Raw genomic sequence first — 115,343 nt, 5'->3', positions numbered from 1 at the left:
TTTTCCAATAAAGCCATCGCTTTTTCTTGTAAATCTCTTTTTATCATTTTATGCATATTTGGAATTGAATTCCTAATATGCATAAAATATTTGATAATGAAAATACTTAATGGTCTAAATTAGGTAAGTTTAGATTCTAATTCATTTCAATGGTTGTACAGGTTTTGTTCTATAATATGTTTATATTCTAGTTATATTCAAACTCAAAATACTGATTGATATTTAGATCACCTTGTTTTTGAAACAATTTTCAGAAAAATATTAATAATCTCTTGCGCATAATAATAATAATAATATTGGGAAAGCTTTTAGGTTGAAGCTACTCTGAAAAGGCTTTTTTAAATTTATAAATCGGAATACGATGAAAAAGAAAGTAAAATTATTAGTCGCTGGAGCCATGTTGGTATTGTTTTCAGGAGGTGTTTACCTTGAGTTGTCTGCTCAAAGGTGGGGAGAGGTAGGTTGGAAAAAAGATAATGGACAGCATTGTTGTTTAGGAACTGGAGATTGCTATGTTTCTGAAGCCGGTAATTGCTAAAATCAATCAATTTAATAATTTGCATCCCTCTTGCTTTATGGGCAAGAGGGATGTTTTTTTAAAATCAGAAAACATGAACAAAAAATATATAACTCTTTTTTTATTTAACATTGTTTGCTTGCTTGGTTGTGAAGAACAGACTTCAACAAGTCAATCACTTGATCCTTCACCAAGAAAATTTGATGATCTAGTTACATTGGATTTGACAGATACTATTTCCATTCCAATTGGGCAAAGAACCAATGTGTTTTCAAAGTACATTTCAAAGACTCGAATCAGGGAATATGATTATTTAGGCCTTGTAAATGAAGGTACAAACCATTTGGAGTTTTATGCATTGTCAGATGATGCGGAAAGTTTCAGTATTAAGTTTCAGCAAGAAGGACCTAATGGTGTAAGGACAATTAAGGCATTTGAAGTTATGTCTGATAGCACGCTATTGATTGGGAGTTCTTGGCGTCGTGAACTTTACATTACAGATTTTAGTGGTAATGTTCTCCAAAGAATAAATTCAATAGAAATTGAAAGAGAAGATAATAAACCTTTTGTACAGCTATATTATACCAATCAACCGTTAATCTATAATCGAACAAAAAATACAACTTTCACTTTTGCGGCGGGAGACCAAGATTATAATTCACCGGGTCTATGGTCTGGAACTTATTTCATGAAATTTACACTTGGTGATCGGCCACAGATGGAGCATGTTTTGAATTTACCTTCTCATTTGTCACCACTGGTATATAGTGCTTTTTTTTCACATACCTCACACTTGCTTAAGGGAGATGATCAGTTAATCGTTAGTTTGCCATTCTTAAATGATCTGCTGATCTATAATATAGACTCGGAAGCGCTTACTTATGCAGCCGCTGGGCATAGTGAACATGGAGATATATTGCCCTTGGATAATCCAAGCCCGTATCACGATCAGCAAGAATATGTGGAGAGCGATTCATACCGTGAAATTGTTTACGATCAAGAGACGGGCTACTTGTATAGATTTGCTTATGAAGGTTTGGCTTACAAAGATTTAGATGGAAGAAGAAGGAACTGGGATAACAAAAGGCCGACTATTATTATTTTGGATAATAACATGAAGAAGGTGGGGGAATATGAACTCCCTCAAAACCAATTCTATACAAGGATGTTCTTTACCCACCAAGGAAAACTATATATTTCAATCAATCATCCGGATAATAATCCGTCTGAAGATGAGTTGATTTTTGTTGGATTAAAACCCGTTGACAAATCATGAGAAGTTTATTTTTACTATTGATTTTGGTAGGTTCCTTTGCGTGTACAAGCGAAAATGCACATAAGGAAGAATTTGGTAAATTGGTTGATTTATTGGCAGACCAAATGTCTGATGAAATTGAATCGGTAGTGATTATTCCTTTGGAAAATGCATGCTCTTCCTGTTCCCAAATGACAATCGTTAAGTTACCTAGAATGGAGGGAATTGAAAAGTCTTCCATGCATTTGATCTTCACGGCTCGCTCTGGAAAATTGATTGAGGAGACGCTTACAGATGCAGGTTTAGAAGATTTTCAAATACAAAAAGACCCCAGTTATGAAGCTTGGAAAATGGGAATGGTTGACAACAACCCATCTTACTATTTGCTGAAGCAAGGGGAATTAATTGAAAAAGGAGGGATTACTTTTGAAAATGTAGATGAACAGCTTCTGAAAATCTCTAAACATTTAGAGAAGAAATAGTAGAACACTGATGATGCAGAGCTAGTCACAAATTGCGATAGAATGAAATGATCGTTAATATTTAATCAGTGTCAATCTTCTAAACCTGCGTCATCAGTGTTCAGTTTTTAAACCATCCCACCGACTCCAAGCAAGAGATAGATGCCGGCGGCCAAAGAAGCCCCTATGATTGGGCCTAGTATCGGTACCCAGCTGTATGTCCAATCACTACTTCCTTTTCCCTTGATTGGAAGAATTTGGTGCATAATTCTTGGTCCGAGGTCACGAGCAGGGTTGATGGCATAACCAGTAGTTCCACCCAAAGACAAGCCAATCACCCAAACCAAAAAAGCTACAGGAAGAGCGCCAAGCGACCCCATGCCAATTGGAGTATTATTACCGTCTTGCAAAACAGGTTCAGTGGAATATAGAATCACGATGATCAAGACAGAAGTACCTACAATCTCTGAAATAAGATTTGAAGTATAATTTCTGATAGCAGGTGCAGTGGCAAATGGAGCGAATTTAAGTCCTTGATCTTCTGTGGCGTTAAAATGATCCTTGTAGACCAACCACGCCACTCCTGATCCAAACATAGCTCCAAGGACCTGTGCCAAAACATAACTAGGAACATCCCCCCAATGGAAATCTCCCGTCATGGCTAGCGCAATGCTTACTGCTGGATTTAGGTGAGCGCCGCTATATGGTCCTGCTACAACCACTCCTATAAATACTCCAAGTGCCCAAGCCGTTGTGATTACAATCCAACCACTATTTTGGCCTTTGGTTTTATTCAAGACCACATTGGCTACGACTCCAGAGCCCATCGCAAGTAGGAGCGATGTTCCTACGAATTCAGCTACAAATGCATCCATTATTCAACCCAGTTTTTAGATCTTTCAACTGCCTTGTGCCAAAAATGTAAATATTTTTGAACTTTTTCAGGGTCCATCTTTAGTTCAAAACGCTTATCAACTTCCCAGAGAGACTTAAGTTCTTCCTCATCTTCCCAGAATCTGACGGCCAATCCAGCCAAAAAAGCTGCTCCAATGGCTGTGGTTTCAATGATTTTGGGTCTAGTAATGCTACATCCTAAAATATCTGCTTGAAATTGCATGAGAAAATTATTGGCAGTGGCTCCACCGTCTACCCTCAGTTCTTTGGTGGGTTCTTTACTATCTTTTTCCATGGCTTTGAGGACATCATTTACTTGATACGCGATGGCCTCTAATGCTGCTCGCGTCATGTGTGCTATGGTCGTACCTCTAGTGATTCCAAAAAATGACCCTCTAGCGTCTTGATCCCAGTGTGGTGCTCCAAGTCCTGATAAGGCAGGCACAAAATAGACGCCGTCATTATCTTCTAAGCTAATAGCAAGTTTTTCACTTTCCTTGGCATGGCCGAATAGCTCCATCCCATCTCTCAACCACTGAATAGCTGCTCCACCTATAAATACAGAGCCTTCTAAAGCATAACTCGTTTTGCCTTTGACTTTCCAAGCGATGGTGGTGAGTAGTTTATTTGAAGAAGTTACTGGCTTGTCACCTGTGTTCATGACAAGAAAGCACCCTGTGCCATAAGTGGTTTTTGCCATACCTGCTTGGGTACAAAGTTGCCCAAAAAGTGCGGCTTGTTGATCTCCAGCGATACCAGCAATTGGGATTTTGTGAGAGAGGATATCTCCTGCTGTTTCTCCTACGATTTCAGCACTCTCTTTGACTTCAGGAAGCATGCTGCGTGGAATTTTAAAAAGTTCTAAAAGTTCCTCGTCCCAGCTTTCTTCATGAATGTTATAAATCATCGTCCTGCTGGCATTGCTGATATCTGTTGCATGAGTTTTGCCTCCTGTGAGTTTCCAAATCAGCCAAGTGTCAACAGTCCCAAATGCCAATTCTCCTCGCTCTGCTTTATCTCTTGCACCTTCTACATTGTCTAAGATCCACTTGATTTTGGTAGCAGAAAAATAAGCATCTAAAATCAGCCCCGTCTTTTCGGTTATCAATTCAGCTATTCCTAAAGCTTTCAATTCATTGCAAAAAGCTGCGGTTCTCCGGTCTTGCCAGACAATCGCATTGTAAATTGGGCTGCCAGTTTTTCTATCCCAAACAATAGTCGTCTCCCTCTGATTGGTTATCCCGATAGCTGCGATTTGGTTAGCTTTGATACCTTGATTTGCTAGGGATTCTATCATGACTGATGATTGGCTTGACCATATTTCTTGTGGGTCATGCTCTACCCATCCTGACCTAGGAAATTGCTGTCTGAAATCTTTTTGAGCTACTGATACAATCTCGCCTTTCTTATCAAAAATGATCGCTCTTGAGCTCGTAGTTCCTTGATCTAAGGATAATATGTATTGAGACATGGGTTAATTGTTTTAGGTATTGTTAGTTGGTTGAATATTGTAGAACCAGATTTGAAATATTATAGAAATATGATTGAAATAAAATTGATATAATTGGGAGCATCATACATATGCTCTTTGAAGCCATATTTCAGCGAAGCGATATTTCTATTTATTTATCTTCAATTATATTTCGCCGTAGGCATATTTCAGCGAAGCGATATTTCTATTTATTTATCTTCAATTATATTTCGTCGTAGGCATATTTCAGCGAAGCGATATTTCTATTTATTTCATTTCAATATATATTTATTTGCCGTTTTTTCGAAATCTGAAAGTTCTTCATTGATCCAGTCTTCATTTTCACCAAACATTTTTGCCATCAGTTGAGCTACTTTAGGTGCTATAGATTTTGCGGCTTTGGCGTCCAAAAAAAGGATACGCAATCGCCTAGCTAAGATATCTTCTACTTTGATAGCCATTTCATATTTGACAGCCCAGATTACTTCTGCAAGTGTATAGGGGTATTCAGAATGAAGTAATTCTCCTAGTTTTGGATCGTCCTGAATCATTTTTTGAATTTTCTCCGCGTTTGACCCGTAGCCTTTCCAGTGTCCTTCTTGTGGATGTTCTGTATAACCATGGTATTTGATCTCCGCTGACTGACTTTTTCCAATTGATTTGCCAGAAACTTTTGAAAATTGGTTTACTGTATCTTCTCCCATTTTTCTGAAAGTTGTCCATTTTCCGCCTGTGATTGAAACCAAATTGCTATCGGAAACAATGACTTTGTGTGAACGGGATATTTCCTTTGTTTTAGTACTACCTTCTTTTGGAGCGGCTAAGGGTCTCAATCCAGCATAAACAGATAGAACATCTGATTTTGTAGGCTTTTTTGTCAGATAGGCGGATGCTGTTTCCAAGACAAAGTCAATTTCTTTGGCAAGCGCTTCTGGCTCAAGCTTTGCTTTTTCTCTTATAGTATCAGTAGTTCCAAGTACCAATTTGTCTTGCCAAGGAACTGCGAAGAGAACTCTTCCGTCTGTAGTTTTGGGAATCATCAAGGCGTCTTTTCCACCAATGAATGATTGATCCACAACCAAGTGAATTCCTTGGCTAGGCTGTATACTTTTTGGGGCGCTAGGTTGGTCAAGTTGTAGAATTTTATCAGTGAAGACTCCTGTGGCATTTACTACCATATTTGCTTTGATTTGATAATTTTTCTTTCCTATCAAATCTCTCACCTGAATTCCTGTGATTTTACCTTTATTGTTTTTGATTAAAGCATTTACCTTCGTGTAGTTGAGCATATTCCCACCCATTTCATTGCAAGTCATTGCAATACTCAAGGCTAATCTCGCATCATCAAATTGCCCATCATGATAGACCACTCCGCCTTTCAAGCCTTCTTGCTTGACTCTTGGGAGTCTTTTTAGCGTTTCTTCTTTGGAAATGAATTTGGATTTCCCAAGTCTCAGCTTTCCAGCCATCCAATCATATATTTTGAGACCAACACTGTATTGAAGCTTATCAAAAAAAGTATAAATGGGAATAATGAAGGGTTGATTGTGCGTCAAGTGCGGGGCATTTTTAAGTAATCTCCCTCTTTCTTTGAGTGCTTCGAAAACCAGCATCACATCCCCTTGTGCTAAGTACCTTACACCTCCATGGACGAGTTTTGTGCTTCTACTTGAAGTCCCCTTTGCAAAATCTGCTTTTTCAACAAGAACTACTGAAAGGCCTCTCGACAATGCATCTAGCGCAACTCCTAACCCGGAAGCTCCTCCTCCTATTACAGCAAGATCCCATATCTTCCCAGTTTCTTCTAGTTTTTCTATGTTTTTAACTCTATCCATTTTGAAAATATTTGATCCAAAAATAGTAATAAAAGAAATAAAAAGAAAGTAAAAGAAATCATAATTTGCTAATTATTCATTTTGTGATTGTTCTGACTTATATTTGATAATCAAAAGAAAGTAAGGATGACATTAGCGGAAAGACATAGGTATATCTTAGATAAATTAAATCAAGCAGGAATTGTGCATGTTTCAGATCTGAGTAAAGAACTTAATGTGACTGTAGTGACAGTGAGAAAGGATTTGAAGTTATTGGAAGATAAGGGGTTGCTTTTTCGGTCACATGGATCTGCCACACTTCATTCACCCTATGTAAATGATAAGCCGGTAAATGAAAAAAAGCTCGTAAGGGTAGAGGAGAAAATAAAGATAGCACAGGCAGCTGTTCAATTGGTGGAGAAAGAAGAAGCAATCATCATTGGTTCTGGAACTACCGTTGTTTCATTTGCGCAACTCATACCTAAAGATCAAAAGTTAACTGTGCTGACAGCTGCCATGAATGTGACCTTGGCACTAATTGACTCACCAGAAGTGGAGATTGTACAATTAGGAGGTGTTGTTAGAAAAAGTAGCAGTTCTGTGGTAGGGAATTATGCAGAGGAAATGATGGCTAATTTTGCTTGTAGTAAGTTGTTTCTAAGTGTTGATGGTATTAGTTTGGATTTTGGCTTGACCACATCCCATATGATGGAAGCTCATTTAAATGCTCAGATGATTCGTTCAGTACAAAAAACCATTGTCTTGGCAGACTCAAGTAAATTTGGAAAAAAGGGATTTGGAAAAATTTGTAATCTAGAAGATGTCGATATGATCATTACCGACTCAGGAATACCAGATATATATAAAGAAAAACTTGAGGAGATGGGGATTGAAGTGAGGGTTGTATAAAAGAAAGAGGCGGAATTTCCGCCTCTTTTAATATTCTTTGTAAATTTTTCTTTCTACGGAACTACTGCCATCTTCAGCTAGAGTTATTTCAAATATAAAATCATATTCTTCGTCTTTGAGTTCCTCGAATTTCTCACCGCTATCGACAAAGTAATTAAGGATATGATGCACTGTATTACTATGTCCCACCACTACGATATTACCTTTTCTTGTTCTCAACTCTTTTACCAAATCATCATGGAACTGAGGGTCATAGATTTCTTTGGCGATGCCATGTCGGTTAGCTGTTGGTTGAATCGTTGCTAATGTCCTCACTGTATTTGTGCTGAAAGCATGCTTAATTGCTTTATCAGCTAAAATTTGATCTAATTTTTTTGCTCTAGCTGTACCAGCTACACTGAGCATAGGGTCATTACCATCTAGCATTTTTTCTGCATGTCTGACAACATAGATAGTCTTTGGTTCCTGCTTTGTGCTACATGCCCCAATTGTCAAGCATAAAAGAAGCGTATAAATTAAATTTTTCATGTTAGTAGTTAGGTGATTAGTTTTTTGAACTTTCAAGTTATCCGCTGTAAGTATTGTCGATGTGTTGATCTTTGGCTTTGACAGGTTCAAGCTCAAGATATTGCTCCCAGAAAGGTTCTTCTGGAAGTGCTGCTCTAATATAGAGTTTTTCTTTTCTAACAGGATGAACAAAAATCAAATGGAATGCGTGCAAATTTATGCTTTTGTCGGGATTTCCTTTTGGGAAGCCGTATTTTACATCCCCTCTGATGGTACATCCCATAGATGCCAATTGAACTCGGATCTGGTGAGGACGTCCAGATACTGGTCTTACTTCCAAGAGCCAATGATCGTTCAGTTTGCCGAGCCTTTTGTAGGTAAGCTCAGCTTTTTGAGATCCTGGGACTTCATAGTCGTGAGCTGTTACAAAATTTTTATTTTCGTCTTTTACCAGATAATGGGTTAATTTCCCCATTTCATCCTTGGGTTTTTTCTTCACTACAGCCCAGTAAACTTTGTGAATGTCACGCTTTCTGAAAAGCTCCATCATTCTTTCAAGTCCTTTTGATGTTCTGGCAAAGACAACCAAGCCACTAACAGGTCTATCCAGTCTATGGACAGGGTGGAGAAAAACATCTCCTGGTTTGTTATATTTCTCAGCGATATACTCTTTACAATAATCTGTTAAGGTTTTGTCTTTAGTCTTATCGCCTTGAACTAAAATGCCCGCAGCCTTATTGACTACCAACAGGTGGTTGTCTTCATAGACGACTGAAAATGGCCTCTTTTTCATTTCTTTGTTGATTTTATATTTGCCAAAATCTGGCAGTATTTGAACTTTTTACTTCTGGAAATTAAAATTCAGAAGTAAAGTGGAATTCTATATCAGGATAGTTGTCCTGTACCATTTGCAACCAAGAGCGAGATTCAGCCATGAATACTAATTTCCCATCTTTATCATGAGCAATGTGTCGATTCTTAGATTTGATAAACTCGTCCAATTTTTTCTTATCGCTACTATTGATCCAACAAGCTTTGTACAATTGCATAGGAGCGAATTCTACAGAGGCATTATATTCTTGCTTCAATCTGAATTGAATCACTTCAAATTGAAGTTGACCTACTGTTCCGATTACCTTTCTCGAACCCATGTCAAAGGTAAACAGTTGTGCAACACCTTCTTCCATCAATTGCTTCAACCCTTTTTCTAGTTGCTTGGTCTTCATTGCATCTTTATTGATGACTTCTTTGAAGATCTCTGGAGAGAAACTTGGGATTCCTTTGAAGGTCATTTCCTCACCGTCTGTCAAGGTATCACCAATTTTTAGATTTCCAGTATCATATAGACCTACAATATCCCCTGGATATGCTATATCAACCATTTCTCTATCCTGAGCCATAAATTGGGTGACATTTGAGAACCTCAATGGTTTTGTCCCCCTCACGTGTTTATATGGCTTATTTCTCTCGAATTGACCAGAGCAAATCCTAAGAAATGCAATTCTATTTCTGTGATTTGGATCCATGTTTGCATGGATTTTAAATACAAATCCAGAGAAATTGTTCTCTGTTGGTACAACCTCCCTATCCTCTGTGTTTCTACTTTTTGGAGCAGGAGCAATTCTTATAAAGGTGTCGAGCATTTCGTTGACGCCGAAGTTGTTCACAGCGGAGCCAAAGAATACAGGAGCAACTTTTCCTTCAAGGTACTCTTTGGTATCAAAATCAGGATATACCCCTTCGATCAATTCCACATCTTCTCTGAGTTGATTGGCATTATTAGTCCCAATCAATTCATCTAATTGGCTATCTTCCAAGTTTTTAATCACCACGCGATCGTCGCTTAGTTTTCTTTGGCTTGGTGTAAATAAGTTTAGCTTTTTCTCATATAGGTTGTAGACACCTTTAAAACCTTTACCCATGCCTATAGGCCAAGAAAGCGGTCTTACTTTGATGTTGAGTTTGTTTTCAACTTCGTCTAACAGTTCGTATGGATCTCTGCCTTCACGATCAAGTTTATTGATGAAACAGATCACAGGTGTGTTTCTCATCCGACAAACTTCCATAAGTTTTTCAGTCTGAATTTCCACACCTTTTACACAATCGATTACCATGATTACAGAATCTACCGCTGTGAGTGTACGGTAAGTATCTTCAGCAAAATCCTGGTGACCTGGCGTATCGAGTAGGTTAATTTTAATATCTCTATATTCAAATCCCATGACTGAGGTCGCAACAGAGATGCCTCTTTGCTTTTCGATTTCCATCCAGTCAGATTTGGTAGCAGTATCTATTTTGTTAGATTTCACAGCACCTGCGGTCTGAATTGCACCACCAAAAAGCAAAAGTTTTTCTGTTAATGTGGTTTTCCCCGCATCTGGGTGGGCAATAATGGCAAATGTCCTGCGCTTTTGTATTTCTTTTGTTAAACTCATTTGGATAGATTCAAAATTTCCAAGGTGCAAAGGTACGCTTTTCTAGGTGAAAAATATAGATGCAATGTAAAGTAGGCAATTGATAAAAAAAGTCTGCCCCAAATAAGGAGCAGACCCTAATGTATTTTAGGGGCAAAAAGATTCGTCAAACTGTCATGATCTCAGTTTCTTTTTTAACCAAGAGCTCGTCTATTTTTGTTGAATATTGATCTGTGAGTTTTTGTACAGCATCCTCAGCTCTTTTTATTTCGTCTTCTGATGCGCCATCTTTTTGGAGTTTTTTAAGCGCATCGTTGGTATCCTTTCTTACTGTTCGAACACTCACCTTTCCATTCTCACATTCAGCTTTCGCCTGCTTTACTAATCCCCTTCTCCTTTCTTCTGTCATGGGAGGGATGGTTAGGATGATGATCTCCCCGTTATTTTGTGGTGCGAGACCTAGGTCTGAGTTGATGATGGATCTTTCGATTTCACTGATTAAATTTCTTTCCCAAGGTTTGATGGAAAGTGTTCGCGCATCTGGGGTAGTCACTGAAGCCACCTGTTGCAATGGAGTTGGGGCACCATAGTAAGAAACCATAATGCCATCTAGTAAGTTAGGCATGGCTTTGCCTGCTCTGATTTTTACCAATTCTTGTGAGGTATGATTTACGGCTTTTTGCATCAACTCTTTTGCCTCGTCCAGGTGCATTTGTATCTCTTCCATAATAGATTTTAGTCTGGATTATTTATAATGTTGTGATTAATGTTCCTATCTCTTCTCCTTGGATTAACTTTGCAAGGTTGTCTTCCTTGTTCATATCAAATACGATAATTGGCAGATTGTTTTCCTGACATAATGTAAACGCCGTCATGTCCATGATGTTGAGGTTTTTTTCATATGCCTCTTGAAAAGAAAGGGCGCTATATTTGGTGGCTGATTTATCTTTTTCTGGATCTGCCGTGTATACGCCGTCTACCCTAGTGCCTTTGAGAACAACTTCAGCTTCGATTTCTACAGCTCTTAGACTAGCTGTAGAGTCGGTTGTGAAATACGGGTTACCAATACCTGCACCAAAAATTACGATTCTGCCTTTCTCCAGATGTCTGATTGCTCTTCTTCTAATAAATGGCTCACAAACACTCTCCACTTTGATGCCAGACATTAATCGAGTAAACATGCCGTTTTGTTCTAATGCACTCTGGAGTGCCATGGCATTGATCAAGGTAGCAAGCATCCCCATGTAATCTCCTTGAACTCTATCTATACCCGTTTTTTCGGCTTGTACGCCTCTAAAAATATTACCTCCTCCAATTACTATTGCGATTTCAACACCTAATTCTTTTACTTTTTTGATCTCTTCTGCGTATTGCTGCAATCTATTGGGGTCAATCCCGTAATTATTTTCCCCCATTAGAGACTCTCCGCTTAATTTTAATAGTATCCTTTTGTACTTCATTTTTTGGTGTTGATTTGAAAAACGATCTGTGAATCTATGATTGATAAATTTTACAAATATAAGCCCTTCAACTCGGAATCTAAAGATACCGCCTTAAAATTGAATCAGAACTTGATTTTTCTCTACACTGTCTCCCTTTTTTATTTTGATTGATTTCACGACGCCATCACCTGGAGCTTTGATGATATTTTCCATTTTCATCGCTTCTAAGATTAGGACAGGATCTCCTTTTTTAACCTCGTCTCCTTCTTTTACTTTCAAATCAAAAATCAACCCAGGCATTGGAGCTTTGATATCTTTGGCGTGGTTAGCAGCCGCAGTATTCATCCCCAATTTTTCCAAGAGCAGGTCAAACTTATCTTGAAGTTTAATTTCAGCGAGTTTGTTGTTGAGTTTAAGTTTGAGTATTTTTTCTGTACTGTCAATAGACACTACCTCAAGGTTGAAAGATTGATCTTCGTAGATGACATGATATAATCTTTCACCAGTTTTAGTGATATCCCATAATAGTGATTCCTCGTTTACTACAAGAGTATCACCTGATTTCTCTACTTTTATTACTGACTTGTCGATGCTTACTGAATACATTTCTATTATTTTGCGCCAATATACAATTAAATTATAAAAAGCCTGTTTATGAAAATCCAAACTTATAAGCTTTTACCATCACTTTTTATTCTACTTTTTGTGGCTTGTAAAAGTAGCGAAAACATTCCTGTAGAGCCGCAAAAAGTACAGGAATTACCTTCTTTGCAACAAAATCTAGAAGGGTATCAGGAACTCCTTCGAACAAAAGAAGCTTTGATTTCTGATTATAAACCTGAGCGAACTCGGTATTTTGATCTTTTGCATACATCCCTTGACCTAGAATTTGATTTTGAGAAAGAGCAAGTAAATGGAACGGCAATTTTAACTATTAAGCCATTCTTTTTCACTCAAAATCAACTTGAACTAGATGCAAAGGATTTTGATATTCATTCATTCAAGCTTTTAGGAAAGGATGAAAGGGAGTTGAATTTTAAGTATGATGGAGCAAATGTTTTGGCTTATTTGCCTCAAAATTACTCAAGAGAAGACACTATTCAGGTTTCCATAAAATATACTGCAAAGCCTAACGAAAACCCGAGAGCAGGAAGTAAAGCCATTACGGATACCAAAGGGCTATATTTTATCAATGCATCTGGAGTAGAGAACAAGCCTACTCAAATATGGACGCAAGGAGAGACTGAACATAATTCCAAGTGGTTCCCGACCTTTGATACGCCTAATGAAAGAGCCACTCAAGATATCAAATTGACAGTGGATGAAAAATACCGAACGATCAGCAATGGAGATTTGATTTCTAGTCAATCCAATGCAGATGGAACAAGGACTGATCATTGGGAAATGGATCTTCCCCATGCTCCTTATTTGGCTGCGATTGTAATAGGTGAATTTGTAGAAATCAAAGATGCCTGGCAGGATATTCAAGTCAACTATTATGTTGAAGAAAAATTTGCAGGAGGAGCCAAGACAGTTTTTCAAAATACGCCAGAGATGATAGGTTTTTTCTCTGAGATTTTAGGAGTAAGATATCCATGGCAGAAGTATGATCAGGTAGTGGTCAGAGACTTTGTCTCAGGGGCAATGGAAAATACAACGATTTCAGTTTTTATGGAAGAATTGAACCTGAACGAGAGGGAGGCTTTAGATAGTGAATGGGATGGAATCATTGCACACGAATTATTTCATCAATGGTTTGGGAACTATGTGACTACAGAGTCCTGGGCAAACCTAACTTTGAATGAAGCTTTTGCAAATTACTCAGAGTATCTATGGTACGAATACAAAGAGGGTTTAGATGAAGCTGACATTCATCATATCTCAGAAATGGAGCAATATTTTGATGAGGCATTAGAGAAGCAAGAAGATTTAATTCGCTTTTATCATGAAGATGCTGAGGATATGTTTGATAGTCACTCTTACGCCAAAGGTGGTAGAATTCTGCATATGCTCAGAAGATACCTTGGTGATGATGCTTTTTTCGGATCGCTCAATCATTATTTGACCAAACATGCATTTTCAAGTGTGGAGGTTCATGATTTAAGATTAGCTTTTGAAGAAGTGACAGGGCAGGATCTCAATTGGTTTTTTAATCAATGGTTCTTGTCAGCTGGTCATCCAGATTTAGAATATGATATTGATTACAGTCAAAGAGACAATCTATTACTTACAGTGTCACAGAGACAAAATTTGAGCAATACTCCGTTATATAAAATTCCATTTAAAGTCAGCTGGTACACAGACGGGGATAGATATGAAAAGCAGTTCGTTTTAGAGAAGGGTACACAGCAGTTTGCAATAGAAAATGCCGACCCTGTTTATGCTTTATATTTTGATGAAAGATTGGAGTTATTAGCAGAGAAAAAAAGTAAAAGAGGGTTTGAACACTTTATGAGACAATTTGAGTCATCGATTTATGGCATAGCTCGATATGAAGCAATGGATAGTTTAATAAATAATTATTCTGATGAACCCAAAGTCATTGAATTGATCGGAAAAGGCTTAATAGACTCATTTGCTCCTATCCGTGAAATGTCAATGATTGCTGTGGCGAGAAACCCTGAATGGATCATGCAAGTGAAAGGGCTGGAAAAAACATTATTAGAATTAGCGGAGAATGATCCTAAGAACACTGTTAGAGCGGGTGCTATTGAACTGCTGGCATTATTAGATCCAGATAAGTACGCTACATCATTTCTAAACTGGATGAATCATCCTTCTTATTATGTAGCAGGTGCTGCATTGACTGCATACTTGGAAAATGAATCAAACCCTAACAGAGAGTCTGTCGCCAATCAATATATGGTTGATGATAATATTAGGATTGTTGTTGCGATTGCAGATTATATGATAACCGATGAACGATTTGATCAAGCGACTTGGTTTCACGAGAAATTGGATAAAATGTCCGGTCAATCGCTTTATTATTTGATTGGTTATTATGGAGATTATTTTGCCAAAGCTCAAAACTTATACGAAAGTGAAATAGCGGTAGAGAATTTATATCAAATAGGTCTTAATCATCAAGCAAACTATATCCGAGCAGCTGCATTTCAGGCTTTATTTGGATTTGTTGATGATCCTGGAGTAATAGAGAAAATTAAGGATTTATACGAAAAGGAAGCGGATATTTTAGCGAAGCGATACAAAGAATATTACCTTGAACCATACCTTGATGAAAATTAATCACTTGATTTCTTTGAGTTTATTTAAGGGGTGAGAAAAAAGACTTGAAAATTTTTGATAGAATTTTGAATGTTTCAGAAAAGGGTATAATTTTGCCATCCGTTAAGAGAACGAAAAGTTCAGAAAACTTTAAATCTTATCGATAATTTCAGTTGGGGGAATACCAAAGCGGCCAACTGGGACGGACTGTAAATCCGTTGACTTATGTCTTCACAGGTTCGAATCCTGTTTCCCCCACATTGCGTTTTTGTCAAAAAAATAATTACTTTTGCAAACACGTAATAAAAAGCGGGAGTAGCTCAGTTGGTAGAGCGGCAGCCTTCCAAGCTGCAGGTCGCGGGTTCGAGCCTCGTCTCCCGCTCTATGCTTTTTATAGGCATATGTAAATGTCAACAGCCGACGTAGCTCAGGGGTAGAGTACTTCCTTGGTAAGGAAGGGGTCACGGGTTCAAATCCCGTCGTTGGCTCAGAAACATTGAAATAGAAAAAAAAATTAATTTATATCTTTAACTAAAACAGAGGATTTTCACGCATGGCAAAAGCAACCTTTGACCGTTCCAAACCGCACGTTAATATCGGTACGATTGGTCACGTAGACCATGGAAAGACAACTTTGACTGCTGCCATTACTACAGTATTGGCCAAAAAAGGTCTTTCTGAATTAAGAGATTTCTCTTCTATCGACAACGCTCCAGAAGAAAAAGAAAGAGGTATCACGATCAACACATCTCACGTTGAGTACCAAACAGAATCTAGACACTACGCTCACGTTGACTGTCCAGGTCACGCTGATTACGTAAAGAACATGGTAACTGGTGCTGCTCAAATGGATGGCGCTATTCTAGTGGTAGCAGCAACTGATGGACCAATGCCACAAACAAGAGAGCACATCCTTCTTGCTCGTCAGGTAGGTGTACCAGCTCTAGTTGTTTTCTTGAACAAAGTGGACATGGTAGATGACCCAGAGCTTCTTGAGCTTGTAGAAATGGAAGTTAGAGAGCTTTTATCTTTCTACGATTTCGACGGAGATAATATTCCAGTTATTGCTGGTTCTGCACTTGGTGGCCTTAATGGCGAAGCTAAGTGGGAAGATAAAATCATGGAATTGATGGATGCTGTGGATAACCACATTCCACTTCCTGAGCGTCTTATTGACAAAGACTTCTTGATGCCTGTAGAGGATGTATTCTCGATCACTGGTCGTGGTACTGTAGCTACTGGTAGAATTGAAAGAGGTGTAATCAACTCTGGTGATCCAGTAGATATCATCGGTATGGGTGCACAGGGACTTAAGTCTACTGTAACTGGTGTTGAGATGTTCCGTAAGATTCTTGACAGAGGTGAAGCAGGTGATAACGTAGGTCTATTGTTGAGAGGTATTGAAAAATCTCAAATCAAGAGAGGTATGATTATCTGTAAGCCAGGTTCTGTGAAGCCTCATGCTCACTTCAATGCTGAAGTTTATGTACTTTCTAAAGAAGAAGGTGGACGTCACACTCCTTTCTTCAACAAATACCGTCCACAGTTCTATTTAAGAACTACTGACGTAACAGGTGAAATTAAACTTCCAGAAAACGTTGAAATGGTTATGCCAGGTGATAACGTTACTATTGAAGTGAACTTGTTGAACGCAGTAGCACTTGAGAAAGGTCTACGTTTCGCTATCCGTGAAGGTGGTAGAACAGTAGGTGCTGGTCAGGTGACTGAGATTCTAGACTAATCAATAGAATTATTATATTGACAAATGCGATCTTGAAATTTTTCGGGGTCGCATTTGTTTCTTAATCCTTATTTCCCTACTTTTGCGTTCCTTTTAAGGATCAAAATAATCTACGGGCATAGTTCAATGGCAGAATAGCGGTCTCCAAAACCGTTGATGGGAGTTCGAATCTCTCTGCCCGTGCAACAATAAAGTAAAACCATGAATATCAAGAGTTTTGTCATTGAATCCATAGACGAGATGAAAAATAAGGTCACATGGCCTAACTACTCGTTCTTACAAAACAGTGCTGTTTTGGTCATCGTAGCTTCCCTTATTTTTTCTCTATTGATTGGAGTAATTGATTTGGGATTTGAGAATTTGATGACTTGGTTTTACGACTTATTTTAATTGAATAGAAATTACTGATGGCTGAATATAAGTGGTATGTACTTAGGGTGGTAGCTGGGCAGGAGAAAAAAGCCAAGACTTACTTGGATAATGAAATTCTGCGACAGAAACTTGAGGATTTTATTCCTGAGGTTTTGATACCATCTGAGAAAGTTTACGAGATGCGCAATGGCAAGAAAAGAGTCAGAGAGAGAAACTTCTTTCCTGGCTACGTTTTAGTTAATGCGGATCTTACCAATGGTGAAGCTAATCACGTAATTACAAGCATTCCGGGTGTTATCGGTTTCTTAGGGTCAAACCAAGGGGGGGCTTCCAAAACCCCTGAGCCATTACGTCAATCAGAAGTCAACAGAATCTTAGGACGAGTTGAGGAGATTGATGAGTTTGCAGAGAAATTAGATACTCCATTTATAGTTGGAGAGACCGTAAAAGTAATGGACGGTCCTTTCAGTGGGTTCGCCGGAACAATAGAAGAGGTGTTTGAAGATAAGAAGAAATTGAATGTTATGGTCAAGATCTTTGGACGAAACACCCCTGTAGAGTTAAACTTTATACAAGTAGAAAAACAAGACTAGGAAATGGCTAAGGAAATCACTGGTTATGTGAAATTACAGGTGAAAGGTGGCCAGGCAAATCCATCGCCTCCAGTTGGTCCAGCCCTTGGTTCAAAGGGTTTGAACATCATGGAGTTCTGTAAGCAATTCAATGCCAGAACCCAGGATAAAATGGGTTCAGTATTGCCTGTTTTGATTACTGTTTACTCTGACAAATCTTTTGATTTTGTGGTAAAAACTCCTCCAGCTGCTAATATGCTGATCGAGGCTGCAAAAATTAAAGGTGGATCTTCAGAGCCTAACAGGAAAAAAGTAGGATCTGTTACTTGGGATCAAGTAAAGGAAATTGCTGAAGTGAAAATGCCTGACTTAAATGCTTTCAAAGTTGAGTCTGCCATGAAAATGATCGCAGGTACAGCTAGAAGTATGGGTATCACAGTATCTGGAAAAGCCCCTTGGGAGGAATAAAATAAACACTATGGCTAAGTTAACAAAAAAGCAAAAAGAAGCTCTTTCTAAGTACGACCCAAGCCAACAGTACTCCCTAGAGGAAGCTTCTTCAATTGTGAAGCAAATCACTAACACCAAATTTGATGCTTCAGTGGATATCGACGTTCGTTTGGGCGTAGATCCTAGAAAAGCTGATCAAATGGTAAGAGGAGTAGTTGCATTGCCGCATGGTACAGGTAAGGATGTTAAGGTTTTGGTACTATGTACCCCTGACAAAGAAGCTGAAGCCAAAGAAGCAGGTGCAGACTATGTTGGATTAGACGACTATATTGCTAAAATTGAAGGTGGATGGACTGATATCGATGTGATTATCACCATGCCTAACGTAATGGCAAAAGTTGGTAGATTAGGTAGGGTTTTGGGACCTAGAGGCTTGATGCCTAACCCAAAATCTGGTACAGTTACATTGGAAGTAGGTAAAGCTGTTAAAGAAGTAAAAGCTGGTAAAATTGATTTCAAAGTAGATAAATTTGGAATCATTCACGCTGGTATTGGTAAGGCATCTTTTACTCCTGAGCAAATTCAGGAAAATGCAAAAGAGCTTATCGCTACAATTTCTAAACTTAAACCTGCTTCTTCAAAAGGAACCTATTTCAGAAGTATTCATTTGTCAAGTACAATGTCTCCTGGAATTATTGTAGATAAAGGTAGCATTCAAGGTATTTAATCATGACTAGAGACGAAAAAAGAGAAATAATCGAAAGTCTTACCGAGAAATTCAAAGAAAACCCGTATTTCTACATTACTGATGCAGGAGGTTTCAATGTAGCTCAGGTAAATGCTTTCAGAAGAGCTTGTTTCGAGAAAGGTGTAGAATATAAAGTATATAAGAATACACTTATCGCAAAAGCCCTCGAGAATCTCGATGGTGACTATGTGAAATTCTCAGAAGAGACACTTAAAGGTTTTTCAGGTATTGTGTTCTCCAAAGAAATTGGGAACCTGCCAGCGAAAGTAATCCTTGATTTTAGAAAGAAACTTGGTAAGAAAGAAGTAAGACCAGTTTTCAAAGGTGCATACATAGATTCAGATGTATTTGTAGGAGAGAAAAACCTAGAAATGCTATCTACCCTTAAATCTAAAAATGAACTTTTGGGAGATGTTATCGGACTTCTTCAATCTCCAGCAAAAAATCTTATCTCTGCCCTTCAGTATGGTCAGAATACTATCGCTGGTGTGGTTAAGACACTTTCTGAAAAAGAATAAAATAATTTATCAAATCAATTAGTAAACACAACAATTTAAATATTAATACAATGGCAGATCTTAAACAACTTGCTGATCAGTTGGTAAACTTGACTGTAAAAGAAGTAAAAGAATTGGCTGATATTTTGAAAGACGAGTATGGTATCGAACCTGCTGCTGCTGGTGCTGTAATGGTAGCTGGTGGTGCTGCTGGTGATGCTGGTGCTGCTGAAGAAGAAAAGTCTTCATTCGATGTTATCCTTAAAGCCGCTGGTGGTCAGAAACTTGCTGTAGTTAAGCTTGTGAAAGAATTGACTGGTCTTGGTTTGAAAGAAGCGAAAGAACTAGTTGACGGTGCTCCTAAAGCTGTTAAAGAAGGTATCGCTAAAGACGAAGCTGAAGCTTTGAAAAAGTCTCTTGAAGAGGCTGGTGCTGAAGTTGAGTTGAAGTAATTTTGCCTCTCTTTACCTTGAGGTGAAGGTAATGGTAATAGACCTGACTATATAGTCAGGTCTTTTCCTGTTTGTGCACAGGTAAAAAATTGCACTATTTCAAGCGAAAATTGTCGCATTTGGTTATTAATTATCACTATAAATATATACTGCCTTGGCTATCCAGAATCAAACCGAAAGGAAAAGTTTCTCATCTATTAAGGTAGTCAAAGACTATCCGGATTTCCTTGATATCCAATTACAATCTTTTAAAGATTTTTTCCAGTTGGATACTCCGGCTGAAAAAAGGAGACAGGATGGTCTTTTCAAAGTGTTTTCTGAGAATTTCCCTATTAGTGATTCTAGAGAAAACTTCACTCTTGAATTTATTGACTACGCTGTAGATCCTCCAAAATACAACATCGAAGAATGTATTGATAGAGGTCTTACTTATTCTGTTCCACTCAAAGCCAAATTAAGATTGCTGTGTTCGGACGAAGACAACGAGGATTTTGAGACAATTGAACAAGAGGTTTTCCTCGGGAATCTTCCGTACATGACAGAGAAGGGTTCGTTTGTGATCAATGGAGCAGAGCGAGTTATTGTTTCCCAACTTCATAGATCCCCTGGTGTATTCTTTGCTCAAAGTAAACATACCAACGGTACTAAGCTTTATTCCGCTAGGATTATACCTTTTAAAGGTAGCTGGATTGAGTTTGCTACTGACATTAACAATGTAATGTATGCTTATATTGATAGAAAGAAAAAATTCCCAGTTACTACGCTTCTTAGAGCTATTGGGTATGGTTCTGATAAAGCTATCCTTGATCTTTTTGGTTTATCTGAAGAAGTCGCAGCAACTAAAGCAGCGCTCAAAAAAGCAGCAGGTAGAAAACTTGCGGCTAGAGTTCTGAGAACTTGGGTTGAAGACTTCGTAGATGAAGATACTGGTGAGGTTGTATCAATTGATAGAAATGAAGTTCTTCTTGAAAGAGACTCTATTCTAACAGATGAAGATATAGAACTGATTTTGGAATCAGGTGCTAAATCCATTATTCTCCATAGGGAAGATGTGAACGTCGCTGATTACTCAATCATTTACAATACACTTCAGAAGGATAACTCCAACTCTGAAAAAGAGGCGGTAGAAGTTATTTACAGGCAGTTGAGAAATACCGAAGCTCCTGATGAAGCTACTGCTAGAGAGGTTATTCATGGTTTGTTTTTCTCTGACAAGAGATACGACCTTGGTGAAGTAGGTAGATATAGAATCAATAAAAAGCTTGGTCTTGATATTGATGCAGAAAAAATTGTACTGACGACAGAAGATATTATCAATATTGTAAAATACCTTATTGGTCTTATCAACTCTAAAGCCGTAGTAGATGATATTGATCACTTAAGCAATAGAAGAGTCAGAACTGTAGGCGAGCAATTATATTCTCAATTCGGTGTAGGTCTTGCAAGAATGGCAAGAACGATCAGAGAAAGAATGAATGTAAGGGATAATGAAGATTTCAAGCCTGTTGATCTGATCAACGCAAGAACCTTGTCTTCTGTGATCAACTCCTTCTTTGGAACCAATCAGCTTTCTCAGTTTATGGATCAAACCAATCCACTTGCTGAGTTAACGCACAAAAGAAGATTATCGGCATTGGGTCCAGGTGGTCTTTCAAGAGAAAGAGCAGGCTTTGAAGTTCGAGATGTTCACTATACTCACTACGGTAGACTTTGTACGATCGAAACGCCAGAAGGTCCAAACATTGGTTTGATCTCCTCACTTTGTGTGCATGCAAAAGTAAATTCGATGGGCTTCTTGGAAACACCTTACAGAAAAGTTAAGGATGGAAAAGTAAGTATGTCCGCTGAAGATATTGTTTTCTTGACTGCTGAAGAAGAGGATGACAATAATATCGCTCAGGCAAATGCTCCTCTAGATGAGAAAGGAACATTTATAAATGATAGAGTTAAGGCCAGATTTGAAGGTGATTTCCCTGTATTGGATCCAAAAGAGATCAGTTACATGGACGTAGCTCCTAATCAAATTGTATCAGTTGCAGCTTCTTTGATTCCTTTCTTGGAGCATGATGATGCCAACCGTGCTTTGATGGGGTCAAACATGCAACGTCAAGCAGTTCCTTTATTGAAAGCTGAGGCGCCTATCGTTGGTACAGGTTTAGAAGCAAAAGCTGCTATTGATTCAAGAGCATTGATCATTGCGGAAACAGATGGTGTAGTTGACTATGTGGATGCTACTAAAATCACTATAAAATATGATCTTACTGAAGATGACCTTTTGGTTAATTTCAGTGATGAATATAAAACGTACAATCTTGTAAAGTTCAGAAGAACCAACCAAGATACTACAATCAACTTGACACCACTTGTTCTAAAAGGACAGAGGGTGAAAAAAGGCCAGGTCTTAGTGGAAGGTTATGCTACAAATAATGGAGAACTTGCCCTTGGTAAGAACTTGAGAGTAGCGTACATGCCTTGGCAAGGGTATAACTTCGAAGATGCAATTGTAATTTCTGAAAGAGTTGCGAGAGAAGATATCTTCACTTCCATTCACATCGAAGAATTCCAACTTGAAGTTAGAGATACTAAGAGGGGAGAAGAAGAGCTTACATCTGAAATTCCAAACGTATCAGAAGAAGCTGTTAAAAACTTAGATGAGAATGGTATCATTCGAGTAGGTGCGGAACTGAAAGAAGGAGATATTATCATCGGTAAGATTACTCCAAAGGGTGAGACCGATCCTACTCCTGAGGAAAAATTATTGAGAGCTATATTTGGTGATAAAGCTGGTGATGTTAAAGATGCTTCCTTGAAAGCTTCTCCATCATTGAACGGCGTTGTTATAGAGACCAAGTTGTTCTCAAGGCCTAAAAAAGATAAGGATTTAAGAGCAAAATCTAAGGCTGAAGTAGAGAAGCTTAAGGGTAAATACTCTAAAGATCTATTGGGAATCAGAGCCAAAATGATCAACAAATTGGTGGCTTTACTTGATGGGAAAACATCCCTTGGTGTGAAACACAAATTTGGAGATGAAATCATTAGCAAAGGAGTGAAATTCAATGCTAAGAATATCGAGCAGAATTTATTCCCAGCTAAAAATCCATACAGAGACGAATCTAACTACAATGTTCAGGAAGAAGCAAATCTAATCTCTGATATTATCCTAGATGACTGGACTGATGATGCACATGTAAATAAGTTGATTCAGCAACTAGTTAAGAATTATATCAATGCTAGAAACGAGATCGCCGGTATTTTCAAACGTGATAAATTCACATTGGAAGTTGGGGATGAGTTACCTGCAGGAATTGTGCAGCTTGCTAAAGTATACGTGGCTAAAAAACGTAAGCTAAAAGTGGGTGATAAGATGGCTGGTCGTCACGGAAACAAGGGTATCGTAGCTAGAATCGTAAGAGAGGAAGACATGCCATTCCTAGAGGATGGTACCCCAATGGATATCGTATTGAATCCACTAGGTGTACCTTCAAGGATGAACATAGGTCAGATCTTTGAAACAGTACTTGCTTGGGCAGGTCACAAAATGGGCAAGAAGTATGCTACGCCTATTTTCGATGGAGCTACCATGGAGGAAGTTTCTGAAGAATTAGAAAAAGCAGGTCTTCCAGCTTATGGCAGAACATACTTGTACGATGGTCTTTCTGGAAAGAAATTCGATCAACCGGTTACAGTAGGTATTGCTTATATGTTGAAGCTAGGTCACTTGGTAGATGATAAGATGCACGCAAGATCTATTGGGCCATACTCTTTGATTACGCAGCAGCCACTAGGTGGTAAAGCACAATTTGGTGGTCAGAGATTTGGTGAAATGGAAGTGTGGGCGTTAGAAGCATTTGGTGCATCTCATGTACTTCAGGAAATTCTTACTGTCAAGTCTGATGATGTAGTCGGAAGAGCTAAAGCTTACGAAGCAATCGTGAAAGGTGAGAATCTTCCTAAGCCGAATATTCCTGAATCATTCAACGTATTGGTTCATGAACTTAGAGGTTTGGCTCTAGAAATTACCTTAGACTAATTGAAAAAATACGGGCCGAAAGGCCCTTAACATACTCTTCAAATATTATGGCGTTCAGAAAAAATAAAAAACTAAACAACGACTTTTCCAGAGTCACTATTAGTTTGGCTTCTCCAGAATCAATTCTGGATAGCTCACATGGTGAAGTAACGCAGCCTGAAACTATCAATTACAGAACCTACAAACCAGAAATGGGAGGTTTGTTCTGTGAGAGGATTTTCGGTCCTGTAAAAGACTGGGAATGTCATTGTGGTAAATACAAGCGCATAAGATATAAAGGTATCATCTGTGACAGATGTGGTGTTGAAGTTACTGAAAAGAAAGTGCGAAGAGAAAGAATGGGACACATCGAGTTGGTGGTTCCAGTAGCGCACATCTGGTACTTCAAATCCCTTCCTAACAAGATTGGTTACCTGTTGGGGCTCCCAACCAAAAAATTGGATCAAATTGTTTATTACGAAAGATATGCTGTCGTACAAGCTGGTATTAAGGCTGAGGATGGTATCCAATATCTAGACTTTTTGACTGAAGATGAGTATTTGGATATCATGGATAAGCTTCCAAAAGAAAACCAAATGCTTGATGATGATGATCCAAATAAATTCATCGCTAAGATGGGTGCCGAGGCAATCGAGATGCTATTGGCAAGACTAGATCTTGACGATTTATCTTACAGCTTGAGACATCAAGCGGCTACTGATACTTCTCAGCAAAGAAAAGCGGAAGCTTTGAAAAGACTGAAAGTGGTAGAAGCATTTAGAGATGCTAGAACTAGAATCGAAAATCGTCCTGAATGGATGGTTGTGAGAATGGTTCCAGTGATTCCACCAGAATTGAGACCTTTGGTACCTTTGGACGGTGGTAGATTTGCTACCTCAGATTTGAATGATCTATATAGAAGAGTGATCATCAGAAACAACCGTCTGAAGAGACTTATAGACATCAAGGCACCTGAAGTAATCTTGAGAAATGAAAAAAGAATGTTGCAGGAAGCTGTAGATTCTCTATTTGATAACTCAAGAAAGGTAAACGCTGTAAGGTCTGATGGGAATAGAGCATTGAAATCCCTTTCAGATATGTTGAAAGGAAAGCAAGGTCGATTCCGTCAAAACCTTCTAGGTAAGAGGGTGGATTACTCTGGTCGTTCTGTTATTGTAGTAGGACCTGAGTTGAAGCTTCACGAATGTGGTTTACCTAAAAACATGGCTGCTGAACTTTTCAAACCTTTTATCATCAGAAAACTGATTGAAAGAGGTATTGTAAAGACAGTGAAGTCTGCTAAAAAGATTGTTGATAGAAAAGATCCTGTGGTATGGGATATCCTTGAGAATGTATTGAAAGGACACCCTGTATTACTTAACCGTGCTCCAACACTTCACAGACTAGGTATTCAGGCTTTCCAACCAAAATTGATTGAAGGAAAGGCAATTCAGCTTCACCCGTTAGTATGTACTGCATTCAACGCTGACTTTGACGGTGATCAGATGGCTGTTCACGTACCTTTAGGTCATGAAGCAATATTGGAAGCTTCTACTTTGATGCTTTCTTCACACAATATTCTTAACCCTGCCAATGGTGCTCCTATTACTGTACCTTCTCAAGATATGGTATTGGGTCTATATTATGTAACCAAAGGCAAGAAGTCAACCCCTGAGGAACCTGTATTGGGTGAAGGTTTGACTTTCTATGGAGAAGAAGAAGTGATCATTGCAATGAACGAGGGAAGAGTTTCTCAACATGCTATGATCAAGTGTAAAGTTAAAATCAGAGAGAACGGAGAACTCCTTGAGAAAGTAATTGATACTGTTGCTGGTAGATTGATTTTCAATCAATTTGTGCCAGAAGAAGTGGGATTTGTAAATGAACTTTTGACTAAGAAAAAGTTACAGCAAATCATCGCAGAGGTAGTTAAAATCTGTGGTATTTCTAGAACAGCACAATTCCTAGATGATATCAAGCATCTTGGATTCCAAATGGCATACTCTGGCGGTTTGTCAATGGGATTGAACGATGTAATTATCCCAGATGAAAAAGATCCGTTGATCAATAAGGCCAAGGAAGAAGTTGACCAAGTTTGGAACAACTACTTAATGGGTTTGATCACAGACAATGAAAGATACAACCAAGTAATTGATATTTGGACTAGAACCAACTCAAATCTTACCAACATCTTGATGCGTCAGATGGAAGAAGATAAGCAAGGTTTCAATGCCATCTACATGATGATGCACTCAGGAGCAAGAGGTTCTCGAGAGCAGATTCGTCAGCTTGGTGGAATGAGAGGTTTGATGGCTAAGCCGCAGAAAAACCTTCAAGGTTCTGTTGGGGAGATCATCGAAAACCCAATTCTGTCTAACTTTAAAGAAGGGTTGGATGTATTGGAGTACTTTATCTCTACTCACGGTGCACGTAAAGGTCTCGCCGATACTGCATTGAAAACAGCAGATGCTGGATACCTGACGAGAAGACTTGTGGACGTAGCGCAAGATATGATTGTTTCTGAAGAAGATTGTGGAACTTTGAGAGGCCTTGTTGTTCAGCCTTTGAGAGACAATGATGAAATTGTAGAGCCACTATCTGAAAGAATTGTAGGTAGAGTTTCTGTCCATGATGTCATAGATCCTATTACAGAAGAGCTTCTTGTAAGTTCGGGTGACACTATTTCTGATGATATTGCAAGAAGAATTGATGAATCTGCAATTGAAGAAGTTGAGATCAGGTCTGTATTGACATGTGAGACAAGAAGAGGTGTTTGTGCCAAGTGTTACGGTAGAAACCTTACTACCGGTAATCTGGTACAGAGCGGAGAATCTGTTGGTGTAATTGCTGCACAGTCAATTGGTGAGCCAGGTACACAGCTTACTTTGAGAACCTTCCACGTAGGGGGTACTGCTTCCAATATTTCCGTAGAAGCTAGTATCAATGCGAAGTTCGATGGTGTAATTGAATTTGAAGAGGAATTGAGATGGATCGAAACCACAAATAAAGATGGTGAGCCAGTATCTATCGTAATGGGTAGATCAGGTGAGATCAAAATCAATGATGCAAAAGGTAAGCTTTTAGTTTCTAATCACGTGCCATATGGTGCAGTGTTGAATGTGAAAGATGGTCAGAAAATAGCTAAAGGTGATTCTCTATGTACTTGGGATCCATACAATGCGGTGATCTTATCAGAATTTGATGGAGAAATCGAATTTGAAGCAATCATCGAAGGGATCACTTACAAAGAAGTAGCGGATGATCAGACTGGATATAGAGAGAAAGTGATCATCGACACCAAAGATAAAACTAAAAACCCTGCGGTTGTAGTTAATCACGGTGATGAAAGTAAGGCTTATAATATTCCAGTTGGAGCCCACCTTGCTGTGGAAGCTGGCGATAAAGTAAAAGCTGGTCAAATTCTTGTGAAAATCCCAAGATCTGTTGGTAAAACAAGAGATATCACTGGTGGTCTACCAAGAGTAACTGAATTATTTGAAGCTAGAAACCCATCCAATCCAGCTGTAGTGTCTGAAATCGATGGTGTAGTTTCTTATGGTGGTATCAAGAGAGGTAATAGAGAGATCTTTATCGAATCAAAGGATGGTGTAAGAAAGAGATATATGGTATCACTTTCTAAGCATATCTTGGTACAGGAAAATGACTTTATCAGAGCTGGGGAACCACTTTCTGATGGAGCCATCACACCTAATGATATCTTGGCTATCAAAGGACCAACAGCAGTTCAGGAGTACTTAGTGAATGAAATTCAAGAGGTTTATAGACTACAGGGTGTGAAAATCAATGATAAGCACATCGAAGTAATCGTAAGTCAAATGATGCAAAAAGTAGAAATACTTGATGCAGGGGATACTGGATTTCTTCAAAACCAAGTCGTTGATAAGTGGGCCTTTAGAGAAGAGAATGATAATATTCTTGATAAGAAAGTAGTAATGGATGCTGGTGATTCAAGCACTTTGAAAGCTGGTATGATCATTACTGCAAGAAGATTAAGAGATGAAAACTCTAGCTTGAAGCGTAAAGATTTGAAACTTGTACAAGTAAGAGATGCTGAAACTGCGGTTTCTCGTCCTACACTTCAAGGTATCACTGCCGCTTCATTAGGTACAGAAAGCTTTATCTCTGCAGCATCCTTCCAAGAGACTACAAAAGTTTTGAGTGAAGCAGCTATCAGAGGTAAGCGCGATGAACTTCTTGGATTGAAAGAAAATGTTATCGTAGGTCATTTGATCCCTGCTGGAACAGGTCAGCGTAATTTCAAAGATATCATAGTAGGTTCTTTGGATGAATACGAAAGAATGTCTGGTGACAGAGAAAAATCTGTAAACAGATCAAAAGAAGTTGTTAAGTAAATTATCGATATAACTTTAATGAAAAGGCCTGTGTAAAAGCAGGCCTTTTTTAATCTTAAAATTATGGAAGACAATAAACACCCACATCCTGATCAGCAGATTAATGTAGAATTGTCAGAGGAAGTAGCAGAGGGTACTTACTCCAACCTTGCGATGATCGCACATTCCAACTCGGAGTTTGTGATAGATTTTATCATATTGATGCCAGGAGTGCCCAAGGCAAAAGTGAAATCAAGAATCATCATGACTCCTGACCATGCCAAAAGATTGCTTGCAGCACTGAAGGATAATATCAATAAGTACGAGAGTGCATTCGGTAAAATTCAAGGAGGGGGAGAAGGTCCTTCATTTCCAATGAATTTTGGCGGGACGGCTGGGGAGGCCTAGTAAAAATATAACATCTTAATTTTGTTTGTTTTACCTATTTGCTTACCTTTGCAGTCCAAAATTCACAAGTTTACAAGGAACAAAATAAATTTTATCAGTTAATGCCTACTATACAACAGTTAGTAAGAAAAGGTAGAACTACCCTTGAGACCAAGTCCAAGTCTAGAGCTTTGGATGCTTGTCCTCAGAGAAGAGGGGTTTGTACAAGGGTGTACACTACCACGCCTAAGAAGCCTAACTCAGCGATGAGAAAAGTGGCTAGGGTAAGATTGACGAACGGAAAAGAGGTGAATGCCTACATTCCTGGAGAGGGTCACAATTTGCAAGAGCACTCTATCGTATTGATCAGAGGAGGTCGTGTGAAAGATCTTCCGGGTGTGAGATATCACATCATCCGAGGTGCACTAGATACAGCAGGAGTTAAAGACCGTAAGCAAGGTCGTTCCAAGTATGGTGCTAAGCGTCCAAAGGATGCTAAAAAATAAGACATTATAACATTTAGAAAAAATGAGAAAAGCGAAACCAAAAAAGAGATATATTCTTCCTGATCCGAAGTTTAATGATACTTTGGTAACAAAGTTTGTGAACTGCCTAATGGTGGATGGAAAGAAGAGTATTGCTTACAAAATTTTCTACGACGCAGTCGCGAAAGTTGAAGAAAAAGTAGGTGAGAACGGTCTTGAGGTTTGGAAAAAAGCGCTTAACAATATTACTCCAGCTGTAGAGGTGAAGAGTCGTAGAGTTGGTGGTGCTACTTTCCAGGTCCCAATGGAAGTTAGACCTGAAAGAAAGTTGTCCCTGGGGATCAAGTGGATGATCACTTATGCCAGAAAAAGGGGTGAGAAAACTATGATGGATAGACTTGCAGGTGAAATCATCTCCGCATCCAAAGGAGAAGGTGCAGCTGTTAAGAAAAAAGACGACACGCATAGAATGGCTGAAGCCAATAAAGCATTCTCACACTTTAGATTTTAATTGAAATGGCAAGAGACTTAAAATATACAAGAAACATCGGTATTGCTGCGCACATTGATGCAGGTAAGACTACGACCACGGAACGTATCCTTTTTTACTCTGGTGTAAGCCATAAGATAGGTGAGGTACACGATGGGGCAGCTACCATGGACTGGATGGCTCAAGAGCAGGAAAGAGGTATCACTATTACTTCTGCTGCTACCACTGTTTTTTGGAATTACAGAGACAATAAGTACCAAATCAATATCATCGATACTCCAGGTCACGTTGACTTTACAGTTGAAGTAAACCGTTCCCTTAGAATTTTGGATGGGTTGGTGTTCCTTTTCAGTGCTGTAGATGGTGTAGAACCACAGTCTGAGACCAACTGGAGATTAGCTGATAATTATAAAGTAGCCCGTATCGGATTCGTTAATAAAATGGATCGTTCTGGAGCTAACTTCCTTGAAGTTTGTAAGCAAGTAAAAGAGATGCTAGGTAGCCATGCTGTTCCTTTGCAACTTCCTATCGGTGCTGAAGACAAATTTAGAGGTGTTGTTGATTTGATCAACAATAGAGCTATCGTTTGGAATGAAGATGACTTCGGAATGACTTACGAAGTAGTTCCAATTCCTGAGGATATGCTGGATGAAGTAGCAGAATACAGAGAGTATCTCTTGGAATCTGTTGCTGAATTTGACGAGTCTTTGATGGAGAAATTCTTCGAAGATTCTGAGTCAATCACTGAAGCAGAGATTCTTAATGCACTAAGACAAGCTACTATTGCCATGAAAGTGGTTCCAATGGTGTGTGGATCATCTTTCAAAAACAAAGGTGTTCAGACTATGCTTGATTTAGTAATGGAATTATTACCTTCTCCTCTAGACAAAGATGATATTATTGGTCATGCTTTGGAAGATGAAGAGAAAGAAATAAAAATCGCACCAGACGAAAGCGAACCATTCACTGGTCTTGCATTCAAAATTGCTACTGACCCATTTGTAGGTAGACTTTGTTTTGTTAGAGCATATTCTGGTGTATTGGAATCTGGTTCTTATGTATTCAATAGCCGTTCTGGAAACAAGGAGCGTATCTCTAGAGTATTCCAGATGCATGCTAATAAGCAAAATCAAATCCCTAGGTTAGTTGCTGGTGATATTGGAGCCGTAGTCGGTTTCAAAGATATCAAAACAGGAGATACCCTTTGCGATGAAAAGCGTAAAGTAGTTCTTGAATCAATGATTTTCCCTGAGCCAGTTATCGGTTATGCTATTGAGCCTAAAACTCAAGCTGATGCTGATAAGCTAGGTATGGCGATTGCCAAATTGGTTGAAGAAGATCCTACTCTAGTAGTAAATACTGATCATGAAACTGGTCAGACAATTCTAAGAGGTATGGGTGAACTTCACCTTGATATCATCATCGACAGATTGAAGAGAGAATTTAAGGTTGAGATCAACCAAGGAGCTCCTCAAGTTGCTTATAAAGAAGCTTTGTTCTCTAATGTGGAGCACAAAGAAGTTTACAAAAAGCAGTCTGGTGGTAAAGGTAAATTTGCCGATATTGTATTTGAATTAGGTCCTAAGGATGCAGATCCTGAAACTAATGAAATCAAGCCAGGACTTGAATTTGTGAATGGTATTGTTGGTGGTGTGATTCCTAAGGAATTCATTCCTGCAATCCAAAAAGGATTTGCTGAAGCAATGAAAAATGGTCCTTTGGCAGGATACCCAGTTGAGGCAATGAAAGTAAGACTATTCCATGGTTCATTCCACGATGTCGATTCTGATGCATTGTCATTTGAATTGGCAGCAAGAATTGGTTTCAAAGAAGCCGCTAAAAAAGCGAAGCCTCAATTACTTGAGCCAATCATGGCGGTAGATGTAGTTACTCCAGATGAGTACACTGGTCCTATCACGGGTGATTTGAATAGAAGAAGAGGTTTGATGAAAGGTATGGATACAAAAGGATCCTCAACTGTAGTTAAAGCTAGCGTTCCTCTATCTGAATTGTTCGGTTATGTAACAGACCTAAGAACAATTACTTCTGGTAGAGCAACTGCTTCACTTACCTTCTCACATTACGAGCCTGTACCGAGCAACATCGCTGAAACGGTGATTGCGAAAGTAAAAGGTGAAAAAGCCTAAATTCTAATTGAAAATGAATCAGAAAATCAGAATAAAATTAAAATCATACGATCACAGCCTGGTGGATAAGTCATCTGAGAAGATCGTAAAAGCTGTCAAAGCTACTGGTGCTATCGTGGTTGGGCCTATTCCTTTGCCAACAAAAAAGGAAAAGTTCACGGTGTTGAAATCCCCACACGTAAACAAAAAAGCAAGAGATCAATATCAACTTTGTACTTACAAAAGATTGGTTGATATCTACAGCAATAGCTCTAAAACTGTCGATGCTTTGATGAAAATCGAACTTCCTAGTGGAGTTGATGTAGAAATCAAAGTCTGACAAGTCTAGATTGAAGCATAAAAAACCTATCCGCCCCGGTGGATGGGTTTTTCTTTTGTCTTTAGTCAAGTAGAAAAGTTGTTTTGGATCGAATGGAGGTAAATCTTGACGAATAAACCAAATAATTTTTCGTAAATAATTGAAAATATTAAAGTTGGGGTTTGTAAGGTGGAATTAAATTCCTAACTTTGCAGTCCTTTAAAAAGGGCACATGCGCGTAAATGCTTGTGTTTAATTATATTATATATCAGAAGATGTCTGGAATAATAGGTAAAAAAGTCGGAATGACTAGCGTTTTTAGTGCCGATGGACGTAATGTCGCATGCACGCTAATAGAAGCTGGTCCTTGCGTAGTGACGCAAGTAAAAAATGTAGAAACAGACGGGTACAACGCTGTTCAGTTGGCTTACGGTGAGCGTAAGGAGAAAAACACTCCTAAGCCACTTATCGGGCACTTTAAAAAGGCCGGTACAACGCCAAAACAGAAAGTTGTTGAATTCAGAGACTTTAGGGTCGAATTCGAAGGTCAGGTTGATCTTGGAAAAACCGTAGAAGCTGGTCAAGTATTCGTTGAAGGTGACTTCGTCGATGCTATCGGGACTTCTAAAGGTAAAGGTTTTCAAGGTGTAGTTAAACGTCACGGTTTTGGTGGTGTGGGTGGTCAAACTCACGGTCAGCACAACAGACAAAGACACCCTGGTTCCATTGGTGCTTGTTCTTGGCCTTCAAGAGTATTCAAAGGCATGAGAATGGCAGGTAGAATGGGTGGAGACAGAGTAAAGGTGATCAACCTCAAAGTGTTGAAAATCTATCCAGAAAAGAACTTGCTATTAGTAAGTGGATCTGTCCCTGGACCAAAAAATTCTTTCGTTATTCTAGAGAAGTAAGACAATGGAATTAGCAGTATTAAAACATAACGGCGAAGAGACAGGTAGAAAAGTATCGCTTTCAGATGATATTTTTGGCATTGAGCCTAATGATCATGCGATCTACCTAGATGTGAAGCAGTTTTTGGCAAACCAAAGACAAGGAACACATAAATCAAAAGAAAGAAATGAAATTGCTGGATCTACTAAAAAGATCAAAAAGCAAAAAGGTACTGGTGGTGCTAGAGCAGGCTCTATCAAATCCCCTGTTTTCAGAGGAGGAGGAAGAGTGTTCGGTCCAAGACCAAGAAACTATTCTTTCAAATTGAATAAAAAATTGAAGCAAGTGGCTAGAAAGTCTGCTTTATCTTATAAAGTAAAAGAAAACAGCCTAATGGTTTTGGAAAATGTATCTTTTGATGCTCCAAAAACAAAAGATTACTTGGCATTCTTGAACGGACTTTCTTTGGTAGATAAGAAAACACTTTTGGTTCTTCCTGAGGACAACAAGAACGTATTTCTTTCTAGCAGAAATTTACCTAAAGCTAAGGTGGTTTCAGTAAACGATGTAAATACTTACGAATTGCTTAATGCAGACAACTTAATGTTGTGTGAAGGTTCAGTAAGTATATTGGAAAACTTATTATCGAAGTAAGACAATGGAGATACTAAAAAAACCTTTGATTACGGAAAAGATTTCTGCAATGAACGAAAAAGGCGTTTATGGATTTGTAGTTGAGAAGACTGCAAAGAAGCCAGAGATCAAAAGAGCCGTTGAGAAAATGTACGGTGTGACTGTAGTTGACGTGAGAACCATGCGATATGCTGGTAAATCTAAGACTAGATACACCAAGTCAAAAGTTGTAAGTGGATTCACTAATGCTTTCAAGAAGGCAATTGTACAAGTTGCTGATGGCGAAGTAATCGATTTTTACGGAGAAATTTAATTGAATCAAGATCATGGCAGTTAAAAAATTAAAGCCTGTAACCCCAGGGACCAGATTTAGAGTAGCTCCAGCATTTGATGAAATCACAACATCAAAGCCAGAGAAATCTCTATTGGCTCCTTTGAAGAAGTCAGGCGGTAGAAATAATGTAGGTAAAATGACCTCCAGATATATCGGAGGTGGCCATAAGAGAAGACTTAGAATCGTTGATTTTAAGAGAACTAAATTTGGAATTCCTGCGGTAGTAAAATCTATCGAATATGATCCAAATAGAACAGCACGTCTAGCGCTATTGTATTATGTGGACGGTGCAAAGACTTACATTATTGCACCGGAAGGTTTGCAAGTTGGACAAACAGTGATTTCCGGTGAAAGTGTTGCTCCAGAAGTGGGTAATGCGATGCAATTGGTGAATATACCTTTGGGTACCATTGTACACAATATCGAGTTGAAGCCTGGTAAAGGTGGGGCTATGGCAAGAAGTGCTGGTGGATATGCGCAAGTAGTTGCAAGAGATGGTAAGTATGTTACTGTCAAGTTGCCTTCTGGTGAAATGAGACTTGTACTTGGTGTTTGTATGGCTACTATCGGTGTAGTATCTAATGGTGATCACATGAACGTGGTATTAGGTAAAGCTGGTAGAAAGCGCTGGTTAGGTAGAAGACCTAGAACAAGAGGTGTGGCTATGAACCCTGTCGATCACCCAATGGGTGGTGGTGAAGGACGTTCATCAGGTGGTCACCCAAGATCTAGGACTGGTTTGCTTGCAAAAGGTAAGAAAACTAGATCTCCTAAAAAGTATTCAAATAAATTCATTATCAGTAAAAGATCTAAATAATTATGGCACGTTCATTAAAGAAAGGCCCTTATATAGAACATCACTTGGGCAAAAAAGTGGATGCTATGAACGAGTCTGGCAAAAAATCTGTCATCAAGACTTGGTCAAGAAGATCCATGATTTCTCCGGACTTTGTAGGTCATACCTTTGCTGTGCATAATGGAAATAAATTTATTCCTGTATTTGTAACAGATAATATGGTAGGTCATAAACTAGGAGAATTTGCTCCTACGAGAAACTTTAGAGGTCACATTGCCAAAAAAGATAAAGGAAAGAGATAATCATGGAAGCAATAGCAAGATTAAATAATGTTCCTACTTCTACTCGCAAAATGAGATTGGTAGCTGACCTTGTTAGAGGTAAGCGCGTAGGACATGCACTAAGCATATTGAAGTTTACACCAAATCATGGTTCTATTAAATTAGAGAAACTTCTTCTTTCTGCTGTGGCCAACTGGCAAGCAAAGAATCCAGATGAAAAACTTGAAGATGCTGATCTATACATCAAAACAATTCAAGTTGATGGTGGTCGAATGTTGAAAAGACTAAGACCTGCTCCTCAAGGAAGAGCACACAGAATTCGCAAAAGATCAAATCATGTGACCTTGGTAGTTGATGCATTCAGTACCAATGTTACCGCTGATGAAGTACAAACAAAAGAAAACTCTAATTAAGATTAGACTATGGGACAAAAAATAAACCCTATTGGTTTTAGACTTGGTGTAGTCAAAGGTTGGGATTCTAACTGGTATGGTGGTAAAGATTTCGCTGAGAAACTTTACGAAGATCAGCAAATCAGAAAGTATGTCAATGCTAGAATTCCTAAAGGTGGAATTTCCAAAGTGATCATCGAAAGAACTTTGAAAAGAATCACCCTAACTATTCACACTGCCCGTCCAGGTGTTGTGATTGGTAAAGGTGGAGCTGAAGTAGATAAGTTAAAAGAGGAATTGAAGAAGCTAACCAATAAGGATGTACAAATCAACATCTTTGAAATTAAGCGTCCTGAGTTGGATGCTAAATTGGTAGGAGAATCAATTGCTCAACAACTACAAGCTCGTATCTCTTTCAGAAGAGCGATGAAGCAATCCATTGCAGCAGCAATGAGAGTTGGCGCTGAAGGTATTAAAGTTAAGCTTTCCGGTCGTCTGGGTGGAGCTGAGATGGCAAGATCTGAAATGTACAAAGAAGGTAGAATTCCTTTGCATACACTAAGAGCGGACATCGACTATGCTATTTCTGAAGCAAATACTGTATATGGTATCATCGGTATCAAAGTTTGGATTTTCAAAGGTGAAGTTTACGGTAAGAGAGATCTTTCTCCTAACGTAGGAGCAGCCAATGAACCAAAAGGAGGTAACGCTAGAGGAAAGAGAAGAGAAGGCGGCCCAAAAAGAAGAAAGAGAAATAACTAATTTTCACCCTTAAGTGAGAAATCATGTTACAGCCAAAAAGAACTAAATATAGAAAAATGCACAAGGGCAGAGTCAAAGGCATTGCACAAAGAGGGCACACGCTTTCTTTTGGCAACTTTGGTATCAAATCCCTTGAAGCTGGATGGATAACCTCTCGTCAAATTGAAGCGGCTCGTATCGCTATGACAAGAGCAATGAAAAGAGAAGGTCAAGTTTGGATAAGGATTTTCCCTGACAAGCCTATCACTAAGAAGCCTGCAGAGGTTCGTATGGGTAAAGGTAAAGGTGCTCCTGAATACTGGGTTGCAGTAATCAAGCCAGGAACTATCCTTTTTGAAGCAACTGGAGTAAGTTTGGAAGTAGCTAAAGAAGCTTTGAGACTTGCACAGCAAAAACTACCTGTAAGTACAAATTTCGTGGTACGTAGAGATTACGTAGGATAATAAAAGCTATGAAAAATTCAGAAATCAGATCACTTTCCGAAAGTGAAATCATCGAGCGAATCGCCGCTGAGCAGACTAACTTGACTAAGTTACGTTTTGCTCATGCTATTTCTCCGATAGAAAATCCTAACAAATTAAAAGAGGTAAAGCGTACAATCGCGAGATTGAAAACAGCTTTGACCGCGTTACAATTAGCTAAATAAGAATAGAGATGGCTACTACTGAGAGAAATCTACGTAAAGAAAGAATAGGAAAAGTAGTCAGCAACAAGATGGATAAATCCATTACAGTTGCCGTAGAGAGAAGGGTAAAGCACCCTATCTATGGTAAGTTTGTTGCGAAGACTACCAAGTTTATGGTTCATGACGAGAACAACGAGTGTCGTCCAGGCGATCTTGTTAAGATTAGTGAAACTCGTCCGCTGAGTAAAAACAAGCGTTGGAGATTAGTAGAAATTATAGAAAAGGCTAAATAACATGATACAACAAGAATCCAGACTAAGCGTAGCGGACAATTCAGGTGCTAAAGAAGTGCTTGTGATCCGTGTATTGGGAGGAACCAAGAAAAGATATGCTTCTATTGGGGATAAAGTTGTAGTAACTGTTAAGTCCGCACTTTCTTCCAGCAACATGAAAAAAGGTACCGTTTCTAAAGCGGTTATCGTGAGAACGAAAAAGGAAATTAGAAGAAAAGACGGTTCTTATATCCGATTTGAAGATAATGCTGCCGTTCTTCTCAACAACAACGACGAACCAAGAGGAAGCCGTATCTTCGGCCCTGTTGCTAGAGAGTTGAGAGAGAAGCAGTTTATGAAGATTGTATCTTTGGCCCCAGAAGTATTGTAATCATGGAAAGAAAATTCAATAAACAACCCAAATTACATATCAAAACAGGTGATACTGTAAAAGTATTGTCAGGTGATGATAAGGGTAAAACAGGCAAAGTGCTTTCTGTAAACCTTGAAAAGAGAAAGGCAACTGTAGAAGGAATCAATATTGTGACTAAACACGTGAAGCCTACTGCTACAAACCCTCAAGGTGGAATTGAAAAAAGAGAAGCAGCTTTACATATCAGTAACCTAATGCTTGTAGATCCTAAAACAGGTGAAGCTACCAGAACTGGTAGAAAGCATGGTGAAAACGGAAAATTAGTTAGATATTCTAAGAAAACTGGGGAGGTGATCAATGGCTAATCCTAGAATGAAAGATAAGTACCTTACTGAAATCGCTCCTGCATTGAAGGAAAAATTCCAGTATAAGTCAGTTATGCAAGTTCCTAAATTGACCAAAATTGTTCTGAACAAGGGTATTGGTGCTGCTGTAGCTGATAAGAAATTGGTGGATCAAGGTGTTGAAGAGCTTTCTTTAATCACTGGTCAAAGGGCTGTTGCTACAAAGGCTAAGAATTCTATCTCTAACTTTAAATTGAGAGAGGAAATGCCTATCGGTGCAAAAGTCACATTGAGAGGAGATAGAATGTACGAATTCTTAGATAGACTTGCTACCGTTGCTCTTCCTCGAGTAAGAGATTTCAAAGGTATCAGTGATAAAGGCTTCGATGGAAGAGGTAATTATACTTTAGGTGTAACAGAGCAAATTATCTTCCCTGAAATCAGCATTGAGAAAGTAAACAGAATCTCTGGAATGGATATCACTTTTGTGACCACTGCTGAGACAGATGAAGAAAGCTATGCTTTGTTGAAAGCTTTCGGTATGCCTTTTATCAATAAAAATAATCAAGAATAATTATGGCAAGAGAATCATTAAAAGCTCGCGAGAGAAAAAGAGAACGTCTTGTAGCCAAGTATGCTAAGAAAAGAGCTGAACTTAAGGCTGCCGGTGATTACGAAGCCTTGGACAAGTTGCCTAGAAATGCATCTCCAGTAAGACTACACAACAGATGTAAGCTAACTGGCCGTCCGAAAGGTTATATGAGAAAATTTGGTATCAACAGGGTAACTTTCAGAGAAATGGCTTCTGCTGGAAAGATTCCTGGTGTAACTAAGTCAAGCTGGTAAAAATCGGACAAAAGTTTTTATTCTAAAAATCATTGTGTAACTTTGCACGCCCATTACGGGTGTGCAGTTAGACTTATATAAATATGACTGATCCAATAGCTGATTATTTGACCAGATTGAGAAATGCCATCAAGGCATCTCATAGAATCGTAGAGATTCCTGCTTCCAACATCAAGAAAGAATTGACTAAGGTTCTTTTTGATAAAGGATATATACAGAATTATAAGTTTGAAGAAGAGGGTCCTCAAGGATCTATCAAAATCGCTTTAAAGTATAATCCTTCTACAAAGCAGAATGCAATCGTAAGCCTTGCTCGAGTGAGTAAGCCAGGTCTAAGAAAATATGTTAAGCATGACGAATTGCCTAGAGTAATCAATGGTCTAGGAATCGCCATTCTATCCACCTCCAAAGGCGTGATGACTGATAAAGAAGCACGTACAGAAGGTATTGGTGGAGAAGTACTTTGTTACGTTTATTAATAAACCGTTATGTCTAGAATAGGTAAAAAACCAATAAATCTACCAGCGGGTGTTACTGTAGACGTGTCAGCACACAATACTGTCACTGTTAAAGGTCCCAAAGGTACGCTAACTCAGGATGTGAATCCCGACATTACCGTTGCGGTTGAGGATAATCAAATTGTAGTAACAAGGCCTACAGAGTCTAAGAGACACAAGTCTCTTCACGGCTTGTATAGATCTTTGTTGAACAATATGGTTATAGGTGTTTCAGAAGGTTACAAAAAAGACTTAGAGTTGGTCGGTGTAGGTTACAAAGCCTCCAATCAAGGACAAGTGTTGGAGTTATCTTTGGGTTATTCCCACAACATCTTCTTTGCTCTTCCGGATTCAATTTCATTAAAAACAGAAACGCCTAAGGGTAAGAACCCAATTGTGTCTCTTGAAGGAATTGATAAGGAATTGATCGGTCAGGTAGCTGCTAAAATTAAATCTCTACGTAAAGTTGAGCCTTACAAAGGTAAAGGTGTTCGTTTCGTAGGTGAAATTGTAAGACGTAAAGCTGGTAAAACCGCAGGTAAAAAATAATTAAGATGGCTTTCAATAAGAACTCAAGAAGACTTAGAATCAAGAAAAGTATCCGTAGAAAAATCTCCGGATCTGATTCTAGACCTCGTTTGTCAGTATTTAAAAGCAATACTGGTATATATGCTCAGTTGGTTGATGACCTTAAAGGTCATACACTAGCGCAAGCCTCTTCCAAAGAACTTGGTGCTAAAAATACTACGATTTCAGTGGCTACTGAAGTAGGTAAGAAATTAGCAGAAAGAGCTGTTGCTAAAGGTGTTGCTTCTGTTGTATTTGACAGAAGTGGATACTTATATCATGGTAATGTTAAAGCTCTTGCCGAAGGTGCAAGGGAAGGTGGCCTTAAATTTTAATAGATATTATGTCTCAAGTTAAAAGAAAACCCATTAGGGCAACAGATACAGAACTTAAAGAGAAAGTTGTTGCTATCAACCGTGTTGCTAAAGTAGTTAAAGGTGGTAGGAGATTTTCTTTCTCTGCAATTGTTGTAGTTGGAGATGGTAACGGTGTGGTTGGTTATGGATTGGGTAAGGCCAATGAAGTAACAGATGCTATTACCAAAGGTATAGAAGATGCTAAAAAGAATCTTGTCAGAGTGCCTATTTTGAAAGGAACCATACCTCACGAGCAACTTGGTAAGTTTGGTGGTGGATTTGTTTTGATCAAGCCCGCTGCTGCTGGTACTGGTGTGATTGCGGGTGGTGCTATGCGTGCGGTTCTTGAAAGTGCTGGTGTAACTGATGTATTGGCAAAGTCCAAAGGTTCTTCAAACCCTCACAATGTAGTAAAAGCAACAATTGATGCTTTAGTACAATTGAGAGATGCTATAGCTGTATCACAGCAAAGAGGTGTTAAAATGTCAAAAGTTTTTAACGGTTAAGAAGATGGCAAAGGTTAAAGTAACTCAAGTAAGAAGCATAATCAAAAGACCAAAAGATCAAAAAGCTACTATTACAGCTCTTGGTCTTGGTAGGATTAATAAGTCTGTTGTAGTTGAAAATACTCCTCAGATCGCTGGAATGGTAAGAAAAGTAAGTCACCTTGTAAAAGTGGAGGAAGCTTAATCATGAAATTACATACATTAAAACCTGCTGAAGGATCTGTAAAGAATAGAAAAAGAATTGGTCGTGGAACTGGTTCTGGTAGAGGTGGTACCTCTACTAGAGGTCATAAAGGAGCCAAGTCTAGATCTGGTTACAAATCTAAGTTAGGCTTTGAAGGTGGTCAGATGCCACTTCAAAGAAGAGTACCTAAGTTTGGTTTCAAGAGTCTAAATAGAATCGAGTGTAAACCTATCAATCTTTCTGCATTGCAAGAGCTTTCCGAGAAATATAACTTGGATACAGTTTCTTTCGATGTTTTGGTAGAACATGGACTAGTTTCGAAAAAAGATGTTGTAAAAGTCCTAGGTAGAGGCGAACTTACAGCGAAATTGAATGTAAGTGCTCACTATTTCTCTGCTTCCGCTGTTGAAGCTATTGAAAAGGTTGGCGGAACAGTTAACAAGATTTAATCAATGAAAAAGTTTATCTCAACAGTTAAGAATATCTTTGCTATTGAAGATCTAAGAGTCCGAATTTTGAATACAATCGGTTTTCTGGTTGTATTCAGATTGGGTTCTTTTATCGTTTTACCTGGAGTAGATCCTTCAAAATTGAATGATGCTCCAGAAGGTATTTTCGGTCTAATCGATACTTTCCTTGGAGGAGCTTTTAGTAATGCTTCTATCTTTGGTTTAGGGATTATGCCATATATTTCTGCTTCCATCGTGTTGCAGTTGTTGACTGTTGGAGTACCATATTTTCAGAAATTACAAAAGGAAGGTGAATCTGGTAGAAAAAGAATCAATCAGATCACTCGAGTATTAACTATTGCTATTACAGTGGCTCAAGGTATCGGCTATATTACAGCTACTATTCTTCCTACTGGTGCAGTAATGGTAAGTACTTCCTTATTTATGTTTAGTTCTTTGGTGTTGCTATCAGCTGGTACAATGTTCTGTATGTGGCTTGGGGAAAAAATCACTGAAAAAGGCATTGGAAATGGTATTTCAATGTTGATCATGATTGGGATTATCTCTAGATTCCCTGGAGCTATCATTGCGGAAGGTTTATCCAAAGGTACTTCTGGGATGCTATTGTTGTTGATTGAAGCAGCAGTACTATTCTTTGTTGTATTGGGTGTGGTAGCATTGACTGAAGCAACAAGAAGAATTCCTGTTCAATATGCCAAGCAAGTTGTTGGTGGGAAAGTTTATGGAGGTCAAAGACAATACATTCCTATTAAAGTGAATGCTTCTGGTGTAATGCCAATTATCTTTGCTCAATCATTGATGTTTCTACCTGCATTGATTGCTCAGATTTGGTCGAGCGACAACGATATAGCTAATTATATCGGTTCCACGTTTTCGGACTTTACATCTTGGCAATACAACTTGGTATTTGCTATTATGATTATTCTTTTTACTTTCTTCTACACGGCTATTACTGTGAATCCAGAGCAGATATCCGAAGACTTAAAAAGAAATGGAGGTTTTGTACCAGGTATTAAGCCAGGTGCTCCAACTTCTGAGTTCATAGATAATATTATCTCAAGGATTACACTTCCTGGTTCAGTATTATTAGCTTTAGTTGCCGTACTTCCAGCTTTTGCAATCATTGCTGGTGTTGGTGGAGAATTTGCTCAATTCTATGGTGGTACTTCCCTATTGATCATGGTAGGTGTGATCATGGATACATTGAGACAAATTGAAAGTTACTTATTGATGAGACATTACGAGGGCATGATGAAGAGTGGGAATATGAAAAATAATCCTTCGAATTACGCACCAGCTGTATGATCCATTATAAGACTTTTGAGGAAGTCCAATTAATAAAAGAAAGTGCTCAAATACTTGGTAAGGCTCATGGAGAGGTAGCCAAGAATATTAAAGAAGGAGTAAAGACTTCTTTCTTAGACAAAATAGCGGAGGAATTTATAAGGGATCACGGTGGTGTTCCCTCCTTCAAAGGTTACAATGGTTTTCCTGCATCATTATGTATCTCAGTGAATGAGGTTGTGGTTCATGGATTTCCTAGTGATTATGTTTTGAAAGATGGCGATATAATCTCAGTAGATTGTGGAGTCTTTCACCAAGGTTTTCATAGCGATTGCGCTTATACTTACCCTGTCGGTGAAGTTTCCCCTGATGTATTGTCATTGCTTAAAGCGACAAAGGAATCTCTGTATTTAGGTATTGAAAAAGCAGTTTTTGGTAATAGAGTTGGTGATATAGGTCATGCTATCCAAAAATTTGTTGAAGCTAAAGGTTATACTGTAGTTAGAGAACTTGTGGGTCATGGTTTGGGTAAGAATTTACACGAATCGCCGGAAGTACCCAACTATGGTAAACGTGGTAGTGGGCCTCTTTTGAATGAAGGGCTAGTTATAGCGATAGAGCCAATGGTTAACCTAGGTAGTAGAAATATTGTACAAGAAAGAGATGGTTGGACTATTCGTACTGCGGATAGAAAGCCTTCTGCACATTACGAGCATACTGTGGCTATCTTCAGAGATAAAACTGAAATATTGACCACACATCAATATATTGAGGAAAACTATAAATTCTAAATATGGCTAAACAGACATCTATTGAACAAGATGGTACTATAATAGAAGCATTGTCAAATGCAATGTTCAAAGTGGAGCTGGAGAATGGTCATCAATTGATTGCCCATATATCTGGAAAAATGAGAATGAATTATATAAAGATCCTTCCTGGAGATAAAGTAAAATTAGAGCTTTCTCCGTATGATCTTTCTAAAGGTAGAATTGTTTATCGATACAAATAAACTGTCATGAAAGTAAAGGCATCAATCAAGAAGAGAAGTGTTGATTGTAAAGTGATCAGAAGAAAAGGAAAACTTTACGTGATCAACAAGAAAAATCCTAAGTTTAAACAAAGACAAGGTTAATAATTATGGCAAGAATTGCAGGTGTTGACATCCCAGACAACAAACGTGGAGAAATCGGCTTAACCTACATTTTCGGTATAGGTAGAAGTTCGGCCAGAGCAATCCTGGACAAAGCAGGTATTTCTTATGATAAGAAAGCTGGTGAGTGGAATGATGAAGAATCTACCGCTATTAGAAATATTATTGCTGAAGCGTACAGAACGGAAGGTGTTCTCAAGTCCGAAATTCAGCTTAATATCAAGAGATTAATGGATATTGGTTGTTATAGAGGTCTAAGACATAGAAAAGGTCTTCCTTTGAGAGGTCAAAAGACCAAAAACAACGCTAGAACTAGAAAAGGTAAGAGAAAGACTGTTGCTAACAAAAAGAAAGCAACTAAATAAATCTTGATTTAGATTATGGCTCAGAAAAGAAACGATAAAGCTAAAGGTAAAAAAAGAGTAGTTAAAGTAGAAGCGGTAGGCCAAGCGCATATCAAAGCTTCCTTTAACAACATTATCATCTCTATTACCAATAATTCTGGACAGGTGATCTCTTGGGCTTCTGCCGGTAAAATGGGATTCAGAGGTTCTAAAAAGAACACACCTTATGCAGCTCAAATGGCAGCTCAAAATTGCGGTCAAGTTGCTTATGATTTAGGATTGAGAAAAATTGAGGTTTTTGTAAAAGGTCCAGGTGCAGGTAGAGAATCTGCTATTAGAACTTTACAAAATGTAGGTCTTGATGTAACTACGATTATTGATGTGACTCCACTTCCGCACAACGGTTGTCGTCCTCCAAAACGTAGAAGAGTTTAATTCATTAAAGAAGATATAGAGAATGGCTAGATATAGAGGTCCAAAGGCAAAGATTGCCAGAAAATTCGGTGAGCCGATTGAAGGACAAAGCAAAGCACTTCAGAAGAAAAACTATCCTCCAGGCCAACATGGTAGAGGTAGAAGAAAGAAACAATCAGAATATGCTATTCAGCTGGCTGAAAAGCAGAAAGCAAAATATATCTATGGTATTTTAGAGAGACAATTCTCTAAAATGTTTGATATTGCTTCTAGAAAACAAGGTATTACTGGTGAGAACCTATTACAATTGTTAGAAGCAAGATTAGACAACGTAGTGTATAGATTAGGTATTTCTCCAACTAGAAGAGGCGCAAGACAACTTGTTTCTCACAAGCATATCCTTGTTAATGGTGAGTTGGTAAATATTCCTTCTTACACTTTGAAGCCAGGTGATGTTATTTCTGTGAGAGAGCGATCTAAGTCTCTTGAAGCTATCACAGCTAGTTTAGCTGGTAGAGGAACTGCTCGTTATTCTTGGTTAGAGTGGGATAACACCTCGTTAGCAGGTAAGTTCGTAAGCATTCCAGTTAGAGAAGATATTCCTGAGAATATCAAAGAACAACTGATTGTTGAACTTTACTCTAAGTAATATTAATTCAGACTTAAAAAGAACTATTGATATGTCCATATTAGCATTTCAAATGCCTGAAAAAGTGGTAATGGAAAAAGCCGATGATTTTCACGGTCTATTTACATTTAAGCCACTGGAAAAAGGCTATGGGGTTACCATTGGTAATGCCTTAAGAAGAATTCTTTTGTCTTCTCTTGAGGGTTATGCAATCACCTCAGTAAAACTACCAGGTGTTGTTCATGAATTCTCTACTATCGAAGGTGTAGTAGAAGATTTTACGGACATCATTCTTAACCTGAAGCAAGTGAGATTCAAAAAGGTTCATGAAGCTATCGACGGTAAAATTACCGTGGAAGTGAAAAACCAATCTGTGTTCACTGCTGGTGATATCGCTAAATTCACATCTTCTTTTGAAGTGTTGAATCCTGAATTGGTAATTTGCCACTTGGATGAATCAAAAAGTCTGGAAGTTGAACTTACAGTAGAAAAAGGAAGAGGATATCTTCCTGCTGAAGAGTCTAAACCAAAAGAACAAGTTTTCGGCGTTATCCCTATTGATGCTATTTTCACTCCTATTAAGAATGTGAAGTATAGTGTAGAAAATACAAGGGTAGAACAGAAGACTGACTTCGAAAAATTGATTCTTGAAGTTACTACAGATGGATCCATCCATCCTGAAAAAGCTCTTCAAGAGTCAGCAAAGATTCTTATTCAGCACTTTATGTTGTTCTCTGATCAAACAATGGTTCTTGACTCCACTGGAGTTTCTGAACCTGAGCCGATCGATGAAGAGTTCCTTCACATGAGAAAGTTGTTGAAGACTTCTCTTGGTGACTTGGATCTTTCAGTTCGTGCTTTTAACTGTTTGAAGGCAGCAGACGTGAAGACTTTAGGAGATCTTGCAAAATTGGAAATTTCTGACATGATGAAATTTAGAAATTTTGGTAAGAAATCTCTTGCTGAACTAGAGCAACTTATCCAAGAAAAAGGATTAACCTTTGGGATGGATTTGTCTAAGTATAAACTTGATGAAGAGTAATAAAAATGAGACACGGTAAGAAATTTAACCACCTTGGAAGAACTGCTAGTCATAGAAAAGCAATGCTTTCTAACATGGCAGCTTCTTTGATCCTTCACAAGCGTATTTCCACGACGCTTGCAAAGGCTAAGGAATTGAGAAAATATGTAGAGCCTCTAGTGACTAGAGCTAAAGAAGATACCACACACAACAGAAGAATTGCTTTCTCTTACCTTCAAAACAAAGAAGCTATCAAAGCTCTTTTTGGCGAAGTTGTTGAGAAAGTAGCTACTAGACCAGGTGGATATACTAGAATCATTAAAACTGGTTTTAGACTTGGTGATAACGCTGAGATGTGTATTATCGAATTGGTTGATTTCAACGAATTGATGTTGAAGGAAGCTAAGCCTGCTAAGAAAACTACTAGAAGAAGTAGGAGAGGTTCAGGTGCTGCAAGTACTGAAGCAAAGGCTCCTGTTGAGTCTGCTGCTCCAGAAGTTGAAGCTAAAGAAGATGATAACAAAGAAGAAAAGGGAGCAGAATAAAATGTTGCTAAACTCTTCATATATAGGGATTGAACTTTGGTTCAATCCCTTTTTTTATATCAGTTAAAATTTACAAGGCATATCTTTATAATTTCCTTAAATTTGGCGAGTCGTTATAACACAATGAACAAACAAAAAGCAACTCTTCTATTAGCCGACGGGACTATTTTCCGAGGCACTCTTATCGGAAAACCCGGTACCAATGGCGGTGAAATCTGTTTTAATACGGGGATGACAGGGTACCAAGAGATCTACACAGACCCTTCATATACAGGTCAAATCATAGTTACTACTACTTCTCATATTGGTAATTATGGTGTAATAGATACTGAAGTAGAATCGGATAGTCCAACCATCTCAGGTATTGTAGTCAATACATTTTCAGATGTATATAGCAGACTTGATGCAGATGGATCGCTTCAAGATTATTTAGTCAAACATAATATTACAGGTATAGCTGATATTGATACTAGGATGCTTGTAAGACATATCAGGTCTAAAGGGGCTATGAATGCAATTATTAGTTCAGAGTTTGAGGATGATCTTGCTGGTCTTAAAGCCGAATTGAATTTGGTACCTGATATGAATGGCCTCGAATTGTCATCAAAAGTTTGTACCAAGGAACCATATTTCTTTGGTGATGAAAATGCTACCATAAAAGTAGCTTGTTTAGATTTCGGAATTAAAAAGAATATTTTAAGAAATCTTGCTGATAGGGGCGTTTACTGTAAAGTATTTCCTGCTAAAACTTCTTTATCTGAGCTTCAAGCTTGGAGTCCTAATGGGTACTTTTTGTCCAATGGGCCTGGTGATCCTGCCGTCATGGAATATGCGGTGAATACTACCAGAGAAATTCTTGAAACAGGTAAACCAGTCTTTGGGATTTGTCTTGGTCATCAACTTTTGGCAGAGGCCTGTGGGGTATCTACCTACAAGATGCACCATGGACATCGTGGTATCAATCACCCTATCAAAAATCTAGTAACAGGTAAAAGTGAAATTACATCTCAAAATCATGGTTTTGTGGTAAAAAGAGAAGATGTAGAGAATAATAGTGATTTGGAAATCACACATGTTCATTTGAACGATGGTACTGTAGCAGGGATAAAATTGAAAAGCAAACCTGCTTTTTCTGTTCAATATCACCCTGAATCGGCTCCAGGGCCACACGATTCTCGTTATTTATTTGATGAATTTGTATCTTTAATGCAATAAAATAAAACCTAATTAAACCATTAAAAATTATGACATTAATTCAATCTATCCACGCTAGACAGATTTTAGACTCTAGAGGTAATCCTACCATCGAAGTTGATGTAGTGACAGAAACTGGAGCTTTTGGCAGGGCTGCCGTACCAAGTGGTGCTTCCACTGGTGTCAATGAAGCTGTGGAATTAAGAGATGGAGACAAATCAAAATATCTTGGAAAAGGAGTTTTGAAAGCAGTATCAAATGTAAATGATGTAATTGCTCCTGAATTGCTTGGAATGGATATTTTTGAGCAAAATATGATCGATCAGATCATGATTGACCTTGATGGAACCCCTACTAAGAGCAAGCTAGGAGCAAATGCAATTTTAGGGGTGTCTCTTGCGGTAGCTAAAGCTGCAGCTATGGAAGCTGGACAACCACTTTATAGATATATTGGTGGGGTCAATGCCAATACTTTACCTGTTCCAATGATGAATATCATCAATGGCGGATCGCACTCTGATGCTCCCATTGCTTTCCAGGAATTTATGGTAAGACCAGTTGGTGCGGAGAATTTCTCAGAAGCTATTAGAATGGGTGCTGAGATTTTTCATCATTTGAAAAAAATCCTCCATGACAAAGGCTTGAGTACAGCGGTTGGAGATGAAGGTGGGTTCGCTCCAAACTTCTCTGGAGGTACTGAAGAAGCACTTGCTTGCATCTTAGACGCAATTAAAAATGCTGGGTACAAGGCTGGTTCAGACGTTACGATTGCTTTGGATTGTGCAGCATCTGAATTCTTTGTAGATGGCAAATATGATTACAAGAAATTTGAGGGCGAAGGAGGTCAAATAAGAAGCAGAGAAGAGCAAGTTGCTTACTTGGCTGAGTTGACTGAGAAGTATCCAATTGATTCTATTGAAGATGGCTTCGCTGAAGAGGATTGGCAAGGTTGGGCTATGCTTACTGCCAAAATTGGTGATAAAGTGCAGCTCGTTGGTGATGATCTTTTTGTGACTAATGTAAAGTTCTTGGAAAGAGGTATCAAAGAGAAGTCTGCTAATTCAATTCTGATTAAGGTAAACCAAATTGGAACATTGACAGAAACTTTGAATGCCATTTCTATGGCTCACAAAGCTGGTTTTACAGCTGTTATGTCACATAGATCAGGTGAAACAGAAGATGCTACCATTGCTGACTTAGCCGTGGCTGTTAATTGTGGTCAGATCAAGACAGGTTCTGCTTCAAGATCTGATAGAATGGCGAAATATAACCAGTTGATTAGAATTGAGGAGCAATTGGGAGACTCTGCTATATTTCCTAAGAAATAATAGGTATTAAAATTTGAAGTGAAAGGCAGCCGAGAGGTTGCCTTTTTTGTTTTCAAATCGGTTTTAGAGCTGAAGGGTTTGAATCAGTATTTATCATTTTTTCTTATGTTTGTAGCTTATATTCTACATATCTGTTGAAGCCAATATGCTTTTTAACTCCTTAGATTTTGCAATCTTTCTGCCGTTGGTATTTATATGCTATTGGTTCCTTTTTAGGTGGAATCTTAAGGCTCAAAACACTCTAATTTTACTAGCAAGCTACGTTTTTTATGGATGGTGGGATTGGAGATTTTTGTCCTTGATTGCTTTCAGTACCTTGATTGATTATTTGATAGGAATAGGTTTAGGCAAGGAGGAGAATACCTATAAGCGAAAGCTGCTACTGACGATCAGTATATGTATTAATCTTGGTTTTTTGGGGTTTTTCAAATACTACAATTTCTTTTTAGATAATTTTATCGATGCTTTTCAATTGCTAGGAGTACCTTTTAAGGCTTCCTCCTTGAAGATTATTCTACCTGTTGGAATTAGTTTTTATACTTTCCAAACGATGAGTTATACCATTGATGTCTATAGGAAAAAGTTGATACCAACTCACGATTGGATTGCTTTTGGCGCTTATGTCAGTTTTTTTCCGCAATTGGTAGCAGGGCCAATTGAAAGGGCGACAAACCTTTTACCTCAATTTTCAGAAAAAAGAGTTTTTGATCAAAATAAAGCGGTAGATGGATTGAGGCAGATTCTTTGGGGTTTGTTTAAAAAAATGGTTATTGCGGATAATTGTGCAGAATATGTAAATATTATATTCAATCAAAGCGAGTCCCTGTCTGGCAGTATACTTGCTTTGGGGGCTGTATTATTTGCTTTCCAGATTTATGGTGATTTTTCGGGCTATTCGGATATTGCGATTGGAACTTCTAGACTTTTTGGATTTCAATTGATGCAAAATTTCGCATTTCCATATTTTTCAAGAGATGTGGCAGAGTTCTGGCGAAGATGGCATATATCACTTTCTACATGGTTTAGAGACTATCTTTATATCCCGCTGGGTGGAAGTAGAAGTGGGCTGGCCTTAAGCATTAGAAATACATTTATAATTTTCTTGGTATCTGGATTTTGGCATGGTGCCAATTGGACTTTTATTATATGGGGGGCACTCAATGCCGTCTATTTTCTGCCTTCTTTACTTTTGGGTAAAAATAGAAATAACTTAGACGTAGTGGCACAGGAAAGTAGGTGGCCAAATCTGAGAGAGCTGATTTCAATGCTGTTTACTTTTGGGCTGACTAGTTTTGCATGGATTTTCTTTAGAGCTGAGAGTATGTCCCATGCATGGGGATATGTACAAAATATGATGCAGCCAAGTTTATTCTCAATCCCAGATTTTCATATTCTTGAAGGTGTCATTTCCCTTATGGTTTTGATTGTCATCTTTATCCTGATAGAATGGAATGGTAGAAGGCGCCAATATGCTATCATGGATTTAGCAGCGAGTAGAAGTAGGATGTTTCGCTGGTGCATGTATTTATTGATCATATTAGCGATAGATATATTTGGTAATACTTCTGAGGAAATAGAGTTTATTTACTTTCAATTCTAATGCTATGCGCCTATTTCTAAAAAATACCTTCGCATTTCTTCTAGTTCTTTTGTTAGTTAATGCATTTCTTTTTCTATTGGTCAGAGGGTTTTATATCAAAGATTACGAAGAAGTAGATCTTGATTTTGACGAGTTTATATTGGCAGATTCTCATGGGACACCGCTTGGAGATTTTGCAGAAGAATTTGAGGTACATAATTTTTCAGCTCAGAGCGATTCTTACTTAGATATGGAAAGAAAGCTAAAGTATCTGCTTCGAAAAGGTAAAATTGAGCGCATATATATCAGCGTAGACGACCATACGCTATCTCCTACCCGAGAGAATCAAAATAACTTGGATCGATCGGCATACTATACAGAAAGGGATGATTTTGAATCTTGGTTTGATTTTGTAAAGGAAAAATACCTCAAGTACTATCTAGTTTTTCTTAATGATCGCTACAGTTTGGTAATCAAAAATTTCATAACTGAGGAACTGTTTGATTATAGACGTTGGGGTGGGAGCAAGGGTAAGATTGCTTGGGAAAACTTAACAGAAGAAGAAAGACAGAGACAAGCTCAAGATAGATTTAAAAATTACTTTGAGCAAGATGGGGCTTCAGAAAAGATGATGGCTGCTTTAAAGAATATCATTTCTATGAGCAGAGAATACGATGTAGAATTGATAGGGGTCAGGTTTCCTTTATCTCGCTCTTATTATGGGATCCTGGGTGAAGAAAGTTATCATGCAGATAGTCTTTTCATAAAAGAAGGCTTAAGGATTCTGGATTTCGATAATGTTTTTCTAAATCAAGACTCTTTATTTAGAGATATGGATCATTTAGACAAAGAGGGAGGAGAAATTTTTGTAGATATTTTACTTGACAGCTTGGAGCTGTTTATGGATGATAAATAAAAAAGACTGATCTAATGACCAGTCTTTTTACTCCAAACAACTCAAACACTAAACTGTATTTATTCTACTTCAACCTCGAAGTAGTACTCTTGTCCATTAGGGTATAATCCTAGGACTACTATTTCTTCACCTCTACTTTCTTCCAGAAGAGCGATCAGGTCATTGGATCCTGTGATTCTGTATCTACCATCAGGACCTATTACCGAAGTGATAATAAAGCCCGGTTTAGCTCCAGCTTTCTTCCACGCGTCATTCTCTACCGAAATGATCGTTGCACCTCCTTGGATTTTGAGTCTATCCTTGATATTTTGCTTAATATCTTCGAAAGTTAAACCATTGAAGCTAGCCACTACAGGTACTTCTTTTTTGACAATTTTGGTGTCACCTGAGAGATTCTTGAGGGTGGCTGTTGTAGTATACTCTTTGCCTGCTCTGAGGTATTTCACTTCCACTTTGTCACCTGGTCTTTTTCTAGCCACCATCTCCTGTAGCTTTGCTACGCTATTGGTAGTGACGCCGTCCACACCGATGATGATATCTCCTTCTTTTAGGCCAGCTTCTTTTCCACCGCTGCCATCATTGACTCCAGCGATGTAAACACCCTGACTTACACCAAAGGATTTATCGAGGCTCTCTTCCAACTCAGGAGATACATCTTGTATGGTTACTCCTAATAATCCTCTTTGTACTGTCCCAAATTCAAGGAGGTCATCCATGACTTTCTTGACAATAGATGTAGGAACAGCAAATGCATATCCATTGAAAGTACCGGTTCTTGAGGCAATTGCTGTATTGATTCCAATCAACTCTCCAGCTAGGTTCACCAATGCACCACCTGAATTTCCAGGATTTACAACTGCATCTGTCTGTAAGAAGGATTCTATGGAGAGGTTACTTTCAGCAGTTCTTAGAATTCCTATATTTCTAGCCTTAGCACTGATGATACCTGCAGTTACTGTAGAAGTGAGATCAAATGGATTCCCTACTGCAAGGACCCATTCGCCTACCTTTGTTTTGTCAGAATCACCAAATCTCACATAAGGGAGATTTTTTTCCTCGATTTTGAGCAAAGCAAGATCGGTAGAAGGGTCTGTTCCTATGACTCTAGCCGTATATCTGGTGTTGTTTTCCAAGGAAACTTCAACCTTACTTGCATTTTCGATTACATGGTTATTGGTGACTATGTAGCCATCTTCAGAAATTATTACCCCAGATCCAGAGCTTCGGGCTTCTTGGGGCATTTGTCCTCTATTGGGAGATCTAAATCCGAATAGTTCTTCTAGTGGATCAGCGCCACGCTGTCTTTGCGTGACAGAAACTGTACTTTTGACATGGACTACAGCAGGGGTGACTTGTTGTGCCGCTGCCACGAAATTGATCCCATCAGGGATAGTGAACTTGTCATCACTAAGCCAATTGACAAGACTAGCATCTTGCTTTTCGGAGAAATTGGTGGCGGTGTCTTGCTTAGCCAAGAAGCTAGCCCCCGCCAAAGCAACAATCCCCCCTATCAGAGAGGCCAATACGATGCCTAAGAAAAATTGCTTTTTGTTCATTTCTTTTATGTTTAAGTTCTATAGATGATACACGAAATTTACACACATCAGTTATCAAAAATCAAGCATTTTGATACCAATGGCAGTTTTATTTAACATGGTTTAACAGCAAACTGGAATTTTCTATTTATATAACCCATAATCTGGGCTACAGTTCATGGAATATGATTTTTTGATCTAATGGATTGCAATGTTGGTATTAAATCAGATAATCATATATCTTTAATTCATAGAGCCTCAACCTATAACTTATGAGAATTATATTCCTTTTCTGTTTTCTCCTACTCTTATCTTTTCAAGGGTTTGCTTTTCAGACTGATATAGAAGTACTCGATACACTTCTCAAAGTCAATGAAAAGCTTCAAGAAGAAGAAAAGCCTGAAAGACCTTCATTAGAAGGTAGTATTCGGAAAGCACAAGACTTCACGATTCAATTGAATCGAATGAATTTTAATCTCAATCGAGAGCTAGATACCTTGTCACTTATGGAAGATATGCCAGATATAGAAAGACTGGTCAATGTGATCCAAAGTAGGCTTGAAGATCAAGATAGCAAAATCAATATCAGGTACCTCAATGAACTTGACAACCTGCTCAGAAATATCAGGGTGCAAGTGGGTGATGCTGAGCGAAAGGTGACTGCTCGTACTGAGGAATTGATTGGAGCAAAAAGTCAGCTTGAGGATATGAAACAGTCTGATCTGATGAAATTAGATCTTAGAGATTCCTCAATACTTCCCGAGTATCAAGCTGCGCTGTCTCAATTCAGAGACCGTATTGCACAAACAGATAGTTTGCTGAATGGTCAGAGGATTTTAACTGCCGCTTTTCAAACAAGAATATCAAGAATGATGATCAAGATATCTGAGCTATCCATTGCACTTGATGTGGAAAGGAGAAGTGCAGAAGCGGCTCTATTGAGAAAGGATATTAATTTCATCTGGGAGAAAAAAAGTTATGAACCTAATTTAAATCTTTCGACTGTATTTTGGGAGTCGATCAGACTCAACGAAGTAATCTTGAAACGCTACATCAAAAACCACATCGGCATGACGATATTTCTGATGCTCGTTTTTGTGGGATTTTCTATTTGGATAAAGAATTTGATTTCAAAAATCAGAGGAGAAAAAGAGTTTGCAAAGATTATTCTAGAAAGGGCGCATTACGTTCCCAAATTCCCAATCCTCAGCGGGGTAATCATCTTGCTTCCATTTATTCCTTTTTTCTATACTAACCCTACGATTTCATTTCTCACGGTTTTGCTTTGGATAGCAGTTTTGGTGGTTACTGTGATGCTAAGGTCTAGTTTTCCATCAGGACTTTTTAGGCTGTGGTTGATGTTCGTGTTTATTTTCTTTATTTATACTGTTAGCAATTTATACAGAGACACCAATTTTTCAGAGCGATGGTATTTGCTTTTTTTGAGTATGATAGGGATATATCTTGCTGTAAAGATCGTTAGGTTTAAGGAAAACAATCCTGAACTTTTACCCAATTTAATTGACAAATTAGTCAAGCTCTATATTGGATTGCAAGTGTTTTCCATTTTGGCCAATATTTTTGGACGTTTTAGCCTTAGTAAACTTTTAGGAGTAGCAGCTACCTTAAGCTTTGCCCAGGCGATTGGTCTTTATCTATTCGTGCAGATTGTAATGGAAGTTATTTATCTTCAGATCGAAGTAAGAAGGAAGAGTGAAAATGACTTTACTTCTTATATTGACTTTCATGGCATTCAGACAAGAGTCAAACGTACTTTGTATGGAGTAGCTTCATTGATCTGGGTCTACTATTTTTTAGACAACTTGTCGCTGTTAGATCTCTTTATAGATCAGGCAGGTATCCTCCTGACTACTGAGCGTTCACTTTTCAATACTAAATTCACCTATGGGAATATCGTCGTATTTGTTGTCATTGTGTATGTCGCCAGCTTGTTAGCTAATAATATTGCCTACTTTGCTACTATCAAAGATCAGCAACAAGCAAACTTGCGAGAAAAGAGACTTGGATCCTCCATACTATTAATCAGACTCGGTGTACTTTCTTTAGGGTTTTTATTGGCAATAGGGGCTTCAGGTATTGGTTTTGAGAAGATCGCCATCGTCTTGGGGGCATTGACACTAGGGATCAGTTTTGGATTGCAGACTATTGTCAATAACCTTGTCTCGGGAGTGATATTGGCATTTGAAAAACCCATTCAGGTAGGTGATAATATTGAGGTGGGAGGAAGAATGGGGACGGTAAAAGATGTAGGAATCCGGGCAAGTAAGATTCAGGGGTATGATGGTTCAGAGATAATTATTCCCAATGGAGATTTATTGTCACAGCATTTGATCAACTGGACATTATCAGACAAGAAGCGTAGAGTGGAGTTGTTGATTGGAGTGAGTTATGGATCAGATATAGATTTGGTTACTGATCTTATTTCAAGACAGTTAGCATTGGATGAAATTCTAAAAAATCCAGAGCCGAGGGTTTATTTGCAGAATTTTGCAGATAGTGCGATTGAATTTAGAGTGCTCTTTTGGGTTGAGAATTTTGATACTTGGGTGTTGATTCGCAATGCAGTCATGAGAGGGACTTTCAAATCATTCAAGGAGCATGGAGTAGAAATTCCATTCCCTCAGCGCGATCTCAATTTCAAAAACTTCCCAGCCGTCTTGGATGAAAAAGTAAAGTCTGTGGAAGAGTTGAATGAAATAGAAAAGCTGAAAAAGCTCAAAGAGGAAGAAGATAAGGGAGATGAAAAAAGTCAATAAAAAATGTGGAGCTCGAAAGCTCCACATTTTTTATTTCCTCTGCCTGATCGCTTCGTAGATGACTACGCCTGCTGCTACTGATACATTTAAGCTTTCTATATTTCCCGACAATGGAATTTTGACAAATTCATCACTTAAACCCATCAGTTCTGGAGAAATCCCATCTTCCTCTGACCCCATGATCAATGCAGTAGGTGCCTTGAAGTCGGCTTCGTACATTTCTCTTTCGGTTTTCTCAGTCACACTCACTACGTTGAGCCCCATTTTTTTGAGGTCTTTGACAGTATAGTAGAGGTTTTTTACTCTACACACTGGCAAAAAATTCAAAGCACCTGCTGAAGTTTTGACCGCATCTGAGTTGATCTGAGCACTACCTTTTTCCGGGATTACGATCGCATGTATTCCAGCACAATCAGCCGTACGCGCGATAGCACCGAAATTTCTTACATCAGTCACTCTATCCAAAACCAACACCATTGGAGCTATTCCTTTGGAAAAACATTCATCTATGACATTGTCAAGCGAGGCATATTGAATCGCTGAGATATGAGCGATCACCCCTTGGTGGTTTTTTCGGGTGATCCTATTCAACTTGGCTTCTGGAACTCTTACCACAGGGATTCTTTCCTCTTTGGCAAGTTTGAGTAGTTCCTTGATCAGATCGTTATTTAGTTCTTTGTTGACAAGCACCTTATCGATGTCCTTGTTGGCATTGATGGCTTCCATCACTGCTCTGGTACCAAATAAAAAATCCTTGTCTTGTTCTCCTTTGTTGATCAGAAATCCATCCTTCCGCTTCTCCATAATGTGATGCTTTTGAACCACTCAGGCTGAAGTGCTCTGGAGCGGTTGAGTATATAATAATTTGGAGTCAAAATATTTTTGACGCGTGCAAAGGTAAAGTTTATTTTGGAATTTGAGTTAAGGTCTCCATAAGTCCATATCTCCGCGTTCTGTCTGAAGGTGACGCCTGTTGGTGGTCCCATCACGGTGTAGACCATTCCTCGATCTGTTTTCCAGCCCTCTTTGAAATCCGTGAATAGTATATTGGCAAATTCAATCTGTCGGAAATATTCTCGAATTAGTGTCTTGGCAGCCTCTTCGTCTTTGGTCAAACCTATCCAGTATTGATCAAGTGCTTTTTTCTTGTCTGATGCCTCCATGAGCGCTTCATGTTCCCTTCTAGTGGAAATATAAACCACCATGTCTACCATATCTTCCCAAGTTTCTACTCTCGGGAAGGCTTGAGACACTGTTTTGATCAAAAGGCCCTCAGTAGAGTTTGTGTCTGATTGAATGAAGTAATAACCCTTCTCGTCAAAAGTCCTTGGGGTATTGACTAAAAAATCACCTTGATTGACTACTTCTACTTCTCGTGGCGCTGGAGCAGGCTTGGTTTCCATAGGAGGAAAAGGTGATGCAAATTCCGTAGGATAAAAGAATCTATTTAGACTTACCGCTGAATTACTTTTGAATAGCAATGCTTCTTCTTGAATCAAAAAACTTTGGTCAAATGGAACATCATTGCCGTAGTAGGCGCCAAAATTAGGGTGGCCAAGTATAAATGGTCCCACTAGATCCATGTGATAATAGTATTCATCCCCTTGTCGAGTATCCACGATTTTGATCAAGGCGATGGCTTCTTCTTGTTCTTCTGGTATTTGAATTCTTTGTTCGAAATAAAAATGGTTAGCAGTATTTTTTTTCAAATCATTTTCCTGAAGTCTGGTTAGATTCTCGTTTTGAAATGCTTGATTGTAGGAAGATAGGATTGTGAAATAGAATTCATAATCATCAAAAACAGGATTGTCCTCTAATTTCTCAACAGGCATTTGTAGTAAAAATGTCCTCTCGGATATTTTCACGGGGATGATTTTTGGTGATAGTCGCGAATACCTTGAGTATCTAAGTGTCTGATTGGTAGTTTCTAAGGTCTGTTGCGAAAAGCCAGAACCAGAAGCCAGCAAGAATGTCAGCAAAGAGGTGAAGAATAGGTGGAATTTTGAAGAGATCTTATTTGTTGTCATATGGTTCAAAAATTAACCTTAATTTTGCTCAAATTAATAAAATTTTAAATGGCTACCTATACAACGGAAATTGCATCGGACAAGTTGGTGAGTGACAATCCTATCCATCAAAGACTTCTAAAGGCCTATATTGCTGCCAAACCAATGGTCAAGGGTGACTTACTGGAAGTTGGCTGTGGAGAAGGTAGGGGTGTCGCTGAGCTTTTAGACGCTGTAGATTCCTATCTAGGTTTGGATAAAATCCAAGAAGTGATTGACAAACTTCAGGCCAAATACCCTCATGTATCTTTCAGACAGGCTGTCATACCTCCATTTGCAAATATCCCATCGGATAGTTTTGATACAGTAGTGAGTTTTCAAGTGATAGAACACATAGAAAACGATCGGCTTTTTTTGGAGGAAATCTATCGTGTACTCAAGCCTGGGGGGAAAGCTATCATATCAACACCTAATATTCGACATACTTTATCTCGGAATCCTTGGCATATCAGAGAATATACTTCAAATCAACTCAAGGCTCTCTGTGAAGGAATCTTTGATCAAGTAAAAGCGATGGGGATAGGGGGCAATCAGAAAGTCTGGGACTATCATGAAGCTAACCGCAAATCAGTCAATAAAATCATGCGTTTTGATGTTTTTGATTTGCAATATAAACTTCCGGCTACAGTACTCAGATGGCCTTATGAAGTGCTCAATAGAGTGAATAGAAATAAACTTCACAAGCAACAAGGGAAGCATGTGACGGCTATTACCCATGCAGATTACTTATTGGTGGATCATCCCGATCAAGGCTTAGACCTTTTTTATGTGTTGGAGAAAAAGTCGAAATAAATACCAAGTTTTTTTGAACCATGCTTATAACAAAAAATCCCCTCAAGTGAGGGGATTTTTTGTAGCTATCTTCTGTCAAGGCCTCTTCCGCCACTACTTCCGACAAATCTTTCTAGGTCTTTCCTCAGCTCAGCGGCTAAGTCATTGTAACCCCGCTCTTCTAGAAGTGGTACGAAGTACTTTAACATTTCCAAAGAGATCATCGCCTCTCTGTCATATTCTCTGTTTGTTCTTGCATAGAAGTCCAATAACTGGATGGACTTCACAGACATTTTCTCTACGATATCTAAGGCTAGCTCCTCTTCTCCAACTTCAAAAAGTAGCGGAGCAGACTGACCACTAGCCAGATCATAAGGAATAGCTTCATGTGGCATTCTAGCCAATCCTAGCTTCAATACATCTGCGGCTTTTTCCATCTCATCCTCGTCAAGGAGTGCTATCGCAATGCTATTGATCGTACTTCTGTGATTAGAAGTAAACCTTCTGAACTCATCATCGAAATAGTTGTCAGGATTATCCATTCCTCTGAATGCAAAATCTTCCATCACGTGCTTGTAGGATTTTTCTGTATTCACTAGCTCAGCTCTGAAGTTCTGTGGCTTTCTGACTGGTAGCAATCTATAAGTCATCCCCTCCATCACAACATAGTCTTCCAAATCCAGCCCAATGGTAGCCATGGATGTATTGTTAAAATAAATAGGTCTTTCCCAATTATTAGTCGTAATCAGGTCGAGGAGCATCATGTTTCCTTTGGTGACGTATTCGCCTTTCACACGGAGGTTCATTTGATCCACCATCAAAGCTTCCATTCCTTCTGGAATCAATCCATCATTATAGACTTTTTCTATATCTACATCCAAGATGAGATTTCTAGCAGGCACCATGTTGATAGTCATTTTGCTAGATCCTGCCGAGAGCTTCAATAGATCGGATTTATTTCTGAGTAACCTTAAGTATTCTTTTGCAGAAATCGCATCCAAGCCCTCTCTTTCATAGAGGTACAGAACATCATTTGTACCTTTTCTATAGTTTTCAATGGTCAAAGAAAATGGTAATGGATCTGACTCGTATGCCTTACGAGTCATCTGATCTACATACCAATCCGTGTCAAAATAACTCAAAACCACGACCCTTACATCTGTCCTGAAGTTTTCTACTGCTTGTACATACCACAGTGGGAAGGTGTCATTGTCACCCCCTGTAAAGAGAATCGCGTTGGGTTCACAAGATGCGAGGAAGTTTCTTGCAGAATCTACGGAGAAATACCTGCCTTGTCTATTATGGTCATCCCAGTTTTGGAAGGCCATGATGACAGGTACGGGGAAGGTGATCAAAGTAGCCATGACACCTGCGATGGCTAGATTTTTATTCATTTTGCCTATCCAATGCGCTAGTGCCAATACCCCGAAACCTGCCCAAATAGCAAAAGCATAGAAGGAACCCACATAAATATAATCTCGCTCTCTAGGCTCTACCGGAGGGGAATTCAGGTAGAGTACCAATACTACCCCCATCATCAAGAATAATCCCAAAGTCACATAAAATGAATTAGGATCTTTTTTGGCTTGGAAGAAAAATCCAATCAAGCCTAGTAGGAGTGGCAACATTAGATAGTTGTTGTGCGCTTTATTTTCCTTGATATAATCAGGGAATTTGTCACTAAATGCGTCTGTAATACCCAGCCACGGAGCATCAGAGTAGTCACTTTCTCTACCAGAGAAATTCCACATGAAATATCTCCAATACATATGACCTAATTGGTGGGTAAACATAAAGTAAAGGTTGTCACCAAATGAAGGCTCCTGTCCTGGGCTGAGACCTAATTTGTTTCTGTAGATTTGTTTATGTCTTTCTTGTGTAGAGTAGATCCTCGGTAGAATAGTCGTTCTACTTGGGTCATACTTAGTGACAGTATTGTAATCTACGATTTCATACTTGTCTTTTCCTTTGACATAGATGGGCGCGCCATCTTCTTGTGAGACGACCTTAGCAGTAAAATACTGCCCATGTAACAAAGGCCTGTAGCCATACTGCTCCCTTTTCAGATAAGAGACATAGCTGATGATGTCTTTTGGATTGTTTTCATTGATGATTGGATCCTGATTGGCTCTGATGACGATCAGTGCATAGGAGCTGTATCCGATCAAAACAAATGTCAATGATAGTAATACCGTATTGAGAATGACCTTTTCTTTTTTGATGCTGTAAAGGATAGCATAGATCAAGGATCCTAAGAAAACTGCGGTAAAGAATACGATTCCTGAACCAATAGGCAATCCGATGCTATTCACAAAAAATATCTCAATTGAACCAGCCATACTTGGCAATCCGGGAATAATCAAGTTATTAATAATAATCAAGGCCAATCCACCGCAGAGTAGGGCAATGATTCCTCCTTTGATGTTTGGGTTAGGGTATTTCTTGAAGTAATAGATCAGTGCCAATGCTGGTAGAGTCACCAAGTTGAGCAAATGGACACCAATTGACAAGCCGACTAGATAGGCGATAAAGATCATCCATTTGTTTTCCAAAATAGGGTCTTCTATGACATCCCATTTCAAAAATGCCCAAATTACGATAGCCGTAAAGAAAGAAGACATGGCATAAACTTCAGCCTCCACAGCTGAGAACCAAAAGCTGTCAGAAAAAGTATAAACCAACGCTCCTACAATCCCAGCACCCATAAGTGTAATGGTTTGCCCAGCGCTTTCTTCACCTGCTTTGATTTTGAATAATTTCCTTCCTAGCAATGTAATAGACCAGAATAGAAAGAGGATAGTCAAGCCAGAAAAGACCGCACTTCCTACATTCATCCAATAGGCTACTTGAAGTCCGTCGCCCATGGCTAAGAATCCAAACATTCTGTATATTAATAGGAAAAACGGAGCTCCTGGAGGGTGAGGAACTTGAAGTTTGTATGAAACGGCGATAAACTCTCCCGGATCCCAAAAACTGGCTGTTTGCTCTACTGTTAAGACATAGACCAAAGTAGCAACAGCTGCTACAAGCCATCCTGTCAGGTTATTGACCTTTTTATAATCAAGCATGGTTATTGAAAATGATGTATCGGGCGAAAATAATGAATAAATTAGTAAAGTCTGGCATTTTAACACGTTTTAAGGCTTTGTGATAAAAATTACTGTCGGTAACTGATTTTGAATATAATTTTGATCTATCATTAAAATGAAATAAGTAGACACAGAATTTTGCCAGTAACGATAGAAAATATCGGCTTAACTTAACTTTGATATTAATTGATACTAGATACTAATTGATATTGACCAATAGTAGCCGATTCGACCAATAAATTGAAACCACTGGTAAAGAGCGAATAATCAAAAACGAAATAACATGAGCACACAACCAATGACCTTCAATGAATTGATCTCTGGAGATCAGCCAGTATTGGTAGATTTCTTTGCCACCTGGTGTGGTCCATGCCAGATGATGCAGCCTATCTTACAAGATACAGCCAAGCAAGTGGGAGATAAAGTGAAAATCATCAAAGTCGACGTGGACAAAAATCCTTTGGCTGCGAGTAATTTTCAGGTAAGAGGAGTTCCGACTTTGATCTTATTTCAAAAAGGAAAAATTCTATGGAGACAATCAGGTGTCGTTCCAGTGCATCAACTGGTAAATGTCATCAATCAAAATCTACCACAAACTGTCTAATTGTGACAAAAGTCATCAATCGATTTTGATAAGAAAATTACATTTGCAATATCATTTAAACTCAGAATTATAAATAAGACAAATATGAAAATCGAACAAATCTATACTGGATGTCTTGCTCAAGGAGCATATTACATTGAATCTGATGGTGAAGCAGCGATCATTGATCCATTGAGAGAGGTTCAGCCATATATCGATCAGGCAGCAAAGAATAATGCTAAAATCAAGTATGTTTTTGAAACACACTTCCATGCAGACTTTGTGTCTGGCCACAAGGATTTAGCAGCTAAGACTGGAGCAGATATCGTATATGGTCCTACTGGGATGAAGTTAGGATTTGATGCTATCATTGCTGAAGATGGGCAAGAATTTCAAGTTGGAAAATTGAAAATCAAATTGATCCACACCCCAGGCCATACGATGGAGAGTTCTTGTTACTTGCTTTTCAATGAACAAGGAAAGGAAGAGGCAATTTTCACTGGTGATACTTTATTCATTGGAGATGTTGGGAGACCAGATTTGGCTCAGAAAGTGATTGCAGACTTGACACAAGACAAGCTTGCAGGGCATTTGTACGAGTCATTAAGAAATAAAATCATGCCTTTGTCTGACGAATTGATCGTCTATCCTGCTCATGGTGCTGGCTCTGCGTGTGGTAAAAACATGAGCAAAGAGACTTCCGATACCTTAGGTAATCAAAAGAAAACCAATTATGCGCTTCAGGAGATGACCAAAGAAGAGTTTATCAAAGAAGTAACCACGGGATTGACACCTCCACCAGCATATTTCCCTCAAAATGTGATGATGAATATCGAGGGATATGATAGCATAGATGAAGTACTGGAAAGAGGGGTGAGACCACTTTCACCAGCAGCCTTTGAAGCAGCAGCCAATGAAACTGGTGCAGTACTTTTAGATACAAGAGATGCCCAGACATTCGCCAAAGGTTTTATTCCTAATTCCATCAATATTGGCATAGAAGGAAGTTTTGCAGTTTGGGTAGGTGCGATGATTCCAGATTTAAAGCAAGAGATATTGGTGATTGCGGACGAAGGCAAAGAAGAAGAGGTCATCACTAGATTGGCCAGAGTGGGTTATGATTATGCGATTGGATTCCTTGAAGGAGGTTTTGAGTCTTGGAAAAAAGACGGAAGAGAAGTAGATACCATCACATCCTTGACTCCAGAGGAAGTAGCTGCCATCAATGCCAAAGAAGGGCATGTCAATATTCTTGATGTCAGAAAAAACAGTGAGTATATGAGCGAGCATGTTGTAGATGCTGAAAATGCACCTTTGGATTATATCAACGAGAGTATGCTTCAGGTAAATAAGGATAAAACTTATTACGTACACTGTGCAGGTGGCTATAGGTCTATGGTCTTTATCTCTATCCTAAAAGCTAGAGGCTTTGAAAATTTGATTGATATCAAAGGTGGTTTTAAGGCTATCAAAGAATCAGAGAAGTTCAAGGTAAGTGAGTACGTTTGTCCTTCTACCTTGTTGTAATTCATCGAATTGTACCTTGATTTCAATAGGATGGCAAAGCTTCAGCTTTGCCATTTTCAATTTATAAAAGGGATTAAGTGATTTTTGTCACTTTTTCTCATGCTTGAATTAGGCAATTTTGAATATGATCCGAGTTTTGTTGGCTTCTTTTCTGATTTCACTTTCGTCATTTGCTTTTGGTAATGATGACCAAGATACTTTGAAAGTAAGAAAGCCTTCGCTAAAGGAAGATTTGAAAAGTGGCAAATTTGATTTCCATTTCAGGTCTTATATGATGTCTACAGTGAATGCTGGAGATGTCATTGATTACGCCACCTTGGCAGCAGGTGCGGGAATTGGTTATACCAGTCCAGAGTGGAATGGCTTGCAGGTTCGATTCAATGGTTTCTTTACTTATCAGGTATTCGAAAACAATATCCGAATTGCAGATCGAGTCACTGGTGGAGGTAACAGATACGAGATCTTGCTCTATGATATGAATGATGTCGCCAATACCAACAAGCTGGATAGGTTGGAAGAACTTTACCTAGCTTATAGAAAAGATAGGGTCAAGTTTGTATTGGGGAGACAAAAAATCATCACACCACTGCTCAATGATCAGGATAACAGAATGCGTCCAAATGTATTTCAGGGGCTATCCGTAACTTATTCAGGCTTGAAGCTGAAAACCACAGCGATGTGGATCAATCAAGTCACAATCAGGGGCACGGTAGATTGGTATAGGATAGATGATTCCTTTGGCGTTTATAGCTTCGGGAGAAATCCATTTGGAGAACCGTCTAACTATAAAGGAAATATCCGTTCAAAGGGAATTGGATTGCTCGGATTACAATACCACGATAAGGGTTTGACGACTCAGTTTTGGAATTATACTGCTGAGAATGTGTTTAACATGAGCTTTGGACAGGCAGAGTATACCATCAACTTACCCAAAAGCACAAGGTTGTATTTTGGTTTGCAAGGCTTTCATCAATTCGCTATCAATGACGGAGGCAATCCAAATAACCAGTTGACGTATATTCTTCCAGGGGAAAAGGCTTCTGGAATTGGTGCTAAGATTGGTATGTTCAAGGGAAATCACAACCTTTCATTTAATTACCTTGGGATCAATGACAAGGGTAGATTTCTGTTTCCTAGAGAGTGGGGACGAGAACAACTCTTTGCGAGCATGCCAAGAGAAAGGTATGAGGGAGCAGGCGATATGAGTGCTTATGTCTTGAAGTATGATTTGGTAACTTCGGTTGATGGGCTATTTGCCCAATTTGGAGCGGGTGTGGTCAATCATAGTAGTATGACCTCCTTCACTACAAATAAGTACGGAATTCCTTCTTATTACCATTTCACAGGTATGCTGGAATATAGGTTTAGGGATTATTTCGAGGGATTGAATATTCAATTTCTAGCTGTGAATAAAACTGCTCAAGATAGAAATGGATTGACAGACAACTTGCGAATTAATCGCGTAGATATGTGGAACTTAAACTTCATCGTGGATTATAAGTTTTGATATGAAGGATGAAGGATGACAACTGAATCCAGTTATAAAAAATGAAAAACAAACAACTAAAATTAATAAAGTAAAATGGAACAATTTATTGAATGGATTACCCAGCCTTGGCCTTGGTATGTGGCAGGTCCACTGATAGGGCTGACAGTGCCAATCCTATTGCTAGTAGGGAATAAATCATTTGGGATTTCGTCTTCTCTGAGACACGTGTGTGCGATGTGTGTGCCTGCAAATATCCCTTTCTTTACTTACAATTGGAAAAAGGAAATGTGGAATATTGTATTTGTGGTCGGAGTACTCTTGGGTGGTTTCTTCGCGACAACTTTCATTTCTAATCCAGATACCATCGTAGTCGCAGAATCTACACAACAGGATTTGGCTGCTTTGGGTATTACGGACTACAGCAAGTTGCTACCAGCTGAAATTTTCAATTGGGAAAACCTATTCACAGGTAAAGGACTGCTGTTCTTTGTGATTGGTGGGTTTTTGGTAGGTTTCGGAACCAGATATGCAGGAGGATGTACATCAGGTCATGCCATCATGGGGATTTCTTCCTTGCAATGGCCATCGGTAGTGGCTACGATTTTCTTCATGATTGGTGGTTTCTTGATGACTCATGTGTTGTTGGAACCTTTGATGAAAATGGTTGGATTTTAATAGTTGAAAGAAGATGAAAGTAGAAGAAAAAGTAAAAAATATGCAACCTGTAGAGTGCGAAGCACCAAATATGCAGGAGAGTAAAGATGGATTGTTGAAATACCTGATTATTGGTATACTATTCGGAACTGTATTCGTCAAAGCTGAAATCATATCTTGGTTTAGAATTCAAGAGATGTTCAGATTGCAATCGTTCTTTATGTATGGCGTGATTGGATCTGCGATTGCAGTTGGAGCCTTATCCATCTTTTTGATCAAAAAATTCAACATCAAAACGATGAAGGGTGAAACCGTAAATATCCCAAAAAAGGAATTTAGAAAAGGTCAGATCATAGGTGGATTCATCTTTGGATTGGGTTGGGCATTGACTGGTGCTTGTCCAGGTCCATTGTTTGCCCAGATTGGTAGTGGATTCACTGTCATCCTTGTTACTTTGGTAAGTGCTATAGCAGGCACTTGGGTATACGGAAGATTTTCGGACAAGCTTCCAAACTAATTGTATTTTGACTGTATGGCAAAAGCCACTCTGATATTCGGAGTGGCTTTTTTTAATTCTGATTATACATTAGGATTTTTATTAAGACTCTAATGTATATCTCAGTTTTAATTAAAGACCTTTTTGATTACCACTCTGATCAACAAAATAGCGGCCAATACAACACTTCCGGCGATTACAAATTCCATAGTTATCTAACTTCTTGATTCATGAAATGTTATGGCTAAGAACCAATAAATTATTGTAACCATGGTTTTTAGCCTTTGATAATAGAAAGGTAAAAATTTCAATCGTTTGAATTACCGACCGTTGATAATCGTCAATGAAAAGTATAAAGCTGATTTTTTGGCCGTATCTTGCGCTTAATTATTTTCCCCAAACCTATGACCTTATTGCAAAAGAGAAGAGCCGCCTTAGGCAGTTTATTTTTTTTGGCAGGCTTATGCTTCGCTTCTTGGGCTTCTCGTATACCAGATGTACAAAGCAAGTTTGAGCTATCTGAATCTCAGCTAGGTACGCTTTTACTCGGCTTGCCTATAGGGTCATTATTAGCTTTACCTCTTGCAGGTTGGTTAGTTCATCGATTTGGAAGTAAGTTGGTGATTTTGATTAGTGGGTTTGGTTACATGATTTTCTTGCCATTGATTGGTTTTAGTCCGACTATATGGACTTTGGTTCCAGTGATTGTCGTTTTTGGCATGATTGGAAACCTGATGAATATCTCCCTCAACACCCAAGCACTTGCCCTTGAGGATATGTATGGAAGAAGTATCTTGGCATCATTTCATGGGTTGTGGAGTTTGGCAGGTTTTACGGGAGCTGGTATAGGTGCAGGGATGATTTACTATGATATTTTGCCAAAGTTTCATTACCTCTTGGTTTCGTTGATCGTGCTTTTGATCATCATGGTCGCGCAAGGTTTATTGGTGAAAGAAGAAAATGCAAGAGGTGGAGGCGGGTTAGTACTCAGGAGGCCTGATGATTTGCTATTAAGGATTGGGGGGATTGCCTTTTTGGGGATGTTGGCTGAGGGCTGTATGTTTGATTGGAGTGGGGTTTATTTCAAGAAGGTTGTTGCTATAGATGCCAGTTTTGTAGCTCTAGGCTATGTATCTTTTATGGGAGCAATGGCTACAGGGAGGTTTGTCTCAGATAGATTGAATAACCGTTTTGGTAGATTGAAAATTCTCAGAGGCAGTGGCTTCCTGATTTTTTTAGGGTTGATACTATCAGTGATTTTTCCTACTGCTGTCGTTGCAGTTTTAGGATTTCTTCTAGTAGGGTTTGGTGTAGCATCAGTGATACCAGTTTCTTATTCTGTAGCTGGTCGCTCAAAGCTGTATTCGCCAGGAGTGGCATTGGCTATGGTGTCTACGATTTCGTTTTTTGGTTTTTTGATCGGTCCTCCACTGATCGGTTTTATCGCAGAGTTATTGAGTTTGAAAGCATCTTTTGTTTTGATAGCAATGGCTGGTTTGGGTATTGTACTTTTGACAAGTGTCAGGCTTGAGGTTTTCTACGAAAATAAGGTTTGATACAAGGAGCTTATTTTCTTAAGGTCTTTTTTCAAATTTATCTTACATTGAAGATAAAATTTAAAAACCGATAAACTTATTGTGAGAAATATCACAAAATGAGAGGATTGAAAAATGCAATTTTGTTTTTGCAATAATCCCCAAAAAAATGAAAGAATCATTTGAACCCTTTGTTAAGCTGATTTCCTTGATGGTTTCTTTGCTACTGATAGTGGCTACATTTACGGCGCTAGTCATAGGAACTGTGCTGTATATCAGTGAAGGAGGAAAACTACCAAGAATTAGTTTTGTGGAAAAAACATCTCCTCTTCCGGTTTCCGAAGAACCTGATTTCATGGCATTGGCGAGTAGTGAAGGAATGTGGACGTCCCCAGATTGGTCATTGGTAGAGCAAGAAGCAAATGCAGATTTGATCAAATACGGTAGAGAATTGATTGCCAACACATCTGAATATTTAGGGCCAAATGGGAAAGTCATGAAGATTTCCAATGGGATGAATTGCCAAAACTGCCACCTCAATGCAGGGACAGCTCCCTTAGGTAATAATTATGCAGCTGTATCCGCTACTTACCCCAAGGTAAGGGCTAGGTCTGGTCAATCTGAAGATATCCCGAAAAGAATCAATGATTGCTTTGAGCGTAGTTTGAATGGAGAAGGATTGCCTGTAGAAAGTAAAGAAATGCAGGCCATGGTTGCTTACATGGAATGGCTTGGTAAAGACGTGCCCAAGGGAGAAACTCCTAAGGGAGCTGGGATTTATGCAGTTGCTTTTTTAGAAAGACCCGCCAATCCAGTAGCTGGGAAGCGTGTATATGATAATCAATGTGCTTCTTGTCATATGGAAGATGGTCAAGGCGTACTGCGATTCGATGGGTTGGGATATACCTATCCACCATTATGGGGCGATCATAGTTATAACGATGGAGCAGGGCTTTATAGAATGTCCAGATTTGCGGGCTATGTCAAGGCCAATATGCCACTAGGAGCAACTTATGAAAGACCCATGCTGACAGATGAACAGGCTTGGGATGTAGCAGCCTATGTCAATTCTATGGCTAGACCTGCAAAAGATATTTCTAATGACTGGCCAGATATCAGTAAGAAACCAGTAGATCATCCTTTTGGTCCTTTTACTGATCAATTCACCGAAGAACAACATAAATATGGACCATTTAAGCCTATCCAAGAGTTTAAGGCAATGGCTAAAAACTAATGAGGAATTTGCTCCTAGTCATAGGGATTATTTGGTCTCAGTCTCTATGGGCAAGAAGCCACTCTGATAGTGTTTATACCAATGAAAAAGCCAAATGGACAATAGGAACAAGGAGCTTTTTCATGTCCACTTCCTATTATGATGATTTCAAAGATGACTTTGCATGGGCTCAATCAGCATATGCAAAAGTGCAAACGCCAAAATTCAAAGGGTTTTCCTTTGCTAGTAGGTATGCGGTTTTTGGAAATATTGTCAGTTCAGATTTAGCAGCGAGAGATCCGATCACTGGAGGAAGAAATAGATATGAGGTAGGCTTACTAGATGTGACAGACCTAGATAACCAATATTTCGGCAGGTTGGAGGAGTTTCAAATCAAATATGAAGCAGCGCTCTTTTCCTTTGCAGCAGGAAAGATGCCTATCAATACTGCTCTTATCAACCCCCAAGATGGAAGACTTTCTCCGACTTTTGTAGAAGGATTGTTTTTCAATTTCACACCAGATAGGGCCAATATTGCTACATTAAATTATATAAGTAGGATTTCTCCAAGATCTACTGCTGCTTGGTTTGGAATTGGCGATACATTTGGATTGTACCCGATTGGATTGGATTTACAAGGCAACCCCTCTGCTTATAAAGGGAATGTAGATAGTGATTTCGTGACAGTTTTTGATTGGAAGCATATTGTGGAGGAAGAGTACTTTTCATTTGAATTTAACCATACTTACGTCCAAAATGTATCCAGCACTTTTCTGACACAATTCGAAAGAGATTGGAAATTGAATCCCGCAAAAAAGTTGCTTACTGGACTTCAGATCATGTTTCAGCATGGCATCAAAAATGGCGGGAATGATGACCCTAGCTTACGCTACAAGGATCCTTATGATCAAAACTGGATTGTCAGCGCAAGAATTGGAGCGAAAGATGCGTTGACTACATGGCACCTCAACTTCACCTATATAGGTGGACAAGGGAGATACCTTAGTCCAAGAGAATGGGGTAGGGATCCATTTTTCACTTTTATTCCGCGAGAAAGGAATGAAGGGTTCAGTGAAGTGACTGCATTGACTGGCTATTTTGAGAGAAGGTTTGTGGAAAAAGGGCTACAAGTCTATGCTTTTGCTGGGATTCACTTCCTCCCTAAACCGGATACATTCGTAATCAATAAATATGCATTTCCTTCTTACAGCCAAGTCAACCTGGGAGTAAAATATTCACCCTCACAGTGGGGTAGAGGATTAGATTTTCATGGAATTATATTGACAAAATCTGCTTTAAATAGAGATAGTCTTCAACCCACATGGATTTATAATAAGGTAGATTTGATCCATATCAACTTGATCGCTAACTATACTTTGCAATGGAAATAACAAAAAAGATAACAACCGAGGATTTTGAAGCATTGCTTGAAAATCATCCCGCCACGCTGGTTTACTTTTATCAAGACAAATGTGGTGTTTGCAAAATCCTTTTCCCAAAGGTCAAGGAATTACTTGACCGAGAATTTCCCAAAATGGACATGATTGTTCTTGAGGCTGAGCAAAACAGAGCACTTGCGGCCCAACTTAGAATGCTCTCTGTGCCAGGAATCATGGTTTATTTTGAAGGGAAAGAGTTTTTTAGATCCAATGGCCTAGTTACTATGGGAGAGCTTCAGAGTAAGTTGGAAAGGCTATATCAGATGTTTTTCAAGTAGAATTATTTGATTTCAGTCAATTGATGGAGCTCCTTGTAAAATCCTCTTCTAATTGGAATGGTGTGATCTTCTATGATCAGTTCTTTTGAGTTAAAAGAATTAATATGCTTGATATTGACCAAATAAGATTTGTGAACTCTTACGAATGAGCTAGATGGTAAATCCCCAAGGACATCTTTTAAAATATCTCTGATGACGTAGGTTTTGGTTTTTGTGTACACTTTGGTATACAACCCGTCTGCTTTGAGAAATAGGATGTCATAGATAGGAACTGGCACAAGGAATCCTTTGTCTCTGATTTTGAGTGTGTTTTTAGTAGGGGGGAGGGGCTTTGAGTTTGCGCTTCGATGTGGTTTTTCTAAAGCGAGATAGATAGAAGACTTGAGGCTCTCAACAGTGAAAGGTTTCAGCAAATAACCATCATATACGACTTTTGAGATGCGATCTAAGATTCCTTGATCAGAGTATGCCGTCAGAAATACAATTGGAATGTTGAGTTTATCTTTAAGTTTGTAACAGAGGTCAATACCATCAAGGTCACCTTGAATCAAAATATCCATAAGAATAAGATCAGCTGTGCCGTCAATAAAAAAGTCCAAGACATCTATGGCGTTATTAAAGATGCCGACAACATCATAGTCTAGATTGATCAAGATTTCTTGGATGTTCAAAGCTAGTTCGTATTCGTCTTCTACTATGAGTATTTTATGCATTTTGTTTCAATTTTACCGCAAGAAAGTTCCAAAAATGTAATTTTAATATAATCGGTATTTTATTGTAAATGAAGTGAAGACTTGACAATTTTTTATGCACTTACTTTACAAATTGAAAAATAAGGCATGGAAAGAAGTTCAATTATCTTAGAGGCGATCGGTAAATCATACTTTACATTACAAAGTTACCCTAGTTTAAAAAAATCGATTCCTCTCATTTTGCAGCATCTAGGTGAGGCTACAGGCGTGGATCGAGTATATGTATTCAAGAATCATTTTAACGAGGCGGATGAGTTTTGTATGACTTATAGCTTCGAGTGGAATGCTCCTGGCGTAAGTCCGCAGATTGATTTTGAATACCTCCAGGAGCTCCCTTGGTCTATTTTCCCGGAAATAGAATCAGTGCTTCGACAAAATAAGGTTATCAATGAATTGGTTAAAAACACTCAAAATGGAGATTTCTATGATGCCATGGTCGAACAAGGTATTTTATCCTATCTCTTTGTTCCGATTTTTTCTGGCGGTGATTTTTGGGGTTATATAGGTTTTGATAATTGTAAGGAAGAAAAATTATTTACAACCCAGCAGGAGTTGGCACTTCATGCATTGGCCTCAACTTTGGGTACTACCATCCTGTCCAAGAAGCAAAAAAAGAACTTGGTTAAAAGTAGGAAAAGCTATCTCAACTTGGTTCACGGGGTCAAGGATGTGATTTTCAAGGTTGATATTGAAGGTAATTGGACATTTTTGAATCAAGCTTGGGAGTCTATTTCAGGATACACCATAGAAGAAAGTATTGGTAAAAATGCGTTTAGTTACTTAGAGCCATCTTTTCATGAACAGATGTATGTCTTGTTTCAGGAGTTGGTTAATGGCGCATTGGAAGAAGCAAAGACCGAATTTCAGTTAGTTACTAAATCTGGTGCATTGGTTTGGATCAAGGCACAAGCTCGCATCATTCTTGACCAGATTGGTACTCCAACATCCTTGTCTGGAACTTTGGTCAACATTAACCAAGAAAAATCCATCCAAGCAGCACTTCAAGAGAAAGAGGTTGATCTTCAGAGGTTAAATGAATTGCTTCAGGCAGTCAATGATACTCAACTCAGCTTTTACCTAGAAGAAGATTTTCAGAGTCCCTTGGATACACTTTTGATCAAAATACTCAATATTACTGGAAGTAAATTTGGTTTTATTGGCGAGGTTCTATATGATCCAGATGGAGCTCCGTACTTGAAAAGCCATACAATATCTAACATTGCTTGGTCAAAAGAGACAAATAAATTTTATGAGCAAAATTTCCGAGTAGGAATAGAATTCAGAAATCTCGACACCCTATTTGGTGAGAGTTTGAAGTCAGGAGAATTAGTGATTTCTAATGCTGTTTCTAAGGATCCAAGGGCAGGAGGGACGCCTAATGGTCACCCTCCGTTGTACAGATATTTGGGAATTCCCGTGTACAAAGGTGAAGAGTTTCTTGGCTTGATGGGCTTTGCCAATAAGGATACAGACTACACCATGGAGGATGTAGAGTTTCTGCAGCCTTTGATTTCAGGTTATGCAAATTTGATCAAAGCAATTAGAATTAATCGGTTGAAGAAAGAGTCAGATCTTTTAAGACAAAAAGCAGATGAAAATTATAAACTAGTATCTCAGAATACAGGTGATATTATTGCCCTGCATGATGTTGATTTGACTTTCAAATACATTTCTCCTTCCATCGAGAAAGTCCTTGGTTATAGTCCTGAGGAACTTATTGGAAGGACGCCTGAGCAAGCTTTTGGTGTTCCAGGAGATCTTGTTGCGAGTGATTTGGATGATCAGATTAAGTTGGTAGTCCCTCATCAGCATAAGTACAATAAATCTACAGTTTATTTGGAGATTTTGATGAAGCCATTGAGAGACGAGCATGGTGTTGTACATTCTCTTTTGGCGACTTCAAGGGATGTAACAGAACGTGAAAAAATGCTAGAAGAGCTCAAGGAATCCTTGATGCGTGAAAAAGAGTTGAATCAACTCAAGTCTAGATTTATATCGATGACCTCCCATGAATTTCGCACGCCTTTGGCTACCATCATGAGTAGTACAGAATTACTTGGGATGATTTTGGAAAGGGTGGACGATGGTATGCTCAAGGAAAAGTCCAAAACACATATAGGAAGGATTAATGCACAAATTAAGAGATTGACATCAGTCATTTCTGATTTATTGATCTTGGAGCGTAACGCACAAGATAAGGTGGTCATTACGCACCAAGAAGTAGGAATCAATCAATTTGTCAAATCTGTCGTGGATAATCATCTTCAAGATATGGGCAGTAAGATTGAACTTGAATTGTCAGAAGAGGAGATTATCATCAATACAGATCCTACTTGGCTTTCTCACATCCTCAATAACCTGATCGATAATGCTGTGAAATATTCGATCAATGCTTCTGATTATCCAAAAGTAAGTGTTTCTAAACTGAATGGAAACGTGTTGATCAAGGTTCAAGATTTTGGAATTGGTATTCCAAAAGCAGATCATAAATATATCTTTGGGTCATTTTTTAGAGCAAAGAATGTCTCTAATATCAAAGGGACTGGTTTAGGACTGAATATAGTCAAAGAATTTATCAACAAATTAGGTGGAGAAGTTAGCTTCGTCAGTCAAGAAGAAAAAGGATCCATATTTACATTGAGTTTACCCTATGAAAATTAAAATATTGCTTGTCGAAGATGAGCTAGAGTTAAGAGAGAATATCAAAGATATCCTTGAAATTCATGACTTTGAAGTAGTAGAAGCGGATAATGGAAAGGTAGGTTTGCAACTTCTCGAAAATCACAATCCAGACATTGTGATCTCAGATGTAATGATGCCTGTGATGGATGGCTTTGAGTTTTTAAATGCAGTTCGAAAAAATGATCAATACATCAATTTGCCCTTTCTCTTTCTTACTGCGAAAGTCGAAAAAGATGATGTGCGGAAAGGTATGGAGACAGGAGCGGAAGATTACCTCACAAAGCCTATTCAGGCAAAGGATTTGATAAACGCAGTCAACACTTCATTGAATAAGAAGTGGAACAGAGATATGTGGCTACAACACAAGGTAGAGGAAGTGCTGGCAGAAGAGAGGAAAGTCAAGTACCATGAATTGCGTACGCCCTTATTTGGTTTGAACTCTCTGCTTCAGATTATCAAGGATTCATTGGGTGTGTTGAGTGAAGAGCATTTGATGGAACTTTTGAATAAAGCCATTGCAGCGGGCGATAGATTAAATATCAGTCTTTTAAATCTAGCACGGTTTCAGACCATTGAAAACGTAAGGACTGAGCGAATTTGGTTGCCTTCTGTAAAGGAATTTTTGATAAGGATACTTGACAGTTCAACATCAAAAGGCAGGTATAGGATAACTGGATTGGATTTCGGGTGTTGGTTTGATTATAAGCAATTTGAATTTATTACAGAAGAATTAATCACCAATTCATTCAAATTCAACTCAGGAGATTATGTAGTCATAGAGCTTAAAAAACAAATGATCAAAGTATGCAATCAGCAAAACTTGTTTGAAGTCCCTCAAAAAGTAGAGATAAAGGCTTTTTCTCAAATCAATAGAAGGTATTTTGAGCAGCAAGGTTTGGGTCTTGGCTTGTATTTAGCTTTTGAATATGCCAAAAAGAATCAAGCTAATCTAAGTATCACAGTAGATCAACAAATGGTATTTTGTGCAGAACTGACCCTACTCACGGAGTAGGGTCAGTAGCATTACATTGCAACTGGGTGATCTTGCAACTTTTCGCTTTCTGCAATCAGGCACTTTGATAGGGATACAAGGCCTTTGATGTCCAATGGTTTTTGGAGCGTATAGTTAAAAAGTGTACGGTTTTTCTCTTCGTTTGAAATGATGCCCGCAGTGATGGCAATGATAGGTAATTCAAACTTCCCATGTCCAATCCTTACTTTTCTAGCCAATCCATAGCCATCTAACCTAGGCATCATCAAATCTGTAATGATCAGATCCGTATCAAAATTGTTTTCAATCAGGGAGTCAAGTCCACGCTGACCATCTTCTGCAAGTGTAACCTCAAATCCCGCTGAATTGAAGTGATGTGACAATATGAACCTGATGATTTCATCATCTTCAACAATAAGGACTCTCATGCTATTAATTTTAAATTAGTGACACAAAAGAAATATATAATTCAATCTTCTCCCTCAGAATGTAGTGGATTGTAAATGAAGTGTGGTAGCTCGTATTATTTGATCATGAATTAGTTGAGCATAAAAAAAGTCCGTAAAGCTATGCTCTACGGACTTTTGTTTATTTATTAAAATATTATTTCGTTCTTTCGACCGATACCTGATCTAAGCCTCTTTTCTTGAGTAATGCATCGATCTTTGGTTCAGCGCCTCGGAAGTTGATGTACATATTCATCGGCTCATCGGTTCCACCTCTTTCGAGAATTTCCTTTCTGAAAGCCTGCGCTTTTTCTTGATTGAAAAGGTCGGTTTCTTTGAAAGCTTGGAAAGCATCTGTATCTAATACACCGGACCATATATAGCTGTAATAGCCTGAAGAATATCCACCAGCGAAGATATGTTGGAAATATGGGCTTCTATACCTTGGAATGATCTCGTCGATTAAGCCGATTTTGGACATAGATACCTTTTCGAATGCAGTGGCATCTATACTGATGTCCTGAGCCTGCGTATGGTAATCCAAATCCATCAAGGAAGCAGCCAAGTATTCAGTAGTTCCAAAACCCTGGCCGAAAGTACCACTGTTGGTCAATTTTGCGATCAATTCATCTGGGATGACTTCTCCAGTTTCGTAATGGAAAGCGTATTGCTTCATTACTGTTGGTTCAGTTGCCCAGTTTTCCATGATTTGAGATGGAAGCTCTACAAAGTCTCTTGGAACAGAAGTTCCAGCTAAGCTTTGGTATTGTACATTGGATAGCAAGCCATGAAGTGCATGACCAAACTCGTGGAAGAAGGTCGTCACCTCGTCAAAAGTAAGCAAAGCTGGGGCATTGGCAGTTGGTCTTGAGAAGTTACATACGATAGAGATGACTGGTGCCTTTCTCTCACCGTTTTCGGTTTTTTGAGATCTGTAGGAAGTCATCCAAGCACCACCTCTTTTGGAAGCTCTCGGGTGAAAATCCATATATAGTACGCCCAAGTGACTACCATCAGCTTCTTTTACTTCATAAGCTTTGGCGTCAGGATGGTATACAGGGATATCTTTGATTTCTTCAAACGTAAGTCCCCAAAGGTTTTTCACTACCATAAATACACCCTCTTGCACTTTAGGTAAAGAGAAGTAAGGTTTGATTTCTTGCTCGTCAAGATCGAACTTTTGTTTACGGAGTTTTTCTTCATAGTATCTCCAATCCCATGGCTCGATGCTGAAGTCATGTCCTTCGGCTTTTACCAAGGCCTGCATTTCGTCTCTTTCAACTTTAGCTTTTGCCAATGCTGGCGTCCAAAGTTGGTTTAGTAGGCTGTATACATTCTCAGCATTCTTAGCCATAGATTCTTCTAAAACATAATCGGCATGTGTATTGTATCCAAGAAGTTGTGCTTTTTGTCTTCTCAAGTTCGCAGTTTCTATCAAGCCTGCTTTATTGTCATATTCATTGCCTTGGTCTGCTCTGTTTTTGTAAGCTTCCCATATTTGCTTTCTCAGCTCTCTGTTTTCGGCATATTGAAGAAAGGGCATGATGCTGGGGTTTTGCAAGGTGAATACCCATTTGCCTTCATGACCTGCGGCTTTGGCATCCTCAGCCGCTCCATCGATCAAGCCCTGAGGCAAGCCTGCAAGGTCAGCTTCATTGTCAATTACAAGCTTGTATGCATTGGTTTCGGCTAATAGATTCTGTCCAAACTGCAGTGTGAGAGAGGAAAGCCTGCTGTTGATTTCCCTAAGCTTAGCTTTGTCAGCTTCATTGAGGTTGGCCCCGTTTCTCACAAATGATTTGTAGGTTTTTTCTAAGAGCATTTGTTGTTCTGCATTGAGATCAAGTTCCTCTTTACTGTCCCATACAGCTTTTACTCTTTCGAATAATTTTTCATTCAAAGAGATGTTGTCACTGTGCGCAGAAAGTTCTGGAGCCATTTCCTTAGCGATTGCTTGTAGTTCATCGTTTGTATTGGCAGAATTTAGGTTGCCGAAAACTCTCGAAACCTTGCCAAGCAGTTCGCCAGCATACTCCATGGCTTCGATGGTGTTTTCGAAAGTTGGGTTATCAGCATTGTTGACGATGGCATCAATCTCAGCTTGGTGCTGTTTGATTCCTTCTCTCAAAGCGGGTGCAAAGTGTTCATTTTTGATTTTGTCAAAAGGAGGAACTTCGAAAGGCGTTTGGTAAGCCTCAAAGAATGGATTCATAGTTGTTGTATTTTCATCTGAAGAGCCACATGAATAGAGCATGGTGGCCGAAGCGGCAAGTGCAAGGATTGTTTTTTTCATCTGTTTATAAATTTGTTGATTCATCCCGCCAGGTATCCAGGTATGGACAGGGTATGGAAATTTGCATTGAAATTAGAAGCGTAAGACCGGAGATAATGTCTGAATGCTTTAGATCTGCTTGATTTCACATAAGTTGACATTTGGGTTATGTCTACAAAGATAAAAGAATTTTAAACACCTAGTCAAAGGATGTTTTGAGAGGTCAAATTTGGATTTTATACAAAAGGATTGGCAAGCCCAATATCAAACTGTACCTTTGATCAATCAAAGAAAAAAGTCAATCATGATGAAATTAAGGTGGTTTTGGTGTCTGTTTTTATGGATTTTTGTCGTCTCGATTTCCCATGGACAAGAGCGAGAGCAGTATGTGATATTGATATCATTGGATGGTTATAGGTATGATTATACGGAGCGATTCCAGCCAGAGAATCTTTTGAAGTTTATCAAGGAAGGGACGGCGGCAGAAGCAATGATTCCTTCATTTCCCACCAAAACTTTCCCCAATCATTACAGCATTGCTACGGGGATGAAACCAGAAAATCACGGCTTGGTCAACAATGCCTTTTATGATTCAAAAAAGGATAAAATATACAGCATTAGGGATAGAGATATCGTGGAGGATGGTTACTGGTATGGTGGCACGCCATTATGGGTTTTGGCAGAACAGCATGGAATCAAAGCAGCCAGTTATTTTTTTGTTGGCTCGGAAGCAGATGTCCAAGGAGTCAGACCAAGCTATTATCATAATTATGACGCAGCCATCACAAATTTGACTAGAGTGACAAAAGTATTTGAATGGCTCGAATTACCCGAAGAGGAGCGACCAAGAATGATTACCTTGTATTTTTCAGACATGGATGATATTGGTCATGCATATGGGCCTGATAATGATCAACAACTTGCTCAGAAATTAGAAAAACTGGACAGAGAGCTCGGAGCACTTTTCGAAGGCTTAAAAAGTTTCGATTTAGATATCAATGTGTTTATTGTATCAGATCATGGTATGGTCAATGTACCAAAACAAAATCTACTGAATTTGGACTTGATCACAGATGGCATTGCAGCAAGGGTGGTTAACAATGGCGCTATGGCGCATCTTTATCTAGAAAACCCCTTGGAAAAGGAAGAGGTAATGATCAAATTATCTAAAAGGGAAGGACCTTTTCAGATGGTGATGGTTCAGGATAAAAAGTATTACAAAAATGTTGACACCTATGCAGATCGACTGGGTGATATTTTGATAATGCCTGATTTGGGTTTCTATCTAGCCACGACGCCTGACATGATCAAATATCAAAATAGGTCGGGACTTCTGAAGACGGATGTGTTTGGTGAGCATGGTTTCAGTCCTGAATACAGAGAAATGGGAGCTATTTTCTATGCACGTGGACCAAGAATCAAATCAAGTTTGGTCATTGAGCCTTTTCAAAATATTCATGTTTACCCTTTGATTGCGAGTATTTTGAGTTTACCTATTCCTGATGGGATTGATGGGAGTCTACATGTTCTACAAAAAATTCTCAAAGATGATAAGTGAAAAGAAGGAGATAAAGAATAGAAAGCAAGTTGCTACATTAATTAGAAGCTTTTATACGAAGGTCAGGTTGCACGCAGATTTGGGTCCTATTTTTAATGGTATTGTAGAAGATTGGGAGGAGCATTTAGAGCGATTGACTGATTTTTGGGAGATGATCCTGCTTCAGACTGGCCCTGGTGCAGGTAAATTCAGCCCTGTTCCCGTTCATAAAGAAGTTGATAGACGAGTCAATCATCACTTAGAAGAGCAACATTTTCTGAGTTGGTTGGGACTTTGGTTTGAGACAGTGGAGCAAAATTTTGAGGGTGAAGCAGCAGCGTATGCCAAAGTCCATGCACAGCGCATGGCTCATATTCTGTTTTTTCGAATCATGGAGAGTAGAAAAACTGTAGAATAAAAAGGCCGAAACAAACTAGCTTCGGCCTTTTGATCAAATAGTAAATCCTAAATTAAACAGATATGAGTTTGAAGTGATAGTCGGTTTGTTCTCTTTTGTTGCAGGCAATTTCTTTTCTAAGGTGGTAAAAGGCCTCCAAAAGCAGGGCACTTTCTGTTTTTCCGGCATCTATAGCCCTAAAACCTATTAATTCTATCAATTTTTTGACCTTGCATTTCACTAAACCATCCTCTCCGCAATAGTAAGTTTCTTTGATCATACCCATAGGGTCAGATTTTGGATAATCTAAACCTAGGTTGTTGAAGGCTTTGTATATGGGTGTTTCATCACCAATACTTTCTTGGATAAATGTAGTGTTACAATAGAAATACTTATTAAACGCACTGTTTGTACAATCGATTAAAATCTTATCTGTCAGGTCGATTTTTTTCAATACTTCACATACGCTTACAAGATTCTCATTGTCACAACAGATTAAAACTATATCAGATTGATCAATAGCCTCTTTGTATCCAAATACTTTGTCCAAGTACATGTTTAGGATTTTCCATTCTACATCTTTAGCTTCGAATCCTTGTCGGACTCCAAAGACTACCTTGGCTCCTGTAGATAGGTATTTATTGCCTAAAGTACATGCCAATTTTGTTCCTCCTATAATTCCTAAATTCATAACTTTCTGGGTTTTCAGCGGGTGATAGTTTGCCTTATCTCGAGTTAGATTTTAGCGTTATTTTATTACTTATTGTTGGCAAATCTTACTCGAAAGTGTTGAAAATTATAAATTAAAAGATGAATAACAAAATTAAATACTGAAAAATATGAATAAAAAGAATGAGAAGCGTTTATGTATATTCAAAATTGATTATTAGGTAGATGAAAATGATAATTTTAATTTAGGTTTTGGTATTTATAGGGTTGATAATAAATTGTTTATCTTTTCTTGGGGGGTATAAAAGTAAATTTAAATGGTCAAAGAATAAGGAGACGCGGCAGCATGCCGAGCCTCCTTGTATAGTTTTATAGGCAACTGACAGTTGGGTTGAAGGGAGCATACATCCCACTTGGATTATGTTTCCAAATCCAAACATGCAGCTGGTAATTATCAAAAGGCAATCCCATAGGATTAGCAGGTACAAAATCAAATTCTACTTCACCAAACATTGGAGGTGTTTCTTGAGACCAGAGGTCAGCCATGATGACATATTCTATTGCTACCAATTTCATTTTCCCGTTTTCCATCGGTTCATACACCAAGACTTCAGGTTGGAACACATCATACTCGCCATCTACAATCCCGAAATTAGGAGCATGATGTCCCATACCCCCTAGTTCAGGATGGGCTACGCAATGTTCTCTGTCTAATATATAGCCATCGGCTTCTGCTATTTCAAGTCTTTGGTACTTGGCAGTAAGACGTCTCATTTCGGCTAAAAGTTGATTTTGATCCGATCTTCTAAGATTTTCCTGACTTGATTCAGTATTGATGATTTCATCAATTACAGCAAGTTTGTTGTCAATAGGCTCAATACCGTCCATGGTACATTGGGCAAACAGTAATACCGATATGCCAATTAAGAATGTCGCAAGTCTGATTTTTGATTTTAAATTTTTCATAATGTTGAGGTTTTGGTTCTGCATAAAATTGCTCAGAATTGTATCCGAAATGATCACCCATTTGGGTGAAATTTGAAATCACCTTTATTTTGATTAGTAAAAATTATTCAGGATTGAAGGTTACGATACTTTAAAAAGCCTATATTTAATTCTGTGTAAGTAAAAAACAATAATATGCTGAAATTTTACTATTTGCTTTGGGTTCAGGTTTGTTTGATTCCAATTGTTTCATTTGCTCAAGAGCATACCTACAATTCAGTCATTTTTGAAAATGTGAGAATCTTCGATTCGAAAACCTTGACATTGACAGAGCCAAGGACAGTTATGGTTGAAAATGGTTTAATCAAATCAATTAGTCAGGTAGCTGTAGCAACAGATGATGTGCTGAGAATCGATGGAGTTGGAAAAACACTTATGCCAGGCCTGATAGATGTGCATGTCCACATGGCATTTGGAGCACTGACCATGCGGGAAATGATGTCGCCCATGCTTTCTGAGGGAGTGATCATGGAGAAGGTAGGTGGTAATGCGGAAAGGATGCTGATGCGAGGCTTTACCTCTGTAAGGGATGCGGGCGGTCCTATTTTTCCTTTGAAAATGGGGATAGATGCAGGCAAACTGACAGGCCCAAGAATTTGGCCATCGGGAGCTACGATTTCGCAGACAGCCGGACATGGAGACTTCAGAACGCCTGACGAGAAGTCTAGAAGGTTCTTCGGTGAGCCTTCAAGAGCAGAGCGTTTCAATGCTACTTTTATTGCAGATGGACGAGATGAAGTTTTGACTGCCACAAGAGAAAACTTGCGCTTTGGTGCCAGTCAGATCAAGTTGATGGCAGGAGGAGGCACTTCCTCTGCTTATGACCCTGTGGATGTGACCCAATATACTTTTGATGAAATGCGGGCTGCTGTCGAAGCGGCGGAGGATTGGGGTACCTATGTAATGGTGCATGCCTATACTCCTAGAGCCGTGCAGAGGGCTATCAAGGCAGGTGTCAAATGCGTGGAACATGGGCAGATGCTGGATCAGAAGACTTTGAGATTGATGAAGAGAAAAGGGGTGTGGTTGAGTACACAAAACCTTGTGGAGAGCACTCCTGATATGGATCCACAAAGAGTCGAAAAACGTAAGCCTGTGATTGAGGGCCAAGCGCAACTTTGGCCTATGGCCAAAAAGATGAAGTTGAAGATCGCTTGGGGAACAGATTTTTTGTTCGAACCAGAGCTGAACGAACAGCAGAATTCCTATATCCTACGCCTTCAGCAGTGGTTCAGTAATGCCGAAATTCTCAAGATGGTCACAGCTGACAATGCTGAGTTGCTACAGCTTTCTGGGCTGAGAAGTCCCTATCCTGGCAGATTGGGCGTGGTGGAAGAAGGAGCCTTGGCAGATTTGATTTTAGTGGATGGTAACCCTTTGGCTGACCTTTCATTGATTGCCAATCCTGCCGAGAAGTTTGTGGTAATTATGAAGGATGGGAAGATTTATAAAAATTTGGTGGAGTAAGCGGCTGGTATATTTCCTTCAGTGCTAATGTTGTAAATTCTCGAATACTTCGGTCAGATCAAGTTCAAAACCAGCTACAGCATTGGACTTTACTATGTCGCCTATGGTAAATAATCGTGAAGCTATATACTTTTCATTGACCAAGGTGTAGATCAACAAAGTACATTCATTGGGATGAATTACCCAGTATTCTTTCACGCCTGATTCTTCGTACACTTCATATTTATTTTGAAGTTCTTTTTTATTGTTTCCTGGGGATAGGATCTCTACGACTAGGTCGGGTGCGCCGATACATCCTAGTTCATCTAATTTATCAGGATCACATACCACGCAGATATCTGGCTGAACAACCGTATCAATGTCCTCGTGTTTTTTTGACTTGACAGGGAGCCTTACATCGAAAGGAGCAGCATAAATTTTACAAGGTTGCCTTTCCAGAAAGTTGTAAAGCATATTAAAAATTTTCCCAGAAACATCTTGATGAATTCTTCTAGGAGCTGCTGCCTGTTTGAAAACCTTACCTTTGATCAACTCGACCATTTCATCCATCTGCCAAGTCAGGTAATCCGCATAGGTATAGTGGCCATACGCCGAGGCTGGCTCTTCTACCCTGTCTTTTAAATCATCCTTTTCCATAAAATAAATTTACTCGTTTTGAAACAGAAATGAAAGACTCTAATTCTCAGTCTCTGCGTCTAATGTCAACAATTCTTATTTCTGGGATTAACCTGTCAAAAATTGGTACATCATTCGGTGCGGGTTTGAAAATTGTTACTTCCGCACCTGTCTTATTGAATATGATATATACAGGAATGGGGTCTTGAACAAGCACTTGAAATGATTCCGGTAGATTGGTCGGGTAGAAAAGATCTCCTTCAAATCTAATTAAAAACTGATGACTACCTCTGGTGGCAGTTTGAATGACCACCTCGGCTTCTCCTTCTTGGACCGGATCATTGTTTTCTACACAAGCTCCCAGAAGCAATAAAATGAAAAACAGAAAAGACGGTGCATAAGCTTTCATATTTGACTGTACGTAAGTTAAAGTATAAGTGCTACAAGAGTGGTTGATTATTTACCCTTTTGGTTCAAGACTTAGTCTTGGACCTAGGTTCTTGCAGTCTTCAGACTGCATTTTCACGGTCTGAAGACTGTGGTGCTTCTGGTCCAAGTCATAAGACTTGAACCATCCTCAATCACCCGCATTCCAATACGCCATCCTTTCGCAACACTCCACCTCAATGCTATAAAAATCAAATTCCTGCGTCACCTTGCCTCGGATCAGGTAGATACCACGGCCCTTAAAAGGGTGTTTTTTGACCACAGGAGGGAAATGTACGGTGTCTATCCAGTCTCCCTCCCGGTCGACAAAGGTGCCGAAGTTCATCACATCGCCCTTCACTGTACGGGTGTATTTGATCGTGACGAGATAACCGATAATCTGTACTTGTTTGCCCAAGTACTGCTTCAAATCCCTAGCTTTGATACTAAGTACCGTCTGATCTTTGACCAGGTGAAAAGGAGAGTCCAGAGGAAACTCCAGGATATCGATCTGATCAACGATCTCTTGCCTCAGGTCAGCCTCCTCAAGCTCAGGAACCTGCAATTCCCGGAATCCCGTTTGCCGAAAGAGCTCGTTGCCCGTAGCCACCGTCTTACGCTTGTTCAGGATAAAGTGTGCCTGCCAAAGCAGTTCCTGCTTGCTCTTGCCCGTAAAGCGAAAACAACCAATGCGGATCAGAATCAGGGCTTGCTCCAAGCTGATGTCTACCCTAGCAATAAAGTCTGACAAGCCCGCAAACAAACCATTGGTTCTCCGCTCGCTGAGTATTTTTTCAATGCTGGCTTTTTCCAGATATTTCAGATGAACAAAACCAAGGTATACAGTTTTCCCTTTGATATTCGTAAGATAATCGCTCTCATTGATATGTGGAGCCTGGATATCTGCCCCGTTCATGCGGAGTTCGTGGATGTAGAATTCCGTATGATAAAACCCCCCGAAGTTATTGATCACCCCCACCATAAACTCCAGCGGAAAATAGGCTTTCAGGTACAGACTCTGATAACTCTCCACTGCAAAGGATGCAGAATGTCCCTTAGCAAAAGAATAGCCCGCAAAACTCTCAATCTGATGCCAGACTTCTTTGGTGATTTTCGGGTCTCTTCCCAATTTTTCACAATTCAGAAAAAACTGATCTTTTACCCGCTGGAATTCATCTTTGGAGCGGGACTTCCCGCTCATGCCCCGTCGCAGAATATCCGCTTCCGATAAGCTGAGTTGGGCAAAGTAATGCGCCACCTTAATCACGTCCTCCTGATAGACCATGATGCCATAGGTCTCGGGCATGATGTCCATCATCACGGGATGGGCTTGCTTGCGCCGCTCTTCATTCACATGCCTCAGGATGTATTCCCGCATCATTCCTGAGCGAGCTACTCCAGGACGGATGATAGAGCTGGCGGCAACAAGCTCAAGATACTCGCTAGCCTTCATCTTGGCCAGTAGCATACGCATGGCCGGAGACTCTACATAAAAGGCCCCAATGGTGTGTCCTGTTCGGAGCAGTTCCTTGATTTTGGGGTCTCTCTTGAATTGCTCCACCTGTCGGATGTCTACTTTTACACCTCGATTCTGATAGATGATCTCCAAGCTGCTTTTGATGTGTCCAAGCCCACGTTGGGATAAAATATCAAACTTATGTAGCCCGATATCCTCCGCCGTATGCATATCAATATGTGCCAGCGGAAATCCCTTCGGGGGCATTTCAGTGGCAGTGTAGTAATGAATGGGTTTGTGGGAAATCAATATCCCGCAGGCATGGATGGTCAGGTGTGAGGGCATCCCGTGCAGCACCTGGCTGTACTTCAGAATCAGCTTTCCGTATTGGTCGGGAATATGGTTGGGCTTGTCGGCATGGTAGATCAGCGATTCGATCTCAGTTTTGGGCAAGCCAAACACTTTTCCCAGTTCCCGCAACATAGAATTGGCCTGGAAGGTACTGTAAGAGCCTAGCAGGGCCACATGCTCTTGCCCTTCCTTGTTGTATTTTTCAAAAATGTACTTCGTTACTTCATCCCGATCTGTCCAGCTGAAGTCGATATCGAAGTCTGGCGGATTTTCCCGATACAGGTTGATAAAGCGCTCAAAATACAAATCCAGCTCAATGGGGTCCACGTCTGTGATACCCAGGCAGTAAGCCACGATGCTATTGGCACCACTGCCACGGCCTACATGGTAGTAGTTACGTTGCCGGGCAAAGCTGACAATATCATAATTGATCAGAAAGTAGGATACAAAGCCCTTCTGTTGGATAAGCTCCAGTTCCTTTTCCAGCCGTGTGCTGATTTTCTGCGTGAGATCTGGATAGCGATTGATGGCACCTTTGAAAGTTTCCTGTCTTAGGTAGTCAAAATCCTCCCAGTCTGAGCCTAAGATGTCCCGCTTGTTTTTGACTGCCTGGAAGTAGAAGGAAAACTGGCAAGCTTCCAGCAGGCGCTGTGAATTGTACAAGAGGTAGCTATGACCTTCGCAGCGGGCTACCATATCCGCATAGGAATAGAGCTGATCACTGATGTCACCTTGCTCCTCAAGTTCGAGCTTGCTGAGCAGGGTGTTTTTATCCACTGCCCGTAGAAGGCGATGGGCATTGAAGCCAATCTTGGAAGAGAAGCTGACAGGTTGTAGCAGTACCAGTTTATCCTTGTACCGGTACCAAGGAGATTTGGCCAGACGGTTGAGTTGATAGGGGTGGATACCGATAAATTCATTTTCCCGTAGGGGGAATACTTTTTCCCTAAATGGATATACGACAAAGCTATGTTGAAAAGGAGGAGCTTGAGTGTCAAATTCCAGCCCTTTGGTCCGTCTATGGGACAGGTGGCGGTTGAGTTCGTAGAAGCCTTCCTGATTTTTGGCCAGTCCTATATACTGCTGCTTTACCCCATTGCGGAAGTCAATCCCAATTACAGGATGTATGCCATTCTTCTGTGCTTCCCGGATAAACGGGAACACCCCGGCCACTGAATTGATGTCTGTCAAGGCCAGCGCATCCAGTTTTTTGCTTTTGGCCTCGGAGACCAGTTCTTCGATCGAGAGCGTGCCGTATTTGAAGCTGTAGTAAGAGTGGCAATTGATAAACATATACTTGGTGAAATATGCCTCCCCCTTGGTCGGGGAAATAATTGGATAGATACTGCGTGATATAAGCGAAGCGATATATCTTGGTTTTTTATAAATGTTAATTTTATTAACATTTATATGTTTATAATTTAATCAATAAAAAATCCAGTTTGCAAGTTTATGAAGGGAATTGTCAGGGAAAGCTTTTGGACTGTCGATAAAAAGGATGAAATTGTAAGTGAAGCTTGATACTTTTGAAAATATGGAACATTGGATAGATTATTTGAATACAGTAGTGGCCTATGAGTTGAGATGGGACATCTACAAGACCATCATGATCATAGTGGTTTTGTGGGTGATTAAAAAGCTCGCTTTCAAGATTATCAGCGCAAAAAGAGAAGAGACAGAGCTTAAAAAGTTTTATCATTGGAGGAAGACTGTTCAGTATATCATTGTATTTATTGGATTTTTACTAATCGGGAATATTTGGATCAGTAACTTCCAATCCATCACGACTTTCCTTGGATTATTATCAGCGGGTATAGCGATTGCCTTAAAAGATATTTTTATCAACATTGCTGGTTGGCTATTTATTCTTTGGCGCAAGCCCTTTGATATAGGGGACAGGGTACAGATAGGGGAGTTTAAAGGTGATGTGGTAGATACGAGGGTGTTTCAGTTTAGTATCCTTGAAGTGGGTAACTGGGTGGATGCTGAGCAGAGTACAGGTAGGATTATTCACGTCCCAAATGGGATGGTTTTTTCGGCACCGCAGGCCAATTACAGTCAGGGTTTTGATTATATATGGAATGAGCAGCATATTAACATCAGTTTGGATTCCGATTATAAGAGAGCCAAGTCGATTTTAACTGAAATGCTTGAAGAGATATTCAAGAAAGAATATCGAAGTATCCAAATAGCCCTTAAGAAAGCGCAGAAGGAGCATTTCATTTCTTTCACCCAATATACTCCCACGGTATATGCTAAGATTCACGAAAGAGGAATACAACTTTCATTGCGCTATTTGTGTAATCCCAGGAAAAGGAGATTTTTTGAACATTTGATCACAGAAAGTATTATTGATCAATTTAAGGCTGAAAGTAGTGTTAGGATTGTCTATCCGACCACATCCATAATTCTTGAGGGTAGGAGACAGTAAAAATCTTATATTTTTTCTTCTGGTATTTTCAGGTTTAAATCACATCTTTAATGGTAATTATTTCATAAAATCTGTTTATGGATAAAAAAAGGTAAAATTTTTTAAACCTTTAGATAATTTTACGTGTATATACATATAAAATAGATTCTTTTGAAATATACTGTAGATTAATTTTGAAGGGTGAAGGGTTGTTTATTTTGATTTAGCTTGAACATCATTTTATTTTTTAAATAAAAGCAGCAAATGTGAATAAATATTCTGTTTTTTATTAAAATATAATTATTTAATGATTTAGTATATCTTCTATAAAATTTTATTTTTTTAGAATAAATAATTGTTTTAAATATTGGTTAAAAAAATCATTAAATTTTTATTATATAACAAAAACAATTAATATTAGTATTTAATATTTATCATTAAACCAAATATTATAACATGAAGAGAGTTTTATTGTCGCTTCTGTTGCTTGTATTTGCTACCAATGAAATGTGGGCGCAGAGTAAAGCAGTAACGGGAAGGGTTACCTCTACAGAGGAACCGGAGGGTATTCCAGGAGTGAATATTCTAATTAAAGGAAGTAGTTCGGGTACTACCACAGACCTGGACGGAAGGTATACTATAGAAGTGCCCTCAGATCAGGCAGTTCTTGTATTTAGTTTTATTGGATACAAAACCCGTGAAGAGCGCGTGGGGTCAAGATCAGAAATCAATGTGAATTTGGCTTCCGATCTTGAAGATTTGAGTGAGTTTATTGTTACAGCTCAGGGAATTGAGCGGGATGAGCGATCGCTTGGATATGCTGTACAGTCTATCAAGGGAGATTTGGTGAGTCAAAAGTCTGAGCCAAATTTACTTAACTCTTTGCAAGGTAAGTTGACAGGTGTGAATATAGTAGGTGCATCTGGAGCCCCAGGTGCTTCTACCAATATCAATATTAGAGGTATCACTTCTTTCACTGGGTCTAATCAACCATTGATTGTGGTAGATGGGATTATTTTTAATAATGATACTGACAATACCCAAAACACACTTTTTGGCTCGCAACCAGCCAATAGGCTGAATGATATTGCTCCTGAGTCCATTGAGTCGATCAACGTACTAAAAGGACCAGCTGCATCCGTGCTGTATGGTTCTAGAGCTTCCGCAGGTGCGATCGTCATCACTACTAAAAGTGGAGCAAATATGAACGATAAGACAGAGATTACAGTAAATTCCTCAGTCAACTTTCAAAATGTGTACGGTTTACCAAGTTTTCAAAACCAGTTTGGACAAGGGACGCAAAATGATTTTAACAATATCTCTACTGCTTCTTGGGGTCCTGCTTTCGGAACACCTGGATTTGAAACTGTAGAAACAAGTTTTGGTACTACGGTCCCCTATCAAGCATTTCCGAATAATGTCAGAGATTTTTATCAAAGAGGTAGAATCGTTCAAAATGGTGTCAGTATAGCATCAGGAAATAGAGATGACAACTTTATTGTTTCGGTGAATTCCTCGTTACAGGATGGAATTATTCCAGAATCTTTTTTCAATAGAAATAATGTTCAAGTAGGAGGGAATAAAAAGCTCAATAATGGAGTTAAGGTAAGTGGTAATGTGACTTATGTGAAATCTGAGTCAAGAAATACCATCACAGGTAATGGGGGGTCTGCTTTTGGTCAGATTACCAGGATTCCAAGATCCTTTGATTTGGTGGGAGAGCCATTCCAAGATGAGTTAGGTAATAGTTTATTCTACAACCCAGCTCAAAATCACCCGCTATGGAGTACGCAAAACGAGTTTCTTGAAAGTACCGTTGATAGAGTTTTTGGTAATTTCAAAGTGGGATATGACATATCTGATTGGTTGAATATTACTTACAGAGTTACTGCGGATACTTACACTGATAGGCGTAAAGCAGTTTCAAGAATTGGTTCGGCTAGAACACCTGCTGGGAGTATTGCTGACGATATGATCTATAGATCTGAATTGAATGGAGATTTATTAATTACAGCCTCTAAGTCTAATATCTTTACTGAAGGGCTTAGTGCTTCATTACTTCTTGGCCAAAACATCAATCAAAGAAATCTTCAAACCATTGGTGTGTTAGGCTCTGCTTTGAATGTGCCTTTTTTTGATAATGTAAGTAATGCCTCAGTATTTACAGGTTCAGGCGAATTTTCTAATGTAAGAAGGCTACTTGGTTATTATGCTCAGCTTTCTTTGGATTATAATAATTACTTGTTTCTAGAGCTTTCAGGAAGAGTCGATCAGTCTTCGACTTTGCCAGCTGGAAACAATGCATATTTCTATCCTTCTATTGCCACGAGTTTTGTGTTGACAGATGCATTCAATATTGAATCAGATGTGCTTTCTTATGCAAAGCTAAGGGCTAGTGCTGCGACAGTGGGTAGAGATGCTGATCCGTATCGATTGAATACATTTTTTGGTATTGCTGGTTTTGGTAACAATGTGGCTTCTGTTCAATTTCCAATTGGTGTTGGTGGAGCAAATATTCCAGGTTTCTCACCAGGTGCTATATTGGGTTCTGACCAGTTGACACCTGAATTTGTCACCAGCTACGAGGTAGGTGGTAATATTGGTTTATTCAACAATAGGCTTTCTATTGATGCAGCATATTTTTTTACGAGGTCTACCAATCAGATTTTCGATGTAGCTGTTTCCAATGCTTCTGGATTTGATGTACAAACTGCAAACGTTGGTGAGATGGTCAATCAGGGTATAGAATTAGAATTGAATGCAACAATTTTGGAAGCTGGTAATTTTTCCTGGGATATGGGATTGAACTTCACCAGAATAAGGAATGAGGTAAGAGAAATTGCACCAGGAGTCGATCAGTCAGGTATCCCAGGTAATGGATTCATTGGTTTGACGCCATCTATTGTAGTGGGGCAACCTTATGGCGTGATCGTGGGTAATGCCATGCAAAGAAATGCAGCGGGTGAATTATTAATTAACCCACTTACTGGTGGCTATCTACCTGGAATAGCAGGACAAGTGATCGCTAATCCTCAGCCTGATTGGTTAGCTGGCCTGATGAATACATTTAGATATAAAAACTGGATGATGAGTGTCTTAGTGGATACACGTCAGGGAGGTGATATCTATTCATTTGGTATGGTAGATCAGAGAAATGGTGGTACACTAGCAATGACTGGAGTAGACAGAGATTTGCCAAGAGTACTACCTGGTGTGATAGAAGTTGGAGATGGGCAATATGTGCCAAATAATATTCAAGTGCCCGCTCAAACGTATTGGGCAGGACTGGGTGGCTTGATATCTGAAAGTGGTGTATATGATGCCACAGTTTATAGGCTAAGGGAAGTGAGTTTGGCTTATAATCTTCCTAGAAGATTCCTTGAAAGAACTCCATTTGGAGAAGCTAGTATCGGTTTCAGTGGTCGAAACCTATGGTTCTTTGCTCCAGGCTTCCCTGGTGATCCAGAGCTAAATACGCAAGGAGCGGGTAACATCCAAGGTCTAGACTTGAATGGTGTGCCCAATACTAGGAACTATGGTGTAAATATCAGATTCACACTTTAATATGACGAAGATGAAAACATTAAATAAAATATTATTAGCAGTAGCAGTGGTTTTTACTGCATCTTCATGTCAGGACTTTTTGGATGTAAATGAAAATCCAAATAATCCTGAATCAGTTACTCCAGATTTGCTTTTACCAACTGGATTGACTGGTACCGCTTTCGCTAACAACAACGAGCTCAATAGATTCGGTTCTACAGTGATTTCTGTGACAGCAGGAGCAGGTGGTTCTCCAGCAGCCTATGATATCTATGATATCGATGGTGATGATTTTGGAAATCAGTGGAGGTTTGAGTTGTATGGCGGGGCATTGATTTCATTTCAAGAAATGATCAAATCTGCGGATGCAATTGGAGCAAGTGCGTACTCAGGTATAGGGAAAATCATGAAAGCATATGCTTTTGCATTGGCTACAGATACTTGGGGTGATATTCCTTATTCTCAAGCTTTGCAAGGATTAGAAAATACCCAGCCAGAGCTTGATAGCCAAGAAGATATCTATAAAGGTACAGATCAAATACAGAGTCTTTTTGATTTAGTGAGAGAAGGCATTGCAGATCTTGATGCTGAATCTACAGCTGTTCCAAGTCAAGATGATGTGGCATATGGAGGCGATTTGCTCAGATGGAAAAAAGCTGGATACACTTTGATGTTGAAAATGGCAAATACCATTTCAGTGAGAGAACCAGCCTTGGCAACGACTATCATCAATGAAGTTTTGCAAAATGACTACATTTCAAGTAACGACGAAGACCTGAACATCAATTTTGGTACTTCTCAAGGGAGTTATGCACCAGTTCACGAATGGACCAATATATCCACATTTGCAGCAGACTTGATTATTAGTACGCGATTCGTGAATTTGCTTCAAAGCAAAAATGACCCAAGGTTACCGATTTTTGTTACAGCGCCTACAGGAGAGTTTGTTACTATAGATAATGGATTTGCAGGTCAGAGACCACTTCCGCAGACTTCCTGGTCTAGATTCAATACCTATGTGACAGGTAATGGAGCGGGGCCAGTCAGATTACTCACTAATTTTCAGAGAGCATTTATCATGGCAGAAGCAGTAGTGAGATTGGGAATCGCAGGAGATGCCAATGCATTTTATCAAGAAGGAATTAGAGCCTCTATGTCTTTGGCAGGATTGACTGCGACACAAATCGACCAATATTTTGCTGATAATTCGGATGAAGTAAATCTAACCGGTAATGTTGAGTCAGATTTGGAAAAAATTCTCACTCAAAAATATATCGCATGGACAGGTAATGGTATTGAGCAATGGACAGACTGGAGAAGAACGGGTTATCCTACGCTTGCACCACATCAAAACGCAGGAGGTATAGATCCGAATCAGCGTCCTTTGAGAGCACAGTATGTATCTCAAGAGGTGGCAAGAAATCCTAATTTCCCTAATAATATTTTCTCTAACGTACCTGTTTGGTGGAATGAATAAGCTAAAGATTATGAAAAAGATAAAAAGTTATATTGTGTTGATGGTGTTCGCATGGTTTGCAACATCTTGTGAGCAAGATTTCGGTGAGCTGAATAGTGACAATGTTGCTGAGGTTCCATTAACTTTCCCAAATGCGACTACTTTCGGATTTGATCCATATATAGAAGTGTCAATTTCGGGAAGTGGGGAGATTAGATATGAAATGCAAATTCCAGAAGCCTCTGGACGAACAATTGCGGAAATCACGAAGGCTATAGGTGGTGCATCCGATATCAATGTGGGGCAGTTGAATTCAAATGAAAGTTATTTGGATGCTCCGATACAAGTTGGAGCTACGACCGCTGTTTTTACAACATCGATAAATGAATTTGAAGAAAAAGTAAGGACGAATAGTGATGGTGAAGTTACTTCTGTTGTTCCAGGTGATGAATTAGCCTTCTTGTTTTTAGTGACCCTTGACAATGGTCAGGAGATTGTGTCTATGCGAGTGAGGACAAGGGTTATAGAGTAATCTATTAAGCAAATTGAAAATTAAAAAAGGGCAACAAAAATTTTGTTGCCCTTTTTTATTTTAAGAATACCTTCCTAATCCCGATAAACACTATCAAGAACACATTATACCCAATAAAAAATGGGATGATATATTCTACAAGTCCTGTAGATAATAGTACCGAAATCAGAAGTAGCTGGAAGCCAAGCCCATAAATTGAAATCATCGACATAAACCATTTTGGAAATACTGGCGCATCGTTAGCATTTTTGTCAAGCTTGAAAATCAGTTTGTCAAATACCCCGTAAAGCATACTGTAAGTGTCAAAGAGGAAATCAACCGTGCTTTGACTTTCTGTAGGGAAAGCCTTTGGGCGCTCGTTTTCAATGATTTTACTAGTACGTTCTCCTCCATCAGTGTTGTGTCTTAGGATGACGTAATAATAATTGTATAAGGTTCCTTGCACTTGGATGCTAATAAAAGCTAATAGCATAAGCCAAAAGGAGGACGTGGTGACATGCCAAACTGCCCCAAGAAAAAGAAAGTTGAGAAAAATGTCGAATATAGAGTCTAAATAGCGACCAGTGTATGATGGGCGATTTTTTGTTCTCGCCAATTCTCCATCTGCTGCATCTAATATTGACTTGATGATTAAGAATATTCCCGCGGCATAATAATAACCACTCAATATGCAATAAACTGCTATCAAACCACTGATTCCAAATAGGTAGGTTACTTGAACTGGCGTGATACGGGTATGCTGTATTTGATTGACAAAAGCTCTAGCGAATGGTCTTCCGTAGTCGGAGACATCTACAAACTTTTCTTCAGAAGATAATTTTGACATGTTGGAGTTCGGCTTTCGACTTAAAAACCCTTGCTAAATTTTAAGTCTGCCTTTGAATAAATAATAATTAGCTAATTCCTAACCTGATATTTTTCTTTAATGTTCAATGTGAGGTTGAGAAATCTTTTAGGCTATGCAGAAATAAAAAGTAAAAATATTTTGACTTATAAATTTAATCGCCTATGTTAGTGTCATAATATACTATGACAGTAAAACAATTCGAAATGATTTCAATTAAAGAACTCAATTTTTCTTATCCCAAAAAGCCGAGTCTTTGTGAAGGCTTGAATTTGCAATTGGAAGAGGGTAAGGTGATAGGCCTCCTAGGCATGAATGGTGCTGGGAAGTCTACCTTAATGCGATTAATGGCTGGCTTGCTCAAGCCTGTTTCTGGTGAAGTGAATTTTGGAATCTATCCTACATTCGATAGAGCAGTTCCATTTTTGAACCAGATGATCTTTGTGCCAGAAAAAGTTTCTGTCCCAGAATTCCTAAGCGTAAAAGAGTATGTTGGTGTTTATAAAGATTTTTATGAAGGGTTTGATTTAGATAAACTCGAAAATCTACTAGTGGAGTTTAAGATTGTCGGTGATCAGAGGATATCAAATCTTTCATTTGGTCAGCAGAAAAAGCTCCAGATCGCTATTGGTCTAAGTACAGGAGCCAAGTTGATGCTGTTTGACGAGCCCACAAATGGCTTGGATATTCCATCCAAAAGTACATTTAGGAAAGTACTTTCGGGGAGTTTGCAAGAAGATCAGACGATGGTGATCTCTACCCATCAAGTGAAGGATATTGAAAATCTGGTGGATCAGGTGATAGTCTTGGATGAAGGTATGATTAAGCTGCATGCAGATCTGGCGGAACTAGAAAATGAATTCGTTTTCTCCCAAGCAGCCAAAGCGCCAGAGGGAGCGATTTATGTAGAATCTCACTTACTCGGTGCACAATATATCGCTAGACAATTTGAAAGTGTCGGAGATCTAGGTGGAAGTCCAGATTTGGAATTGTTATTCAATGCAGTGATTGCAGGAAAACTTACAGGAGAATTTTTATCCACTCAAAATCAAGTAACATCATGAATAGTTTATCCATTTCCAGAATTTTGAAGTTGATTAAGTTTGAGTTTTTGATGCATAGGAGGTATTATCTGATGATTTTGATTGGAGCTTTTGTGTTAGTTACTTCCTATTTGACTTATAGCTTATCCTACTTTAAGATAGATATGGTCCAGTATGGGATGAAGAATAATTTTTATAACAGAGCGTACTTTTTTTATGTAATAGCAATTTTACTTTTTGTTGTAGGGCAAAGTTTTATTGATCTCAGATCCAAGGCTTCTGCTGAGCGATATCTCCTTTTACCAGCTTTACCGTCGGAGAAGCTATTCTCTCAGTTTATAGTGAAATTTACATTGGCTTTTTTGGTTATGCCTATAATTTTTGCTTTAAGTGCCATCCTTGCCAGATGGATAGCATTGGAGTTTTTGATACCATTTACAGGGGGGATAACTAATATTGATATTATAGATTTTGATGTTTTAATACCAATTAAGCAAAGTGCAGACTGGCTATATTATATCTTTATTTTGAGTTTAATATTATTTATCCCTTCAGCGCTATTTGCTGGGAGTCAATATTATGGAAAGTGGAATATTGTGATGCTTCCTCTTTTTATGATTGTATTCAGCGTGGTGACGGCTTTGTCTCCATTTATAATATCTAATTTATTTAATGATGGATATAAGAATATTGGTTATTTTCTTGATAGCAAATGGGATATCAAAGTTTTTGGAAATGAAGCACCACTAATGATTTATGTCTTGCTAGTTTTATTTTACATGGGTGCTGTGCTAAGTTATATTATTTCATATCACAAGCTAAAAGAAAGGGAGGTCTGATATGGAATTTAGCGATGGTAAAACCATATTTATCCAAATAAGAGACCGGCTGGTCGATCAGATTCTCACAGGGAAATTACTTCCAGGAGACAAGATCCCTTCTGTCAGAGAGCTGGCAGTAGACTTGGAAGTGAATCGGAATACGGTTATGCGGAGCTATGCCTTGATGGAAAATGAAGGGATAGTGGATAACAAACGGGGAATAGGCTTTTTTGTCTCGGATCATGCGAGAGAGCGTTTGATTCAGGATGAGAAAAAATTCTTTCTTCTAGAAGAACTCCCCAAGCTGGTGCATCAAGCAAAAGTCTTGAAAATGGTTCCTGCTGATTTTAAAAAGCTATTTGATCAACTTAATGAAAATCAAAATGAAAACAAGTAATAAGTTATTATTCTCTTTTTTGGGATTTGCGTGGGTGTCCGTGGTTGGGGCTATGTTTGCATCTGTTCATTATTCGGGAAAAGAAGATTTACTGTCAAGAGAGACTTTTCTGTTAGAGGAAGATTTAGTTGATTCAATGCCTATTGAAGGTGAATTTTCGGTAGTGTCAATTCAAAATTCAGGGATTTTGATGCTTAATAGGGAGGGTATGAGCAGAATTGAGTATAAACAATTCTCCTATAAAGGAAGGGATGAAAATACTTCTGACGGTAATAGCCCATATTTTATTGAGGTTAAAGAAGATACTTTGTTTGTAAGAGAGGCTAAAATGAAAGAAAACGGATCGTTCACACTTTATATTGGGCAGAATATTAAAACTCTGATTTTAAATGATGTCACTGAGTTTGGGACCCAAAATGCGCTTAATTATGATAGCTTAAAAGTAATAGCCTCCAATTCTTCTTTTAAGCTTAGAAGGGAACATGGTATATCGTTTTTAGATTTGCGAGGAGATGCTGGAGCTCATTTGTCTGTAGAAAGTATTCCCAATTTAGAGATTCATTTGAATCAGAGTAAAGCTGATGTGTCACAATTCTTAGGAAGAGTTTCCGGTAATATTATCGAATCTAAATTGACACTCCCAAGAAAAGCAAATGAAATCAACCTCAAAAAAGATGATAGTTCAGATCTTATGTTTTTCAGTAACTGATTTGTAAGTCTATCTTTTATCAAGAAAGTGTATTTTAAAATCAAGGACCCCTTAAGTCCTTGATTTTATTTTTTCAACTCCTTTCTCTAACCGAAGAATTACATGTTTATTTTCGATCGTAATCGAAAAATTACATGTTTATTTTCGATTATAATCGAAGAATTACATATTTTTGCATGTAATTAGATTGGAAATGATCAAGAGAATCGTAGAAGGAGAGCTTAAGAACCGACTCAATCAAGGGAAGGTATTGTTGGTGATGGGGCCTAGGCAGGTAGGTAAGACTACTTTATTGAGGCAGCTGGTAGAGCGTGAGAAGCTGGATGTATTGTGGCTCAATTGTGACAACCCTGATGATAGGGCTGATTTAGAGGATGTGACGATTACTAGACTAAAGTCACTCATCGGATCACATGCACTGGTGGTAATCGATGAAGCTCAGCGGGTCAAAAACATTGGTTTGACCTTGAAGTTGATCGCAGATGGCATGCCCGATGTGCAAGTGATTGCGTCTGGCTCATCTGCTTTGGAGTTGGCAAATGAAATCAAAGAGCCACTCACAGGAAGGAAGCGAGAATTGAGTCTTTATCCGATTTCTACAGGAGAAATGATAGCTCATAGCTCTCAGAGGGAGGAGAGAAGGATGCTTGATACGAGGCTGATTTATGGTTTTTACCCTGAAGTTGTCAATAAACCAAGTGAAGCAGAGGAGATTCTTGAAGAACTAACGAGTAGCTATCTCTTCAAGGATATTCTCACTTTAGACCAAGTGAGGAAGCCTGTCATTTTGCAGAAATTATTGCTCGCATTGGCTTTACAAGTAGGTTCTGAAGTGACCTTCAATGAGCTGGGAAATACGATAGGAATAGATAAGGAAACTGCTGAAAAATACATAGATCTTTTGGAGAAAAGCTATGTGATCTTTAAGATGAATTCTTTCAGTCGCAATATGCGAAGGGAAATCAAGAAGGGGAAGAAAATCTATTTTTGGGATAATGGCGTTCGAAATGCTATTATCAACAATTTTAATGCGCTGTCTTTGCGGAATGATGTAGGAGCACTTTGGGAGAATTTCATCATCAGTGAGCGAATGAAGTTTTTACATTACAACAGGATAAAGGTTAATAGTTATTTCTGGAGGACGACAACAGGAATGGAATTGGATTGGCTAGAGGAAAGGGGAGGAGTAATCCACGCTTTTGAAGCCAAATGGAATCCCAAAAGGAAATCTTCACTTCCTTCTGGGTTTGAAGAGGCTTATCCTAATACTGTTTATGAGAAAGTGTCTCCTGATAATTACATGGATTTTTTGACAGTAAAGAAATAGGCCTAGATCTCTACGCCACTGAAGGGATTGAATCTACGTCTGCCGACTTGCATACCGATAGCGCGGCAGACGGTTTTATCTCCGTATTTGACATTGAGTCTGTCGAGGGCTTGATAGAGCCGGATTTGTTCTTCGGAATCTTCGAAGAGGTTGATCTGATAGTTGCCATGTACCAAGCTGCTGAATCGCACTCCGATCAGACGGATGAGCATGCGCCGGTTGTAAAGCTTTTTGAAAAGTGCCTTCACTACGGAGATCAAAGTATGATCTGTGGAGGTGTAAGGGATCCGCTGCTGTGTAGTATGTGTTTCAAAGTCCGAATAACGAATCTTCACACTCACGCAGGCAGTGAGCTGTTGGTGCTGTCGGAGCTTGGATGCAAGCTGCTCAGTCATGGCGATTAGGTGTGCTTCGAGCATTTTGACATCGATGGTGTCTTGTTCGAAGGTGTTTTCAGAAGAGATGGACTTGGCTTCAGAATAGGGAGTGACTAGGGAGTGGTCTATGCCATTTGCTTTTTCCCAGATGACCCTGCCATTTTTGCCAAAAGTAGCTTCTAGGAGTTCAGCGGGCATGTTCTGTAAAGTTTGTACCTTCTTGACCCCCATATTGTAGAGTGTATGGGAGGTTTTCTCTCCGATCATGGGAATTTTACGTACAGAGAGGGGAGCCAAAAAAGGCTTCTCTTCCCCTTTTTGGATTTGTTTTTCGTTATCTGGCTTGGCTTCTCCTGTGGCGACTTTTGATACGGTTTTGTTCTGGGAGAGTCCCATAGAGATGGGTAGCCCGGTCTCTTTTGAGATTTTTTTGCGTAGTTCTTGAGCCATCTTGAAGCAGCCAAAGAACCGATCCATACCTGTGTAGTCGATGTAAAATTCATCGATGGAGGATTTTTCAAAAAGAGGGGCATCTTCTTGAATGATAGCGGTGACTTCATGGGATTTTTGACTGTATTTTTCGAAATCTCCCCGAACCAAAATTGCTTCAGGGCAAAGTTGCCTGGCGGTACGCATGGGCATGGCAGCGTGTACGCCAAATTTTCTTGCTTCATAGCTACAGGATGCTACTACCCCTCGGTCTCCTGATCCGCCGATGAGGATAGGCTTGTTCTTGAGTCTATCATCGTAGAGTCGCTCTACCGAGACAAAGAAGGAATCTAGGTCCATGTGTAGGATATGTCGGCTTTGAGAGGACATAAATTTTTTGTTTATTATTTTAACATTTTATTGTTTATAATTTAGGCTATATTGATTAGATTTGAAATACGAATCCATAAAAAATGTCAGGACTTCAGTATTTAATCTGACAAGTAGTGATACAGTGGGCTTGATTTATTTATAAAAATCTGATAATCTGATATGTATATTCATTCTAATATCAAATTCCTCCGTAAGCAAAAGGGGCTGACGCAAGAGACGATGGCACAAAGTGTAGGGATCAGTAGATCCAAGCTAGCGGGCTATGAGCTGAATATCAATCCGCCATTAGAAGCTATTTTGATGATTTCTGATTATTTCGGTGTATCAGTAGATTTGTTGTTGCGCAGAGACCTGGCATCACTGTCGGAGTATAAGCTCAGACAGACATTGGAGACGGACCAATACCTTAAGGGGCGTAATCTCAGGATATTGACTACTACTGTGGATGTACAGGGTAGAGAGTTGATTGAGGTGGTGTCACAGCGAGCAAAGGCTTCCTATTTGGCGGGATTTTCAGATCCAGACTTTATAGAAGAGTTGCCGAGGTTTTCTTTGCCCTTTTTGCCTTCCGATAAGAAACATAGGGTTTTTCAGATTGATGGGGACTCCATGTTGCCTTTGCCAGATGGTGCTTGGATTGTCTGTGAGTATGTGGATGACTGGACTAGCATCAAGGATGGGGAGAAGTACGTCATGGTCACTGAGCAGGATGGTGTGACATTCAAGATCACTTACAATCAGGTCAAGGAAAAAGAGCGACTTTTGCTTTGTTCTAGCAATCCTCTATACAAACCTTTTTATGTTGCTATCTCCGATTTGAGAGAAGTGTGGAGGTTTAGATTGGTGATTTATTAAAAAAATCTTCTTTAGCGAAAATATTACCGTTATTCTAAGACAATTATCCCTAACTTTCGTTACTAACCTATTGGCGTGCGCGTACACAGTGATCATTGAGCGTGGAGTGTTTTAACTTAAAACAAAGAAGAGATGAGAGAGATTGCAGTAATGGAGACGCCCTTGGGCAATGTAAGAGCAGAGACTTTTGATGGATATTTGATTTCATTGAAGTTTACTGAAGAGCCAGTCACCGATACTTTTTTGGATGGTGTACTGATGGATATTAGAATTCAATTGGGGCTTTATTTTCAGGGGAAACAAAAAACCTTTGATGTACCTGTAGCGCTTGGAGGGACTGATTTTCAGAGGCAGGTCTGGTTAGAGGTCAATAAGGTGCCCTTTGGTCAGACGAAAACCTATGAGCAAATTGCAATTGGTCTTGGAAAGCCTAATGCGGTCAGGGCAGTAGGTACTGCGATTGGAGCCAATCCCATTTTGATTATGCTTCCTTGCCACCGTATAGTAGGCAAACATGGTCAACTTACTGGGTATGCTGGAGGAATTTGGAGGAAATCTGAGCTTCTCGAATTGGAAAACAAGGATAAAGTGGGCAGACAGTCTGTTTTAGGATTTTCAAAATAGCTCTTTAGCAATGTCACACAAGCTCTTGCTTTTTATGTAGCATTGGACTTTTCTGAAATGATACCTGCATACAATAAATGTTTTCGTTGTGAATAAAGATGGGATTTAATTTATGAAGGACATGATCAAAATTAGGCAAGGTACCATTGATGAAGTGGTGGCTTTGAGTCAACAGGTAAGCGAATTTTACCAACCTTACTCTGAAAAGACCTATCAAGAAAGGTTGAAATCGATTCCATTTTTAATTTTGATAGCGGAAGTTGATGGTGACCCTGTAGGGTTCAAAGTAGGGTATCAAAGAGATTCTCCTCAAGTGTTTTATTCTTGGATGGGTGGAGTGGTCGCATCACATAGGAGAAAAGGAGTGGCAACAAAGTTGGCAGACGCTCAGGAGCAATGGGCTAAGAACCATGGATTCCTTAAAGTTTACTTTAAAACTAGAAATAAACTAACCAAAATGATCCATTTTGGACTGAATAGGGGTTTTATGATTGTGGATTTGATTAAAAAAGGTAGGGTTGAGGAATATAGGGTTGTGATGGAGAAAGTACTTTGAGCCAGTATCTAAGTTCATTTTTCTTATCGTCAAATTAATCCTACCTTTGCAATCCGAAAATCGGAATTAAGTAAAAATTAGCGGTTCGATCACCCGCTTTATCAAAAATTATCATGGAGAAAAGAGACGCAGTAGCAGCAGGATTGATGCTTCCTGTCATGGAAGCTTTTTATACGATACAAGGAGAAGGTACTTTTTCTGGTCATCCTGCTTATTTCATTAGATTGGGAGGATGCGACGTAGGTTGTGTATGGTGTGATGTAAAGGATTCTTGGGACGCTGCCAAATGGCCAGTGTTGTCTATCGATGAGATTGTGGCAGGTGCTAAGCAGTATTTAGGTAGAAAAGTGGTCATCACTGGTGGAGAACCTCTGATGTATGATCTTGGTCCATTAACTACTTTGTTGAAGTCGGAAGGGTTCTCTACCCACATCGAAACCTCAGGAGCACATCCATTTTCAGGTGACTTTGATTGGGTATGTTTTTCCCCAAAGAAATTCAAAGCACCACATCCAAGTATCTATGAGCATGCAAATGAGCTAAAAGTGGTCATCTATCATCAATCAGATTTTGATTTTGCTGAAAAACATGCTGCTTTGGTTCAAAATGACTGTCAATTGCTACTTCAGCCAGAATGGAGCAAGGCTGCTACTTTCACTTCAAAGATTATAGATTACGTAAAATTTCACCCAAATTGGAAAATATCCCTACAAACCCATAAATTTATGGATATCCCTTAGATCTATGAAGCAGGCCCTTTTATCTATTTTGCTGGTTTTGACATTTTTGACAGTCAGTGGTCAGACCTATACCATAATAGATAACAGAGCGATTAGACTTCATGAAGAAGGAGATGAATTGATTCAAAAGCGACAATATGATGATGCCATTGCCAAATTTAAGGCCTCAATCAATAGGGAAGCTAATTTTTTGGAATCCTATCTCAAATGGGGAAGAATACTCTTAACTCAGGGTTTCCCAGATCAAGCAATTGAGGTAGCTGATAGGGGTTTGAAGCGGAATGTGAAAGCCCCCAATCATTTACTAGGGGAGTTTGCTTGGTTGAAGGTCCATTGTTTTTTGAAGTTAGGAGATTTTAATCAAGCGATTGCTGCTTTCGACCAAAGTGAGCATTTGCTCAACACTGCTTTCCAATCTCAGAGGCCATTTAGGGAAATGAAGGATCAGATCAGTTTTATACGAACTCACTTAGACAATCCGTTTGTGATCGAAAAAGAAAAGCTAGCAGATCCTTTGAATCAATTTGTCTTGCAGTACTTCCCAGTACTCACAGCCGATAGTAAGAAGTTACTCTTTACCAAAAGAGATGGATTAGCTAACAATGAACATGAAGATATCTTTGTGGCTTATTATGATGAGGAAGAAGGGTTGTGGTCTAATCCAAGAAGTATTGCTAATAGTATCAATACGGCATACAATGAAGGCACCTGTACCATCTCCGCTGATGGGAAAATTCTGATTTTTACTTCTTGCCAAATGCCGGACTCTTTTGGAGATTGTGATTTGTATATTTCCTATAAGGTCAATGAAGTATGGCAAAAACCTGTAAACATGGGGAAGCATGTCAATTCTAGAGTTTGGGACTCTCAGCCTTCTCTTTCTGCAGATGGAAGTATTTTGTTTTTCTCTTCCAACAGAAGAGGAGGTTTTGGAGGGAAGGATATTTGGTATACTTTGAGAATGCCAGATGGGTCTTGGTCTGAAGCCAAGAATCTAGGTGCTGATATCAATACTGCCAAGGATGAAGTATCTCCTTTTATCTATTTCAATAATGAGATTCTATTCTTTGCTTCCGAAGGGCATCTCGGCTTTGGTGGCTTGGACTTATTCATGTCTCGTGTGGAGAAAGGGGTGTTTTCTACTCCAGAGAATCTAGGTTACCCAATCAATGATCATCAGGATCAGTTGGCTTTATTCATTACAGCACAGCGAGATTATGCTTATTATACCGAGACCGTATTTCATGAAGGGAAGCAAGAGCGCTCCTTCATTTATAGGTTCAAATTCCCGGAAGAGATTTACCTTGGGGAAAAACTGATGGTCACAGAAGGGCGCGTATTTAATAAAAGTACAGGTGAGCCTGTGGAGGCAAAGTTGTCACTCGTTGATTTGGTTTCAGATAGCACGATGTATGAATTTAGGTCTGATGGGCGGACGGGAGATTTTACCATGCTCTATCCCGATCGACCAGCTTCGGGACTTTATGTGGAGAAGAAGGGCTTTCTGCCGAAAATTTACAATGTAGATCGTGACAGTTTAGCCAATCAGAAAAATTTAGATGTGGAATTGACCCCAGTAGCCTCAGGGGAAGAATTCATTTTCGAGAATATCTTTTTTGATTTTGATAAGGCAGATCTGAAGCCTGAGTCAACTACTTCATTGAAGCGGTTGATTTCATTTTTACAGGATAATCCGAATGTTGAGATTATGATAGTTGGTCATACGGATAATGTGGGTAGCGAACCCTATAATCAAGAGCTCAGTTTGAGAAGAGCTGCCAGTGTCAAGAAATATCTAGTTGAAAATGAAATTTCTGATGAAAGGTTACAGATTTCGGGGAAAGGTTCTCAGGTTCCATTAGTGTCTAATGACACAGCGATCAATCGAGCTTTAAACAGAAGAATCACGGTGAGTATATTGTGATTTTTAGGAAATAATATGGTGTTATTGAATTTCGTAGTGTCATAATGTTGTCTATTTATAAATTAAACTATTTTAATATTGTAGAGGAATTTTTTGCGCATAATGAATCTTTTGTTGGGGTTCAATCATATTATTTTAATTACAAGATTCGTTTTTACTTATTCAAAAATCATATATAAAAATTATAAAAAAATAGTAATAATTATATTGCACATGTTTTTGATGGTTAAAGTTTATTTTTTAAAATTTTTATGTAAATAACTAAATAAAACGCTCAGTTGTCAATTTAATTTTTAGTATAAATGTGACGTTAATAAAGGTTAAAAAAAAATTATATTTTGATTAACCTTAAATACATCGGTCTTATTTTGGTTTTATTTCTTTATTAGCCGTTACTAGTAGAATTATATTCTTTAATTGATTAAAAAACCTATTTCAATATTTGTATTTTCATCAGAGATCACTTTTAAATTTTTTGATAATAGTTGGATTATACCGAGTTAATGAATAAAATTGAGCTATCGTTAAACCAAAAAAAACAAATATGAGGAAAGTTTTACTTCTAGGACTCGCGCTTCTTTTTGTAGGTGCTTCGGCATTTGCTCAAAGTCGCGTAGTAACTGGGACGGTGATATCAGCAGATGATAGATTACCAGTCCCAGGTGCTTCAGTAACAGTTAAAGGCTCAACCATCGGTGTTGCAACCGATTTAGATGGTAGATATTCGTTATCTGTTCCTGAAGGAAATAATGTATTGGTCTTTAGTTTTATTGGACTGAGATCACAGGAACAGGCTATTGGTAATCGTTCTGTTATTAATGTCACCTTAGAATCAGATATAACAAGTCTTAATGAAGTTGTTATTACTGGTTACGGAACTACAGTAAAGAGGGAATTGACTGGAGCAATAGCTTCTGTTAAAGGAGAGGCGTTTGAAAATATGCCTGTACAGTCATTTGATAGGGCGTTGCAAGGTAGAGCTGCGGGTGTTCAAGTAACAGCAACTTCAGGTGCTCCAGGAGGAGGTATCAATGTAAGAGTTAGAGGTGTAGGTTCAATAAACGCTGGTAATGAGCCTTTATATATCATTGATGGAGTTCAAGTTGCCTCGGGTGGTTTGGGATCACAAGCTTCTAACAATCTTTTGAACTCTATCAACCCAAATGATATTCAGTCAATTGAGGTTTTAAAAGATGCTGCTACTGCTGCTATCTATGGTGCCCAAGCGGCTAATGGAGTTGTTATTATTACTACAAAAAAGGGTAAAGCAGGGAAAACACAATTTAACTTAACAGTTCAAGAGGGAACTGTTAATAGAATTAGAAAAATTCCTGTAATGTCCGCTGAACAGTTAGCCACTATAAAAATTGAAGCTTTCGAGAATAGATTTAATCGTATTGGTCCAAGTGCTACAAATGGGACTTCTCTTGAAGACGCTAGACAAAGGGCTATTAACGTATATGGTGACCCAGCTACTGTTCAAAATACTGATTGGCAGGATGCTGTTTATAGAACTGGAAGAAGTAGAACAGTAGATTTTAGTGCAAATGGAGGGGATGATAAAACTAAATTTTTTCTTAGTACTTCCTACAATTTAAATGAAGGTCAAATTATTAAATCTGATTTTGAAAGAGGAACTGTAAGGCTTAATTTAGATCATAGAGCCAATGAAAGGTTATCTTTTGATGTCAATATGAGTTTAGCTACTACAACTCAAAATGGTGCAATTGCTGACGGAGCATTTATTAACTCCCCCTTCTTTGCTGCTCTATTTACACTTCCAAATCAACCGATTTTCAGAGAAGATGGAGAATACAATGCTCCATTGCCTGGAACTTTTGGTTACAATTTAGTTCAGTCAGTTGAGTTTGAAACAAGGAGACTTGTTAGAAATCAGACAGTTTCTAGTATGGCTGCTAATTATAAAATAAGCGATAAATTAAGATGGAGATCTTTCATCGGGATTGATTATGCATTTGCTAGAGATGATAACTATAGAGATGCAAGGGTTCCTCAATTTGCCCCGACAGGTGGTTCAGCTTTTGTTGCGGGTAGAACACTACTAAACTGGAATACTAACCATACAATTTCTTACACTGATGTTTTCAACGATGTGCATAGACTAAGTGTTCTTGGTGGGACAGAGTTTAGGGTTGAGGAAAATGAGGAATTTAGTGCTTCTGGTCAAGGTTTTCCTAATGGTCTTTTCAGGAGTTTACAAAATGCAGCAACTCCTACTGCTGTGAATGGATTTTACACTACATGGAGACTGGGCTCGTTTTTTATGAATGCTAAGTATGATTATAATGATAAATTCTTAGCTTCTGCTACTGCGAGATATGATGGGTCATCTAGGTTTGGTGCAAACAATAGATGGGGTTTGTTTTATTCAGCAGCGGGAGCATATAGGATTTCTTCCGAAGATTTTCTTAAGGATGTAACTTGGTTGGAAGACTTGAAAATCAGGGCAAGTTATGGTGTAACAGGTAACTCAAATATTGGAAATTTTGCATCAAGGGCTCTTTTTGGTAGTGGTGGAGATTATGTTAATTTGCCAGGTATCAGACCTTCACAATTAGGCAATGACGACTTAACTTGGGAGAGAGCTGAAACTTGGAATTTCGGTCTAGACTTTGCCTTATTTGGTAATAGAGTATATGGTTCTGCTGAAGTTTATGATAGAAAAAACAAAGATCTTCTGTTAAATGCTGCCTTACCGAATGATTCTGGGTTCGGCTCTATTACAACTAATATTGGTAAAGTTCAAAACCAAGGTATCGAACTGGAATTGAATACTGTGAATATTGATAGAGGTAACTTCAAATGGTCTACCGCTTTTAATATTTCATTTCAAAGAAATGAAATATTAGAGCTTGATGGAAGAGAAAATATTGGTAATACATTAAGAGTTGGATTCCCAGTTTCTATTTATTGGCAAGCAGAATATGCTGGTGTAAACCCGGCTGATGGTCGTGCTATGTATAGAGACACTTTAAACAATATTACTTACAATCCACAAGGAAGAGACCTAAAATATGTTGGTTCACCATTGCCTAGAGGTTTTGGAGGTCTTACTAACACCTTTTCTTACAAAGGTCTTTCTTTGGAAGTTTTCTTCCAAGGCCAATGGGGTAATGAAAACTTGAATAATACTGCATTCTTCACAGATGCTGCTGGTGGTGCAGGTTGGAATCAAACAGTATCTCAGTTAGGTCGTTGGAGACAACCAGGTGATATTACATCTATCCCTAAAGCATATGAGGGAGTTGAGCCGGGTGTGACAGGATCAAGGGCGAATACTTTCTCCACGAGACAGATTGAAGATGCTTCTTACATTCGTTTGAAACAGGTAACTTTAGGTTATAACCTTCCTGCATCTCTTGTTTCAAGAATGAATTTGAGAGCTGTTAGGTTCTTTGTTCAGGGTATTAACCTACTTACTTTCACTGCTTACACAGGTTTTGACCCAGAGATATTGGCTACTGATATCGGTAGATATCCTCAGTCTAAACAATTAACTGGTGGTTTGACAGTTTCATTTTAAATAATAGATATTATGAAGAAAATATTTAATATAATTCTCTTAGGCTCATTAGTCCTTTTTAATGTGGGATGTGATGACGCTTTGGTTACAGAACCTAGGCAAAGTGTAAGTGCTGAAGTAGCTCTGACTGATATTACCGGAGTTAGATCTCTAATAATATCTGGGTATGATAGGCTTCAAGGTGCTGGTTATTATGGGCAACAAATGATACTTGGTGCCGAAACTCTTGCAGATAATGCCACGGTTACTAATGCTCAATCTAATAGATATTTGACATGGTCAATAAACAATTTTGGTACTCACTTCGGTATCTGGGCTAATGCTTATGCTGGAATTAATGAAATGAATTTCATTATAAATGCAGATTTAAATTCTATAACAACAACCGCTGAAGCAAATCAATTAAGAGGTGAAGCTTTGTTTTTAAGAGCACTAATGTATTTTGACTTGGCTCGTGTGTATGGATATGAACCAGGGAGAGAGGTAAATGGTTTTCAAGAATCAGTTATAATTAGAGAACAGCCAACTTCTACTTCGAGTCAAGCTGATTTTAGACCTCGTTCCTCCAATCAAGAAGTCTATGCGATTATAGAAAGAGACTTGAATGAAGCTATCCCTTTGTTAACAGGTACTAATAGATTTAGAGTGACTACTGGTGCGGCTAGAGCATTGCTTTCTAGAGTTTATCTTTATCAATCTAAATGGCAACAAGCTGAAGAAATGGCCACTAGTGCTTTAGCTAATACTGCTGCAACAATGGTTGATGCTTCTGTAAATCCAGCAGCTTATAGATTGTCTTTTGCGTCTGCACCGCATCCTGAATCTGTTTTTGAACTTGCTTATAATGCGCAAACTGAAACACTGGGATTCAATGAATCGCTTAATTCACTAACTCTAAGACAAGGAGGCCCAGTTGCAGGCTCTGGAGGTTGGGGTGATGTTATTCCTACTCAAGATTTATTGTCAATTTTCTTGCCTGAAGACTCTAGAATAGAAAATTTCATCTCTGATGTAAAACAAGGTCAAACAGCCTTATTTTCTAGAAAATATGCAGGAACAGTCGGCCCTTTTACAGATAATGTTCCATTAATTCGTTTGAGTGAGTTGTATCTAATTCGCGCTGAGGCAAGAGTTAGACAAGGTGGAGCTAAATTAGTAGAAGGTCTTGCTGACTTAAATTTTCTAAGGTCAAGACGTTTCCCCAGTACTTTTGCATTTCAAGTTGTTACTACAAATCAACAGGAAGCAATTGATGCAATATTTACTGAAAGAAGATTAGAATTGTTCTTTGAAGGGCATAGATTCTTTGATCTTAAAAGAACTGGACAAGATATTAGAAAAGGTGCTACTGGTGCTGTTCAGTTTTCAGATACAAGAGTTCTTGCGCCTTTACCACAAGCCCAAGTGGATTTGAATCCACTTCTTAATCAAAATCCTGGCTATTAACTCAATAGAATATGAAAAAATATATTGTAAAAACCGTTTTATTTGGATTTATTTCGCTTCTGTGTTTTGCTTGTTTTGAAGCTCCAGATAGGACTTTCCAAGGTCCTGAAGAGTTTCAATTTAATAATCAAACATTGGGTAGAATAGCATCTACAATTCCTGGAATTGACCAACAATCTTTGACTGCAAAGAGAGTTCGACAAGGAGTTGTCACACAAGACGAAGTAGAAATCCAATTGATTGGGAGACAAAAGTCTACTGACTTAAATGTAGCTTACACTGTTGATCCTGCTTCAACTGCTGTTCAAGGTGTTCATTACACATTGCAGTCGCCTAACTCTGTAGTATTGGGAGCTAATACATCTAGTGCATTTCTTAGATATAATGTACTTGAAGGTATTCCTGTTGGAGGAAGCCCTGTTACATTGATTCTAAACCTCGTTGGTACTGATGAAATCCCAGGTTCTGAAAATTATAAAAGATTTACTATTACAATTTGGAGATAATTTTAGAACTTTAGTATTTGAGTATCTAATGTTTAACATCTGCAGTTTCAAATAATAAAAATTTGATAACTGCACTTTAATAATAAAGGCCGATTTCTTAGATTTCGGCCTTTTTTCAGTCGAAAAACTCATTGCTCTTGGAGAAGATTGGATCAAGAGTTATAAAGGTTCTCTAGAAATTCCTTTCAATGATGAAGAACGAGTTGCTGAGTCAGTTTTGGAGACTGTAGAAAGGATTACGGTTTCGGGTACAGAACTTCTTCTTGACAGGATTTTCAATGATATAGGATTCAATGTCATTAATGATGATATTTTTAGATGGTTGGTCTATTCGAAGATATGTTTTCCAGCTAGTAAGCTCAAAACCTGTGACTATCTAAATACCTACCACGGTCTTGAATTCCATGTACAGGGTCTTTATAGATATTTTGACAAGCTTTATAACAATTATAAAGAAACATTACAGTTGATCAGCTTTGAGCATACTAGAAAGATATTGGGAGGCAGCATCAATATCGTATTTTACGATGTTACCACACTTTATTTTGAGGTGGATTTGGAAGATGACTTAAGAAAAACAGGTTTCTCTAAGGAAGGGAAGCATCAGAGCCCCCAGATAGTTTTGGGACTGTTGGTTGGGCTAGAAGGCTATCCCTTAGCATACGAGATCTTTGAGGGCAACAAGTTTGAGGGGCATACCATGATCCCCGTGATAGAGGCATTTAGAAAGAAGTATAAGCTGCCTGCCCCAATTGTTGTTGCTGACTATGGACTGCTTTCAAAAAGTAACATAGAAGAATTAAGGAGTAACGGATACGAGTTTATTCTTGGAGCAAGACCTAAAGCATCTTCAGATAAAAGTAAACAGAGGTTGTTAGGTCTCGAACTTGAAAATGGTGAGAGTAAGTTACTGGATTGGGAGGAAGGACTCAAAATGGTTGTCAGTTATTCGGACAAGCGAGCAAAAAAAGATAGGATCAACAGAAATAAAGGGCTCAGGAAGCTCGAAAAACAGCTAAAAACAGGAAAGCTCAATAAACCCATATTAATAACAGAGGCTACAACAAATACCTTAAAATGTAGGGAGAAGTCAAGGTTAGTATCAACATGGAAAAGTTTGAAAAGGATGGGAAATGGGATGGCCTGAAAGGTTATATTACAAACACTAACTTGGGTAAAGACGAGATAATTGAGAATTACAACAATCTATGGGAGATAGAAAAGGCCATCAGGATAACTAAAAACGAAATCAAGGTAAGACCAATTTTCCATTACAAGCAACGCAGGATTGAGGCACATATCAGTATAGCATTCGTAGCTTACAAAGTATACAAAGAATTGGAAAGGCAGTTATCGGAAAAAGGATCGAAACTGTCACCACAAAAAACAATAGAAATAGCAAAAGGGATTTACACTGTTGAAATGCAACTCAAGTCTTCAGGGAAAAAGCTAAGAAAGACCCTTTTTTTGAATGAAAGTCAGCAAAACTGGCAAAAATATTCTGTTTTTGATTTTAGGTGTCTCAGTGTCGAAGTCAGGAAGAATTTTTGCTTTCGAATAAAACAACCATTGTATTTACAGAACAAAATGTTGTTGATGGAGATAATTGTAGATCGCCAAGTTAAAAAATCTACCATCATAACATTCCAAATACCTGTCAGTGCATGGTATGAAATAATCGAAGATCAAACTTTTGTAGATGCTAATTTGGACAGAATTGTGCATGTTGCTCTCCGAATAGTACTCAAGGGAGAATCCCTTAGAAGTAAACGAAATATTAATCAAGTAAAACAAGAGATAATGGCAAAATCTGTGAAAGTTGGTTTGACCAATTTCGAAGTTAAATTTTTACCTCGAAATTCTCCCTGCGATTTAGAAGAAATCGTACAGAGAATTTGAAGAATCCGCGGTAGGCGAATACCCTATCTGCGTGTGGACAATTTCTAACCTTTAACACACAGATTGTAAAAATGAAAATCTTTTAAATGATTATGATTTCCTCAAGCAGATAAAGACTGCATTGGAGCTCAATTCCTTTCTTCAACAGCTTCAGAAAAGAGCTGTCGAGAAAATGCTTGAAGGCGAGTTAGATGCCCGTCTTGGTTACGAAAAGCATCAGAACACCGATAATTCCAATTCAAGTAACGGCCATTCTACCCAAGCCATAAAGGACTCCTTTGGAGAAGCTGAAATCAAAGTCGCAAGAGTCAGGGACGACAGCTTTAAACCTATTTTTGTGCCTACTAAACGCAAGAATATGGCAGAAGGCGTTGAAAACGTGATCATATCTATGTATGCCAAGGAAATGTCAAATCAAGACATCGAAGAGCAGGTCCGATAGCTTTATGATATAAATGTATCCACTTCCACCATCTTAAGGGTTACCAGTGCCGTAGCTAAGGATATTGTTGCATGGAGAAACATGCAGATTGACCTTGTTTACCTGATCGTTTGGATAGATGGTATATCCTTCTAAGTCAGAGTGAACTCCAAAGTAGTCAATAAGTCCGTTTATATTGCTGTTGGCTGCTTCGGTTAATATTGGCATCACTGAGCGTGCTTATCGCTAGAAGTTTTTCAATCCCTTGGTAGGTGAGCCGATCTTCAAGAAAAAGAAGGTTTTTACTTAGACTGTTAAGCGGCTGACATTTGGTGACATAACCAAAATTCATAAAAACAAAGTGCTTCCAGGTTGTCATTGTCTAATAATATCCGTCACTTTGATGCTCAGACACAAAGTATTTAACGATTCGACTGAGAAGAAAAGAAAGTAGCTGACAAATTACTGGTTGACCCGCAAGGTTCGTGTTTTTTTTACACACAATGTTTTTGATGTAGTACCATCAAACATAGTGTACTATAGCGGGGTGCTAAAACCTAGCTATTGTATTTTTTCAAGATGATCAAAAACACAAAGTGTTTTTTTCGGATTACAGTAAAAATTAATAACTTATACTTGAACTAATTCATAAATATATTATATTCGTGTGTTAATTGAAAAGTTTATGAAATGTCTATTCCTTGTTTCTTTTTTTATGCTTTCAATAGCTAGCTTGCAAGCACAATTATTAAATCTTAATTCAGCTGATGGAAGACCTATAATTTTAGAAAAAAACAATATTTATGATGGTTCACCTTATTTGAATGAAGATTTTAAAGATGTGATTTTAACACTTGATCCATCCAAAGAATATAAAACCTTGGGTAGAATAAACTTTCTTAGTAAAGTTTATGAATATAAATTTAATGGGGAGTTATATGAAATTGATTTTAGTGATTTAAAATCCATCTTATTCGTTGAAGAAAAGATGTTATTTAGAATTTTAATGATTGACGGGAAGAAATCAAAAGATTTATACCAAATTTTGTTTGAAAACGAAGTTCTATCTTTAATTAAAAAAGTTGATTTTGGTTTAATAGATCAGAATACAGATAGTTATTCAAATACTAATAATAAGAGAAGAATAGTGAAAAACGAATCATTTTATATTTATAGAGATGAATCTTTATTTTCTTTCAAAAAAAACAAGAGATCTTTTATATCGATACTACCCGAAGAATTGAAAGAAAGGGCAGAGAATTTTTTTAAAGAAAATAAAGTCTCTTTCAATAAAGAGGAAGATTTAGTTATGTCTTTGAAGAGTTTTTATGGTTTAAATTAAATCATTGATATTCCTTGTTTAATATTTAATGGATTTGCAAGCGACCTTAAATTTCGGCCATTTAAAAGGTGAATAAAAATTATCGCATATACTCAGGTACATTATTTACTGACCAATATTCAAGTGTTTGGAGTCTTGTGCTCCTTTGTGGTGTATTGTACGTATTTGTATGTGAATGTACGAAAATCAGCTTTAAAGTTGGTTTATCCACATTTTTTTGTGGGGAAAACAGTGTGTATTATTGGTATTCATAGGATTATGTGCTAATATTCAGGAAGCATTTTTATGGGATATTGGACCACAGGGATACGCTTATTCAAGAACTGATCAAGATGATCCACCAGCTTATTGAGGAGGTTAAGTCTTTAAAATCTATGGTATCCGATTTGGAAAATCAGCTTGCCCGTTATCGTAATCCCAAAAACAGTCGCAACAGCTCAGTTCCCACTTCAAAAGACGAGAACCGCCCCTAAAAAACCAAAGTCTCCGTCAGGATACAGGGCGCAAAACCGGCGGTCAGCCTGGACACAAAGGCCATACCCTTGAAATGACATCCTTCCCGGACATTATAGAAAACCACATCCCTTTATTCTGTACCTGCTGTAGTGGTGATCTGTCGGCGGTTCCAGCAGAAATCCTCTAAAAGACAGGTCCTGGATCTTCCTGTGATTAAAGTGGTATTTACCGAGCATAGAAGCTTTTCCAAAAACTGGTCCTTTGGAGAAAAGATCAGTGGGGCATTCCCTGACAATATCAAAGCTCCATTCAGTACAGGAGCAGTGTTGAAACCATTGTCGGTTATCTACATGCCAGACAGTATGTTTCCTACAATAGGATGAAAGAACTTCTCAGGGACTGCTTCGGTATTGATCTCAGCGAGGGGAGTATCGATAACATTATTGGTAGATTTGTCCGCAAGTCTGCACCTATATATGCAAAGATAAAGACAGCAGTCCCTAAAAGTCCTGTAATAGGAGCTGACGAGACTGAATGCAAAAAATGATGAAGTTGACCCCCAGTTGACGATTTAAATTAACCCCCAGCTGGTAATGCAAATTGACCCCCAGCTGGTGATGTAAACTGACCCCCGTCAAAAGTTATTTTTTTGGAATGGAATAGGAAGCTTTTAAGTCCTGTTAGGAGTGCAAACAATTAAGCATTCCCATGGCCAATCGCACTCTTACCATGAACAAGATCAAACAAATTTTACGAGGCCATTTTGATGGCCATGGCTCCAAGCAGCTCA

General features: G+C 38.8%; 113 protein-coding genes, 4 tRNA genes and 2 pseudogenes (1 of these 119 running past the window's edge). 95 read left to right on the top strand and 24 right to left on the bottom strand.

Translation table 11 applies throughout. From position 1 onward, the window contains the following. On the bottom strand, positions 1 to 56 hold the 5' portion of the coding sequence (locus tag BW935_RS10565) for an ATP-binding protein (RefSeq protein ID WP_175606664.1). Its footprint begins 1,096 nt before the window's first position; the window shows 56 of its 1,152 coding nt (coding positions 1–56); its start codon is at positions 54 to 56; the stop codon falls past the left edge of the window. A 305-nt stretch (positions 57 to 361) separates the two neighbouring features. On the opposite strand from BW935_RS10565, the gene BW935_RS18395 reads away from it, so the two are divergent. The 3 genes from BW935_RS18395 to BW935_RS10555 all read left to right on the top strand — a co-directional run bounded on the left by BW935_RS18395 (position 362) and on the right by BW935_RS10555 (position 2,254). Continuing rightward, positions 362 to 538 (top strand): hypothetical protein, encoded by a 177-nt coding sequence (locus BW935_RS18395; RefSeq protein ID WP_175606663.1) that lies wholly within the window; start codon positions 362 to 364, stop codon positions 536 to 538. Between the two features lie 73 nt (positions 539 to 611). Further along, positions 612 to 1,793: a DUF4221 family protein gene (locus BW935_RS10560; RefSeq protein ID WP_076501442.1), complete on the top strand. Its 1,182-nt coding sequence runs from the start codon at positions 612 to 614 to the stop codon at positions 1,791 to 1,793. Continuing rightward, positions 1,790 to 2,254 (top strand): hypothetical protein, encoded by a 465-nt coding sequence (locus BW935_RS10555; RefSeq protein WP_076501265.1) that lies wholly within the window; start codon positions 1,790 to 1,792, stop codon positions 2,252 to 2,254. The genes BW935_RS10560 and BW935_RS10555 overlap by 4 nt, the downstream gene beginning before the upstream one ends. Positions 2,255 to 2,361: 107 nt before the next feature. On the opposite strand, the gene BW935_RS10550 is transcribed toward BW935_RS10555, so the two are convergent. The 3 genes from BW935_RS10550 to BW935_RS10540 form a co-directional block, all read right to left on the bottom strand. Further along, positions 2,362 to 3,108, bottom strand: a complete 747-nt coding sequence (locus BW935_RS10550) for an MIP/aquaporin family protein (protein ID WP_076501264.1) — start codon at positions 3,106 to 3,108, stop codon at positions 2,362 to 2,364. Then, positions 3,108 to 4,598: a glycerol kinase GlpK gene (gene glpK / locus BW935_RS10545; protein WP_076501262.1), complete on the bottom strand. Its 1,491-nt coding sequence runs from the start codon at positions 4,596 to 4,598 to the stop codon at positions 3,108 to 3,110. The genes BW935_RS10550 and glpK overlap by 1 nt, the downstream gene beginning before the upstream one ends. 272 nt (positions 4,599 to 4,870) lie before the next feature. Then, positions 4,871 to 6,433: a glycerol-3-phosphate dehydrogenase/oxidase gene (locus tag BW935_RS10540; RefSeq protein ID WP_076501261.1), complete on the bottom strand. Its 1,563-nt coding sequence runs from the start codon at positions 6,431 to 6,433 to the stop codon at positions 4,871 to 4,873. Positions 6,434 to 6,559: 126 nt separating this feature from the next. On the opposite strand from BW935_RS10540, the gene BW935_RS10535 reads away from it, so the two are divergent. Next, positions 6,560 to 7,321, top strand: coding sequence for a DeoR/GlpR family DNA-binding transcription regulator (locus BW935_RS10535; protein WP_076501260.1), 762 nt, complete (start codon positions 6,560 to 6,562; stop codon positions 7,319 to 7,321). A 27-nt stretch (positions 7,322 to 7,348) separates the two neighbouring features. Here BW935_RS10535 and BW935_RS10530 read toward each other — a convergent pair whose 3' ends face one another. The 6 genes from BW935_RS10530 to BW935_RS10505 form a co-directional block, all read right to left on the bottom strand. Beyond that, positions 7,349 to 7,849, bottom strand: coding sequence for a histidine phosphatase family protein (locus BW935_RS10530; RefSeq protein ID WP_076501258.1), 501 nt, complete (start codon positions 7,847 to 7,849; stop codon positions 7,349 to 7,351). 37 nt (positions 7,850 to 7,886) lie between these two features. Continuing rightward, positions 7,887 to 8,621 carry an RluA family pseudouridine synthase gene (locus tag BW935_RS10525; RefSeq protein ID WP_076501256.1) on the bottom strand — a complete coding sequence of 245 codons (735 nt, stop codon included), beginning with the start codon at positions 8,619 to 8,621 and terminating at the stop codon, positions 7,887 to 7,889. 61 nt (positions 8,622 to 8,682) lie between these two features. Next, positions 8,683 to 10,263: a peptide chain release factor 3 gene (locus tag BW935_RS10520; RefSeq protein ID WP_076501254.1), complete on the bottom strand. Its 1,581-nt coding sequence runs from the start codon at positions 10,261 to 10,263 to the stop codon at positions 8,683 to 8,685. Between the two features lie 145 nt (positions 10,264 to 10,408). Then, a complete protein-coding gene (frr, locus tag BW935_RS10515) occupies positions 10,409 to 10,969 on the bottom strand; it encodes a ribosome recycling factor (RefSeq protein ID WP_076501252.1) in 561 nt (186 codons plus the stop codon). Positions 10,970 to 10,991: 22 nt separating this feature from the next. After that, positions 10,992 to 11,702: a UMP kinase gene (gene pyrH, locus BW935_RS10510; protein ID WP_076501251.1), complete on the bottom strand. Its 711-nt coding sequence runs from the start codon at positions 11,700 to 11,702 to the stop codon at positions 10,992 to 10,994. A 93-nt stretch (positions 11,703 to 11,795) separates the two neighbouring features. Continuing rightward, positions 11,796 to 12,290, bottom strand: a complete 495-nt coding sequence (locus BW935_RS10505) for an acyl-CoA carboxylase biotin carboxyl carrier protein subunit (protein ID WP_076501249.1) — start codon at positions 12,288 to 12,290, stop codon at positions 11,796 to 11,798. Between the two features lie 48 nt (positions 12,291 to 12,338). Here BW935_RS10505 and BW935_RS10500 point away from each other — a divergent pair, with 48 nt between their 5' ends. From BW935_RS10500 to BW935_RS10245, 52 genes are all read left to right on the top strand, one after another. Continuing rightward, a complete protein-coding gene (locus tag BW935_RS10500; RefSeq protein ID WP_076501248.1) occupies positions 12,339 to 14,930 on the top strand; it encodes a M1 family metallopeptidase in 2,592 nt (863 codons plus the stop codon). Positions 14,931 to 15,084: 154 nt separating this feature from the next. Continuing rightward, positions 15,085 to 15,167: transfer RNA gene (locus BW935_RS10495), tRNA-Tyr, on the top strand. A gap of 51 nt (positions 15,168 to 15,218) precedes the next feature. Then, a tRNA-Gly gene (locus BW935_RS10490) sits at positions 15,219 to 15,291 on the top strand. A 34-nt stretch (positions 15,292 to 15,325) separates the two neighbouring features. Next, a tRNA-Thr gene (locus BW935_RS10485) sits at positions 15,326 to 15,397 on the top strand. A gap of 65 nt (positions 15,398 to 15,462) precedes the next feature. Next, on the top strand, positions 15,463 to 16,650 hold the full coding sequence (gene tuf, locus BW935_RS10480) for an elongation factor Tu (protein WP_076501246.1): 1,188 nt from the start codon (positions 15,463 to 15,465) through the stop codon (positions 16,648 to 16,650). Between the two features lie 112 nt (positions 16,651 to 16,762). Beyond that, positions 16,763 to 16,833: transfer RNA gene (locus BW935_RS10475), tRNA-Trp, on the top strand. A gap of 18 nt (positions 16,834 to 16,851) precedes the next feature. Next, positions 16,852 to 17,040, top strand: coding sequence for a preprotein translocase subunit SecE (gene secE / locus BW935_RS10470; protein ID WP_076501244.1), 189 nt, complete (start codon positions 16,852 to 16,854; stop codon positions 17,038 to 17,040). Positions 17,041 to 17,057: 17 nt separating this feature from the next. Then, positions 17,058 to 17,615 (top strand): transcription termination/antitermination protein NusG, encoded by a 558-nt coding sequence (gene nusG / locus BW935_RS10465; protein ID WP_076501243.1) that lies wholly within the window; start codon positions 17,058 to 17,060, stop codon positions 17,613 to 17,615. A gap of 3 nt (positions 17,616 to 17,618) precedes the next feature. Beyond that, positions 17,619 to 18,062: a 50S ribosomal protein L11 gene (gene rplK, locus BW935_RS10460; protein ID WP_076501241.1), complete on the top strand. Its 444-nt coding sequence runs from the start codon at positions 17,619 to 17,621 to the stop codon at positions 18,060 to 18,062. A 10-nt stretch (positions 18,063 to 18,072) separates the two neighbouring features. After that, on the top strand, positions 18,073 to 18,771 hold the full coding sequence (gene rplA, locus BW935_RS10455; protein ID WP_076501239.1) for a 50S ribosomal protein L1: 699 nt from the start codon (positions 18,073 to 18,075) through the stop codon (positions 18,769 to 18,771). A 2-nt stretch (positions 18,772 to 18,773) separates the two neighbouring features. After that, entirely contained in the window at positions 18,774 to 19,310 is a 537-nt protein-coding gene (rplJ, locus tag BW935_RS10450) for a 50S ribosomal protein L10 (protein WP_076501238.1), read from the top strand. A gap of 50 nt (positions 19,311 to 19,360) precedes the next feature. Beyond that, entirely contained in the window at positions 19,361 to 19,741 is a 381-nt protein-coding gene (rplL, locus tag BW935_RS10445) for a 50S ribosomal protein L7/L12 (protein WP_076501236.1), read from the top strand. 154 nt (positions 19,742 to 19,895) lie between these two features. Continuing rightward, the gene (gene rpoB / locus BW935_RS10440; protein ID WP_076501235.1) at positions 19,896 to 23,771 is read left to right on the top strand and encodes a DNA-directed RNA polymerase subunit beta; all 3,876 of its coding nucleotides are present in this window, start codon (positions 19,896 to 19,898) and stop codon (positions 23,769 to 23,771) included. 47 nt (positions 23,772 to 23,818) lie between these two features. Then, the gene (rpoC, locus tag BW935_RS10435) at positions 23,819 to 28,123 is read left to right on the top strand and encodes a DNA-directed RNA polymerase subunit beta' (RefSeq protein ID WP_076501233.1); all 4,305 of its coding nucleotides are present in this window, start codon (positions 23,819 to 23,821) and stop codon (positions 28,121 to 28,123) included. Positions 28,124 to 28,186: 63 nt separating this feature from the next. Continuing rightward, positions 28,187 to 28,510, top strand: coding sequence for a DUF3467 domain-containing protein (locus tag BW935_RS10430; protein ID WP_076501231.1), 324 nt, complete (start codon positions 28,187 to 28,189; stop codon positions 28,508 to 28,510). Positions 28,511 to 28,611: 101 nt separating this feature from the next. Continuing rightward, positions 28,612 to 28,995 (top strand): 30S ribosomal protein S12, encoded by a 384-nt coding sequence (rpsL, locus tag BW935_RS10425; RefSeq protein WP_076501441.1) that lies wholly within the window; start codon positions 28,612 to 28,614, stop codon positions 28,993 to 28,995. 22 nt (positions 28,996 to 29,017) lie between these two features. Further along, complete coding sequence (gene rpsG / locus BW935_RS10420; RefSeq protein WP_076501230.1) at positions 29,018 to 29,485, top strand: 30S ribosomal protein S7; 468 nt, start codon at positions 29,018 to 29,020, stop codon at positions 29,483 to 29,485. A gap of 5 nt (positions 29,486 to 29,490) precedes the next feature. Continuing rightward, positions 29,491 to 31,611 (top strand): elongation factor G, encoded by a 2,121-nt coding sequence (gene fusA / locus BW935_RS10415; protein WP_076501228.1) that lies wholly within the window; start codon positions 29,491 to 29,493, stop codon positions 31,609 to 31,611. Positions 31,612 to 31,624: 13 nt separating this feature from the next. Next, positions 31,625 to 31,930, top strand: a complete 306-nt coding sequence (rpsJ, locus tag BW935_RS10410; RefSeq protein WP_009183381.1) for a 30S ribosomal protein S10 — start codon at positions 31,625 to 31,627, stop codon at positions 31,928 to 31,930. A gap of 254 nt (positions 31,931 to 32,184) precedes the next feature. Continuing rightward, positions 32,185 to 32,817: a 50S ribosomal protein L3 gene (gene rplC, locus BW935_RS10405; protein ID WP_076501439.1), complete on the top strand. Its 633-nt coding sequence runs from the start codon at positions 32,185 to 32,187 to the stop codon at positions 32,815 to 32,817. A 4-nt stretch (positions 32,818 to 32,821) separates the two neighbouring features. Beyond that, positions 32,822 to 33,451: a 50S ribosomal protein L4 gene (rplD, locus tag BW935_RS10400; protein WP_076501226.1), complete on the top strand. Its 630-nt coding sequence runs from the start codon at positions 32,822 to 32,824 to the stop codon at positions 33,449 to 33,451. Positions 33,452 to 33,455: 4 nt separating this feature from the next. Further along, positions 33,456 to 33,743: a 50S ribosomal protein L23 gene (rplW, locus tag BW935_RS10395; protein ID WP_076501225.1), complete on the top strand. Its 288-nt coding sequence runs from the start codon at positions 33,456 to 33,458 to the stop codon at positions 33,741 to 33,743. Between the two features lie 13 nt (positions 33,744 to 33,756). Then, complete coding sequence (gene rplB / locus BW935_RS10390; RefSeq protein WP_076501223.1) at positions 33,757 to 34,581, top strand: 50S ribosomal protein L2; 825 nt, start codon at positions 33,757 to 33,759, stop codon at positions 34,579 to 34,581. 2 nt (positions 34,582 to 34,583) lie between these two features. Then, complete coding sequence (gene rpsS, locus BW935_RS10385) at positions 34,584 to 34,862, top strand: 30S ribosomal protein S19 (RefSeq protein WP_076501222.1); 279 nt, start codon at positions 34,584 to 34,586, stop codon at positions 34,860 to 34,862. A 2-nt stretch (positions 34,863 to 34,864) separates the two neighbouring features. Next, entirely contained in the window at positions 34,865 to 35,254 is a 390-nt protein-coding gene (gene rplV, locus BW935_RS10380) for a 50S ribosomal protein L22 (protein ID WP_076501221.1), read from the top strand. Between the two features lie 9 nt (positions 35,255 to 35,263). Further along, a complete protein-coding gene (gene rpsC, locus BW935_RS10375; protein ID WP_076501220.1) occupies positions 35,264 to 35,995 on the top strand; it encodes a 30S ribosomal protein S3 in 732 nt (243 codons plus the stop codon). Between the two features lie 23 nt (positions 35,996 to 36,018). After that, complete coding sequence (gene rplP, locus BW935_RS10370; protein WP_010611207.1) at positions 36,019 to 36,438, top strand: 50S ribosomal protein L16; 420 nt, start codon at positions 36,019 to 36,021, stop codon at positions 36,436 to 36,438. Between the two features lie 8 nt (positions 36,439 to 36,446). Then, positions 36,447 to 36,641, top strand: a complete 195-nt coding sequence (rpmC, locus tag BW935_RS10365) for a 50S ribosomal protein L29 (protein WP_076501219.1) — start codon at positions 36,447 to 36,449, stop codon at positions 36,639 to 36,641. An 8-nt stretch (positions 36,642 to 36,649) separates the two neighbouring features. Next, entirely contained in the window at positions 36,650 to 36,913 is a 264-nt protein-coding gene (gene rpsQ, locus BW935_RS10360) for a 30S ribosomal protein S17 (protein ID WP_076501218.1), read from the top strand. A gap of 1 nt (position 36,914) precedes the next feature. Further along, complete coding sequence (rplN, locus tag BW935_RS10355; RefSeq protein ID WP_076501217.1) at positions 36,915 to 37,283, top strand: 50S ribosomal protein L14; 369 nt, start codon at positions 36,915 to 36,917, stop codon at positions 37,281 to 37,283. A gap of 2 nt (positions 37,284 to 37,285) precedes the next feature. Beyond that, positions 37,286 to 37,630, top strand: a complete 345-nt coding sequence (rplX, locus tag BW935_RS10350) for a 50S ribosomal protein L24 (RefSeq protein ID WP_076501216.1) — start codon at positions 37,286 to 37,288, stop codon at positions 37,628 to 37,630. Continuing rightward, positions 37,623 to 38,183, top strand: coding sequence for a 50S ribosomal protein L5 (gene rplE, locus BW935_RS10345; protein ID WP_076501215.1), 561 nt, complete (start codon positions 37,623 to 37,625; stop codon positions 38,181 to 38,183). The genes rplX and rplE overlap by 8 nt, the downstream gene beginning before the upstream one ends. A gap of 2 nt (positions 38,184 to 38,185) precedes the next feature. Next, positions 38,186 to 38,455 (top strand): 30S ribosomal protein S14, encoded by a 270-nt coding sequence (gene rpsN, locus BW935_RS10340; RefSeq protein ID WP_076501213.1) that lies wholly within the window; start codon positions 38,186 to 38,188, stop codon positions 38,453 to 38,455. Between the two features lie 83 nt (positions 38,456 to 38,538). Further along, positions 38,539 to 38,934 (top strand): 30S ribosomal protein S8, encoded by a 396-nt coding sequence (gene rpsH, locus BW935_RS10335; protein ID WP_076501212.1) that lies wholly within the window; start codon positions 38,539 to 38,541, stop codon positions 38,932 to 38,934. Positions 38,935 to 38,943: 9 nt separating this feature from the next. After that, a complete protein-coding gene (rplF, locus tag BW935_RS10330; protein WP_076501210.1) occupies positions 38,944 to 39,501 on the top strand; it encodes a 50S ribosomal protein L6 in 558 nt (185 codons plus the stop codon). 5 nt (positions 39,502 to 39,506) lie between these two features. Further along, the gene (rplR, locus tag BW935_RS10325) at positions 39,507 to 39,854 is read left to right on the top strand and encodes a 50S ribosomal protein L18 (protein ID WP_076501208.1); all 348 of its coding nucleotides are present in this window, start codon (positions 39,507 to 39,509) and stop codon (positions 39,852 to 39,854) included. An 8-nt stretch (positions 39,855 to 39,862) separates the two neighbouring features. Further along, the gene (gene rpsE / locus BW935_RS10320) at positions 39,863 to 40,381 is read left to right on the top strand and encodes a 30S ribosomal protein S5 (RefSeq protein WP_076501207.1); all 519 of its coding nucleotides are present in this window, start codon (positions 39,863 to 39,865) and stop codon (positions 40,379 to 40,381) included. A 4-nt stretch (positions 40,382 to 40,385) separates the two neighbouring features. Beyond that, positions 40,386 to 40,565 (top strand): 50S ribosomal protein L30, encoded by a 180-nt coding sequence (rpmD, locus tag BW935_RS10315; protein ID WP_076501205.1) that lies wholly within the window; start codon positions 40,386 to 40,388, stop codon positions 40,563 to 40,565. Between the two features lie 2 nt (positions 40,566 to 40,567). After that, the gene (gene rplO, locus BW935_RS10310) at positions 40,568 to 41,014 is read left to right on the top strand and encodes a 50S ribosomal protein L15 (RefSeq protein ID WP_076501203.1); all 447 of its coding nucleotides are present in this window, start codon (positions 40,568 to 40,570) and stop codon (positions 41,012 to 41,014) included. A 3-nt stretch (positions 41,015 to 41,017) separates the two neighbouring features. Then, entirely contained in the window at positions 41,018 to 42,340 is a 1,323-nt protein-coding gene (gene secY / locus BW935_RS10305) for a preprotein translocase subunit SecY (protein ID WP_076501202.1), read from the top strand. Further along, positions 42,337 to 43,110 carry a type I methionyl aminopeptidase gene (map, locus tag BW935_RS10300; protein ID WP_076501200.1) on the top strand — a complete coding sequence of 258 codons (774 nt, stop codon included), beginning with the start codon at positions 42,337 to 42,339 and terminating at the stop codon, positions 43,108 to 43,110. Before secY ends, map begins: the two co-directional genes overlap by 4 nt. 2 nt (positions 43,111 to 43,112) lie before the next feature. Beyond that, the gene (gene infA, locus BW935_RS10295) at positions 43,113 to 43,331 is read left to right on the top strand and encodes a translation initiation factor IF-1 (protein ID WP_040480068.1); all 219 of its coding nucleotides are present in this window, start codon (positions 43,113 to 43,115) and stop codon (positions 43,329 to 43,331) included. Between the two features lie 6 nt (positions 43,332 to 43,337). Next, a complete protein-coding gene (gene rpmJ, locus BW935_RS10290) occupies positions 43,338 to 43,454 on the top strand; it encodes a 50S ribosomal protein L36 (protein WP_009034194.1) in 117 nt (38 codons plus the stop codon). A 5-nt stretch (positions 43,455 to 43,459) separates the two neighbouring features. After that, a complete protein-coding gene (gene rpsM, locus BW935_RS10285) occupies positions 43,460 to 43,837 on the top strand; it encodes a 30S ribosomal protein S13 (RefSeq protein ID WP_076501199.1) in 378 nt (125 codons plus the stop codon). Positions 43,838 to 43,852: 15 nt separating this feature from the next. Then, positions 43,853 to 44,251, top strand: a complete 399-nt coding sequence (rpsK, locus tag BW935_RS10280) for a 30S ribosomal protein S11 (protein ID WP_009034192.1) — start codon at positions 43,853 to 43,855, stop codon at positions 44,249 to 44,251. Between the two features lie 22 nt (positions 44,252 to 44,273). Next, a complete protein-coding gene (gene rpsD, locus BW935_RS10275) occupies positions 44,274 to 44,879 on the top strand; it encodes a 30S ribosomal protein S4 (protein WP_076501197.1) in 606 nt (201 codons plus the stop codon). A gap of 31 nt (positions 44,880 to 44,910) precedes the next feature. Next, positions 44,911 to 45,900 carry a DNA-directed RNA polymerase subunit alpha gene (locus BW935_RS10270; protein WP_076501196.1) on the top strand — a complete coding sequence of 330 codons (990 nt, stop codon included), beginning with the start codon at positions 44,911 to 44,913 and terminating at the stop codon, positions 45,898 to 45,900. A gap of 5 nt (positions 45,901 to 45,905) precedes the next feature. Next, the gene (gene rplQ, locus BW935_RS10265) at positions 45,906 to 46,424 is read left to right on the top strand and encodes a 50S ribosomal protein L17 (protein WP_076501194.1); all 519 of its coding nucleotides are present in this window, start codon (positions 45,906 to 45,908) and stop codon (positions 46,422 to 46,424) included. 123 nt (positions 46,425 to 46,547) lie between these two features. Then, a complete protein-coding gene (gene carA, locus BW935_RS10260; RefSeq protein ID WP_076501193.1) occupies positions 46,548 to 47,639 on the top strand; it encodes a glutamine-hydrolyzing carbamoyl-phosphate synthase small subunit in 1,092 nt (363 codons plus the stop codon). A 29-nt stretch (positions 47,640 to 47,668) separates the two neighbouring features. Further along, positions 47,669 to 48,946 (top strand): phosphopyruvate hydratase, encoded by a 1,278-nt coding sequence (gene eno, locus BW935_RS10255; protein ID WP_076501191.1) that lies wholly within the window; start codon positions 47,669 to 47,671, stop codon positions 48,944 to 48,946. Positions 48,947 to 49,091: 145 nt separating this feature from the next. Continuing rightward, the gene (locus BW935_RS10250) at positions 49,092 to 50,546 is read left to right on the top strand and encodes an MBOAT family O-acyltransferase (RefSeq protein ID WP_076501189.1); all 1,455 of its coding nucleotides are present in this window, start codon (positions 49,092 to 49,094) and stop codon (positions 50,544 to 50,546) included. Positions 50,547 to 50,550: 4 nt separating this feature from the next. Continuing rightward, positions 50,551 to 51,441 (top strand): hypothetical protein, encoded by an 891-nt coding sequence (locus BW935_RS10245; RefSeq protein ID WP_076501187.1) that lies wholly within the window; start codon positions 50,551 to 50,553, stop codon positions 51,439 to 51,441. Positions 51,442 to 51,500: 59 nt separating this feature from the next. On the opposite strand, the gene BW935_RS10240 is transcribed toward BW935_RS10245, so the two are convergent. After that, positions 51,501 to 52,997, bottom strand: a complete 1,497-nt coding sequence (locus BW935_RS10240) for a trypsin-like peptidase domain-containing protein (RefSeq protein ID WP_076501185.1) — start codon at positions 52,995 to 52,997, stop codon at positions 51,501 to 51,503. A 251-nt stretch (positions 52,998 to 53,248) separates the two neighbouring features. Here BW935_RS10240 and BW935_RS10235 point away from each other — a divergent pair, with 251 nt between their 5' ends. After that, a complete protein-coding gene (locus BW935_RS10235) occupies positions 53,249 to 55,753 on the top strand; it encodes a mechanosensitive ion channel domain-containing protein (protein ID WP_076501183.1) in 2,505 nt (834 codons plus the stop codon). A gap of 30 nt (positions 55,754 to 55,783) precedes the next feature. Here BW935_RS10235 and rlmB read toward each other — a convergent pair whose 3' ends face one another. Both rlmB and BW935_RS10225 read right to left on the bottom strand, forming a co-directional pair. Beyond that, entirely contained in the window at positions 55,784 to 56,557 is a 774-nt protein-coding gene (gene rlmB / locus BW935_RS10230) for a 23S rRNA (guanosine(2251)-2'-O)-methyltransferase RlmB (RefSeq protein WP_076501181.1), read from the bottom strand. Further along, positions 56,530 to 57,780 carry a GWxTD domain-containing protein gene (locus tag BW935_RS10225; RefSeq protein WP_076501180.1) on the bottom strand — a complete coding sequence of 417 codons (1,251 nt, stop codon included), beginning with the start codon at positions 57,778 to 57,780 and terminating at the stop codon, positions 56,530 to 56,532. The genes rlmB and BW935_RS10225 overlap by 28 nt, the downstream gene beginning before the upstream one ends. A 48-nt stretch (positions 57,781 to 57,828) precedes the next feature. Here BW935_RS10225 and BW935_RS10220 point away from each other — a divergent pair, with 48 nt between their 5' ends. Next, complete coding sequence (locus tag BW935_RS10220; protein WP_076501178.1) at positions 57,829 to 58,611, top strand: class I SAM-dependent methyltransferase; 783 nt, start codon at positions 57,829 to 57,831, stop codon at positions 58,609 to 58,611. 65 nt (positions 58,612 to 58,676) lie between these two features. Here the strand turns inward: BW935_RS10220 and BW935_RS10215 are convergent, their stop codons facing one another. Further along, on the bottom strand, positions 58,677 to 61,658 hold the full coding sequence (locus tag BW935_RS10215; RefSeq protein WP_076501176.1) for a glycosyltransferase family 117 protein: 2,982 nt from the start codon (positions 61,656 to 61,658) through the stop codon (positions 58,677 to 58,679). A 304-nt stretch (positions 61,659 to 61,962) separates the two neighbouring features. Between BW935_RS10215 and trxA the strand changes: the two genes are divergently transcribed. The 9 genes from trxA to BW935_RS10170 all read left to right on the top strand — a co-directional run bounded on the left by trxA (position 61,963) and on the right by BW935_RS10170 (position 70,893). After that, the gene (trxA, locus tag BW935_RS10210; RefSeq protein WP_076501175.1) at positions 61,963 to 62,283 is read left to right on the top strand and encodes a thioredoxin; all 321 of its coding nucleotides are present in this window, start codon (positions 61,963 to 61,965) and stop codon (positions 62,281 to 62,283) included. 84 nt (positions 62,284 to 62,367) lie between these two features. Further along, positions 62,368 to 63,789 carry an MBL fold metallo-hydrolase gene (locus BW935_RS10205; RefSeq protein ID WP_076501174.1) on the top strand — a complete coding sequence of 474 codons (1,422 nt, stop codon included), beginning with the start codon at positions 62,368 to 62,370 and terminating at the stop codon, positions 63,787 to 63,789. A 124-nt stretch (positions 63,790 to 63,913) separates the two neighbouring features. Continuing rightward, positions 63,914 to 65,296 carry an OprD family outer membrane porin gene (locus BW935_RS10200; RefSeq protein ID WP_076501173.1) on the top strand — a complete coding sequence of 461 codons (1,383 nt, stop codon included), beginning with the start codon at positions 63,914 to 63,916 and terminating at the stop codon, positions 65,294 to 65,296. A 75-nt stretch (positions 65,297 to 65,371) separates the two neighbouring features. Beyond that, on the top strand, positions 65,372 to 65,953 hold the full coding sequence (locus tag BW935_RS10195; RefSeq protein WP_076501172.1) for a YeeE/YedE family protein: 582 nt from the start codon (positions 65,372 to 65,374) through the stop codon (positions 65,951 to 65,953). Positions 65,954 to 65,966: 13 nt separating this feature from the next. Beyond that, positions 65,967 to 66,449, top strand: coding sequence for a DUF6691 family protein (locus BW935_RS10190; protein ID WP_076501171.1), 483 nt, complete (start codon positions 65,967 to 65,969; stop codon positions 66,447 to 66,449). 383 nt (positions 66,450 to 66,832) lie between these two features. Continuing rightward, complete coding sequence (locus BW935_RS10185) at positions 66,833 to 67,984, top strand: MFS transporter (protein WP_076501170.1); 1,152 nt, start codon at positions 66,833 to 66,835, stop codon at positions 67,982 to 67,984. Positions 67,985 to 68,132: 148 nt separating this feature from the next. Beyond that, on the top strand, positions 68,133 to 69,197 hold the full coding sequence (locus BW935_RS10180; RefSeq protein ID WP_076501169.1) for a c-type cytochrome: 1,065 nt from the start codon (positions 68,133 to 68,135) through the stop codon (positions 69,195 to 69,197). Then, complete coding sequence (locus BW935_RS10175) at positions 69,197 to 70,567, top strand: hypothetical protein (RefSeq protein ID WP_076501168.1); 1,371 nt, start codon at positions 69,197 to 69,199, stop codon at positions 70,565 to 70,567. The genes BW935_RS10180 and BW935_RS10175 overlap by 1 nt, the downstream gene beginning before the upstream one ends. Next, entirely contained in the window at positions 70,558 to 70,893 is a 336-nt protein-coding gene (locus BW935_RS10170) for a thioredoxin family protein (protein ID WP_076501167.1), read from the top strand. Before BW935_RS10175 ends, BW935_RS10170 begins: the two co-directional genes overlap by 10 nt. Before the next feature lie 2 nt (positions 70,894 to 70,895). Here the strand turns inward: BW935_RS10170 and BW935_RS10165 are convergent, their stop codons facing one another. Continuing rightward, positions 70,896 to 71,606 carry a LytR/AlgR family response regulator transcription factor gene (locus tag BW935_RS10165; RefSeq protein ID WP_076501166.1) on the bottom strand — a complete coding sequence of 237 codons (711 nt, stop codon included), beginning with the start codon at positions 71,604 to 71,606 and terminating at the stop codon, positions 70,896 to 70,898. A gap of 126 nt (positions 71,607 to 71,732) precedes the next feature. On the opposite strand from BW935_RS10165, the gene BW935_RS10160 reads away from it, so the two are divergent. Next, positions 71,733 to 74,306: a PAS domain S-box protein gene (locus BW935_RS10160; RefSeq protein ID WP_076501164.1), complete on the top strand. Its 2,574-nt coding sequence runs from the start codon at positions 71,733 to 71,735 to the stop codon at positions 74,304 to 74,306. Beyond that, positions 74,296 to 75,339, top strand: a complete 1,044-nt coding sequence (locus BW935_RS10155; RefSeq protein WP_076501163.1) for an ATP-binding response regulator — start codon at positions 74,296 to 74,298, stop codon at positions 75,337 to 75,339. Before BW935_RS10160 ends, BW935_RS10155 begins: the two co-directional genes overlap by 11 nt. A gap of 11 nt (positions 75,340 to 75,350) precedes the next feature. Here BW935_RS10155 and BW935_RS10150 read toward each other — a convergent pair whose 3' ends face one another. After that, positions 75,351 to 75,746, bottom strand: a complete 396-nt coding sequence (locus tag BW935_RS10150) for a response regulator (RefSeq protein ID WP_076501161.1) — start codon at positions 75,744 to 75,746, stop codon at positions 75,351 to 75,353. Between the two features lie 175 nt (positions 75,747 to 75,921). Further along, entirely contained in the window at positions 75,922 to 78,057 is a 2,136-nt protein-coding gene (locus BW935_RS10145) for a M3 family metallopeptidase (RefSeq protein WP_076501438.1), read from the bottom strand. Between the two features lie 283 nt (positions 78,058 to 78,340). On the opposite strand from BW935_RS10145, the gene BW935_RS10140 reads away from it, so the two are divergent. Beyond that, positions 78,341 to 79,594, top strand: a complete 1,254-nt coding sequence (locus BW935_RS10140) for an alkaline phosphatase family protein (RefSeq protein ID WP_076501435.1) — start codon at positions 78,341 to 78,343, stop codon at positions 79,592 to 79,594. Beyond that, complete coding sequence (locus BW935_RS10135; protein ID WP_076501436.1) at positions 79,584 to 79,991, top strand: group III truncated hemoglobin; 408 nt, start codon at positions 79,584 to 79,586, stop codon at positions 79,989 to 79,991. The genes BW935_RS10140 and BW935_RS10135 overlap by 11 nt, the downstream gene beginning before the upstream one ends. A gap of 52 nt (positions 79,992 to 80,043) precedes the next feature. Here the strand turns inward: BW935_RS10135 and BW935_RS10130 are convergent, their stop codons facing one another. After that, positions 80,044 to 80,661, bottom strand: a complete 618-nt coding sequence (locus BW935_RS10130) for an NADPH-dependent F420 reductase (protein WP_076501160.1) — start codon at positions 80,659 to 80,661, stop codon at positions 80,044 to 80,046. A 347-nt stretch (positions 80,662 to 81,008) separates the two neighbouring features. After that, entirely contained in the window at positions 81,009 to 81,605 is a 597-nt protein-coding gene (locus BW935_RS10125) for a hypothetical protein (RefSeq protein WP_076501433.1), read from the bottom strand. Positions 81,606 to 81,779: 174 nt separating this feature from the next. Here BW935_RS10125 and BW935_RS10120 point away from each other — a divergent pair, with 174 nt between their 5' ends. Then, positions 81,780 to 83,111: an amidohydrolase family protein gene (locus BW935_RS10120; protein WP_076501158.1), complete on the top strand. Its 1,332-nt coding sequence runs from the start codon at positions 81,780 to 81,782 to the stop codon at positions 83,109 to 83,111. A gap of 24 nt (positions 83,112 to 83,135) precedes the next feature. Here BW935_RS10120 and BW935_RS10115 read toward each other — a convergent pair whose 3' ends face one another. The 3 genes from BW935_RS10115 to BW935_RS10105 all read right to left on the bottom strand — a co-directional run bounded on the left by BW935_RS10115 (position 83,136) and on the right by BW935_RS10105 (position 87,252). Then, entirely contained in the window at positions 83,136 to 83,747 is a 612-nt protein-coding gene (locus BW935_RS10115) for a Uma2 family endonuclease (protein WP_076501156.1), read from the bottom strand. A gap of 46 nt (positions 83,748 to 83,793) precedes the next feature. Then, complete coding sequence (locus tag BW935_RS10110; RefSeq protein ID WP_076501154.1) at positions 83,794 to 84,135, bottom strand: hypothetical protein; 342 nt, start codon at positions 84,133 to 84,135, stop codon at positions 83,794 to 83,796. Positions 84,136 to 84,303: 168 nt separating this feature from the next. After that, positions 84,304 to 87,252 (bottom strand): DNA polymerase III subunit alpha, encoded by a 2,949-nt coding sequence (locus BW935_RS10105; RefSeq protein WP_076501152.1) that lies wholly within the window; start codon positions 87,250 to 87,252, stop codon positions 84,304 to 84,306. 241 nt (positions 87,253 to 87,493) lie between these two features. Here BW935_RS10105 and BW935_RS10100 point away from each other — a divergent pair, with 241 nt between their 5' ends. The 4 genes from BW935_RS10100 (at position 87,494) to BW935_RS10085 (ending at position 93,900) form a co-directional block, all read left to right on the top strand. Continuing rightward, positions 87,494 to 88,390, top strand: a complete 897-nt coding sequence (locus BW935_RS10100; RefSeq protein WP_076501432.1) for a mechanosensitive ion channel family protein — start codon at positions 87,494 to 87,496, stop codon at positions 88,388 to 88,390. A 435-nt stretch (positions 88,391 to 88,825) separates the two neighbouring features. Continuing rightward, entirely contained in the window at positions 88,826 to 91,933 is a 3,108-nt protein-coding gene (locus BW935_RS10095) for a SusC/RagA family TonB-linked outer membrane protein (RefSeq protein WP_076501150.1), read from the top strand. 10 nt (positions 91,934 to 91,943) lie between these two features. After that, a complete protein-coding gene (locus BW935_RS10090; RefSeq protein WP_076501430.1) occupies positions 91,944 to 93,389 on the top strand; it encodes a SusD/RagB family nutrient-binding outer membrane lipoprotein in 1,446 nt (481 codons plus the stop codon). Positions 93,390 to 93,399: 10 nt separating this feature from the next. After that, positions 93,400 to 93,900 carry a hypothetical protein gene (locus BW935_RS10085; RefSeq protein WP_076501428.1) on the top strand — a complete coding sequence of 167 codons (501 nt, stop codon included), beginning with the start codon at positions 93,400 to 93,402 and terminating at the stop codon, positions 93,898 to 93,900. Positions 93,901 to 93,955: 55 nt separating this feature from the next. Here the strand turns inward: BW935_RS10085 and BW935_RS10080 are convergent, their stop codons facing one another. Continuing rightward, entirely contained in the window at positions 93,956 to 94,726 is a 771-nt protein-coding gene (locus BW935_RS10080; RefSeq protein ID WP_076501149.1) for a CDP-alcohol phosphatidyltransferase family protein, read from the bottom strand. A 224-nt stretch (positions 94,727 to 94,950) separates the two neighbouring features. Here BW935_RS10080 and BW935_RS10075 point away from each other — a divergent pair, with 224 nt between their 5' ends. The 5 genes from BW935_RS10075 (at position 94,951) to BW935_RS10055 (ending at position 99,041) form a co-directional block, all read left to right on the top strand. After that, positions 94,951 to 95,808 (top strand): ABC transporter ATP-binding protein, encoded by an 858-nt coding sequence (locus tag BW935_RS10075; RefSeq protein WP_076501427.1) that lies wholly within the window; start codon positions 94,951 to 94,953, stop codon positions 95,806 to 95,808. Further along, positions 95,805 to 96,626, top strand: a complete 822-nt coding sequence (locus BW935_RS10070; RefSeq protein ID WP_076501147.1) for a hypothetical protein — start codon at positions 95,805 to 95,807, stop codon at positions 96,624 to 96,626. The genes BW935_RS10075 and BW935_RS10070 overlap by 4 nt, the downstream gene beginning before the upstream one ends. A 1-nt stretch (position 96,627) precedes the next feature. After that, positions 96,628 to 97,005, top strand: coding sequence for a GntR family transcriptional regulator (locus BW935_RS10065; RefSeq protein WP_076501146.1), 378 nt, complete (start codon positions 96,628 to 96,630; stop codon positions 97,003 to 97,005). Then, positions 96,992 to 97,714: a hypothetical protein gene (locus tag BW935_RS10060; protein WP_139325534.1), complete on the top strand. Its 723-nt coding sequence runs from the start codon at positions 96,992 to 96,994 to the stop codon at positions 97,712 to 97,714. The genes BW935_RS10065 and BW935_RS10060 overlap by 14 nt, the downstream gene beginning before the upstream one ends. A 193-nt stretch (positions 97,715 to 97,907) precedes the next feature. After that, positions 97,908 to 99,041, top strand: coding sequence for an ATP-binding protein (locus BW935_RS10055; protein WP_076501143.1), 1,134 nt, complete (start codon positions 97,908 to 97,910; stop codon positions 99,039 to 99,041). 2 nt (positions 99,042 to 99,043) lie between these two features. Here the strand turns inward: BW935_RS10055 and dinB are convergent, their stop codons facing one another. After that, positions 99,044 to 100,237 (bottom strand): DNA polymerase IV, encoded by a 1,194-nt coding sequence (gene dinB / locus BW935_RS10050; RefSeq protein ID WP_076501141.1) that lies wholly within the window; start codon positions 100,235 to 100,237, stop codon positions 99,044 to 99,046. A 162-nt stretch (positions 100,238 to 100,399) separates the two neighbouring features. Between dinB and BW935_RS10045 the strand changes: the two genes are divergently transcribed. The 14 genes and pseudogenes from BW935_RS10045 (at position 100,400) to BW935_RS18670 (ending at position 115,100) form a co-directional block, all read left to right on the top strand. Then, positions 100,400 to 101,095 (top strand): XRE family transcriptional regulator, encoded by a 696-nt coding sequence (locus BW935_RS10045; RefSeq protein ID WP_076501139.1) that lies wholly within the window; start codon positions 100,400 to 100,402, stop codon positions 101,093 to 101,095. Between the two features lie 132 nt (positions 101,096 to 101,227). Beyond that, on the top strand, positions 101,228 to 101,719 hold the full coding sequence (locus BW935_RS10040) for a methylated-DNA--[protein]-cysteine S-methyltransferase (RefSeq protein ID WP_076501137.1): 492 nt from the start codon (positions 101,228 to 101,230) through the stop codon (positions 101,717 to 101,719). A 121-nt stretch (positions 101,720 to 101,840) separates the two neighbouring features. Then, positions 101,841 to 102,275: a GNAT family N-acetyltransferase gene (locus BW935_RS10035; protein ID WP_245802685.1), complete on the top strand. Its 435-nt coding sequence runs from the start codon at positions 101,841 to 101,843 to the stop codon at positions 102,273 to 102,275. A 113-nt stretch (positions 102,276 to 102,388) separates the two neighbouring features. Beyond that, positions 102,389 to 103,015 (top strand): 7-carboxy-7-deazaguanine synthase QueE, encoded by a 627-nt coding sequence (locus BW935_RS10030; protein WP_076501134.1) that lies wholly within the window; start codon positions 102,389 to 102,391, stop codon positions 103,013 to 103,015. A gap of 4 nt (positions 103,016 to 103,019) precedes the next feature. Further along, positions 103,020 to 104,939, top strand: coding sequence for an OmpA family protein (locus BW935_RS10025; protein WP_076501132.1), 1,920 nt, complete (start codon positions 103,020 to 103,022; stop codon positions 104,937 to 104,939). Between the two features lie 544 nt (positions 104,940 to 105,483). After that, positions 105,484 to 108,483, top strand: a complete 3,000-nt coding sequence (locus tag BW935_RS10020; RefSeq protein WP_076501131.1) for a SusC/RagA family TonB-linked outer membrane protein — start codon at positions 105,484 to 105,486, stop codon at positions 108,481 to 108,483. A gap of 12 nt (positions 108,484 to 108,495) precedes the next feature. After that, positions 108,496 to 109,929 (top strand): RagB/SusD family nutrient uptake outer membrane protein, encoded by a 1,434-nt coding sequence (locus BW935_RS10015; protein ID WP_084565929.1) that lies wholly within the window; start codon positions 108,496 to 108,498, stop codon positions 109,927 to 109,929. A gap of 11 nt (positions 109,930 to 109,940) precedes the next feature. After that, positions 109,941 to 110,435 (top strand): hypothetical protein, encoded by a 495-nt coding sequence (locus BW935_RS10010; protein WP_076501128.1) that lies wholly within the window; start codon positions 109,941 to 109,943, stop codon positions 110,433 to 110,435. Positions 110,436 to 110,553: 118 nt separating this feature from the next. Further along, positions 110,554 to 111,932: pseudogene (locus BW935_RS10005) on the top strand (IS1634 family transposase); the annotation flags it as partial. Positions 111,933 to 112,004: 72 nt separating this feature from the next. Then, on the top strand, positions 112,005 to 112,334 hold the full coding sequence (locus BW935_RS18880; protein ID WP_449374838.1) for an ATP-binding protein: 330 nt from the start codon (positions 112,005 to 112,007) through the stop codon (positions 112,332 to 112,334). Between the two features lie 64 nt (positions 112,335 to 112,398). Then, positions 112,399 to 112,908, top strand: a pseudogene (locus tag BW935_RS09995) (transposase); the annotation flags it as partial. Positions 112,909 to 113,440: 532 nt separating this feature from the next. After that, positions 113,441 to 114,097 (top strand): hypothetical protein, encoded by a 657-nt coding sequence (locus tag BW935_RS09985; protein WP_139325533.1) that lies wholly within the window; start codon positions 113,441 to 113,443, stop codon positions 114,095 to 114,097. 665 nt (positions 114,098 to 114,762) lie between these two features. Next, on the top strand, positions 114,763 to 114,936 hold the full coding sequence (locus tag BW935_RS18675; protein WP_245802683.1) for a hypothetical protein: 174 nt from the start codon (positions 114,763 to 114,765) through the stop codon (positions 114,934 to 114,936). Then, the gene (locus tag BW935_RS18670; protein ID WP_394333610.1) at positions 114,933 to 115,100 is read left to right on the top strand and encodes an IS66 family transposase; all 168 of its coding nucleotides are present in this window, start codon (positions 114,933 to 114,935) and stop codon (positions 115,098 to 115,100) included. The genes BW935_RS18675 and BW935_RS18670 overlap by 4 nt, the downstream gene beginning before the upstream one ends. Positions 115,101 to 115,343 lie beyond the last annotated feature (243 nt).

This window comes from Belliella pelovolcani (assembly GCF_900156785.1).
GTDB lineage: Bacteria > Bacteroidota > Bacteroidia > Cytophagales > Cyclobacteriaceae > Belliella > Belliella pelovolcani.
This window is presented reverse-complemented; position numbering and strand designations above follow the sequence as displayed.

Bases quoted from the DNA above. Each gene is read 5' to 3' on its own strand.
- BW935_RS10160 (WP_076501164.1), top strand. From the start codon at position 71,733: ATGGAAAGAAGTTCAATTATCTTAGAGGCGATCGGTAAATCATACTTT.
- BW935_RS10065 (WP_076501146.1), top strand. From the start codon at position 96,628: ATGGAATTTAGCGATGGTAAAACCATATTTATCCAAATAAGAGACCGG.
- rpmJ (WP_009034194.1), top strand. From the start codon at position 43,338: ATGAAAGTAAAGGCATCAATCAAGAAGAGAAGTGTTGATTGTAAAGTG.
- BW935_RS18395 (WP_175606663.1), top strand. From the start codon at position 362: ATGAAAAAGAAAGTAAAATTATTAGTCGCTGGAGCCATGTTGGTATTG.
- BW935_RS10200 (WP_076501173.1), top strand. From the start codon at position 63,914: ATGATCCGAGTTTTGTTGGCTTCTTTTCTGATTTCACTTTCGTCATTT.
- rplF (WP_076501210.1), top strand. From the start codon at position 38,944: ATGTCTAGAATAGGTAAAAAACCAATAAATCTACCAGCGGGTGTTACT.
- BW935_RS10220 (WP_076501178.1), top strand. From the start codon at position 57,829: ATGGCTACCTATACAACGGAAATTGCATCGGACAAGTTGGTGAGTGAC.
- rplR (WP_076501208.1), top strand. From the start codon at position 39,507: ATGGCTTTCAATAAGAACTCAAGAAGACTTAGAATCAAGAAAAGTATC.
- BW935_RS10555 (WP_076501265.1), top strand. From the start codon at position 1,790: ATGAGAAGTTTATTTTTACTATTGATTTTGGTAGGTTCCTTTGCGTGT.
- BW935_RS10025 (WP_076501132.1), top strand. From the start codon at position 103,020: ATGAAGCAGGCCCTTTTATCTATTTTGCTGGTTTTGACATTTTTGACA.
- rpsG (WP_076501230.1), top strand. From the start codon at position 29,018: ATGAGAAAAGCGAAACCAAAAAAGAGATATATTCTTCCTGATCCGAAG.
- BW935_RS10215 (WP_076501176.1), bottom strand. From the start codon at position 61,658: ATGCTTGATTATAAAAAGGTCAATAACCTGACAGGATGGCTTGTAGCA.
- map (WP_076501200.1), top strand. From the start codon at position 42,337: ATGATCCATTATAAGACTTTTGAGGAAGTCCAATTAATAAAAGAAAGT.
- rpsN (WP_076501213.1), top strand. From the start codon at position 38,186: ATGGCAAGAGAATCATTAAAAGCTCGCGAGAGAAAAAGAGAACGTCTT.
- BW935_RS10535 (WP_076501260.1), top strand. From the start codon at position 6,560: ATGACATTAGCGGAAAGACATAGGTATATCTTAGATAAATTAAATCAA.
- trxA (WP_076501175.1), top strand. From the start codon at position 61,963: ATGAGCACACAACCAATGACCTTCAATGAATTGATCTCTGGAGATCAG.
- rpsE (WP_076501207.1), top strand. From the start codon at position 39,863: ATGTCTCAAGTTAAAAGAAAACCCATTAGGGCAACAGATACAGAACTT.
- BW935_RS10030 (WP_076501134.1), top strand. From the start codon at position 102,389: ATGGAGAAAAGAGACGCAGTAGCAGCAGGATTGATGCTTCCTGTCATG.
- rpsS (WP_076501222.1), top strand. From the start codon at position 34,584: ATGGCACGTTCATTAAAGAAAGGCCCTTATATAGAACATCACTTGGGC.
- BW935_RS10115 (WP_076501156.1), bottom strand. From the start codon at position 83,747: ATGGAAAAGGATGATTTAAAAGACAGGGTAGAAGAGCCAGCCTCGGCG.
- rplC (WP_076501439.1), top strand. From the start codon at position 32,185: ATGTCTGGAATAATAGGTAAAAAAGTCGGAATGACTAGCGTTTTTAGT.
- BW935_RS10130 (WP_076501160.1), bottom strand. From the start codon at position 80,661: ATGAATTTAGGAATTATAGGAGGAACAAAATTGGCATGTACTTTAGGC.
- carA (WP_076501193.1), top strand. From the start codon at position 46,548: ATGAACAAACAAAAAGCAACTCTTCTATTAGCCGACGGGACTATTTTC.
- BW935_RS10070 (WP_076501147.1), top strand. From the start codon at position 95,805: ATGAATAGTTTATCCATTTCCAGAATTTTGAAGTTGATTAAGTTTGAG.
- BW935_RS10140 (WP_076501435.1), top strand. From the start codon at position 78,341: ATGATGAAATTAAGGTGGTTTTGGTGTCTGTTTTTATGGATTTTTGTC.
- BW935_RS10505 (WP_076501249.1), bottom strand. From the start codon at position 12,290: ATGTATTCAGTAAGCATCGACAAGTCAGTAATAAAAGTAGAGAAATCA.
- BW935_RS10135 (WP_076501436.1), top strand. From the start codon at position 79,584: ATGATAAGTGAAAAGAAGGAGATAAAGAATAGAAAGCAAGTTGCTACA.
- rplB (WP_076501223.1), top strand. From the start codon at position 33,757: ATGGCAGTTAAAAAATTAAAGCCTGTAACCCCAGGGACCAGATTTAGA.
- rplA (WP_076501239.1), top strand. From the start codon at position 18,073: ATGGCTAAGTTAACAAAAAAGCAAAAAGAAGCTCTTTCTAAGTACGAC.
- rplJ (WP_076501238.1), top strand. From the start codon at position 18,774: ATGACTAGAGACGAAAAAAGAGAAATAATCGAAAGTCTTACCGAGAAA.
- secY (WP_076501202.1), top strand. From the start codon at position 41,018: ATGAAAAAGTTTATCTCAACAGTTAAGAATATCTTTGCTATTGAAGAT.
- rplD (WP_076501226.1), top strand. From the start codon at position 32,822: ATGGAATTAGCAGTATTAAAACATAACGGCGAAGAGACAGGTAGAAAA.
- rpsK (WP_009034192.1), top strand. From the start codon at position 43,853: ATGGCTCAGAAAAGAAACGATAAAGCTAAAGGTAAAAAAAGAGTAGTT.
- rplV (WP_076501221.1), top strand. From the start codon at position 34,865: ATGGAAGCAATAGCAAGATTAAATAATGTTCCTACTTCTACTCGCAAA.
- tuf (WP_076501246.1), top strand. From the start codon at position 15,463: ATGGCAAAAGCAACCTTTGACCGTTCCAAACCGCACGTTAATATCGGT.
- BW935_RS10250 (WP_076501189.1), top strand. From the start codon at position 49,092: ATGCTTTTTAACTCCTTAGATTTTGCAATCTTTCTGCCGTTGGTATTT.
- BW935_RS10165 (WP_076501166.1), bottom strand. From the start codon at position 71,606: ATGCATAAAATACTCATAGTAGAAGACGAATACGAACTAGCTTTGAAC.
- pyrH (WP_076501251.1), bottom strand. From the start codon at position 11,702: ATGAAGTACAAAAGGATACTATTAAAATTAAGCGGAGAGTCTCTAATG.
- BW935_RS10500 (WP_076501248.1), top strand. From the start codon at position 12,339: ATGAAAATCCAAACTTATAAGCTTTTACCATCACTTTTTATTCTACTT.
- BW935_RS10155 (WP_076501163.1), top strand. From the start codon at position 74,296: ATGAAAATTAAAATATTGCTTGTCGAAGATGAGCTAGAGTTAAGAGAG.
- BW935_RS18670 (WP_394333610.1), top strand. From the start codon at position 114,933: ATGAAAGAACTTCTCAGGGACTGCTTCGGTATTGATCTCAGCGAGGGG.
- BW935_RS09985 (WP_139325533.1), top strand. From the start codon at position 113,441: ATGAAATGTCTATTCCTTGTTTCTTTTTTTATGCTTTCAATAGCTAGC.
- BW935_RS10175 (WP_076501168.1), top strand. From the start codon at position 69,197: ATGAGGAATTTGCTCCTAGTCATAGGGATTATTTGGTCTCAGTCTCTA.
- BW935_RS10125 (WP_076501433.1), bottom strand. From the start codon at position 81,605: ATGAAAAATTTAAAATCAAAAATCAGACTTGCGACATTCTTAATTGGC.
- dinB (WP_076501141.1), bottom strand. From the start codon at position 100,237: ATGTCCTCTCAAAGCCGACATATCCTACACATGGACCTAGATTCCTTC.
- nusG (WP_076501243.1), top strand. From the start codon at position 17,058: ATGGCTGAATATAAGTGGTATGTACTTAGGGTGGTAGCTGGGCAGGAG.
- BW935_RS10550 (WP_076501264.1), bottom strand. From the start codon at position 3,108: ATGGATGCATTTGTAGCTGAATTCGTAGGAACATCGCTCCTACTTGCG.
- rpoC (WP_076501233.1), top strand. From the start codon at position 23,819: ATGGCGTTCAGAAAAAATAAAAAACTAAACAACGACTTTTCCAGAGTC.
- BW935_RS10270 (WP_076501196.1), top strand. From the start codon at position 44,911: ATGTCCATATTAGCATTTCAAATGCCTGAAAAAGTGGTAATGGAAAAA.
- rpsC (WP_076501220.1), top strand. From the start codon at position 35,264: ATGGGACAAAAAATAAACCCTATTGGTTTTAGACTTGGTGTAGTCAAA.
- BW935_RS10525 (WP_076501256.1), bottom strand. From the start codon at position 8,621: ATGAAAAAGAGGCCATTTTCAGTCGTCTATGAAGACAACCACCTGTTG.
- frr (WP_076501252.1), bottom strand. From the start codon at position 10,969: ATGGAAGAGATACAAATGCACCTGGACGAGGCAAAAGAGTTGATGCAA.
- rplN (WP_076501217.1), top strand. From the start codon at position 36,915: ATGATACAACAAGAATCCAGACTAAGCGTAGCGGACAATTCAGGTGCT.
- BW935_RS10540 (WP_076501261.1), bottom strand. From the start codon at position 6,433: ATGGATAGAGTTAAAAACATAGAAAAACTAGAAGAAACTGGGAAGATA.
- rlmB (WP_076501181.1), bottom strand. From the start codon at position 56,557: ATGGAGAAGCGGAAGGATGGATTTCTGATCAACAAAGGAGAACAAGAC.
- rpmC (WP_076501219.1), top strand. From the start codon at position 36,447: ATGAAAAATTCAGAAATCAGATCACTTTCCGAAAGTGAAATCATCGAG.
- rpsM (WP_076501199.1), top strand. From the start codon at position 43,460: ATGGCAAGAATTGCAGGTGTTGACATCCCAGACAACAAACGTGGAGAA.
- rplP (WP_010611207.1), top strand. From the start codon at position 36,019: ATGTTACAGCCAAAAAGAACTAAATATAGAAAAATGCACAAGGGCAGA.
- BW935_RS10120 (WP_076501158.1), top strand. From the start codon at position 81,780: ATGCTGAAATTTTACTATTTGCTTTGGGTTCAGGTTTGTTTGATTCCA.
- BW935_RS10185 (WP_076501170.1), top strand. From the start codon at position 66,833: ATGACCTTATTGCAAAAGAGAAGAGCCGCCTTAGGCAGTTTATTTTTT.
- rplO (WP_076501203.1), top strand. From the start codon at position 40,568: ATGAAATTACATACATTAAAACCTGCTGAAGGATCTGTAAAGAATAGA.
- infA (WP_040480068.1), top strand. From the start codon at position 43,113: ATGGCTAAACAGACATCTATTGAACAAGATGGTACTATAATAGAAGCA.
- BW935_RS10055 (WP_076501143.1), top strand. From the start codon at position 97,908: ATGATCAAGAGAATCGTAGAAGGAGAGCTTAAGAACCGACTCAATCAA.
- rpsL (WP_076501441.1), top strand. From the start codon at position 28,612: ATGCCTACTATACAACAGTTAGTAAGAAAAGGTAGAACTACCCTTGAG.
- BW935_RS10090 (WP_076501430.1), top strand. From the start codon at position 91,944: ATGAAAACATTAAATAAAATATTATTAGCAGTAGCAGTGGTTTTTACT.
- fusA (WP_076501228.1), top strand. From the start codon at position 29,491: ATGGCAAGAGACTTAAAATATACAAGAAACATCGGTATTGCTGCGCAC.
- BW935_RS10020 (WP_076501131.1), top strand. From the start codon at position 105,484: ATGAGGAAAGTTTTACTTCTAGGACTCGCGCTTCTTTTTGTAGGTGCT.
- BW935_RS10235 (WP_076501183.1), top strand. From the start codon at position 53,249: ATGAGAATTATATTCCTTTTCTGTTTTCTCCTACTCTTATCTTTTCAA.
- rpmD (WP_076501205.1), top strand. From the start codon at position 40,386: ATGGCAAAGGTTAAAGTAACTCAAGTAAGAAGCATAATCAAAAGACCA.
- BW935_RS10240 (WP_076501185.1), bottom strand. From the start codon at position 52,997: ATGAACAAAAAGCAATTTTTCTTAGGCATCGTATTGGCCTCTCTGATA.
- BW935_RS10080 (WP_076501149.1), bottom strand. From the start codon at position 94,726: ATGTCAAAATTATCTTCTGAAGAAAAGTTTGTAGATGTCTCCGACTAC.
- BW935_RS10035 (WP_245802685.1), top strand. From the start codon at position 101,841: ATGATCAAAATTAGGCAAGGTACCATTGATGAAGTGGTGGCTTTGAGT.
- BW935_RS10015 (WP_084565929.1), top strand. From the start codon at position 108,496: ATGAAGAAAATATTTAATATAATTCTCTTAGGCTCATTAGTCCTTTTT.
- BW935_RS10225 (WP_076501180.1), bottom strand. From the start codon at position 57,780: ATGACAACAAATAAGATCTCTTCAAAATTCCACCTATTCTTCACCTCT.
- BW935_RS10245 (WP_076501187.1), top strand. From the start codon at position 50,551: ATGCGCCTATTTCTAAAAAATACCTTCGCATTTCTTCTAGTTCTTTTG.
- BW935_RS10060 (WP_139325534.1), top strand. From the start codon at position 96,992: ATGAAAACAAGTAATAAGTTATTATTCTCTTTTTTGGGATTTGCGTGG.
- rplL (WP_076501236.1), top strand. From the start codon at position 19,361: ATGGCAGATCTTAAACAACTTGCTGATCAGTTGGTAAACTTGACTGTA.
- rplX (WP_076501216.1), top strand. From the start codon at position 37,286: ATGGAAAGAAAATTCAATAAACAACCCAAATTACATATCAAAACAGGT.
- rplQ (WP_076501194.1), top strand. From the start codon at position 45,906: ATGAGACACGGTAAGAAATTTAACCACCTTGGAAGAACTGCTAGTCAT.
- BW935_RS10085 (WP_076501428.1), top strand. From the start codon at position 93,400: ATGAAAAAGATAAAAAGTTATATTGTGTTGATGGTGTTCGCATGGTTT.
- BW935_RS10145 (WP_076501438.1), bottom strand. From the start codon at position 78,057: ATGAAAAAAACAATCCTTGCACTTGCCGCTTCGGCCACCATGCTCTAT.
- BW935_RS10520 (WP_076501254.1), bottom strand. From the start codon at position 10,263: ATGAGTTTAACAAAAGAAATACAAAAGCGCAGGACATTTGCCATTATT.
- rpsJ (WP_009183381.1), top strand. From the start codon at position 31,625: ATGAATCAGAAAATCAGAATAAAATTAAAATCATACGATCACAGCCTG.
- BW935_RS10045 (WP_076501139.1), top strand. From the start codon at position 100,400: ATGTATATTCATTCTAATATCAAATTCCTCCGTAAGCAAAAGGGGCTG.
- BW935_RS10040 (WP_076501137.1), top strand. From the start codon at position 101,228: ATGAGAGAGATTGCAGTAATGGAGACGCCCTTGGGCAATGTAAGAGCA.
- BW935_RS10430 (WP_076501231.1), top strand. From the start codon at position 28,187: ATGGAAGACAATAAACACCCACATCCTGATCAGCAGATTAATGTAGAA.
- BW935_RS10095 (WP_076501150.1), top strand. From the start codon at position 88,826: ATGAAGAGAGTTTTATTGTCGCTTCTGTTGCTTGTATTTGCTACCAAT.
- BW935_RS10100 (WP_076501432.1), top strand. From the start codon at position 87,494: ATGGAACATTGGATAGATTATTTGAATACAGTAGTGGCCTATGAGTTG.
- BW935_RS10075 (WP_076501427.1), top strand. From the start codon at position 94,951: ATGATTTCAATTAAAGAACTCAATTTTTCTTATCCCAAAAAGCCGAGT.
- glpK (WP_076501262.1), bottom strand. From the start codon at position 4,598: ATGTCTCAATACATATTATCCTTAGATCAAGGAACTACGAGCTCAAGA.
- rpsQ (WP_076501218.1), top strand. From the start codon at position 36,650: ATGGCTACTACTGAGAGAAATCTACGTAAAGAAAGAATAGGAAAAGTA.
- BW935_RS10195 (WP_076501172.1), top strand. From the start codon at position 65,372: ATGGAACAATTTATTGAATGGATTACCCAGCCTTGGCCTTGGTATGTG.
- rpsD (WP_076501197.1), top strand. From the start codon at position 44,274: ATGGCTAGATATAGAGGTCCAAAGGCAAAGATTGCCAGAAAATTCGGT.
- rplK (WP_076501241.1), top strand. From the start codon at position 17,619: ATGGCTAAGGAAATCACTGGTTATGTGAAATTACAGGTGAAAGGTGGC.
- BW935_RS10560 (WP_076501442.1), top strand. From the start codon at position 612: ATGAACAAAAAATATATAACTCTTTTTTTATTTAACATTGTTTGCTTG.
- rplW (WP_076501225.1), top strand. From the start codon at position 33,456: ATGGAGATACTAAAAAAACCTTTGATTACGGAAAAGATTTCTGCAATG.
- BW935_RS10150 (WP_076501161.1), bottom strand. From the start codon at position 75,746: ATGAGAGTCCTTATTGTTGAAGATGATGAAATCATCAGGTTCATATTG.
- BW935_RS10170 (WP_076501167.1), top strand. From the start codon at position 70,558: ATGGAAATAACAAAAAAGATAACAACCGAGGATTTTGAAGCATTGCTT.
- BW935_RS10105 (WP_076501152.1), bottom strand. From the start codon at position 87,252: ATGTTTATCAATTGCCACTCTTACTACAGCTTCAAATACGGCACGCTC.
- BW935_RS10180 (WP_076501169.1), top strand. From the start codon at position 68,133: ATGAAAGAATCATTTGAACCCTTTGTTAAGCTGATTTCCTTGATGGTT.
- BW935_RS10530 (WP_076501258.1), bottom strand. From the start codon at position 7,849: ATGAAAAATTTAATTTATACGCTTCTTTTATGCTTGACAATTGGGGCA.
- BW935_RS10205 (WP_076501174.1), top strand. From the start codon at position 62,368: ATGAAAATCGAACAAATCTATACTGGATGTCTTGCTCAAGGAGCATAT.
- rpsH (WP_076501212.1), top strand. From the start codon at position 38,539: ATGACTGATCCAATAGCTGATTATTTGACCAGATTGAGAAATGCCATC.
- BW935_RS10010 (WP_076501128.1), top strand. From the start codon at position 109,941: ATGAAAAAATATATTGTAAAAACCGTTTTATTTGGATTTATTTCGCTT.
- eno (WP_076501191.1), top strand. From the start codon at position 47,669: ATGACATTAATTCAATCTATCCACGCTAGACAGATTTTAGACTCTAGA.
- BW935_RS10110 (WP_076501154.1), bottom strand. From the start codon at position 84,135: ATGAAAGCTTATGCACCGTCTTTTCTGTTTTTCATTTTATTGCTTCTG.
- rplE (WP_076501215.1), top strand. From the start codon at position 37,623: ATGGCTAATCCTAGAATGAAAGATAAGTACCTTACTGAAATCGCTCCT.
- BW935_RS10190 (WP_076501171.1), top strand. From the start codon at position 65,967: ATGAAAGTAGAAGAAAAAGTAAAAAATATGCAACCTGTAGAGTGCGAA.
- secE (WP_076501244.1), top strand. From the start codon at position 16,852: ATGAATATCAAGAGTTTTGTCATTGAATCCATAGACGAGATGAAAAAT.